85 protein-coding genes and 1 pseudogene are annotated in these 91,596 nt (G+C 61.8%); 41 read left to right on the top strand and 45 right to left on the bottom strand.

Annotated features, from left to right (window positions below; translation table 11 throughout):
- Nucleotides 1-46 precede the first annotated feature (46 nt).
- The 13 genes from HU767_RS15320 to HU767_RS15260 form a co-directional block, all read right to left on the bottom strand.
- A complete protein-coding gene (locus HU767_RS15320) occupies nucleotides 47-991 on the bottom strand; it encodes a peptidylprolyl isomerase (RefSeq protein ID WP_186729876.1) in 945 nt (314 codons plus the stop codon).
- Nucleotides 988-1,467, bottom strand: coding sequence for a YbjN domain-containing protein (locus HU767_RS15315; protein ID WP_186729875.1), 480 nt, complete (start codon nucleotides 1,465-1,467; stop codon nucleotides 988-990). The genes HU767_RS15320 and HU767_RS15315 overlap by 4 nt, the downstream gene beginning before the upstream one ends.
- A gap of 22 nt (nucleotides 1,468-1,489) precedes the next feature.
- A complete protein-coding gene (locus tag HU767_RS15310) occupies nucleotides 1,490-2,137 on the bottom strand; it encodes a DNA repair protein (protein WP_186705752.1) in 648 nt (215 codons plus the stop codon).
- A gap of 15 nt (nucleotides 2,138-2,152) precedes the next feature.
- Entirely contained in the window at nucleotides 2,153-3,844 is a 1,692-nt protein-coding gene (locus HU767_RS15305) for a putative porin (protein ID WP_186729874.1), read from the bottom strand.
- 41 nt (nucleotides 3,845-3,885) lie between these two features.
- Entirely contained in the window at nucleotides 3,886-4,590 is a 705-nt protein-coding gene (locus HU767_RS15300; RefSeq protein WP_186729873.1) for a TonB family protein, read from the bottom strand.
- A 2-nt stretch (nucleotides 4,591-4,592) separates the two neighbouring features.
- Nucleotides 4,593-5,018, bottom strand: a complete 426-nt coding sequence (locus tag HU767_RS15295) for a biopolymer transporter ExbD (protein WP_003201710.1) — start codon at nucleotides 5,016-5,018, stop codon at nucleotides 4,593-4,595.
- Between the two features lie 10 nt (nucleotides 5,019-5,028).
- Nucleotides 5,029-6,828, bottom strand: a complete 1,800-nt coding sequence (locus HU767_RS15290; protein ID WP_186729872.1) for a MotA/TolQ/ExbB proton channel family protein — start codon at nucleotides 6,826-6,828, stop codon at nucleotides 5,029-5,031.
- A 17-nt stretch (nucleotides 6,829-6,845) separates the two neighbouring features.
- Nucleotides 6,846-8,450 carry a ShlB/FhaC/HecB family hemolysin secretion/activation protein gene (locus tag HU767_RS15285; RefSeq protein ID WP_186729879.1) on the bottom strand — a complete coding sequence of 535 codons (1,605 nt, stop codon included), beginning with the start codon at nucleotides 8,448-8,450 and terminating at the stop codon, nucleotides 6,846-6,848.
- A gap of 26 nt (nucleotides 8,451-8,476) precedes the next feature.
- Nucleotides 8,477-9,079 (bottom strand): transposase, encoded by a 603-nt coding sequence (locus HU767_RS15280; RefSeq protein ID WP_186729871.1) that lies wholly within the window; start codon nucleotides 9,077-9,079, stop codon nucleotides 8,477-8,479.
- 559 nt (nucleotides 9,080-9,638) lie between these two features.
- Entirely contained in the window at nucleotides 9,639-10,436 is a 798-nt protein-coding gene (locus HU767_RS15275; RefSeq protein WP_186710444.1) for a transglutaminase family protein, read from the bottom strand.
- The gene (locus HU767_RS15270; protein WP_003201699.1) at nucleotides 10,433-11,383 is read right to left on the bottom strand and encodes an alpha-E domain-containing protein; all 951 of its coding nucleotides are present in this window, start codon (nucleotides 11,381-11,383) and stop codon (nucleotides 10,433-10,435) included. The genes HU767_RS15275 and HU767_RS15270 overlap by 4 nt, the downstream gene beginning before the upstream one ends.
- A 3-nt stretch (nucleotides 11,384-11,386) precedes the next feature.
- Entirely contained in the window at nucleotides 11,387-12,796 is a 1,410-nt protein-coding gene (locus HU767_RS15265) for a circularly permuted type 2 ATP-grasp protein (RefSeq protein ID WP_186710447.1), read from the bottom strand.
- A gap of 493 nt (nucleotides 12,797-13,289) precedes the next feature.
- Nucleotides 13,290-14,777: a hypothetical protein gene (locus HU767_RS15260; RefSeq protein ID WP_186729870.1), complete on the bottom strand. Its 1,488-nt coding sequence runs from the start codon at nucleotides 14,775-14,777 to the stop codon at nucleotides 13,290-13,292.
- A 202-nt stretch (nucleotides 14,778-14,979) separates the two neighbouring features.
- On the opposite strand from HU767_RS15260, the gene HU767_RS15255 reads away from it, so the two are divergent.
- The 7 genes from HU767_RS15255 to HU767_RS15225 all read left to right on the top strand — a co-directional run bounded on the left by HU767_RS15255 (nucleotide 14,980) and on the right by HU767_RS15225 (nucleotide 20,344).
- Nucleotides 14,980-15,570 carry an amino acid synthesis family protein gene (locus HU767_RS15255; RefSeq protein ID WP_003182108.1) on the top strand — a complete coding sequence of 197 codons (591 nt, stop codon included), beginning with the start codon at nucleotides 14,980-14,982 and terminating at the stop codon, nucleotides 15,568-15,570.
- 44 nt (nucleotides 15,571-15,614) lie between these two features.
- Nucleotides 15,615-16,448, top strand: a complete 834-nt coding sequence (locus tag HU767_RS15250; RefSeq protein ID WP_186710451.1) for an alpha/beta fold hydrolase — start codon at nucleotides 15,615-15,617, stop codon at nucleotides 16,446-16,448.
- The gene (locus HU767_RS15245; protein WP_186729869.1) at nucleotides 16,445-17,926 is read left to right on the top strand and encodes an aldehyde dehydrogenase; all 1,482 of its coding nucleotides are present in this window, start codon (nucleotides 16,445-16,447) and stop codon (nucleotides 17,924-17,926) included. The genes HU767_RS15250 and HU767_RS15245 overlap by 4 nt, the downstream gene beginning before the upstream one ends.
- 12 nt (nucleotides 17,927-17,938) lie before the next feature.
- Nucleotides 17,939-18,424, top strand: coding sequence for a flavin reductase family protein (locus HU767_RS15240; RefSeq protein WP_186710455.1), 486 nt, complete (start codon nucleotides 17,939-17,941; stop codon nucleotides 18,422-18,424).
- 136 nt (nucleotides 18,425-18,560) lie between these two features.
- The gene (locus tag HU767_RS15235; RefSeq protein WP_003201685.1) at nucleotides 18,561-18,965 is read left to right on the top strand and encodes a carboxymuconolactone decarboxylase family protein; all 405 of its coding nucleotides are present in this window, start codon (nucleotides 18,561-18,563) and stop codon (nucleotides 18,963-18,965) included.
- Nucleotides 18,966-19,025: 60 nt separating this feature from the next.
- Nucleotides 19,026-19,778 carry a GntR family transcriptional regulator gene (locus HU767_RS15230; RefSeq protein ID WP_186710459.1) on the top strand — a complete coding sequence of 251 codons (753 nt, stop codon included), beginning with the start codon at nucleotides 19,026-19,028 and terminating at the stop codon, nucleotides 19,776-19,778.
- Between the two features lie 2 nt (nucleotides 19,779-19,780).
- On the top strand, nucleotides 19,781-20,344 hold the full coding sequence (locus tag HU767_RS15225; protein ID WP_186729868.1) for an NUDIX hydrolase: 564 nt from the start codon (nucleotides 19,781-19,783) through the stop codon (nucleotides 20,342-20,344).
- A gap of 111 nt (nucleotides 20,345-20,455) precedes the next feature.
- On the opposite strand, the gene HU767_RS15220 is transcribed toward HU767_RS15225, so the two are convergent.
- The gene (locus HU767_RS15220; RefSeq protein ID WP_186710460.1) at nucleotides 20,456-20,752 is read right to left on the bottom strand and encodes a DUF1330 domain-containing protein; all 297 of its coding nucleotides are present in this window, start codon (nucleotides 20,750-20,752) and stop codon (nucleotides 20,456-20,458) included.
- An 80-nt stretch (nucleotides 20,753-20,832) separates the two neighbouring features.
- On the opposite strand from HU767_RS15220, the gene ribBA reads away from it, so the two are divergent.
- From ribBA to HU767_RS15185, 7 genes are all read left to right on the top strand, one after another.
- Complete coding sequence (gene ribBA, locus HU767_RS15215) at nucleotides 20,833-21,942, top strand: bifunctional 3,4-dihydroxy-2-butanone-4-phosphate synthase/GTP cyclohydrolase II (protein WP_186729867.1); 1,110 nt, start codon at nucleotides 20,833-20,835, stop codon at nucleotides 21,940-21,942.
- Between the two features lie 229 nt (nucleotides 21,943-22,171).
- A complete protein-coding gene (locus HU767_RS15210) occupies nucleotides 22,172-23,197 on the top strand; it encodes an ABC transporter substrate-binding protein (RefSeq protein ID WP_186729866.1) in 1,026 nt (341 codons plus the stop codon).
- Nucleotides 23,194-24,126, top strand: coding sequence for an ABC transporter permease (locus tag HU767_RS15205; protein WP_186710473.1), 933 nt, complete (start codon nucleotides 23,194-23,196; stop codon nucleotides 24,124-24,126). Before HU767_RS15210 ends, HU767_RS15205 begins: the two co-directional genes overlap by 4 nt.
- 6 nt (nucleotides 24,127-24,132) lie before the next feature.
- Nucleotides 24,133-24,942, top strand: a complete 810-nt coding sequence (locus HU767_RS15200) for an ABC transporter permease (RefSeq protein ID WP_053125546.1) — start codon at nucleotides 24,133-24,135, stop codon at nucleotides 24,940-24,942.
- Between the two features lie 17 nt (nucleotides 24,943-24,959).
- Nucleotides 24,960-26,111, top strand: coding sequence for an ABC transporter ATP-binding protein (locus HU767_RS15195; protein ID WP_186729865.1), 1,152 nt, complete (start codon nucleotides 24,960-24,962; stop codon nucleotides 26,109-26,111).
- 44 nt (nucleotides 26,112-26,155) lie between these two features.
- A complete protein-coding gene (locus tag HU767_RS15190; protein WP_186729878.1) occupies nucleotides 26,156-26,641 on the top strand; it encodes a flavin reductase family protein in 486 nt (161 codons plus the stop codon).
- A 30-nt stretch (nucleotides 26,642-26,671) separates the two neighbouring features.
- Nucleotides 26,672-27,715, top strand: a complete 1,044-nt coding sequence (locus HU767_RS15185; protein ID WP_186710464.1) for an LLM class flavin-dependent oxidoreductase — start codon at nucleotides 26,672-26,674, stop codon at nucleotides 27,713-27,715.
- Nucleotides 27,716-27,945: 230 nt separating this feature from the next.
- On the opposite strand, the gene HU767_RS15180 is transcribed toward HU767_RS15185, so the two are convergent.
- From HU767_RS15180 to HU767_RS15170, 3 genes are all read right to left on the bottom strand, one after another.
- The gene (locus HU767_RS15180) at nucleotides 27,946-30,060 is read right to left on the bottom strand and encodes a TonB-dependent siderophore receptor (RefSeq protein WP_186729864.1); all 2,115 of its coding nucleotides are present in this window, start codon (nucleotides 30,058-30,060) and stop codon (nucleotides 27,946-27,948) included.
- Between the two features lie 160 nt (nucleotides 30,061-30,220).
- Nucleotides 30,221-31,990 carry a sodium:solute symporter family protein gene (locus tag HU767_RS15175; protein WP_186710466.1) on the bottom strand — a complete coding sequence of 590 codons (1,770 nt, stop codon included), beginning with the start codon at nucleotides 31,988-31,990 and terminating at the stop codon, nucleotides 30,221-30,223.
- Between the two features lie 11 nt (nucleotides 31,991-32,001).
- Nucleotides 32,002-32,268, bottom strand: coding sequence for a DUF4212 domain-containing protein (locus HU767_RS15170; protein ID WP_186710468.1), 267 nt, complete (start codon nucleotides 32,266-32,268; stop codon nucleotides 32,002-32,004).
- Nucleotides 32,269-32,509: 241 nt separating this feature from the next.
- Here HU767_RS15170 and HU767_RS15165 point away from each other — a divergent pair, with 241 nt between their 5' ends.
- The 3 genes and pseudogenes from HU767_RS15165 to HU767_RS28840 form a co-directional block, all read left to right on the top strand.
- On the top strand, nucleotides 32,510-34,306 hold the full coding sequence (locus tag HU767_RS15165; RefSeq protein ID WP_186710470.1) for a methyl-accepting chemotaxis protein: 1,797 nt from the start codon (nucleotides 32,510-32,512) through the stop codon (nucleotides 34,304-34,306).
- A 348-nt stretch (nucleotides 34,307-34,654) separates the two neighbouring features.
- Nucleotides 34,655-35,845, top strand: a complete 1,191-nt coding sequence (locus tag HU767_RS15160; protein ID WP_186710472.1) for an MFS transporter — start codon at nucleotides 34,655-34,657, stop codon at nucleotides 35,843-35,845.
- A 249-nt stretch (nucleotides 35,846-36,094) separates the two neighbouring features.
- Nucleotides 36,095-36,169 (top strand): annotated as a pseudogene (locus HU767_RS28840) (nucleoid-structuring protein H-NS); the annotation flags it as partial.
- 164 nt (nucleotides 36,170-36,333) lie between these two features.
- On the opposite strand, the gene HU767_RS15155 reads toward HU767_RS28840, so the two are convergent.
- The 3 genes from HU767_RS15155 to HU767_RS15145 all read right to left on the bottom strand — a co-directional run bounded on the left by HU767_RS15155 (nucleotide 36,334) and on the right by HU767_RS15145 (nucleotide 38,530).
- Nucleotides 36,334-36,498, bottom strand: coding sequence for a nucleoid-structuring protein H-NS (locus tag HU767_RS15155; protein ID WP_186729880.1), 165 nt, complete (start codon nucleotides 36,496-36,498; stop codon nucleotides 36,334-36,336).
- A gap of 202 nt (nucleotides 36,499-36,700) precedes the next feature.
- Nucleotides 36,701-37,738, bottom strand: coding sequence for a dienelactone hydrolase (locus tag HU767_RS15150; protein ID WP_186729863.1), 1,038 nt, complete (start codon nucleotides 37,736-37,738; stop codon nucleotides 36,701-36,703).
- A gap of 183 nt (nucleotides 37,739-37,921) precedes the next feature.
- Nucleotides 37,922-38,530 carry an FMN-dependent NADH-azoreductase gene (locus HU767_RS15145; RefSeq protein ID WP_186707669.1) on the bottom strand — a complete coding sequence of 203 codons (609 nt, stop codon included), beginning with the start codon at nucleotides 38,528-38,530 and terminating at the stop codon, nucleotides 37,922-37,924.
- A gap of 129 nt (nucleotides 38,531-38,659) precedes the next feature.
- On the opposite strand from HU767_RS15145, the gene HU767_RS15140 reads away from it, so the two are divergent.
- Together HU767_RS15140 and HU767_RS15135 are read left to right on the top strand one after the other, a co-directional pair.
- Entirely contained in the window at nucleotides 38,660-39,568 is a 909-nt protein-coding gene (locus HU767_RS15140) for a LysR substrate-binding domain-containing protein (RefSeq protein ID WP_186729862.1), read from the top strand.
- Nucleotides 39,565-39,915 carry an MmcQ/YjbR family DNA-binding protein gene (locus HU767_RS15135; RefSeq protein ID WP_186707667.1) on the top strand — a complete coding sequence of 117 codons (351 nt, stop codon included), beginning with the start codon at nucleotides 39,565-39,567 and terminating at the stop codon, nucleotides 39,913-39,915. Before HU767_RS15140 ends, HU767_RS15135 begins: the two co-directional genes overlap by 4 nt.
- Nucleotides 39,916-39,919: 4 nt before the next feature.
- On the opposite strand, the gene HU767_RS15130 is transcribed toward HU767_RS15135, so the two are convergent.
- On the bottom strand, nucleotides 39,920-40,339 hold the full coding sequence (locus HU767_RS15130; RefSeq protein WP_186729861.1) for a DUF1294 domain-containing protein: 420 nt from the start codon (nucleotides 40,337-40,339) through the stop codon (nucleotides 39,920-39,922).
- Nucleotides 40,336-41,166, bottom strand: a complete 831-nt coding sequence (locus tag HU767_RS15125; protein WP_186729860.1) for an undecaprenyl-diphosphate phosphatase — start codon at nucleotides 41,164-41,166, stop codon at nucleotides 40,336-40,338. The genes HU767_RS15130 and HU767_RS15125 overlap by 4 nt, the downstream gene beginning before the upstream one ends.
- A gap of 273 nt (nucleotides 41,167-41,439) precedes the next feature.
- Here HU767_RS15125 and HU767_RS15120 point away from each other — a divergent pair, with 273 nt between their 5' ends.
- From HU767_RS15120 to HU767_RS15080, 9 genes are all read left to right on the top strand, one after another.
- Nucleotides 41,440-43,074, top strand: coding sequence for a methyl-accepting chemotaxis protein (locus HU767_RS15120; protein WP_186729859.1), 1,635 nt, complete (start codon nucleotides 41,440-41,442; stop codon nucleotides 43,072-43,074).
- A gap of 260 nt (nucleotides 43,075-43,334) precedes the next feature.
- Complete coding sequence (gene pnuC / locus HU767_RS15115; protein ID WP_186729858.1) at nucleotides 43,335-43,898, top strand: nicotinamide riboside transporter PnuC; 564 nt, start codon at nucleotides 43,335-43,337, stop codon at nucleotides 43,896-43,898.
- Nucleotides 43,895-44,419, top strand: a complete 525-nt coding sequence (locus tag HU767_RS15110) for an AAA family ATPase (RefSeq protein WP_186707674.1) — start codon at nucleotides 43,895-43,897, stop codon at nucleotides 44,417-44,419. The genes pnuC and HU767_RS15110 overlap by 4 nt, the downstream gene beginning before the upstream one ends.
- A 310-nt stretch (nucleotides 44,420-44,729) precedes the next feature.
- Entirely contained in the window at nucleotides 44,730-45,176 is a 447-nt protein-coding gene (locus tag HU767_RS15105; RefSeq protein WP_186707662.1) for a hypothetical protein, read from the top strand.
- Nucleotide 45,177: 1 nt separating this feature from the next.
- Nucleotides 45,178-45,771, top strand: a complete 594-nt coding sequence (locus HU767_RS15100; RefSeq protein WP_186729857.1) for an adhesin — start codon at nucleotides 45,178-45,180, stop codon at nucleotides 45,769-45,771.
- A 62-nt stretch (nucleotides 45,772-45,833) separates the two neighbouring features.
- Nucleotides 45,834-46,805: a heme utilization protein gene (locus HU767_RS15095; RefSeq protein WP_186729856.1), complete on the top strand. Its 972-nt coding sequence runs from the start codon at nucleotides 45,834-45,836 to the stop codon at nucleotides 46,803-46,805.
- Nucleotides 46,806-47,040: 235 nt separating this feature from the next.
- Complete coding sequence (locus HU767_RS15090) at nucleotides 47,041-47,721, top strand: C39 family peptidase (RefSeq protein ID WP_186707659.1); 681 nt, start codon at nucleotides 47,041-47,043, stop codon at nucleotides 47,719-47,721.
- Nucleotides 47,722-47,779: 58 nt separating this feature from the next.
- Entirely contained in the window at nucleotides 47,780-48,526 is a 747-nt protein-coding gene (locus HU767_RS15085; RefSeq protein WP_186729855.1) for a hypothetical protein, read from the top strand.
- A gap of 46 nt (nucleotides 48,527-48,572) precedes the next feature.
- On the top strand, nucleotides 48,573-49,853 hold the full coding sequence (locus HU767_RS15080) for a hypothetical protein (RefSeq protein WP_186707657.1): 1,281 nt from the start codon (nucleotides 48,573-48,575) through the stop codon (nucleotides 49,851-49,853).
- Between the two features lie 160 nt (nucleotides 49,854-50,013).
- Here HU767_RS15080 and HU767_RS15075 read toward each other — a convergent pair whose 3' ends face one another.
- Nucleotides 50,014-51,339, bottom strand: a complete 1,326-nt coding sequence (locus HU767_RS15075) for a sigma-54 dependent transcriptional regulator (RefSeq protein ID WP_186707656.1) — start codon at nucleotides 51,337-51,339, stop codon at nucleotides 50,014-50,016.
- A 341-nt stretch (nucleotides 51,340-51,680) separates the two neighbouring features.
- On the opposite strand from HU767_RS15075, the gene HU767_RS15070 reads away from it, so the two are divergent.
- The 3 genes from HU767_RS15070 to nhaB all read left to right on the top strand — a co-directional run bounded on the left by HU767_RS15070 (nucleotide 51,681) and on the right by nhaB (nucleotide 55,006).
- The gene (locus tag HU767_RS15070; RefSeq protein ID WP_013693488.1) at nucleotides 51,681-51,947 is read left to right on the top strand and encodes a hypothetical protein; all 267 of its coding nucleotides are present in this window, start codon (nucleotides 51,681-51,683) and stop codon (nucleotides 51,945-51,947) included.
- A gap of 172 nt (nucleotides 51,948-52,119) precedes the next feature.
- Entirely contained in the window at nucleotides 52,120-53,409 is a 1,290-nt protein-coding gene (locus HU767_RS15065) for a hypothetical protein (protein WP_186729854.1), read from the top strand.
- 94 nt (nucleotides 53,410-53,503) lie between these two features.
- The gene (nhaB, locus tag HU767_RS15060; protein WP_186707654.1) at nucleotides 53,504-55,006 is read left to right on the top strand and encodes a sodium/proton antiporter NhaB; all 1,503 of its coding nucleotides are present in this window, start codon (nucleotides 53,504-53,506) and stop codon (nucleotides 55,004-55,006) included.
- Nucleotides 55,007-55,173: 167 nt separating this feature from the next.
- Here the strand turns inward: nhaB and HU767_RS15055 are convergent, their stop codons facing one another.
- The 3 genes from HU767_RS15055 to gnd are packed head-to-tail and all read right to left on the bottom strand — an operon-like array spanning nucleotide 55,174 to nucleotide 58,510.
- Nucleotides 55,174-55,992: an HAD family hydrolase gene (locus HU767_RS15055; RefSeq protein ID WP_186729853.1), complete on the bottom strand. Its 819-nt coding sequence runs from the start codon at nucleotides 55,990-55,992 to the stop codon at nucleotides 55,174-55,176.
- A complete protein-coding gene (gene zwf, locus HU767_RS15050; protein ID WP_186707652.1) occupies nucleotides 55,989-57,509 on the bottom strand; it encodes a glucose-6-phosphate dehydrogenase in 1,521 nt (506 codons plus the stop codon). Before zwf ends, HU767_RS15055 begins: the two co-directional genes overlap by 4 nt.
- Nucleotides 57,506-58,510, bottom strand: a complete 1,005-nt coding sequence (gene gnd, locus HU767_RS15045) for a phosphogluconate dehydrogenase (NAD(+)-dependent, decarboxylating) (protein WP_346343469.1) — start codon at nucleotides 58,508-58,510, stop codon at nucleotides 57,506-57,508. The genes zwf and gnd overlap by 4 nt, the downstream gene beginning before the upstream one ends.
- Nucleotides 58,511-58,762: 252 nt before the next feature.
- Here gnd and HU767_RS15040 point away from each other — a divergent pair, with 252 nt between their 5' ends.
- The gene (locus HU767_RS15040; RefSeq protein WP_013693491.1) at nucleotides 58,763-58,936 is read left to right on the top strand and encodes a DUF6026 family protein; all 174 of its coding nucleotides are present in this window, start codon (nucleotides 58,763-58,765) and stop codon (nucleotides 58,934-58,936) included.
- 361 nt (nucleotides 58,937-59,297) lie between these two features.
- Nucleotides 59,298-61,037 (top strand): phosphoethanolamine transferase CptA, encoded by a 1,740-nt coding sequence (locus tag HU767_RS15035; RefSeq protein WP_186729851.1) that lies wholly within the window; start codon nucleotides 59,298-59,300, stop codon nucleotides 61,035-61,037.
- 24 nt (nucleotides 61,038-61,061) lie between these two features.
- Here the strand turns inward: HU767_RS15035 and HU767_RS15030 are convergent, their stop codons facing one another.
- The 4 genes from HU767_RS15030 to HU767_RS15015 all read right to left on the bottom strand — a co-directional run bounded on the left by HU767_RS15030 (nucleotide 61,062) and on the right by HU767_RS15015 (nucleotide 64,094).
- Nucleotides 61,062-61,556, bottom strand: a complete 495-nt coding sequence (locus HU767_RS15030) for a GNAT family N-acetyltransferase (RefSeq protein ID WP_186707649.1) — start codon at nucleotides 61,554-61,556, stop codon at nucleotides 61,062-61,064.
- 56 nt (nucleotides 61,557-61,612) lie between these two features.
- On the bottom strand, nucleotides 61,613-62,734 hold the full coding sequence (zapE, locus tag HU767_RS15025) for a cell division protein ZapE (protein ID WP_186729850.1): 1,122 nt from the start codon (nucleotides 62,732-62,734) through the stop codon (nucleotides 61,613-61,615).
- 250 nt (nucleotides 62,735-62,984) lie between these two features.
- Nucleotides 62,985-63,326, bottom strand: a complete 342-nt coding sequence (locus HU767_RS15020) for a nuclear transport factor 2 family protein (protein ID WP_186707647.1) — start codon at nucleotides 63,324-63,326, stop codon at nucleotides 62,985-62,987.
- A gap of 51 nt (nucleotides 63,327-63,377) precedes the next feature.
- Nucleotides 63,378-64,094, bottom strand: coding sequence for a YafY family protein (locus tag HU767_RS15015; protein ID WP_060742566.1), 717 nt, complete (start codon nucleotides 64,092-64,094; stop codon nucleotides 63,378-63,380).
- 332 nt (nucleotides 64,095-64,426) lie between these two features.
- Between HU767_RS15015 and HU767_RS15010 the strand changes: the two genes are divergently transcribed.
- Nucleotides 64,427-64,897 (top strand): LEA type 2 family protein, encoded by a 471-nt coding sequence (locus HU767_RS15010; protein ID WP_186729849.1) that lies wholly within the window; start codon nucleotides 64,427-64,429, stop codon nucleotides 64,895-64,897.
- A 1-nt stretch (nucleotide 64,898) separates the two neighbouring features.
- On the opposite strand, the gene HU767_RS15005 is transcribed toward HU767_RS15010, so the two are convergent.
- Nucleotides 64,899-65,822, bottom strand: a complete 924-nt coding sequence (locus tag HU767_RS15005; protein ID WP_186707645.1) for a carbon-nitrogen hydrolase family protein — start codon at nucleotides 65,820-65,822, stop codon at nucleotides 64,899-64,901.
- Between the two features lie 86 nt (nucleotides 65,823-65,908).
- Here HU767_RS15005 and HU767_RS15000 point away from each other — a divergent pair, with 86 nt between their 5' ends.
- The gene (locus HU767_RS15000; RefSeq protein ID WP_186729877.1) at nucleotides 65,909-66,817 is read left to right on the top strand and encodes a LysR substrate-binding domain-containing protein; all 909 of its coding nucleotides are present in this window, start codon (nucleotides 65,909-65,911) and stop codon (nucleotides 66,815-66,817) included.
- Nucleotides 66,818-66,820: 3 nt separating this feature from the next.
- Here the strand turns inward: HU767_RS15000 and HU767_RS14995 are convergent, their stop codons facing one another.
- On the bottom strand, nucleotides 66,821-67,075 hold the full coding sequence (locus tag HU767_RS14995) for a hypothetical protein (protein WP_003181187.1): 255 nt from the start codon (nucleotides 67,073-67,075) through the stop codon (nucleotides 66,821-66,823).
- Between the two features lie 160 nt (nucleotides 67,076-67,235).
- Here HU767_RS14995 and HU767_RS14990 point away from each other — a divergent pair, with 160 nt between their 5' ends.
- Nucleotides 67,236-67,553 carry a DUF883 family protein gene (locus HU767_RS14990; protein ID WP_186707644.1) on the top strand — a complete coding sequence of 106 codons (318 nt, stop codon included), beginning with the start codon at nucleotides 67,236-67,238 and terminating at the stop codon, nucleotides 67,551-67,553.
- Nucleotides 67,554-67,736: 183 nt separating this feature from the next.
- Here the strand turns inward: HU767_RS14990 and HU767_RS14985 are convergent, their stop codons facing one another.
- The 3 genes from HU767_RS14985 to HU767_RS14975 form a co-directional block, all read right to left on the bottom strand.
- Entirely contained in the window at nucleotides 67,737-69,614 is a 1,878-nt protein-coding gene (locus tag HU767_RS14985) for an AMP-binding protein (protein WP_186729848.1), read from the bottom strand.
- A 141-nt stretch (nucleotides 69,615-69,755) separates the two neighbouring features.
- Nucleotides 69,756-71,204, bottom strand: a complete 1,449-nt coding sequence (locus tag HU767_RS14980; RefSeq protein WP_186729847.1) for an aldehyde dehydrogenase — start codon at nucleotides 71,202-71,204, stop codon at nucleotides 69,756-69,758.
- A 109-nt stretch (nucleotides 71,205-71,313) separates the two neighbouring features.
- A complete protein-coding gene (locus tag HU767_RS14975) occupies nucleotides 71,314-72,144 on the bottom strand; it encodes a p-hydroxycinnamoyl CoA hydratase/lyase (RefSeq protein WP_186707641.1) in 831 nt (276 codons plus the stop codon).
- A gap of 213 nt (nucleotides 72,145-72,357) precedes the next feature.
- Here HU767_RS14975 and HU767_RS14970 point away from each other — a divergent pair, with 213 nt between their 5' ends.
- Entirely contained in the window at nucleotides 72,358-72,843 is a 486-nt protein-coding gene (locus tag HU767_RS14970) for a MarR family transcriptional regulator (protein WP_186707640.1), read from the top strand.
- A gap of 142 nt (nucleotides 72,844-72,985) precedes the next feature.
- Here HU767_RS14970 and HU767_RS14965 read toward each other — a convergent pair whose 3' ends face one another.
- Nucleotides 72,986-74,293, bottom strand: coding sequence for an OprD family porin (locus HU767_RS14965; RefSeq protein WP_186707639.1), 1,308 nt, complete (start codon nucleotides 74,291-74,293; stop codon nucleotides 72,986-72,988).
- A gap of 313 nt (nucleotides 74,294-74,606) precedes the next feature.
- On the opposite strand from HU767_RS14965, the gene mhpT reads away from it, so the two are divergent.
- Nucleotides 74,607-75,824 (top strand): 3-(3-hydroxy-phenyl)propionate transporter MhpT, encoded by a 1,218-nt coding sequence (gene mhpT / locus HU767_RS14960; protein ID WP_186707638.1) that lies wholly within the window; start codon nucleotides 74,607-74,609, stop codon nucleotides 75,822-75,824.
- Between the two features lie 325 nt (nucleotides 75,825-76,149).
- On the opposite strand, the gene HU767_RS14955 is transcribed toward mhpT, so the two are convergent.
- From HU767_RS14955 to HU767_RS14925, 7 genes are all read right to left on the bottom strand, one after another.
- A complete protein-coding gene (locus tag HU767_RS14955) occupies nucleotides 76,150-78,570 on the bottom strand; it encodes an MMPL family transporter (RefSeq protein ID WP_186729846.1) in 2,421 nt (806 codons plus the stop codon).
- A 52-nt stretch (nucleotides 78,571-78,622) separates the two neighbouring features.
- Nucleotides 78,623-79,726, bottom strand: coding sequence for a YCF48-related protein (locus HU767_RS14950; RefSeq protein ID WP_186729845.1), 1,104 nt, complete (start codon nucleotides 79,724-79,726; stop codon nucleotides 78,623-78,625).
- A gap of 69 nt (nucleotides 79,727-79,795) precedes the next feature.
- A complete protein-coding gene (locus tag HU767_RS14945; protein WP_186707635.1) occupies nucleotides 79,796-81,157 on the bottom strand; it encodes a DUF1329 domain-containing protein in 1,362 nt (453 codons plus the stop codon).
- 15 nt (nucleotides 81,158-81,172) lie between these two features.
- Nucleotides 81,173-82,822, bottom strand: coding sequence for a DUF1302 domain-containing protein (locus HU767_RS14940; protein WP_186729844.1), 1,650 nt, complete (start codon nucleotides 82,820-82,822; stop codon nucleotides 81,173-81,175).
- A 91-nt stretch (nucleotides 82,823-82,913) separates the two neighbouring features.
- Entirely contained in the window at nucleotides 82,914-83,681 is a 768-nt protein-coding gene (locus tag HU767_RS14935; protein WP_186729843.1) for a coniferyl-alcohol dehydrogenase, read from the bottom strand.
- 68 nt (nucleotides 83,682-83,749) lie between these two features.
- Entirely contained in the window at nucleotides 83,750-85,222 is a 1,473-nt protein-coding gene (locus tag HU767_RS14930) for a benzaldehyde dehydrogenase (RefSeq protein ID WP_186707632.1), read from the bottom strand.
- Nucleotides 85,223-85,435, bottom strand: a complete 213-nt coding sequence (locus HU767_RS14925; RefSeq protein ID WP_186729842.1) for a hypothetical protein — start codon at nucleotides 85,433-85,435, stop codon at nucleotides 85,223-85,225.
- Between the two features lie 72 nt (nucleotides 85,436-85,507).
- On the opposite strand from HU767_RS14925, the gene HU767_RS14920 reads away from it, so the two are divergent.
- On the top strand, nucleotides 85,508-87,280 hold the full coding sequence (locus HU767_RS14920; protein WP_186729841.1) for a sigma-54-dependent Fis family transcriptional regulator: 1,773 nt from the start codon (nucleotides 85,508-85,510) through the stop codon (nucleotides 87,278-87,280).
- 276 nt (nucleotides 87,281-87,556) lie between these two features.
- On the opposite strand, the gene HU767_RS14915 is transcribed toward HU767_RS14920, so the two are convergent.
- The gene (locus tag HU767_RS14915; RefSeq protein WP_186729840.1) at nucleotides 87,557-88,192 is read right to left on the bottom strand and encodes a hypothetical protein; all 636 of its coding nucleotides are present in this window, start codon (nucleotides 88,190-88,192) and stop codon (nucleotides 87,557-87,559) included.
- Nucleotides 88,176-89,105, bottom strand: coding sequence for an AraC family transcriptional regulator (locus tag HU767_RS14910; protein ID WP_186729839.1), 930 nt, complete (start codon nucleotides 89,103-89,105; stop codon nucleotides 88,176-88,178). Before HU767_RS14910 ends, HU767_RS14915 begins: the two co-directional genes overlap by 17 nt.
- Before the next feature lie 342 nt (nucleotides 89,106-89,447).
- Between HU767_RS14910 and HU767_RS14905 the strand changes: the two genes are divergently transcribed.
- Together HU767_RS14905 and HU767_RS14900 are read left to right on the top strand one after the other, a co-directional pair.
- Nucleotides 89,448-90,221, top strand: a complete 774-nt coding sequence (locus tag HU767_RS14905) for an L-iditol 2-dehydrogenase (protein ID WP_186729838.1) — start codon at nucleotides 89,448-89,450, stop codon at nucleotides 90,219-90,221.
- 193 nt (nucleotides 90,222-90,414) lie between these two features.
- Complete coding sequence (locus tag HU767_RS14900; RefSeq protein ID WP_186707627.1) at nucleotides 90,415-91,269, top strand: CAP domain-containing protein; 855 nt, start codon at nucleotides 90,415-90,417, stop codon at nucleotides 91,267-91,269.
- Nucleotides 91,270-91,596 lie beyond the last annotated feature (327 nt).

Raw genomic sequence — 91,596 nt, 5'->3', positions numbered from 1 at the left:
CCCAGCGGGAGCAAGCTCCCTCGCCACGAGTTAGGTATGGACCTCACTAGAGCCCCTCCTCCAACACCTTGCTCAACTGCGCGCCATCGATGCTCAACGTTGCCGTGTCGAGCATGCCATCCAGGTATGCCTTGGCGATTTGTTCCTGGCGTTCGGCGCGCAGGGCTTGGGTCAGGCGTTCGCGGACTTCGTCCAGGGTCGCTTCCCGGGCCGGTTGCTGTTCGGTGAGCTTGATGACATGGAAGCCCGCCGGGCTCTGCACCGGGTCCGACACCGCGCCGACTTTCAAGCGCGCCACGGCTTCACGCACAGGGGGAACCAGTTGCTGCAACGGCTGATAACCACTGTCCCCGCCCCGTTCGGCACTGGTGCGGTCCTGGGAAAAACGACTGGCCAGGGCGCCGAACTCGGCCGGCGACGCCTGGGCCTTCTTGCTCAGCTCCAGCGCTTGCCGACGCACCGCCTCCACGGTCTGCGGTTCGGTGGCTGCCAGGAAAATCTGGCTGACGCGGTACAGCGCCGGCGCCGTCCAGTTGGCTTTCCCTGCATCGTAGGCCTGCTTCAACTCGTCTTCACTGGGGTAACCGGCCGGCACCTGGCTAACCGACTGCAAGTAATCCCGAAACACGATCTGCTCAGCCGCCGCTCGGGTCTGGCGCTCCACCTCGGGGCGCTGGCGCCAGCCCTGGGCATCGGCCTGTTCCAACACGGCTTTTTCCGCCAGGCGCGCACGGATCCAGCCTTCCAGCGCAGCCCGATTGCCACGCATTTGCTGGCGAACCTCGGGGGCCAGCGCAGCCAGCAAAGCCTTGAGTTCGTCGGGGCTGACCTGCTGGTTGCCCAAGCGGGCCAGACTCGGCGTGTCGGCCGAAGCAACACTGGCGGTCTGCACCGCGGCGACCGGATCGCTTCCCGGCCGCAGGCCCAGCACCAGCGCCACGGCGATCAGGCCCAGCGCCGCGGCGCTGATGACGACGGTCGGCTTTTTCACGATGCGACGGCCTCCTCCAACGGCGCCTCGACGGGCTCGGCCGGGGTTTGCACCCCCGCCGCGTTCTGGCTGTATTCACGCAGGAAGACAATGAACTCCTGTAACAGGCGGTCCCACAGTTCCAAGTGGCTGCGCAGATGATCGGCACTCACGCCCGCCGCGACGACCACGTCCATTTCCATCACCAGGAATTCGCCCTGCAGCGACAACCGGGCAAAGCGCCGCGACGCGTTCCACCGTTCAGCCAGACCGGCCGGCAATTCGCCCTGCACCCGCAAGGCACAGCTGAAGGTGAAGTCCAGGTATTCGCTCGCCGTCGCTGCCGGATTGCCGAATCGCACGGCAAAGCCGATGCCCTGGCTGGCGCTGAGCAGCTGCACAATGCCGTTCTGCTCGGTTTCGTTGACCCGATAACCGGCGGCCTGCAACAACTCGGTGAGGGATTTTGCGCCGACGTATTCAATCATTGCGGTCATGTTCGGTTCTTCCTTGTACTGTTCAGTGAGTAATCGAGGCCTGGGGCGCATCGAAACGGTTCTTGTAGAGATCATCGCCAAACCCTTGGGCCAGCTCTTCGAAACGCACCCGGGCCTTGGCCGCGAACGGCTGGCGGATCTTCACGATGTCGGTCACATCGATGGTTTCGTAGGCATGCAGCAGCGTCTTGGCGACTTCGTACATCTGCTGATTCTTGACCGAACATTGCTGCACTTGTGTGTCACGCTCGATCAATTGCCCCTCCAGGCGGGCGCGCTCGGCCTCTTTGCCACGGGCCAGGGCCAGCAGTTCTTCATAGGCTTTCTTGAACTTGCCGACTTGCTCGTTGCTGGCCGCCACCTGGGCCTGGGCCTGGCTTTGCAGGCTTTGCTGGTGCCCGGCCAGTTGCTCGGTGAGGGCCTGGGCCTTGCTCAGTTGCGCGGTCAATTGCTTGATCTGCGCCTGGGCGTCCTTGGCCTGGTTCTCTGCAGCCTGGCGGGCAGCGCTGGCCTGGGCCTGCTCGCTCTGCAGGGCTTGCAACTGCGCGGTAGTGCTGCGCAATTGTGCCCGCAAGCGCTCTTCCAGGCCTTCGCCGTGAGCCATGCCGCTGAGCAATAGGCCCAGCATCAGCAACGCGGCCGGGCATTGATAATTGGCTCGCCTTTTCATGAGGCCTCCCAGCGCTTAGAAGCGCGTGTTGATTTCAAGCTGCAAGACATCGATGTCGTACGGCGCGCCGTACACCGCTTCGGAACTCAACCAGCGGCCGGTGGCAAAGACGTTGCTTGCCAGGCCATAGTTGCCGCCCAGGAAATACCCCTTGGCATTGGTGCCCCCCAGATGGAATGACGAATCGTTGAAGCCGTCCGGCAAGGCGTCCGGCTGGATGTACTTGTAGCCGGCGAACAGGTTCCAGTCGCCCTCGCGCTTGAGTTCCAGGGAGTTGCCAAGGGTGAACTGGAGCATCCAGGCGTTGGCGCCGCTTTCCACCTCGCCGTTTTCGTCCAGGTTGTTGGCGAACTGCCCTTCCGAGCGCTTGCGCATCTCGCCTTCGTCGTAGCCGAGGTTGTGGACGTAGTGGGCCTGGCTGCGCAGCTTGAGGTCTTCAGGCAAATCGGTGTCCCAGGCGACGTTCAGGTCCAGCAGGTTGAACTCCGAGGCAAGGCCGACGTATTGCGGCTGCGGCGTGGCAGACGGGTTGAGCGGATTGGGCGTGATGTCGCGTAGCAGGAACACGGTGTTGCCCTTCTGCATGAACGCCACCCGCGAACCGTCGCTGTCGCAGCCTGGATCACCGGCCCAGGGCTCGCACGGCGAGGAACGCTGGCCTTCGATGTCGTCGAAGCGGTAATAGGCCATGGCCCCCTTGATCCGGTTGCTGTCGTTGATGGCCCAGTTGGCCCCCAGTTGCGCACCGTACAGCCACTTGTTGTCGCTCTCTTCCTTGTCGCTGCCATTGCTGGTGCTGGTGTCGTTGGTGTACTCCACCGGGAACGCGCCGACAGTACCGAACACACCCCAATCCTGATTGAGCTTGTGGTTGAAATTCGCCGCCACGCCATCGAAGTTCAGGTCACCGGAATACAGCAGGTCGGTGGAGAAAAACGGGTTGGCGAAACGCCCGCCGGTCAGGGTCAATTCGTCCGACGGTTTCCAGTTCAGGTAGCCCTGGTCGAGCCAGATGTCTTTTTTGCCAAAGCCGCCGCCCAGGGTCTGGGTGGTGGACACCGGGTTGTTGTCCGAGCCGGTGCCGATGCGGATGCCCGCCGTCCATTGCGGGGCAATCACCGCCTTCATGCCCAGGCGGGCGCGCAGGCGGAACAGGTTTTCCCGGTCTTCGCGGGTGTTGAGCAACGGCGGCAGGCTGGAGCTGCTGTTGGGATTGACGTCGTAAGGCCCTCTGTCATTGAGTCGGGCGAAGTCGACGATCTCGTTGCTGTTGGTGCCCGAGTAATAGCGCGACTCATCCCGCAGGCGAATGTCGCCATCGAAACTGATGCGCGAGACCCAATCCGGGAAGGTGTTGGGCTGAGCCCAGTTTTCCTGCTTGGCGGTGGCCATGACTTCAGCCTTGACCTGGTCGCGGATCTGCTCACGGACGATGTTCGGCACGTATTGCACCCGCACATCCCCCGGCGCACCGGCCGGCGCAGCGGCTACTGCCGTGGCGGCCTGGCGGGCTTGCACGGCTTCGCGTTCGGCCTGGGCGATCAAGCCATCGGCCTGGTCCTGCTTCAGCACGCCCTGCTGCACCAGCAGGCGGATCAGATTGATCGTGGCGTTTTCCGACGGCGCCGGGGCGGCGGCCGCGTGTCCGGCCAGGCTCAAGACCACCAGGCCGATCGCCCACGACAATCGATTCACATTGGAAATCATCTGCACACAACTCCTGTTGGCGAACTTTTCTGGATATTCGATTAGCCCGGACGCTTTCCTTTAAATGTCATGCGTACAGGTATTTTCAGGGAGGCCGGTGGCCGTTCATTCAAGTGCCGCGAAGCACGCAGCGAAGCGATGACTTTCTCGTCGGTCTGTGGGTTTCCGCTGGACTTCGCCAGTTCCACTCGAGTGATTTCACCCGAGGCACTGACCCAGACATCGGCCTGCAATGTGAACTCCAGCTTGCGAAGCTCTGGGTCATCGCGCAGCAGGCGCTGAAAGGCAACCGCCATCATCTGGCCGTAAGTGGCATTCCCCAGCCCGCCGCCACCGCCGGTACCAGACATGCCCCCTCCCTTACCCGCGCCGATGTTGAAAGCGTCGTTGCCGGACTGGGCGTCCCCGTCCATTTGCATCGGGTTGGCCAAGTCATCCGCCGGTGAAGGCGGCGCCTCCTCCGGCTTGACCTCTTCGGGTTCCGGGGTCGGTTCGGGCTCGACCACCTTCTCCTCGACCTGGGGCTCCGGTTCCTTGGGTTTTTCCGGCGGCGGCGGGGGCGGCGGGGGCAACGGAATAATGGTCGGCACCTTCGGCGCTTCGCGGCGCACGCCACTCATGTCGTTGGCCCACTGCCACAGCAACCAGGCCGCCACAGCGCCCAACAGCAGGCCAGCGGTCCACTTGAGCAGGCGCAACGGCGCGGTCTTCACCGGGGACGGATCGATGGGAAGTCTGGCGGTCATGATCAGCCCTGGCTCGGTTTGCCGGTCACGAGACCGACCTGGGACAGTTCCAGGCGTCGCAACAGGTCCAGCACTTCAATGACTTTCTGGTACTGCACCGTCGCGTCGCCGCGCACGATTACCGGGAAGTCCGGGCTCTGGGCCTTTTCGATGCGCAGGCGCTCTTCCAGCTCGGCCAGGGTCACCGGATAGGCATCGAGGAACACCTGGCCGCCATCGTTCACCGAAATCGCCTTGGTCTTGGCTTCGGACAACGATACCGAGGCGCTGGCCTTGGGCAGGTTGATCTGGATACCCGACACCTGGGCCGTGGCCGTGAGGATGAACATCACGAGCACCACCATGAGCACATCCACCAGCGGTGTGATGTTGATGCTGTCGACTGCGGCATCATCGTCGTCATCGTGTGAAGCGTTTACGCTAGCCATGGCGATTCCCTCAGGCCGGTACGGACGATTGGACGTGATGGCCGCGGCGATGCGCCGCTTCACCGGACTGCCCTTCGCCGTGCATCTCCGCCAGGCGGGTGATGAACTCGTCGACGAAGACCCGCATGTCGGCGCTGACTTCCTTGTTGCGGGTGATCAGGCGGTTGTAGCCAAACAGCGCCGGGATCGCGACGAACAGGCCCATGGCGGTGGCGAGCAAGGCCGCAGCCATGCCCGGGGCGATGGCGTTGATGTTCACGTCACCGGCCATGGCCGTGCCGAGGAACACCACCATGATCCCCAGCACGGTGCCGAGCAGGCCGATGTACGGACCGCCGGCGATGGCGTTGGACAGGGTCGAGAGTTTCGAACTCAGCGCCTGGTTCTCCCGGGTGCGCACGCCGTCCATGGAGCAGCGGATCGCTTCGATGGTGGCCGCCGACACTAACGAGGTGTCAGCGCCCTGCTCGCGGCGGGTGCGGATTTCCTTGACCGCCACCAGGTACAAGCGCCACAGCGAAGAGTGTTGCAGGCGCTGGGCAAGGTCCTGGTCGTCGGCAAACATCTCCAGGCGTGTGCCGATCCGGGCGAACTGCTCGCGGAAGGCTTCGTTGGCGGCGCTGAGGCGGCTGACCATGCGATTCTTGCGGATCATGATGATCCACGACTGGAACATCATCAGCACCAGTACGCCGATGATCACCCACGCATCCAGCGGCACCGCGTTGAGCAGGAAACCCAGGCTGCCGAAACCGAAGCCGGACTGTTCCTCATCGACGCCGTAGGCCACCAGTTTCGACTCGGCGCCCTGGGCATTGGCGTCGGCCAACAGCAGCGGTGCCGGGCGGGCGACCTTGGACAGCCGCGCTTCGTCCATGGCACCGCTGAAAGGCGCGAAGGTGCCGGCGGAAACGTCAGCGCCCAAGGCCATCGGCGAATTCAATGCCGGCATCGCCACGGCGAGGCTCGCGGTTTCGCGCCCATTGACGTACAGCACGACGCGGTCGCCCGAGGCGGTCAACGCCAGGTGCTGCCACTGGCCGGGGTTCAGTGGTTGGGTCGAGACCGCACGCTGGTCGTTGATCGCTACGAACGGCACGCCCTGGTTGACACCCACCAATAGACTGGTGGCGGCTTCGCGACGGGCCAGGATGATCTGCTCACCACTGGCCTGGTCCTGGCGCAGCCAGGTGCTGAAGGTGAATGCCGCACCGGCGCTGTGTTGCAACGATGGGCTGGCGGGCAACAGCAACGGCTGGCCGTTGAACTGCAAGGCACGCCCGATCACCCCGTCGATGCTGACGCCAGCCGCACCCTGGGCGTTGTTGCCGTAGGCCGTGGTATCCCGGGGCGGTACGCCAGTGGCGCCGTCGAAGTGGTACAGCGCGGTGTAGTCCGGGTCGAAAGTCAACTGGCCGCTGCCCGTGGCCGGCGCCTTCTGGTTGCCGTAGTACATCCACAGGTCCTGGCGTTGGCCACCCTCCACATTCGGCACGTCGACCCAGATCAGTGCCATGCCCATCAGCGGGTCGAAGCTTTCGATCTGGTGATTGAGCACGGTCTTGTCATCGGCGCTGACGAAGCGCAGGTCCGAACCGTCGTCCTTGACGCCGTCGAAGGTGAAGTTGCCGGTGTGCAGGCGCACCAGCAACGCCGTGCGGCCCAAGGCCTGGGCGATGGCGGCGCCCTGGGGCGTGGTGTCCACGGAAATCTGTTTGCGATAGTGCCAATCGTCCTGCCACCAGGCATTGGCGGTCGCCGGAAGCACCAGCCCCAGGCAGATCAACAGGGATAACAATAAGCGTTGCATGGACATGACTCCTGGGTTCAAAACGTCGCTTGCAGGTTGAAGTGCAGGCGCGATTCCTGTTTCGAGGTGTTCGGCCCGTCGAGCAGCGGATAGCCCCAGTCGAGGCTGCCGGACAGCCATTTGCTCAGGCTCGCGCGTGTGCCGAGGCCGACGCTGGCGAGGCTGTAGTCGGCTTCCTGGTCGGGCAGCTCGTCGCGTAGATACAGCTGCGCGCCTTCGGCGAAGGCATAGAAGCGCCACTCCTGGACATAACTGCCGAGGAACTTGGCCAGGGACGGCGTGCGCAGCTCCTGGGACAGCAGGTAGCCGTCATCGCCGGTGCGCTCGGCCGCCAGGTAGCCGCGCACCGAGGTGGCGCCACCGGCGGAAAATTGTTCGTTGGAAACCAACGGCCCGGAGGCCAGTTGGAAGGCGGCCTTGGAGGCGGTCTGCCAGTCGTTGCCGAAGGTGAAGGTGTAATTGCCGTCGCCCTTGAGCACGGCGAAGCTGGGGCTGGCGCGATAGCGCTTATAGTCGAACTCTTCGTCGGAACTGCCATAGCCCAGCAGGCTGCGGGTACCCGCCACCAGGCTCAGGCCGAGGCCCAACTGGCTGTGTTCGGTGTAGCGAAAGCCGTTGTAGGCGAAGGTGAACGGCGCGTACTTGAGCGGCGCCTTGTCGCTGGCGCCGCCGAGGTTGAGTTCCTCCTCGAAGTCCTTGAAATCCACCCCGACTGAAAAGCTGTTGGCCCATGCCCCCGTGGATGGCACGCTGTAGATCGCCGACACCCCATAGGAATGGCCTTTGCCCAATACGTTGCTGCCGCCGACGGTGGCCACGTTGCTGTCGGATTGGTAACCGGAGAATTGCACACTCCAGCGTTCGCTCAGCGGCGCGGTGTAGGAACCCGACCAGACCTTGGCGTTTTCGGTGTCCTGGGGCGCGGTGAAGAACGTCAGGGAAACGCTGTGGCCCAGTTGCCAGAGGTTGTTGTAGCCCAGGCTCGCGACAGTGCGCAGCTTTTCGGTGTCGGCGCTGTAGTCGTTGTTCAGGCCCAGGCTGGCTTGCCAGGGGTTCTGGTCTTCGACCTGCAAATCCACGTCCATGGTGCCGGGGCGCTGGCCTTCGCGCACCAGCGGCATGACCTGGCGTCCCGGGGTTTTGTTCAACTGCGCCAGTTCGGTCTGAACCTGGGCAAAATCCGGCACCTCGCCTTCCTTGAGTGCCGGCACGTCCTCGCGGATTTCCACGGGAGAATAGTGCTTGGCACCGACGACTCGCACACGGCCGACCTTGGTCTCGCTGACTTGCAGGTAGACGATGCCGTCTTCGACTTGCTGCTCCGGCAACTCGACGAAGACCGATTGATAACCACGTGCCTGATAGGCTTTCTGCAGGGCTTCCCGGGCGCTCTCGATGTCGCTCAAGGCCTTTTGCGGACCGAGGAACGGGTACACCGCTTCCTCGATGGCCCGGGCATCGAGCACCGTGTTGCCGCGCACGAAATACTCGTTCACGTCCACCAGGCGCGCCGGCGCCGCTTCGGCCTCCTGCCCTCCTTCGGCGGCGATTGCCGACGGCCCCCCGACCGCCAACAGCAGCCAGCCCCACAGCGCTGGCCGCGATTTGAAGAAATGCTCCACACCACCCCCTGAATTCAAAGTACGGCTCAATTGCTTGCGGTCGATGTCGTGGCGTGCCGGGCCAGCCAGGTGTGCAGCAGCGCGAAGTTCAAGGAGAACTCCGGCATTTGCAGCAAGGCGCCACAGAACACTTCACCGATGACTTTCTGGATGAGCCGCACCGCCTGCGCATCGCCCAGCAGCGTGGCGAGGTCCTTGCTCAGGACGTTGAAGCTCCAGACCTTCTGGTTCAGGTCCAGGCCGACAAACCAGCGGAACAGCAGGTTGTAATTGAGTTGTTCGTAGAGTTGCTGCTCGCTGGGCACCGAATAGAGCAGTTGCAGCAGGAGGATGTGCATGGCGGTTTGCGGTGCGATCAGCATCTGGGCGCGGGCATTGAGGCCCTGCAGCACATCGCGATGGTCGTCCAGCAGGTCGTCGATCTGCGGACGCAGCAAGACCAGTGAATGGCCTTGCGGAATGTAACTGGACACTTCCTTGAGCGCGCCCTGCCAGTCATCCTGGGAAACGATCCAGACCCACGGCGCGCCGTAGCGATACACCGAGACCGGCTGCTTGCGCGCCGCCTCGACGATCTTCGACAGCCGCTGGTCAAGCTCCTGCATGCCCACTTTCGAATAACGTTCCATAGTCCCCATCGCCTCACTCCCGGCTTCGCGCCCCGGCTCCAAACGACCTGAAAGGTCCCCTCGAACACGTCACACAGGCATGACGGGAATGGCGATGTGCTACCGAACTTTTGTCATGAAAGCTTCATTTGAGAGGGTTTGGAGTGAGTGAGCTTTTTGTGGGAGCGAGCTTGCTCGCGATAGCGATGGGTCAGTTGGCGGTGATGTCGGCTGGGCAACCGTCATCGCGAGCAAGCTCGGCTCCCACAGGGGACTTGGGTGTTTCCAGACCTGATGCCGAGCACTCAACCCCGTGGCGAGGGAGCTTGCTCCCGCTGGGCTGCGAAGCGGCCCCAATAAGCTGCATGCGATCAGCCTGGCGCCACGCGGTGCTTGGTTTTGGGGCTGCTGCGCAGCCCAGCGGGAGCAAGCTCCCTCGCCACAAAGGCAGTTTGGTTGAGGCTACAAAACCCTATGGCCCTCCCACCGGGTTCTCGGATGGTCACAAGGTTTGTGTTCACCACCCACTCCAGTGTGGGAGCGAGCTTGCTCGCGATGAGGCTTGAGCTTCGGCGTGCCTTTATTGGTGTTGCACCTGCACCATCGAGCTCACCTGCACCCGCGCCTGCATCTGTTCGGCCCCGCCACCCCGGCGCATGCCTCGGACCGGGCAGGCGTCGAGGTAGTCCAGGCCGACCGCCAGTTTCAGGTGGCGGTCTGGAAGGGTCAGGCGGTTGGTCACGTCGAAGCTGTACCAGCCGTCGTCGAGCCAGGCTTCCGCCCAGGCGTGGCTCGCCAGGTGGCTTTCATCTTCGGTGCACAAGTAGCCGGATACATAACGCGCGGGAACGCCCAGGCTGCGGGCGCAGGCCAGGAAGGCGTGGGTGTGGTCCTGGCAAACCCCCGTTCCACCGGCAAACGCCTCGGCGGCGGTGCTGTTGACCGCCGTCGTGCCGGGGCTGTAGGGCATCCGCGCGGCCAGGCCGTTCATCAGATCGGTCAAGGCCGAACGATCCCGTCGCCCTGCGCATTGCTCGACGGCGAAGGCGCTGAGGGTCTCGTCCGCCTCGGTGAGACGGCTGGTGCGCAAGAACGGTAGCGGCGACTGGCTGTCCGGCTCCATCGCTATCGACTGATGGATTTCCACCTCGCCATAAGCCGTCAAGACCAAGGCACCGTGGGGTTCGTCCATGGTCATGACGTGAAGGATGTTGCCGTAAGGATCAAGCTGGCTGCGCACCAGTCGCGGCAGCTCCAAGTGCCACTCCAGGATGCGCTGGCGCTGGGTGTCCCGAGGCGTCAGGCGCAGGAACTGGATGCTGGTGCAGACTTCATCGGCGTAGCTGTAGGTGGTGTCGTGGCGTATGGACAGTTTCATACGACCTCCAGGTAAGACTCATGGACTGTCTGGCCCAAGTGGCGAATTTGTCCGATCAGGTCCGTCAGCCATTGATGCAGGCCCGAGGCCAGGATCTCGTCGATTCCGGAATAACGCAGTCGCGCATTCAGCTCGGCGGCCAGGCGTTGCGCTGGCCGGCCGTTGTTGCCCGGCAAACTGGCGAGGATATGGTCCAGTTCCTCGATACAGGCATGCAGCGAACGCGGGACGTCGGCCCGCAACAGCAGCATCTCGGACACCTGCTCGGCATTGGGCGCGTTGCGATAGATCTCGTTGAACGCCTCGAACGAAGACAACGCCCTCAGCAAGGCACTCCACTGGTAATAACCACGGGCCGAGTTGTCACTGACCTCCTCCGACTCCTCGCCGAACATCTCGTAGCGAGCATCCAGCAGGCGCAGGGTGTTGTCGGCCCGTTCGATAAAGGTCCCCAGGCGAATGAAGCAGTAGGCATCGTTGCGCATGATGGTGCCCGACGTCGCGCCCCGGAACAGGTGCGAACGCTCCTTGACCCACTCGCAGAAATGGCTGATGCCGTAGCGCCCCAGGCCATTGCTGGCGATGTTGCGCATTTCCAGCCATGTGGCGTTGATGTTCTCCCACATATCGGCAGTGATGCGCCCGCGTACCGCATGGGCATTGGTCCGCGCGGCGCGCAGGCAGCTGTAGATACTGCCGGGGTTGGTTTCATCCAGGGCAAAGAAATGCAGCATGCGCTCGGTGTTGAGCGCGTCATAACGGGCGTTGTAGTCGTCCAGCGTACCGGCCGCCAGCAGCGACATCGCCAGCTCGGCATGGCCATCGCTGCGCCCGGCCTGGGGCATCAGCGACAGCGAATAGCTGACTTCGAGCATGCGCGCCAGGTTCTCGGCGCGCTCCAGGTAGCGGGACATCCAATAGAGGTCCGAAGCAGTTCTTGAAAGCATGTCTTAGTCCTCCACTACCCAAGTGTCTTTGGTGCCGCCGCCCTGGGACGAGTTCACCACCAGCGAGCCCTCGCGCAGCGCCACACGGGTCAGCCCGCCGGGCACCAGGCGCGTTTCCTTGCCCGACAGCACGAACGGACGCAAGTCGATGTGGCGCGGCGCAATGCCGCTCTCGACAAAGGTCGGACACGTGGACAGGCTCAAGGTCGGCTGGGCGATGTAGGCTTCGGGACGGGCCTTGAGACGCGCGCGGAAATCCTCGATTTCCGCGGCAGTGGCGGCCGGCCCGACCAGCATGCCGTAGCCGCCGGAGCCCTGGGTTTCCTTGACCACCAGATCCGGCAGGTTGGCCAGCACATGGGACAGGTCCTGAGGCTTGCGGCATTGCCAGGTGGGCACGTTCTTCAGGATCGGCTCTTCGGTGAGGTAGAAACGGATCATTTCGTCGACGTAGGGGTAGATCGACTTGTCATCGGCCACGCCCGTGCCGACCGCATTCGCCAGTACCACGTTGCCGGCACGGTACACGGCGATCAGCCCGGGCACGCCCAGCATCGAATCGGGGTTAAACGACAGCGGGTCGAGGTAGGCATCGTCGAGGCGACGATAAATCACATCCACCTGCCGGGGGCCAGCGGTGGTGCGCATGTACACGTGGTCGTCGCGCACGAACAGGTCGGCCCCCTCCACCAGCTCCACGCCCATTTCACGGGCCAGGAACGCGTGCTCGAAATAGGCGCTGTTGAAGCGTCCCGGGGTCAACACCACGGCGGTAGGGTTTTCCAGTGGGCTCGAGGTCTTGAGGGTATCGAGCAGCAGGTTCGGGTAATGATCGATGGGGGCCACGCGCTGGGCGGCGAAAAGCTCGGGGAACAGGCGCATCATCATCTTGCGGTCCTCGAGCATGTAGCTCACGCCGCTGGGCGTGCGCAGGTTGTCTTCCAGCACGTAGTAGCTGCCGTCACCGTCGCGAACCAGGTCGACACCGGCGATATGGGCATAGATGCCCCGATGCAGGTCCAGGCCCTGCATCGCGATCTGGTAACCCTCGTTGGCGAGCACTTGCTCGGCCGGAATGATGCCTTCCTTGAGGATGTGTTGACCATGGTAGATGTCGGCCAGGAACATGTTCAGGGCCTGGACCCGCTGGATGCAGCCACGCTCGACCATTTGCCATTCACTGGCCTTGATGCTGCGCGGGATGATGTCGAACGGAATCAACCGTTCAGTGCCCTGCTCGTCGCCATAGAGGGTGAAAGTGATACCGGCGCGATGGAACAGCAGGTCGGCTTCGCGGCGGCGTTGCTCCAACAGCTCCAGCGGCGTGTCCGCCAGCCAGCGCGAGAAGGCTTGGTAGTGCGGGCGGCAGTCACCCTGGGCGTCATACATTTCATTAAAAAAAGCGTGGGGCATAGCCAACTCCCTGCCGCGTTCTACACGGCATTTCTTATCACTTCGTCATTCCGACGGTTCGGCCTTGCCTTGCTTTGAGCCCTGCTTTATCGAGTGCGGTCCTGGGATTCCCCTCTGTTTCTTCATGGATGGTGTGTCCTGGCCTGGGAGGCCGGCTTTTCAATGCTTAGCAAAGGGTGTGCCTAAGCGTCACGGCGTCAGGCTCTGGATAGAAAAAGTATTGCAAAACCACTAAAAGGCGAAATTATTTTTCGATCTGGCGACATCAATGACCATAAATGCTGGCGCCCTTTCTCTCGAACGCGGCTTGAACGGCTCTTGAGCGGGTGGAATGGGACAGCCGTGCCCCACAAGGGGGGAAGTTTTTACTCATTCATCCATGGCTAACCGCGCTCATCTCCAGACGACGAAAACCTGAGCGCACTGCAACGTTGCAGGAAAATGCACGGATTCATACCCCTCGCCCCACCTTGAAGCAGCACGGCCGTTCACCTCAAGTAAACGCAGCCTCGACGCTGGCGACGATCATCGCCAGATCAGTGGGCAGGTAACCTCGCTTGACCGCCAGGTTTTCCTCATGGCCTCGCGCGCTCCAGGTAGGCAATTCGGCCACCGGGATACGCTGGTAGAGACGGTTGGTATTGGTCGCCCCGGTCCATTTGGTCGTTCGCGCGATCTGCTGGTTGCCGGCGTCTTCGATGAATCGAGTGCGCATCCCCAGCAAGGCCGCGGCATCCATCGCACCGCTGCGCATGCCCAGGTGCACCAATTTGCAGTTCCATTCGGCACTTTTCATGCGCAGGAAAATGGCATATTCGGCAGCACGGTTGGGCCCGATGATCTTCTGGTTGGGGTTGCCGTTGTCCAGCTTCCAATACTCACCCCAGACCTGAAGATTGTCCCGGGACACCGCCCCCGCATCCTGGTCGAGTGTACTCAGGTGGGTCGTCAGCTTCGCGTTGAGGTCCCGGTTGGTCCTCGGGCGTCCGACCACGATGACGTTCCGCCCTTTTTTCAACAACTGGTGACACACCTGCCCCAACCCCGTCCAACTGTCGTCCAGCTCCGGATGGGCACCCCCGTCCTTGCCGCTGAAGCGGGTCCAGACAATGACGTAGCTCTGGCCCTTGACCACCCCTTTGAGCCCCAGGAACTTGTCGAGGCGATACGCCCAGTAGCGATTGGCATTGGGATCGACATTGTCCCACTGGGCGATGCTGCCCTTGCCGTCGCCATTGAGCACTGACGCAGCCACATCGGTGGTGGCGCCACCCACCGGGCACAGTTTTGCACCCTTGGCGACGCCGGCCAGGAATGCCAGTGCCGCATCGGTGAAGGGCGGCAGTGCACTTTTATTGATCCTGGCGTCGACCACCAGGCGACAGGTTTCGCAGGCAGCCTTGGCATCGGTGACCAACACCGGCAGCAACCGAGCGGCCTTTACCCCACAGGAAGTGCCATAGAACTTGACCAACCGCTTGGCCGCCGTCTCGTCAGCGGCCGCGTAGAACAGGATCAGCTGTGAGGTGAGGTCATGGCGCAACGCCGCGCCGACAGCGAACTGATCACCCGACATGTACGCGCCCTGGTAGTAATAGGTGCACTTCTGGGCGACGAATTGCGCCGGTGTGTTGTTCCGCGCATCGGTGAACAGCGAGTCACCCTTGGTATTCGCCTCGTCCAGCATGTCGTGGTATTTGCGTTTGTCCTGGCCCCGTAAATAAAGCGCCAGGGCCTCCAGACACTGGTTGATGCTTTGATTGGCCTGGGCCGGTGGAGTAGCCCCCACCCGCCACTCGAGGGGAAAGGCTTGATCGGGCTGGGCCAGCGCCTGGACGGCCGCCTGGGTTGTCAGAAAGCGAACCTTCAGGTCGTTACCCAGGAAACGCTTGATGAGGGCTTCGTGGGGTTTGAGCGTCACGTAGGTTGGGCTCAACAATGACCAGACGGTAATTGAAACATCGGCGATTTCGAAGGGCATCCTTCCTCCCCCGGACACGTTGCAGGGCTATCCAAAAACATTCGAGTGTCCGCGCACAAAGCGTAGACCAATTCTTTCGGGGTCGCGGGCGAGCTGCCTTCGGTCGCCTCCCGAACACAAACCTGTTGTAGGGATTTGCGCACTCAGTATTATGGTATACCATCATACGCACACACTTGTTCACCCAATGACGGAGCAGCCCATGAGTTTCGAAATTCGCAAGATCGTCAGCTATGTCGAAGAGACATTCATCGAAGGCGGCAAAGCCACCGACAAACCGGTGACCATGGTCGGGCTGGCGGTCGTCATGAAGAATCCTTGGCTGGGCCGCGGTTTCGTCGAAGACCTGAAACCGGAGATCCGCGCCAACTGCTCCGATCTCGGTGCACTGATGGTCGAGCGCCTGGTGGGTATCATCGGCGGCGCCGAGAAAATCGAAGCGTATGGCAAGGCCGCGGTGGTCGGTGCCGACGGCGAAATCGAGCACGCCTCCGCCGTGATTCACACCCTGCGCTTCGGCAACCACTACCGCGAAGCGGTCAAGGCCAAGAGCTACCTGAGCTTCACCAACAAGCGCGGCGGCCCTGGCACCTCGATCCAGATCCCGATGATGCACAAGGACGACGAAGGCCTGCGCTCGCACTACATCACCTTGGAAATGCAGATTGAAGACGCCCCGCGCGCCGACGAAATCGTCGTGGTGCTGGGCTGCGCCGATGGCGGCCGCCTGCACCCGCGCATCGGTAACCGCTACATCGACCTGGAAGAACTGGCCGCCGAGAATGCGCAGTGATCCAGCTTGGGCAACCACAATAAAAACCCATGCAGGAGCGCTCCATGATTCGGCTCACCGCTGAACTCACCCCGGCCGGCACCAGCTACCTGGCCACCGGCCAAGGCCAACCCGTGGTCTTGATCCATGGCGTGGGCCTGAACAAAGAAATGTGGGGCGGCCAAGTCGTTGGCCTGGCCACGCAATACCAAGTGATTGCCTACGACATGCTCGGCCATGGCGCCAGCCCGCGCCCCCCCAGCGGTACCGCGTTGCTGGGCTACGCCGACCAGTTGCTGGAGCTGCTCGATCACTTGCAACTGCCCCAGGCGACGGTGATCGGTTTTTCCATGGGTGGCTTGGTGGCCCGGGCGTTTGCCTTGCATTACCCGCAGCGCCTGCAAGGCCTGGTGGTACTCAACAGCGTGTTCAACCGCAGCGCCGAACAGCGCGCCGGCGTCATCGCCCGCACCGCCCAGGCCGCCGAGCATGGGCCGGACGCCAATGCCGAGGCGGCGCTGTCGCGCTGGTTCAGCCGTGAATACCAGGCCGCCAACCCGGCGCAGATCGCCGCGCTGCGCCAGACCCTGGCAGGGAATGACCCGCAGGGTTACCTGACCACCTATGAGCTGTTCGCCACCCAGGACATGTACCGCGCCGATGACCTGGGCAATATCCAGGTTCCAACGCTGATCGCCACCGGTGAACTGGACCCCGGCTCGACGCCGGAAATGGCCCGGCAGCTGGCCGAGCGCATTCCCGGCGCCAGTGTTGCGGTGCTCGCCGAACAGCGGCATATGATGCCGGTAGAGTCACCGCGCCTGGTCAACCAGTTGTTGCTGGAGTTCCTCGACACGGCAAGCGCCCGACAAAACCAAATAAAGGGGATCGTTGCATGACACTCGCACGTTTTTCGATGTGCATCGGCGGTGAATGGGTCGATGCCTTGTCCGGCAAAACCTTCGAAAGCCTGAACCCGGCCCTGGCCCAACCCTGGGCCGAGTTGCCTGACGCCGGCGAAGCCGATGTGGACCGAGCCGTCCAGGCAGCACAAAGCGCTTTCGACAGCCCGGCCTGGCGCGGGCTGACCGCCACCGCCCGTGGCAAATTGCTGCGTCGTCTCGGTGACCTGATCGCCGAAAACAAAGAACAATTGGCCCAGTTGGAAAGCCGCGACAACGGCAAACTGATTCGCGAAACCCGCGGCCAGGTCGGCTATCTGCCGGAGTTCTTCCACTACACCGCAGGCCTGGCCGACAAGCTCGAAGGCGGCACCCTGCCCCTCGATAAGCCGGACATGTTTGCCTATACGGTGCACGAAGCCATGGGCGTGGTGGCGGCGATCATTCCCTGGAACAGCCCGCTGTACCTCACCGCAATCAAACTGGCGCCGGCCCTCGCGGCAGGCAATACCATTGTGATCAAACCGTCCGAGCACGCCTCGGCAACCATTCTTGAGCTGGCTCGCCTGGCCCTGGAAGCCGGGATCCCGCCGGGCGTGGTCAACGTCATCACCGGCTACGGCCCGAGCACCGGCGCCGCCCTCACCCGCCATCCGCTGGTGCGCAAGATCGCCTTCACCGGCGGCGCGGCCACGGCCCGCCATGTGGTGCGCAGCAGCGCCGAGAACTTCGCCAAGCTTTCCCTGGAGCTGGGCGGCAAATCACCGAATATCATTTTCGCCGACGCCGACCTGGACAGTGCAATCAACGGGGCAATCGCCGGGGTTTATGCGGCATCCGGTCAAAGCTGCGTCTCTGGCTCACGGTTGCTGGTGCAGGACGAGATCTACGATGAGTTCGTCTCGCGGCTGGTCCAGCGCGCCCAGCGCATCCGCATCGGCAATCCTCAGGAAGACGCCAGTGAAATGGGCCCCATGGCCACCGCGCAGCAACTGGCCGTAGTCGAGGGCCTGGTGGCCGACGCGATTGCCGAAGGTGCGCGCCTGCGCTTGGGCGGCAAGCGTCCGCCGAACCTGGGCGACGGTTGGTTCTATGAGCCGACGCTGTTCGAATGCGACCGCAACTCGATGAAGATCATGCAGGAAGAAGTCTTCGGCCCGGTGGCCTCGGTGATTCGTTTCAAGGACGAAGCCGAGGCCCTGGCGATTGCCAATGACTCGCAGTTCGGCCTCGCGGCCGGCATCTGGACCCGCGACCTGGGCCGCGCCCATCGCCTGGCCCGGGATGTGCGTTCCGGGATCATCTGGGTCAACACTTACCGTGCGGTGTCGGCCATGGCGCCCATCGGTGGTTTCAAGAACAGCGGCTATGGACGCGAGAGCGGCATCGATTCGGTGCTGGCCTATACCGAACTGAAAACGGTGTGGATCAACCTGTCCCAGGCGCCCATGCCTGATCCGTTCGTGATGCGCTAGGAGTCCTGAGAAATGATCGAACCCGGCATTTACAAAGAAGTCATGAGCTCCTTCCCGTCCGGCGTCACGGTGGTCACCACCCTGGACCCTGAGGGCAATATCGTCGGCATCACCGCCAGCGCGTTCAGCGCGCTGTCGATCGACCCAGCGCTGGTGTTGTTCTGCCCCAACTATGCGTCTGACACCTACCCGGTGCTGCGCGACAGCAAGCAGTTCGCGATCCACCTGCTGTCCGCCGACCAGACCGCCGAAGCCTACGCCTTTGCCGGTAAAGGCAAGGACAAGGCCAAGGGCATCGATTGGCACCTGAGCGAGCTGGGCAATCCGTTGCTGGGCAAAGCCACGGCCATCATCGAATGCGAGCTGTGGCGCGAATACGATGGCGGCGACCACGCGATCATCGTCGGCGCGGTGAAGAACCTGATCCTGCCCGCGCAGCCGGTGACGCCGATGATCTACCACAAGGGCAAGCTGGGGCCACTGCCCGCGCTGGCCTGATGACCATACACATCCCCCTTGTGGGAGCGAGCCTGCTCGCGATAGCGGTGCGACAGTCGAAATTGATCTGCCTGACACACCGCTATCGCGAGCAGGCTCGCTCCCACAGGTTCAGCACTTTTTTCAGGGAGCCCGCATGAGCAATGACAAATACGAACAAGGCCTGAAGATCCGCACCCAGGTGCTGGGCCAGGACTACGTCAACCGTTCCATCGAGAACGCCGATGATTTCACCCGGCCGCTGCAGGAAATGGTCACCGAGTATTGCTGGGGTCATGTCTGGGGTCGCGAGGGTTTATCGCTCAAGGAGCGCAGCATGATCAACCTGGCGATGATCTCCGCCCTCAATCGCCCACACGAACTCAAGCTGCATGTGCGTGGCGCCTTGCGTAACGGCTTGAGTCGTGAGCAAATACGCGAAATTCTGCTTCAGGTCGGTATCTATTGCGGCGTTCCCGCTGCCGTGGACAGTTTCCGGCTTGCCCGTGAAGCCTTCGCCGAAGCCGATGCCGAGGCCTCCAGTCAACCCTCGGCTGTTTGATCTGAACGTGCACGGATGTTGCCCGTTTGGCATGGACAGCCATATTACAGAGCGGACCCCATGAAACGCCTGCCACTCGACGACAGCTTCAAGGTCAATCGCAACCCCGTTACCCTGCGCGAGATCGTGCTGGATAAATTGCGAAGCGCCATCATGAACTTCCAGCTCCTGCCGGGCGATCGCCTGGTCGAACGGGATCTGTGCGATCGCCTGGGCGTGAGCCGCACGTCGGTGCGTGAAGCCTTGCGCCACCTGGAATCCGAAGGTCTGGTGGAGTTTGCCGATGCCAAGGGCCCACGGGTCGCCATCATCACGTTGGCCGATGCCGTGGACATCTATGAACTGCGTTGCGTGCTCGAAGGCCTGATCGTCCAACTGTTCACCCTGCGCGCCAAGGCCAAGGACATCAAGGCCCTGGAGAAAGCCCTCGAGGAAAACCGCAAGGCCCTCAAGGAAGGTGAGCTGCAACAGGTCATCGATTCGGTGCAAGGCTTCTACGACGTGTTGCTCGAAGGCTCCGGCAACCACGTGGCCGCCACCCAGTTGCGCCAGTTGCAGGCGCGCATCAGCTATCTGCGGGCGACCTCGGTGTCCCAGGAAAACCGTCGCGGCAGCAGCAACCAGGAAATGGAACGCATGGTCGAGGCGATCAAGAGCGGCGACCCCCTGGCCGCCCACCAGGCCTGCGTCGACCACGTACGCGCCGCTGCCAAGGTCGCCCTGGATTACCTCAAGCGCCAACAGGAAGAGACCGGTGAAATCCCCGAAATCATCCCGCCCATCGCCCTCAAAGAACCGCGCATAGGTCGCTAGCCATGTTCAGCCCGAGCTTTTGTCCAAAGTGCGGCGGCAGTGACCTCGATCACCGCCTGCCAGCGGGCGATACCCATGAGCGACTGATGTGTGGTGGTTGCGGCTACATCCACTACGTCAACCCGAAGATCATTGCCGGCTGCATCATCGAGCAGGACGGCAAGTACCTGCTGTGCCAGCGCGCCATCCCGCCGCGCCCGGGCACCTGGACGCTGCCGGCCGGCTTCATGGAAGGCAACGAGACCACTGAACAGGCCGCGCTGCGGGAAGTCTGGGAAGAAACCGGCGTACACGCTGAAATCGTCTCGCCCTACTCGATCTTCAGCGTGCCGAAGATCAGCGAGGTGTACATCATCTTCCGCGCCATCGCGCTGGAGATCACCGGCCAGTTCGGCCCGGAAACCCTCGCCTGCCAGTTCTTCGCCCCTGAAGACATTCCCTGGGACAGCATCTATTACCCGGCCATCCGGCAGATCCTCGAACGTTATATCGAGGAACGCCAGGCCGGGGTCTATGGCATCTACATGGGCAACGACGACAGCGGCAAGATTCATTTCATCCGCTGACGCTCCTGTAGGAGCTGGCGAAGCCTGCGATCTTTTGATCTTGATCTTGGTCTTTCGCTTGAGACTCAACTGTCTGGGACAAGATCGCAGCCTCGTTGCACTCGACAGCTCCTACAGTGGAATCACACCCTCGACAATGATCACCTCGGCCCGGGCCACGCCTTCACGGTGCGTCTTGGCTTCCTGATACTGCGCCGAGTGATAGCAGGCCAGCGCCTGTTCGTAGGAATCGAACTCGATCACCACACTGCGCTGCGGCCTGGCCCTGCCCTCCATCGCTTCGCTGCGCCCGCCCCGGGCCAACATCCGACCGCCATACAAGGCGAACGCCGCCGGCGCCCGTTGGGTGTATTGGCTGTATTGATCGGGGTCGGTGACATCCACATGAGCAATCCAGTACGCCTTCATAGTGACCTCTCGGTTTGTTTTGTATTATGGTATACCACAACATCGTTCCAGCAAGCCCCTCAAAACAAAGAGAGCCCGACATGGCCTTTAACAACATTCAGGAAATCATCGAAGACTACCGCCTGGGCAAGATGGTGTTGCTGGTGGATGACGAAGATCGGGAAAACGAAGGTGACCTGCTCCTGGCCGCCGACTGTTGCAATGCCCAGGCCATCAGCTTCATGGCGCGCGAAGCCCGGGGGCTGATCTGCCTGACGTTGACCGATGAGCACTGCCAGCGCCTGGGACTTGAGCAAATGGTACCGAGCAACGGCAGTGTGTTCAGCACCGCGTTTACGGTGTCCATCGAGGCTGCCAGCGGCGTGACCACTGGCATTTCCGCTGCCGACCGGGCGCGCACCGTCGCCGCCGCCGTGGCCGTCGATGCGGGGCCCAACGACATTGTGCAGCCGGGGCATATCTTCCCGCTGCGGGCCAAGGAAGGCGGCGTGCTCACCCGGGCCGGGCACACCGAAGCCGGTTGCGACCTGGCGCGTCTTGCGGGTTTCACCCCGGCCTCGGTGATCGTCGAGGTGATGAATGATGACGGCACCATGGCCCGCCGCCCGGACCTGGAGATTTTCGCTCGCAAGCACGACATCAAGATCGGCACCATCGCCGACCTGATCCACTACCGCCTGAGCACCGAGCACACGGTGGTGCGCATCGGTGAACGGGAACTGCCGACGGTGCATGGCACCTTCCGCTTGTTCACCTTCGAAGACCGCATCGAAGGCGGCGTGCACATGGCGATGGTCATGGGCGATATCCGTCGGGAAGAACCGGCCCTGGTGCGGGTGCATGTGATCGATCCACTGCGGGACCTGGTGGGTGCCGAATACAACGGCCCGTCCAATTGGACGTTGTGGGCGGCCCTGCAGCGGGTGGCGGAGGAAGGTTGCGGCGTGGTGGTCGTGCTGGCCAATCACGAGTCGTCCCAGGCGCTGCTCGAGCGCGTACCGCAACTGACCCAGCCACCACGACAGTTCAGTCGGTCGCAATCGCGCATCTATTCTGAAGTGGGCACCGGCGCGCAAATTCTCCAGGATCTGGGCGTCGGTAAATTGCGGCACCTGGGACCACCGCTCAAGTATGCGGGGTTGACCGGCTATGACTTGGAAGTGGTGGAAAGTATCCCCTTCGAGGGATAACCCGAGGCTGAACAAAATCCCACAAAAGATCACGAAAAACCTAGGCAGACAGATAGCCGGTACAGCAAAACCCTTGCAGAAAGTTTGGAATACCATAATATGATATTCCATAGACCGAGTGCTTCAGCCAACCGTTGGCACGGTCCCCCGCAAGGCCAGTTGAACCAATGCTCCCGATAGGTGGGCGAACAAAAGCCCGCTCAATAAACACAACAATGAGGGCGTGAAAATGGTGTTGAAGAAACGTGCAGCCGCAATTTTTTTTGTTGGCCTACTGAGTATCACCAGCCAGGCGACGATGGCCGCTGAAAGCGTCAACTTCGTCAGTTGGGGCGGCAGCACCCAGGACGCGCAGAAGCAGGCCTGGGCCGACCCATTCAGCAAGGCCAGCGGCATCACCGTGGTCCAGGATGGCCCCACCGACTACGGCAAGCTCAAGGCCATGGTCGAAAGCGGCAACGTGCAGTGGGACGTGGTCGACGTCGAGGCGGACTTCGCCTTGCGCGCCGCAGCCGAAGGCCTGCTCGAACCCCTCGATTTCTCGGTCATCCAACGCGACAAGATCGACCCGCGTTTCGTCTCCGACCACGGTGTCGGCTCGTTCTACTTCTCGTTCGTGCTCGGCTACAACGAAGGCAAGCTCGGTTCCGGCAAGCCCCAGGACTGGTCCGCGCTGTTCGACACCAAAACCTACCCTGGCAAACGCGCCCTCTACAAATGGCCGAGCCCCGGCGTGCTTGAGTTGGCCCTGCTGGCCGATGGCGTGTCTCAGGACAAGCTCTATCCGTTGGACCTGGACCGTGCTTTCAAGAAACTCGACACCATCAAGAAAGACATCGTCTGGTGGGGCGGCGGCGCCCAGTCCCAGCAGTTGCTCGCGTCCGGCGAAGCCAGCATCGGCCAGTTCTGGAATGGCCGGATCTACGCCTTGCAACAAGACGGCGCTCCGGTCGGCGTAAGCTGGAAGCAGAACCTGGTCATGGCCGATATCCTGGTCATTCCAAAGGGCTCGAAAAACAAGGCCGCCGCCATGAAGTTCCTGGCCAACGCCAGCAGCGCCAAGGGCCAGGCCGATTTCTCCAACCTGACCGCCTACGCGCCGGTCAACGTCGACAGCGTCGCACGCCTGGATTCGGTGCTCGCCCCCAACTTGCCGACTGCCTACGCCAAGGATCAGATCACGCTTGATTTCGCGTACTGGGCCAAGAACGGTCAGGACATCGCGACACGGTGGAACGAATGGCTGGTCAAATAAAAATGTCGGCATCGGCAACCCAGCACACCGGGGGCGCCGCTGGCGCTGCCGGTGTGGCAACCGTCCCGGCCATTGCACCGCAAGCGCCGTCGCGGCTGCAGCGCTGGCGCGGGGCCGGTAACCTGCTCCCCGCCCTGCTGTTCCTCGGCCTGTTCTTCCTGGCGCCGCTGATCGGCCTGCTGCTGCGCGGTGTGCTGGAGCCGGTGCCCGGGTTGGGCAACTACGAGCAACTGTTCGCCAACTCGGCCTATGCCCGAGTGCTATTCAACACCTTTTCGGTGGCCGGGCTGGTGACGCTGTTCAGCCTGCTGCTGGGTTTCCCCCTGGCCTGGGCCATCACCCTGGTGCCCCGTGGCTGGGGGCGCTGGATGCTGAACATCGTGCTGCTGTCGATGTGGACCAGCCTGCTGGCCCGCACCTATTCCTGGCTGGTGCTGTTGCAGGCCTCCGGGGTAGTGAACAAGGCATTGATGGCCCTGGGCATCATCGACCAGCCGCTGGAGATGGTGCACAACCTCACCGGCGTGGTGATCGGCATGAGCTACATCATGATCCCGTTCATCGTCCTGCCGTTGCAGGCGACCATGCAGGCCATCGACCCGATGATCCTGCAGGCCGGTTCGATTTGCGGCGCTAGCCCGTGGACCAACTTCTTCCGGGTGTTCCTGCCGCTGTGCCGGCCGGGGCTGTTCTCGGGCGGGCTGATGGTGTTCGTGATGTCCCTCGGTTACTACGTGACCCCGGCACTGCTGGGCGGCGCGCAGAACATGATGCTGCCGGAATTCATCATCCAGCAGGTGCAGTCGTTCCTCAACTGGGGCCTGGCCAGTGCCGGCGCGGCCCTGTTGGTGGCGATCACCCTGGTGTTGTTCTACTTCTACCTGAAGCTCCAACCGGAATCCCCGGTGGGTGCCAGCAACGCGAGGTAAGCCGCCATGCTCCTGACTCCCAATGCCATGAGCCGGCGCATGCGGTTCGGCCTGTATTTCACCACCGGGCTGATCGCGCTGTTCCTGCTGTTGCCCATCGTATTCATCGTGCTGCTGTCGTTCGGTTCGTCCCAATGGCTGGTCTTCCCGCCACCGGGCTGGACGCTCAAATGGTACGGCCAGTTCTTTTCCAACCCCGACTGGATGAGCGCGGCGCTGACCAGCCTCAAGGTTGCGGTGCTGACCACCGTCTGCGCCGTAGCCCTGGGCTTGCCCACCGCGTTTGCCCTGGTGCGCGGGCGTTTTCCGGGCCGGGAAATGCTCTACGGCCTGTTCACCCTGCCGATGATCGTGCCGCTAGTGATTATCGCCGTGGCGGTGTACGCACTGTTCCTCAAGCTCGGTTACACCGGGACGATGTTCGCCTTTGTGGTCAGCCATGTGATCGTCGCGCTGCCGTTCACCATTATCTCGATCATCAACTCGCTCAAGCTGTTCGACCAATCCATCGAGGATGCGGCGGTGATTTGCGGTGCCTCACGCCTGCAAGCGGTGTTCAAAGTGACCTTCCCGGCCATTCGCCCGGGCATGGTCGCCGGCGCCTTGTTCGCGTTCCTGGTGTCGTGGGATGAGGTGGTGCTGAGCGTGATGATGGCCAGCCCGACCCTGCAAACCTTGCCCGTCAAGATGTGGACCACCCTGCGCCAGGACCTGACGCCTGTGATTGCCGTCGCTTCGACGCTGCTGATCGGCCTCTCGGTATTGGTGATGGTGATCGCCGCCGCCCTGCGCCGGCGCAACGAAATCAGCGCCTGAGCGCCTAGGAGAACACGATGAGTGCCGTCAAAGACCTCGCACAACAGCACAACAAGACCCTGGTCAGCCTGCGCAACCTGAACAAGCACTACGGCGACTTTGCCGCCGTGGACGATATTTCCCTGGAGATCCAGGACGGCGAATTCCTGACTTTCCTCGGCTCCAGCGGCTCGGGCAAGAGCACCACCCTGTCGATGCTGGCCGGGTTCGAAACCCCCAGCAGCGGCGAGATCCTGGTGGGCGGCAAATCCCTGGTCAACGTACCGCCGCACAAACGCGACATCGGCATGGTGTTCCAGCGCTACTCACTGTTCCCGCACCTGTCGGTGCGCGACAACATTGCCTTTCCCCTGGCGATTCGCAAACTGGCCAGCGCCGAGCGCGAACGCCGGGTCGACGCCATGCTCAAGCTGGTGCAGCTGGGAGAGTTCGCCCATCGTCGCCCTTCGCAACTGTCCGGCGGCCAGCAACAGCGCGTGGCGATTGCCCGGGCACTGGTCTATGAACCGCGCATCCTGCTGATGGATGAGCCTCTTGGGGCCTTGGATAAAAAGCTCCGTGAAGACTTGCAGGACGAACTGCGCCAGTTGCACCGCCGGCTGGGCATCACCATCGTCTACGTCACCCATGACCAGGAAGAAGCCATGCGCCTGTCCCAGCGCATCGCCATTTTCAGCCACGGCAAAATCGTCGGCCTGGGCAGCGGCTATGACCTCTATCAGAACCCGCCGAACGCCTTTGTCGCGTCATTCCTGGGCAATTCCAACTTCCTCAAGCTCAAGGCCCAGGGCAATGCCGTGGCGAGTTTCGAAGGCCAATCGCTGTCGATCCGCCTGACCGCCGGCCTGCAAGCGGACCAGGACGTGCTGCTGATGGTGCGCCCGGAAAAAGCCCTCGCCCTGAGCGTCGAGCAAGCGGCCCAGGAACCCTTGGCGGCCGGTTGGAATGAAGTCTCGGCCAAGGTCGTCGAAGTACTGTTCCTCGGTGAAAGCCAGACCTGCAGCGTGGTGACGTCCGGCGGCACGGCCATGACCGTCAAGGCGCTGTCCGCCGCCGGCATGCCACTCAAGGCTGGCGACCCGGTGTGCGTGCGCTGGGCAACCGCCGATGCGTGCGTCTACACCCAATGGGCTGAGAGCGACCTGAACAAAGCCGCGGGTGCCCATTGATGAACATCGCGCGCCCACAACCGCTACAGCCCGAGGATGGTCCGATGATCGATGCCAACATCTACAAACAAGTCATGGGCTCGTTCCCGTCCGGGGTGACGGTTATCACCACCCTCGATGACGACGGCCAGGTCGTCGGCCTCACCGCCAGTGCCTTCAGCTCATTGTCGATGGAACCGGCGCTGGTGTTGTTCTGCCCCAACTACAGCTCCGATTCCTACCCGGTGCTGATCAAGAACAAGCGCTTCGCCATCCATGTCCTTTCCGGCGGCCAACAGGACGAAGCCTATGCCTTCGCCCGCAAAGGCAAGGACAAGGCCCAGGGCATCGAATGGACCTTAAGCGAACTGGGTAACCCGCTGCTGAGCAACGCCACCGCCATCATCGAGTGTGAACTGTGGCGCGAATACGAAGGCGGCGACCACGCCATCATGGTCGGCGCCGTGAAGAACCTGATCGTGCCGCAGCACACACCGGGACCGCTGGTTTATTGCCACGGCAAGATGGGCGCCCTGCCCGTCCTCGCCTGAACCGATCGTCAACAAATAAGAGAAAGCGCCATGAAATTTTCCCTGTTCGTACACATGGAGCGCTGGGACGAAAGCGTCAGCCATCGCCAGCTGTTCGAAGACCTGAGCGAGTTGACCCTGTTGGCCGAGGCCGGCGGTTTCAGCACCGTCTGGATCGGCGAACATCACGCCATGGAATACACCATCTCGCCAAGCCCGATGCCGCTGCTGGCGTACCTGGCCGGCAAGACCACCACCATTCACCTGGGCGCTGGCACCATCATTGCGCCGTTTTGGCACCCGCTGCGAGTGGCCGGCGAATGCGCGCTGCTGGATGTCATCAGCAATGGCCGCATGGAAGTCGGCCTGGCCCGGGGCGCCTACCAGGTGGAGTTCGACCGCATGGCCGGCGGCATGCCGGCTTCCTCCGGCGGCCAGGCCCTGCGGGAAATGGTCCCGGTGGTGCGCGCCCTGTGGCAAGGCGACTACGCCCATGATGGCGAGATCTGGAAATTCCCCACCTCCACCTGCGTGCCCAAGCCAATCCGCAAGCCTCACCCGCCGATGTGGATCGCCGCCCGCGACCCAGACTCCCACAATTTCGCCGTCGCCAACGGCTGCAATGTGATGGTCACGCCATTGATGAAGGGCGACGAGGAAGTCCTGGACCTGAAGAACAAGTTCCAGGCCGCCCTGGACAACAACCCCGACGTGCCACGCCCACAATTGATGGTGCTGCGCCATACCCACGTACACGCAGTGGACGATCCCGAAGGCTGGAAAATCGGTGCCCAGGCGATTTCGAAGTTCTACCGCACCTTTGATGCCTGGTTCGGCAACAAGCAGGTGCCGGTCAACGGCTTCCTCGCGCCGAGCCCGGAAGAAAAATTCGCCGAACGTCCGGAATTCCAGCTGGAGAACATCCGCAAGAACACCATGATCGGCACACCGCAGCAAATCATCGAGCGGATCAAGTATTACCAGGAACTGGGAGTGGATGAGTTCAGCTTCTGGTGCGACAACAGCCTGCCCCATGCCGAGAAGAAAAAATCCCTGGAACTGTTCATCCAACAGGTGGTGCCGGCGTTTCGGTGATCCTGTGAGAGCGGGCTTGCTCGCGATGGCGTCGGGTCAGTCAAATCATCGTTAACTGACACTCCGCTTTCGCGAGCAGGCTCGCTCCCACAAAAGGGATCGGTGGTTACGCAAGTCTTGAGGCCACCCAAAAACAAGTGTGGGAGCGAGCCTGCTCGCGAAGGCGGCCTGAAGCTGAAATAAAAATGCCCGGACTTCACCGTCCGGGCATTTTTGTTGGTGCGCTTGGATCAGAACGTCACGCTGGCGCTCAGCCTGGCGGTACGCGGCTCGCCGACATTGACCTGCACCTGGCTGCCGGTGGAGGACGGGTAGTATTGCTTGTCGAACAGGTTGTCGACGTTCAGTTGCAACGACGTCTTGTGCCCGAACACTGGCGACTCCCAGCGCAGGAAGGCGTCGGCGACGGTGTAGCTGCTGAGCCAGAACTCGTTGGCTTTATTGGCCGCGCGTTCGCCGACGTAGCGGGCACCGGCGCCGGCGTGCCAGGCACCGAATTCGGCAGGCACGTTCAGGTGGTGGCTCAGGTACAGGCTGGCGGTGTGTTTTGGCGCATCGGGAAGGCGATGGCCCTCGTCCTTGGGATCATCCAGTATTTCGGTGTGGGTGTAGGCATAGGTGCCGATCAAATCCCAACGGTCGGCCAGGCGACCGGTGATGTCCAGCTCCAGACCTTGGGAACCGACCTTGCCGGCGGCTTCCGAGACTTCGTCAACGGTGGTGACTACGTTCTTTTTGACGATGTCGAACAAAGCGAGGTTGATGTTCAGCCCCGGCAGCGGATCGTACTTGGCGCCGATTTCGTAGCTGCGACCCTCCTCTGGTTGGAAGGTACGACGATCCTTGTCGACTACATCATTGGGCTTGAACGACCGGCTGTAGTTACCGTACAGCGAAAGGGTATCGGTGGCTTTATAGACCAGCCCCAGGAACGGCACGAAGGCGTCGCCATTGTCATCACGATTGACATCGTAATCACCGCCTAAGCCTTGATCGCTGTATTGATCGTAGTGTTGGTAGCGACCACCCAATACCAGAATCCAGCGGTCATCCAAATGCCAGTTGTCTTTCAGATACACCGAACTGGAATTCAACTGGTTTCGCAGGTCACTGTCAGTAGAGCTGACAAGGCTTGGCTCTGGCAGGTTGCCATAGACCGGCGACGTGACATCGAAACCAGGCTGGACTTTTCCACGGTAGGTCTTACCCCGGAACTGATCGGATACCTGGTTATCAATGCCAACCAAAAGGTCGTGGCGCTGGCCGAACAGTTCCTGCTTGCCCATGAAATCCCAGCTGGCATAGCGGGTTTCATCATCGTAATGAGCGCCATTGGCCCTTCGGCTCAACATGTTTCCAGTCAAAGTGACGGGCTGCGCAATCGAAAGACTGTACCGGTCATTGTTCCAGCCATAAGTCACCCGCGTTTTCCACGCCTCACTCAACTCATACTCGAACCGCGCCGTCGCTGTTTCGCGAATACCGACACTCTTGGCCCAAGGCTCATCCAGGCGTTTGTCATAGTCGATATCGGCCGGATGCCCATTGGTAAACACCGTACCCCGATCAAACGGATTGGAATATTCGTTGTACTCATAACTCAGGTTCAACGAAGCCAGCTCACCCGTCCACGCCAGGGACGGCGCCACCAGGGTGCTCTCGTTGACGCCGTAGTTGCGCCAGTAATCCTCATGCCCGCGCTCGGCGATCAGGCGATAAGCCAACCCGGTGTCACCCAACGGCCCGGTGGTGTCCAGGGCCATGGTGCCGCCGCCTTCGCTGTAGGCCGAACCGCTCAGCGTGGTGCTTTGGGTGTATTCCGGTTTCTTGCTGATGACGTTGATCAGCCCCCCGGGCTCCAGTGCGCCGTACAGCATCGAGGCCGGGCCCTTGAGCACTTCGACGCGGTCGGTGGTGGCGCTGAAGTTATGGCCCAGGTTCGAACGCACGCCGTCGCGCAGGATCGAGCCGTCGTCGTTGGTGCCGAAACCACGCTTGACCAGCGAGTCCCGCGAGCCGCCCAAGGTGTTGCCCTGGCTGACGCCGCTGATGAATTTCATCGCGTCGTTCAGCGAGCGCACTTGATAGTCCGCCAAGGTCTGCTGGGTCACCACGTTGATCGATTGCGCCTCTTCCTTGATCGGTACATCGCTCTTGCTCGCCGTACTGGCTTGCGACGTCGTGTAGCCTTCGTCCTGAATGATCCGACTGCCTTGCACGTTGGTGGTGGGCAGCTCCAGAGTGTCTTGTGCCCTCAGGGGGCTTGCCATGAAACAGCAGGACAGTGCGGGTAAAACACATTTGACGAGAGCATTGCGGTAAGCGAGAGGGGTGGAACGATTCAAGACGCGCACTCACAGAGGGATAGGAATGAGAGCGAATATACTTTGAGAATGATTCCCAGTAAATCTTTCTAACATCTCCCTGCTTGACTCTGCGCACAAAAAAGGGCGCCGGATGATGAATCCGGCGCCCTCCCTGGTTTCCCTCCTCCGGGACTACCCGTTAATGATCGATGGCAGCACCGGCTCCTCTCGGTACTCGAATGTCTTCGACCAGGTGCTGGATGTGCTCCGGCGGCGGCGCGGTAAAGCGTGACACCACCACGGCCGCCAGGAAGTTGAAGGCCATCCCCAACGTACCGATGCCTTCAGGGGACACACCCAGCCACCAATGTTCAGCCGTGTTCATCGTCGGGTTGATGAACTTGAAGTAGACGATATAGGTGAATGTGAAGGTCAGCCCGACGATCATCCCGGCGATCGCGCCTTCGCGGTTCATGCGCTTGGAGAAGATCCCCATGACAATCACCGGGAAGAACGAAGACGCCGCCAACCCGAAGGCGAACGCCACCACCTGGGCGACGAATGCGGGTGGGTAGATGCCAAACAATCCGGCAATCAGCACCGCCACACCGGCGGCAATGCGTGCCGCGAGCAGCTCCTGCTTTTCGTTGATCGTGGGCATGATGTTGCTTTTGAGCAGGTCATGGGAAATCGAGGTGGAGATCACCAGCAGCAGCCCCGCTGCGGTCGAAAGCGCCGCCGCCAGGCCACCGGCGGCGATTAATGCGATCACCCATCCCGGCAGGCCGGCGATCTCGGGATTGGCCAAGACCATGATGTCGTTGTCGACATAGAGTTCATTGGGCACTGGCGAGAGCTGGTTCTTGAGCAACCGCTGCTCATGCGCCCCGCGCTCGCCGGTAAAACTCGGCGTTCCGACCAGCGCCGCGCCCGGGCTGTACTGGATGATGCCGTCGTTGTTCTTGTCCGCCCAGGCAATCAGTCCAGAGTTCTCCCAGGCCTTGAACCAGGTCGGCGCGGTGCTGTAACTGATATTGGGAATGGAGGTCAGCAGGTTGGTGCGTGCGAAGGCCGCCACGGCCGGCGCGGTGGTGTAGAGAATGGCGATGAACAGCAATGCGTAGCCTGCCGACTTGCGTGCATCCCGGACGGTGGGCGTGGTAAAGAACCGCACGATCACGTGGGGCAGGCCCGCGGTGCCGACCATCAGCGCCATGGTGATGAAAAACACGTCCATGGTCGACTTGGTGCCATTGGTATAGGCAGAAAAGCCTAATTCGGCGCCCAAGCCGTTGAGCCGCTCGATCACGCTCTGCCCCGAACCGGCGGCCTCACTGATAAAGCCCAACTGCGGGATCGGATTGCCAGTGATCATCATCGAGATGAAGATCGCAGGCACCATGTAGGCGAAGATCATCACGCAGTACTGCGCTACCTGGGTGTAGGTAATGCCCTTCATGCCGCCCAGCACAGAATAGAAGAACACGATGGCCATGCCGATCATGACGCCGGTGTTGATGTCCACTTCCAGGTAACGGGAAAAGACGATCCCGACGCCGCGCATCTGCCCCGCGACGTAAGTGAAGGAAATGAAGATCACGCAGATCACCGCCACCACCCGCGCTGTCTGCGAGTAATAACGCGCCCCGACGAACTCGGGCACGGTGAACTTGCCGAATTTTCGCAGGTATGGCGCCAGGCACATCGCCAACAGCACGTAGCCACCGGTCCAGCCCATCAGGTAGACCGAGCCGTCGTACCCGGCGAAGGCGATGATCCCGGCCATGGAAATGAACGACGCCGCCGACATCCAGTCCGCACCGGTGGCCATGCCGTTGAGTACCGGGTGCACGCCCTTGCTGGCGACGTAGTATTCGCTGGTGGAGCCGGCACGCGTCCAGATCGCAATCGCGATGTACAACGCGAAGGTGGCGCCTACGACCAGGTAAATCAGGGTTTTTGTGTCCATGCGGGCCGCCCTCAGTCTTCGTGGACGTCATATTTGCGATCGAGCTGATTCATCTTCCAGACATAGAAGAAGATCTCGAGCACAAAGACGTAGATGGAACCCTGCTGGGCGAACCAGAACCCCAGGGGTGTGCCGAAGAAGCTGATGGTATTGAGTGAGTCGACCAGCAAGATGCCAAAACCGAACGACACCACGAACCAGATGGCCAGTAAAACCAGCATCCAGCGTAGGTTTTCCTTCCAGTAGTCACGCGCAGCCTGTTGCTTTTCAGTGGACATGGAGACGCCCTCTATTTGTTTTTATTGTTTTGCACTTCAAACCGTAGCAGTCGTCGGGCAACGCGCTAGTACGACTTTCGTCTAATTCGTAACAGCAGGTATTGACAGTCTGTTTCACCGCAGAAACAGGGTTAACGCGCGCCAGCATCGCAAGGTGATATCAAATCGCCCAAATCCGCTAAAGCTTTGCCGCTATCGGTCGAATGTATGCCATCGAATCTTTTTTTTCCCTGGAGCCGTGATGCAGACGTTAAAGGCCTTGTATGAGTCTATCGAGATGCAGTTTTTCGATACCCTCACCAAAAAGCTGTCGAGCCTTTTCCTGTTGGTGCTGGTCAGTGGCTTGCTTTATTGGGTAGCCCTCAGTGCCCGCGCCGAGATCATGCTGTTGTTGCGTAACGCGCAGTTGGACGGCACGTTGCTGGGACAGATCGAGGGCCGGCTCGACAGCCTCACCCATGCCCTGCTCTTCGGCGCTGTCCTGACCCTGGGCATGATCAGCTTCATGGTCTGGTATTTCCGCCACCTCATCGTGCGCCCCGTCACCACCATGACCAAGGCCCTGGAAGAGATCGCCAACGGCGAAGGCGACCTGTCCAAGGATTTGCCGCTGGTGACCCACGACGAGATCCGCACACTCGCCGCCACCTGCAACCGCTTCTTGGCCAAGCAGCGGGAGATCATCAGCAATGTCCAGGCGCTGACCGTGCACATTGCGGTCGAGTCGGCCCGTTCGCTGAAGAACATCAGCGACTCCAGCGACAGCGCCACCCACCAGGCGCGCTTCGCCAAGGAAGTGATGGACCAGAGCAATACCGCCGTGGGCCGCATCGAAGAGGTTTCGCGCCAGACCCAGGGCATCTCCAGCACCACCGCGCAGAACCTGAGCATGGCCCGCGATTCCTATGCCGAGCTGTTGGAAGTGACTGGCAACATCAGCGAAATCTCCAGCAGCCTTGGTGAGTTCGCCACCCTGGTGAGCGCCTTGAACCAGCGTTCGTCGAGCATCAAGTCGATTGTCGGGTTGATCCAGCAGATCTCGGCCCAGACCAACCTGCTGGCCCTCAATGCCGCCATCGAAGCCGCCCGGGCCGGCGAAAGCGGCCGTGGCTTCGCGGTGGTGGCCGATGAAGTGCGGACCCTGGCACAAAACGTCAGCCGGGCCACCGACGATATCTCGCGCAACATCGACGCCATGCTCGACGAGGTCAGTTCGACCCATGAACAGACGACCCAGATCAGCCACAGCGCCCGGGAAACCCAGAAAGTGGTGGAGCGCGCCTCAGGCCATTTCGAAAGCATGATCGTCGACTTCGAATCCACCAACGGCAAGCTGGCGGACATCGCGACCCATATCCAACAGTTCGCCGACAGCAACACCGGGATCAACGACCGGGTCACCCAGATTCACGCCGATAGCCAACTGATCGACCAGCGCATGCAGCATTCGGCCACGGCTACCCGCGACCTGTCTGGCGTGGCCGAGAAGGTCCAGGCGTTGCTGGGTCGTTTCGTGCTTGGACACGGCAAGCTGGATGCCGCCATCACCCGCGCCAGCGAGTGCCGCGATACGCTGCAAGTACGCCTGGAAGCGCTGCAACGGGAAGGTCTGAACCTGTTCGATCAGAATTACCAGCTGGTGCCCGGCACCGATCCCAAGCAGTACATGACCAGCTACACCGAACGCTTTGCCCAGGTCTGCCAGGAGGAATGCGACAAGCTCACCCGCAGCACACCGGGTGGCAAGGTGTCGTTCATGGTCGACAGCAAGGGCTATTGCCCGGTGAACAACAGTTGGGTCTCCAAGCCGCCGACCGGCGACCGGGCAGTGGATTTGCCGGTGTGCCGCAACAAGCGCATCTTCAACGACCCGATCGGCCTGCGCGCGGCGGGCAACGTCCAGCGCTTCCTGCTGCAGACCTACCTGCGCGATACCGGGGAAATCATGACCGAGATCGACGTACCGCTTTTCTTCGGCGGCCGTCATTGGGGCAACTTGCGGGTGGGCTTCGATGCGGCGGTGTTGTTGGCGGACTGATGATGCCTGAGATCCCCCAAAACAATGTGGGAGCGAGCCTGCTCGCGAAGGCGTCGGGTCAGTCGGCATCATCGCTGACTGACTCCGCTATCGCGAGCAGGCTCGCTCCCACAGGGGATCTGTGGAATGTGCAATCCTGAGCCCCCCACAGAAGGGTCTGTGGAGTATGCAAATCCTGTGACCATCCCAAAACAACTGTGGCGAGCTTGCTCGCGATGGAGGCGGCACACACAGCATCCATCCAGCCTGAACACCCAGTCCTCCCAATACATTTAGTTAGCCTGCTTTCTTTTATCCCCACCTCGCGCCATGATGAGGCTCTCTTACCGCTGCCCGCGAACGAGCCCCATGCCCACGCCCTCCTCTACCCCCAATTCCTTGTCGATCACCCTGCAGATCGTCTCCATCGTTTTCTACACCTTCATCGCCTTCCTCTGCATAGGCCTGCCCATTGCCGTGTTGCCCGGGTATGTCCACGAACAGTTGGGCTTCAGCGCGGTGGTGGCCGGGGTGACCATCGGTTCACAGTACCTGGCGACGCTGCTCAGCCGGCCCATGGCCGGGCGGTTGTCGGACAGCGTCGGTACCAAGCGGGCGATTGTCTACGGGTTGTCGGGGATTGTGCTCAGTGGCGTGCTGACGCTGATTTCGACCTTGCTGCAAAGCTTTCCCCTGACCAGCTTGCTGATTCTGATTGCTGGCCGCTTGTTGCTCGGCGTGGCCCAGGGGCTGATTGGCGTGGGCACCATCAGTTGGTGCATGGGCCAGGTGGGGGTGGAGCACACGGCCCGCTCGATTTCCTGGAACGGCATCGCCTCGTATGGGGCCATCGCTATTGGAGCACCGCTGGGGGTGGTGATGGTGGGTGAGCTGGGGTTTGCCAGCCTGGGCATTGCGCTGTCGCTGCTGGCGGGTGCTGCGCTGTTGATGATTCGCAACAAGCCGTCGGTGCCGGTCATTCGCGGCGAGCGCCTGCCTTTCTGGGCAGTATTTGCACGGATTGCACCTTACGGCGCGGGCCTGAGCCTGGCGTCGATCGGCTACGGCACGCTCACCACGTTCATTACGCTGTTTTATGTCAGTCGCGGCTGGACTGGCGCGGCCTGGTGCCTGACAGTCTTTGGCATCTGCTTCATCCTCGCGCGGCTGTTGTTCATTTCCAGCATCGCCCGCTTCGGTGGCTTCAACTCGGCCATCGCTTGCATGAGCATCGAAACCCTTGGGCTGGTATTGCTGTGGCTGGCGCCGTCCACCCCGTTCGCCTTGGTCGGTGCGGGGCTGGCTGGCTTCGGGTTGTCGCTGGTGTACCCGGCGCTGGGGGTGGAGGCCATCAAGCAAGTGCCGAACACCAGCCGTGGCGCGGGTTTGAGTGCTTATGCGGTGTTTTTTGACCTGGCGCTGGCGATTGCCGGGCCGCTGATGGGGGCGGTGGCGTTGAACCTGGGTTATTCGTCGATTTTCTTCTGTGCTGCGTTGTTGTCGGTTAGCGGGCTGGGGCTGACGTTGCTGCTGCGGCGTCGGGCCATAAACGCTCCTTAATACTGTTCACTAGCAAAAGCGGCGTTTGTTTCAGAAATGGAAAGCGCCGTTTTTTTGGGGGGACGGGTTTTGGTGTGTATATCCGTTTCTTTGGTAACGGCTACTGGCGGTTCCGCTCTTACAGCGGGTCACTTTTGGAAAAGCGCCAAAAGTAACCAAAAACGCTTTGCCCCACCACTCGGCACCTCGCCTAGGCTCGGTGTGCCCTCACTCCGGCATTGCTCCGTGGGCCGCCGCGAAGGGCCATCCATGGCCCAGCGCGGCTACCTCGGCATCCATGCCGAGGTGCCCACTCCACAATACCTGCGTTCGGCCAGCGTGGTTTAATGGGGCGTCCAGATCAAGATCAAGATCAAGATCAAGATCCAAAAGCAAAGCAAAGCAAGAGCCGTGTATCCAGTATCTATGTGACTGAACCACCGCTATCGCGAGCAAGCTTTGCTCCCACAGATCTGATGGGTGTACGACCGGAAGAGCCAGGTCGGCTCTCAGGCCGCCTCGGGGAGGACGTTGATCTCGGGCGCCCCGTTAACCACGATGGCCGAACGCAGGTATTGTGGAGTGGGCATCCCGGCATGGATGCCGGGATAGCCGCGCTGGGCCATGGATGGCCCTTCGCGGCGGCCCACGGAGCAATGCCGGAGTGAGGGCATGCCGAGCCCTAGCGAGGCACCGAGTGGTGGGGCAGGAGCGTTTTGGTTACTTTTGCGCTTTTCAAAAGTGACCCGCCGTAAGGGCGGAACCATAAGTAGCCGTTACCGCAGAAACGGATATACACACCAACCTTACGTACAAACCATGCCCCTCGGAACGGAAGCTCAGATTCCGGGGAACGCTTAAATGGATAGCAATACCTTATTGATCAGCCGTCTTCATCCCCGCCCGGGTCGCCTTACCCAAGGCCTCACCGAAAAAGCGGCTGGCCTCGGTAATCATGGTGCGGTGAATGTCCTTGCGATCGACGCCATCGGCATCCGTGCAGAGCGCCGGCATCGCAGCGATCTGCTCGTCGGTGCACGGCGCCAGGAAGACAAAATGCCCCGCGCCGGCCAGGGTCTTGAAATCTGGAGCGGTGGGCAGCTTGCGGGCCAAGGCAGCGGCGTTCTTGTCGAAAGCCACGAGATTGTCACCATCGCCACTGTACAGCAGCACCGGCACATGGACATCGGCCAAAGTATGACGGCCGAACTTCAGGCTCAACGGCGCCATCAGCAACAATGCCCGGACCCTGGGGTCGGCCACGGGTTGCAGGTCATCGCGGTCGGCGATCAACTCGCCCTGGGTGTTGCAGGCGTCACGATCCTCTGGCCGCTCCTTGCAATAGCGGCGCAAGCGATTGAGGTCCGGCGTCGCACCGGACAGGATCAGCGCAGTTTCGCCACCCGCCGAATAACCGATCACCCCAACCTGCCCGGCGTTGACGAACGGCGAGAGCATCGGGTCATTGAGCGTCGCGGTGATGGCTTCGGAAATCTGGATCGGCCGCCCGTACAGGTTGCTCAGGGTGCCAAGCCGGCTGTGGTCCTGGACATTGTCGCCGGGATGAATCACGGCCACCACGACGAACCCCTTGCGCGCCAACGAAGTGGCGAGGTCATGCAGGGCCAATGGGGTGCCAGTATTGCCATGGGATAGCATTAACAGTGGAAAACGGCCGATGGCGATCTGGGCCTCCGGCGCGGCATCGATCTGGTAGCCGCCGAGCAGGCTGGATTGTTCGCGGTCGGTGGACGGATAAAAGGCGATGGCGTGCATCGGCTGCTGATCCAGCGGATCAAGAAAATTCAGCTCATGGAAACCGGCGCTCCAATGCGGATGCGGCCCCGGTGCGGCCTGCACTGAAGCGAAACTGGCAAACAAGCAAAGCAGCAACGCTGCACCAAAACGTGCCATCGAATTTTCCACCCTCACCAGCGCACGGGAAGGCCCCGTCGCTCGCAGTCTTGGCCGTGCATAACCTGCGCCAGATCCCCGGCGCCGAATGCAGCAAAACCCTGCATCCCGGCCATCCAATGACGACGAGAATACAGGGTTTTGCGAAGGTTGCCCGAAGCGCTTGCTGCCTTTACGCAGGATTTACGCAGCGGCGAACTGCTGGCCGATCTGCAACGTGGCTTCGCTCAGGGCTTTGGTACGCATGTCGTCACCGTAGGACAGGCCTTCGGCACGGACAACTTCGATATCAGTGATGCCGAGAAAACCGAACACCAACTTGAGATAGTCTTCGTGACCCACGCCGCTCGGTTGGCCGGCATGCAAACCACCCGAGGTGGAAACGATCACCAGTTTCTTGCCACCGCACAGCCCTTCAGGGCCGGCTTCGGTGTAGCGGAACGTCTGGCCGGCCACGGCAATGCGGTCGATCCAGGCCTTGAGTTGGGTCGGAATGCTGAAGTTGTACATCGGCGCGGCGATGACCACCGCGTCAGCCGCCAGGAACTCGGCCATTGCCGACGCGCTGAGATCGGCTTCATGCTTCAGCGCAGCGTCGCGCAATTCAGCGCTGGTACCGGCGGCAACCAGCGTCTGCGCGGAAAAATGGCTGATCGCGTCGGCGGCCAGGTCACGGTAGGTGACGGCGATGCCTGGCTCGGCAGCTTTCCAGGCTTCAACCACTTCGCGGCTCAATTGGCGGGAAGCGGAGTGGTCGCCGAGGATGCTCGAATCGATGTGCAGCAGTTTCATATCAGTGCTCTCCAAATGAGGACCGCAACCAGGCGATCAATTGGCGACAATCCTATCGATGAAGCGAATGATCGATAAGTCAGCAAAAATGCGATAGTTTGTCCTACTGACAGGACAATAGAGCTCGACATGCAAGACCTCAATGACTTGTACTACTTCGCCAAAGTCGTCGAAGCCGATGGTTTCGCGGCCGCCGGACGCTTGCTGGGTATTCCCAAGTCCCGGCTGTCGCGGCGCATCGCCGAACTGGAAGAACGCCTCGGTGCTCGCCTGCTCCAGCGCACCACCCGCCAGTTGAAACTGACGGCGGTCGGCGAACGCTATCTGCGCCATTGCCAGGCCATGTTGCTGGAGGCCGAGATGGCCGACGAAGCGGTGGCGAGCATGTCCAGCGAGCCGCGTGGCCGATTGCGGGTGTCGAGCCCGGTGGGCCTGGCCCATCAGTTCCTGCCGGTGGTGATCGAAACCTTCCTGGTGAAATACCCCTTGGTGCAACTGGAAATGACCCTGCTCAACCGGCGGGTGGACCTGATCGGCGAAGGCATCGACGTGGCGTTGCGCGTGCGCGACCTGGGGGACGAAGACCCGCTGTTGATGACCCGGCGTTTGCGTCGGGCACGGCTGATGCTGGTCGCCAGCCCGGCCTTCGTCGAAGGGCGGCGGATCGAAACCCCGGACGATCTCAAGCCGCTGCCGGTACTGGGGGCACTGGAAGCCGATCGCCTGGTGCATCTGCGCCTGGTCAAGGCCGATGGGCAGCAGGCCGAACTGAGCCTGGAAGCCCGCCTGGGCATTGACGACTTCATCGTGCGCCGGGCCTGCACCCTCGCCGGCCTGGGTTTCACGTTATTGCCAAGCATGTATTGCGAGCAGGAATTGCGTGACGGCACACTGGTGGAACTGCTACCTGGGTGGTCGTTGCCCGATGGCTGGCTACAAGCCGTCTACCCGCATCGACGTGGCATGTTGCCGGCGGTGCGCGCCTGGATCGATCATTTGGTGGAAGTCTTCGAGGGCTGTGGAGAAAAAACACTATGAATTTGAGCGAAGAGGATGTCGCGCGGTTTTGCCTGGGCTTGCCCGGTGCCAGGGAGGATTACAAATGGGGCGGCGTGCGGGTGTTTTCCATTGCCGGGAACAAGATGTTCGCCCTCCAAGGCCTGCGGGGCGACTCGTTGGCGTTCAAGGTCGACAAGGATCTGTTCCTGGGTCACTGCGACCGGCCGGGCATTCACCCCGCGCCTTATTTGGCGCGGGCCCAGTGGGTCATCATGCAGGTGCCCTACCCGCTCGGGGCCGAAGAATTGCGTGGCCTGCTGCAACGCTCACATCAATTGGTCGTGAGCAAATTGCCCAAGCGCACGCAGGTGGGCTTGTTGCTCTAGCCATTCAAAATAGAGAGCTGCCCAGGAACAACTGGTCGATCCAGAACACCTGGTGCAACAGCACGATGAACCAGAACACCACTTGAAACGATACTTTGCGGGTCTTGTGGCGAAACAACTGCTGGGCCAGCAAGGCCCCGGGCCAACCGCCAGCCAGCTCCAGCGCATGCAGCACGTTCTCCGGGGTACGCCAGGCGTCGGCGCGGGCCTTGCGCTTGTCGCTCCAGTACAGCAGGAACGCCACCAGGCTGACGACACCATAGGCCGCCATCGGCACCCACGATACTGCCCGTAGTCCGAACAGCAGTGAACCGAACAGCGGCAAGGCGCAGACCAGCGCAAACACCATCAGTTTGAGCCGCAGGTTTTGCACGCCGCCGCCGGCATTGCCCCCAGCGCGTTTGCGGGTGCCTGACTCGTTCATGGCTTGGCGGCGGTCCAGTCAACCCAACCGAACTGCCAGGTGGCCAGGATCAGCAGGCCGAACGCAATCCGATACCAGGCGAACACGGCGTAGCTGTGACTGGCGATGAACCGTAGCAGGCCCTTGACCGCGATCATGGCGAAGATGAACGCCGTGACGAAACCGATGGCGAACACCGGGAAATCCGCCGGCACGAACAGCTCACGGTACTTGTAGCCCGAGTACACGGCCGCACCGACCATGGTCGGCATCGCCAGGAAGAACGAAAACTCGGTGGCGGTCTTGCGTGACAGCCCGAAGAGCAAGCCCCCGATGATGGTCGCACCGGAACGGGATGTACCCGGGATCATTGCAATGCACTGGGCCAGACCGACCTTCAACGCATCCTTCCAGGAAATATCGTCCACCGTTTCAGCATGCACCTGGTGCTGGCGCTTTTCGGCCCAGAGCATCACCAGGCCGCCCACCACCAGAGCGGCGGCCACGGTGACCGGGTTGAACAGGTAATGGTGGATCCAGTCGGCAAACAACACGCCCAATATCACGGCGGGAAAGAAGGCAATCAGCAGGTTGGCGGTGAACCGGCGGGCGCTGGGTTGCGTCGGCAGGCCCAGCACCACGTCGAAGATCTTGCGCCGGAACTCCCAGACCACCGCGAGGATCGCGCCGAGCTGGATGATGATGTTGAATGCCATTGCACGTTCGCCACCGAACTCGAGCAAGTCGGCGACGATGATCTGGTGCCCCGTGCTGGAAATCGGCAGAAACTCCGTCAAACCCTCTACTACGCCAAGAATCAATGCCGAAAAGGCCGTCCACAAATCCATTCATCCCCCAAAAAAGACCCTGCTCATGCGGGTCTTATCGCTATTCAAGTGTCATACAGGTCCACGCAGCGGCTGCACGATAGCTGCGATCATCCAAAAAAAACCAATGAAAAAATCAGAACAGGCTCAGGTTTTGCGCCGCGGGGCCGAAATCCTATCAGACAAGCCCTGATAACGCTGCCGCGTTGTGACTCAGGTCAATGACCGATAGCGGCCGGGCGTTACAGTGCCGGCCGTCGATATGACAAGAATAAAAAACCGGAGTGACAGCGTATGAATAGCTTGCGCAGTGTGTCGATCAGCCGACGCTTGTGGCTCATCCTGGTCGTGGCCGTCGTGATGTTGTTCACGCTCGGCGCCTTTATGCTCAAGCAGATCCACACGGATCTGTATCAGGCCAAGGTGCAGAAAACCCAGCATGTGGTGCAGACCGCCAGCGGCGTATTGAGCTACTACCATGGGCTGGAAACCGCCGGCACCCTGACCCGCGAGGCGGCGCAGAAGCAAGCCCTCAGCGCGGTGCGAGGCCTGCGCTATGACCAGAGTGACTACTTCTGGATCAACGACTTGACGCCGGTCATGGTCATGCACCCGACCAACCCGAAGCTTGAAGGCCAGAACCTCTCGGCGATCCGCGACCCGAACGGCTACGCGTTGTTCAACGAGATGGTCGCCATCGCCAAGGCCAAGGGCGCCGGCATGATCAACTACCTCTGGCCCAAGCCAGGGGCCGAAGCACCGGTCGGCAAGACTTCCTACGTCAAATTGTTCGAACCGTGGGGCTGGATCATCGGCTCAGGGGTTTACATCGATGACGTGCAGGCTGAGTTTCAATCCCAGATGATCAAGGCCTCCTTGATCGGCTTGGCAATTACCGTGCTCATGAGCCTGTTCTTGACCTTGATCGTACGCAGCATCGTCCGCCCACTCCAAGAGACCGTCAACGCCATGGCCAACATCGCCAGCGGCGAGAGCGACCTGACCCGCACCCTCGACACCCACGGCCAGGACGAAGTCACCCAACTGGCCCGGCATTTCAACGCCTTTACCGCCAAACTGCGCCAAGTGGTGAGCCAATTGCAGGCTTCTGCCAGTGAGCTGGGGCAATCTTCCAACGAATTGGGCAACGACGCGGCTCAAGCCCAAGAACGCAGCCAGCAGCAATCGCAACAAATGGAACTGGTAGCCACCGCGATCAATGAAGTGACGTATGGCGTGCAGGACGTGGCCAAGAACGCCGAGCACGCCGCCAGCGAGATGCGCGACGCCGAATCCCAGGCCCAGCAAGGCCAGGTCAACATCGACGGCAGCTTGCAGCAGATCGATCGCCTGTCCCAGACCATCGACCAGGCGGTGGAAGTGATTCGCACCCTGGCCAGTGAAAGTACCCAGATTGGCAGTGTGTTGGAGGTGATCCGCTCCATTGCCGAGCAGACCAACCTGCTGGCCCTCAACGCGGCGATCGAAGCCGCCCGCGCTGGCGAGCAAGGCCGGGGCTTTGCGGTGGTCGCCGACGAAGTGCGGCTGCTGGCCCAGCGTACGCAGAAGTCCACCGCTGAGATCCAGTCGATGATCGAGCGCCTGCAAACCCATTCCGAAGCCGCCGTGAAAGTCATCGGCGACAGCAGCCGTGCCTCGCAACTGACCATCGAACAGGCGGGCCTGGCCGGTGCCAGCCTCAACGCCATCGGCCAGGCCCTGCGCAACCTCAACAGCCTGAACGCCTCCATTGCCAGCGCCACCCTGCAACAGGCCCATGTGGTAGAAGACATCAACCAGAACGTCACCCAGGCCGCCGGACTGTCCCACAGCACCGCCATGGCCGCCGAACAGTCCAGCCAGGCAAGCAGCCGCCTGAAGGCGCTGAGTGAACAGCTTAACGGGTTGCTCAAGCAGTTCCGGGTCTAAGGATTGATGAACCCCTTGTGGGAGCGGGCTTGCTCGCGAATGCGGTGTAACAGTCAGCAAATGCATGACTGAAGGACAGCATTCGCGAGCAAGCCCGCTCCCACATTGGTTCTGTGTGGGTCTTTTCAGGTTGGGTGGTCACCACAGAGCCCAGCGGGAGCAAGCTCCCTCGCCACGGGCTCAACCAACAATGGTATTGGAGCTCTCCACGCCATAGCGTTTACAATCGCCGCCCTCTCCTCTTTCCCCAAGGAACCGCCATGTCCGGGCTTGAACTGTTTGCCGCAGCCCTCGGCGTGATCGCTGTCTGGTTGACCGTCAAGCAGAACCCCTGGTGCTGGCCGATCGGCCTGGTCATGGTGTTGCTGTACAGCTGGATTTTTTTCGAAGTGAAGTTGTACTCGGACATGCTGCTGCAGGTGGTCTACGCAGTGTTGCAACTCTACGGCTGGTGGCAATGGACCCGTGCCGGGCACAATCATGATGGGCGTCAGGTCAGCCATCTCGGTGGGCCGTCGGTGCTGCTCGGCCTGGCCATCGGCGCGGCGGGCAGCCTGCTGTTGGGAGCCGCCATGGCCCACTGGACCGACGCCGCCCAGCCCTGGCTCGATGCCGCGCTCACCGGTTTCAGCCTCGTCGCTCAATGGTGGATGGCGCAAAAACGCGTGCAATGCTGGCCGTTGTGGATCGTCCTGGACGTGATCTTCGTCGGCCTGTTCATCTACAAGGGCTTGCACTTGACCGCCGCGCTCTACGCCCTGTTCACGTTGCTGGCCGTGCAAGGCTGGCGGGAATGGCGCGCCGACCCGGCCCTGCGCGCATGAAGGTGGTGGTCCTGACCGGCCCGGAATCCAGCGGCAAGAGTTGGCTGGCGGCGCAACTCCAGGCACATTTTGGTGGCGTGCGGGTGGACGAGTACGTGCGCCATTTCATGGAGCAGACCCAGCGCGATACGTGCCTGGCGGACATCACTGACATCGCCTCCGGCCAGTTGGCCTGGGAAGACGAGGCACGTGCCCGCCGACCCTCGCTATTGATCCTCGACACCCACCTGTTGAGCAACATCCTCTGGAGCCAGACCCTTTTTGGTGACTGCCCGGACTGGCTCGAACCGGCGTTGCTGGCCCGTCATTACGACTTGCAGCTGCTGTTGAGCCCCGAGCAGGTCGAATGGACTGGCGACGGTTTGCGTTGCCAACCCGAGCTGGCAGAACGACTGGCTTTTTTCGACGCCATCGAGGCGTGGCTGAGTCGACATCGGCAACCGTTCCAGATCATTCGGGGCAACTGGGCGCAACGCCAGCGGCAAGTGTTCGCGGCCGTCGCCCAACTGACCGCAGGATGATTTGTCTCACGCTTGAAACATCACGCTCGCGGCAAACCCGGATCCAACATCGTTTCAGATGATTGTCATCAAGACTGTCAAGTCACTGAAACACCCACCCAAAAACCTGGATCCAGAGCCCTGGAACAGCGTGCAGCCGGTTGGCCATCCCGTGCGTTGTCTCAGCGCTGAAACAGGTTTCTTCCCCCGCTGCGCGCGCCTGAACTCAACTCATTGAATTCACAGGTAATTCAAAACCCGGCACAACACCTGCTCTTCCCCACTTCGCAACGCTGACTAGGGCCAGCGTACCGAAGAAGGAATCGATGCCATGGGGATGTTCGACAGGGGTATGACCTGCCTGCTATTCATCGGCTGCGCCGCCGGCGCAACGTTCAGCCTGCCCGCGCAGGCCGAGGGCAACGGCGTCATCGTACTCAACCGTGACGTGCAACCCATCGCAATCGGTCGCAACGGTGGCAAAGACCCCTACCCGACCACCGTCAATGCCAATCCCTCCGAACGCATCAACCAGGCGACCAATAGCACCGAACTGAGCGATGGCGAATTCGCCAGCGTGGCCAGCGGTTCGTCGATCCGCAACATCGTCACCCCCAATACCGGCGTGCAGGGCCTGAACGTGGTCACCAACCCCAACGGCATGCCGGGCATGAATGCCGGCCACGGTGGCGGCAGCGGCGGAGCGATCTCTGGCACCATCAACCGCTCGCTGAGTTCCGGCCTGGCCCCGCTGGGTCGATTGGCGGGAGGTCAGTGACATGAAACCCGTCCTGTTTCTACTCGCCCTGATCATGCTGTCCCTGCTCAGTTCTTTCACGGTATTTGCCGATTCGGGCGTGGCGGTGGTCAGCAACGCCAACCTGCAGGATTCCGGCAGCCAGTACACCGGCAACTTCAACGTCAACCAGGCGGCCGGCGACCAAATCCAGCAAACCAACACCCGGGCCATTGCCATTGGCAGCCACGCCCAGGCCAGCACCCGCGTACAGCAAAGCGTCGACACCCAGGCCAACCCCTCCATGAACGCCACCGCCCGTATCGGTGGCCACTCCTTTACCAACGGCAACGGCGTGCTGGGCGTGAACCAGTCCGCCGGGGCCAACAACCAGATGGCCAATGTCATGCGGGTGGGCATCAGTGCCCATCCGCAGAGCATTGACGACAGCGCCCTGTCCCAACAGAACGTGGCGTTGCTACCGAACTCAGGCGCAACTGGCGCCCCAACCGGCAGTCGCCAGGTCGTTACCAGCGACCAGGCCTTCACCGGCAGCCGAGGGGTGATTCAGGTGAACCAGAGTGCCGGGGTGGGGAACCGCATGGCTAACACCCTGAGCATCCGGGTCGCTGACTGATCCGGCGCAGTGGGCATAAGAAAGTACCAACACTTAACCAACGACACGCAAGGAGAAACACCATGAAACCTACAATGGCACTCAAACCATTGGTTTTCGCTCTCGCCGCTGTCATGGCAATGGCTGCACAGGCTGACGGAAACGGCAACGGTCATGGCAACGGCCATGGCAACCATGGTCCCAAAGGGCCGACGCTGGAACAATTGCTCTCCATCAGCGCCGGCGCTGGGGCCACGGTGCTGGATGTGCAAAATAGCGACAGCAACGTTGTGACCAACCAGGCGACCCGAAACACCGCCGAGGCCACTGACTCGCTCAATGGCAGCAACGGCAACATGGGCGCCAACATCGCCGCCGGCGATGGCAACCAGCAAGACAACGCCGCCGCATTGGCCACCGCCGACGAAAGCTTCATCTTCGGTAGCGCGGTGGCCGCATCCAGCGCCACTCAGGTCAATAACAACAACTATGTGAAAAACAACTCCACGCAAAACAACGCCTCGCTCACCAACGCGGGCAACAGCGGCTCCGGCAACATCGGCATCAACGTGACCGCCGGCAACTTCAACCAGCAGAAAAACAACCTGGCTATCGCGGTGTCGGGCGGTCGGGTCGCCCAGGCCGCAGCAGCGGCTGACCAGTCGTCCACCGGCCTGGTGGTCGACAACAAAGGCGTGAAGAAGAACGAGGTCGTTACCCTCACCAGTTCCTATGAGGCGTCCGGCTCCTTCAAGGCCAAAGGCACCGGTACCGTCGAAGACGACGGCGGCTGGGGCAACAAAGGTGGCTACGGCGGCGGCCACGATGACGACAAGTTCAAGTTCTCCGCCGTGGGGACTTTCGAACTGGCCGGCAGCAACACCCAGCAGGTGCTGACCCGCGACGGTTGGAAAAACCCTGTGATCAACAACGCCACCATGACCAACTCCATGAACGGCTTCTCCGGTAACGGCGGCGCCAACGTGTCGGCGGGCGTGGGCAACCAGCAAAGCAACTCGCTGTCCATCGCGGCTGGCTGCAAGGCTTGCATGTAAGCGCGGGTGAAACGGAGCCCCGGCAACAGCAATGCTGTTTCCCTAGGGTTTGGATGAATCTTGTGGCGAGGGAGCTTGCTCCCGCTCGGTTGCGCAGCAACCGCAAAAACTTGGGGCCGCTCCGCAGCCCAGCGGGAGCAAGCTCCCTCGCCACGGACTCATTTCAATGCTCTAGACGAACGGTACCGCTGGGAAACGGGGCTTTTTTCCCGGATGTCCATCAGGCGTATTGATCATGCGTGTCACTGCCGTTTCCCTGTTGCTCTGCCTGGCCTGTATGGCCGAAGCGGCGCAGATGCCGGTCGCCGCCCTGCCTGGCGGCATGCTGGTCTACAAACCGGTGCAAAGCGTACGCGAGCGCAAGTTCAGCGACATCGTCGAACAGAAAACCGACTTCAGTTGCGGCGCCGCCGCCCTGGCGACGGTGCTACGCCAAGCCTATTGGCTCGACGTCGATGAAGAGCACGTCATCAAAGGCATGCTGGTCAATGCCGACCATGACCTGGTTCGCACCCAGGGCTTTTCCATGCTGGACATGAAGCGCTACGTGGAAACCATCGGCATGCGTGCCCGAGGCTACCGGATACCGCCGGAGAAACTCGAAGCGGTGACGATCCCGGTGGTGGTCCTGATGGAAATACGCGGCTACAAGCACTTCGTGGTATTGCAGCGAGCCGACAAGCAATGGGTCTACATCGGCGACCCGGTGCTGGGGCACAAACGCTATTCCCACGATGAGTTCGTCAAAGGCTGGAACGGCATCGTCTTCGCGATCGTCGGCCCGGGCTATGACAAGACCAATGCCCTACGCAGCCCTCCTCAACCGCTGACGGCCCGTAACAAGCTGGACGGTTTCAACCCGGTCAGGGATGCGGAATTGATGGATTTCGGCTTCATACAGAGCGACTTTTTCTAATCGCCGACCACTGCCAACAATAAGTACAAAAAGGAGCAGGACGCTCCGGGAGCAGCACATGAAAACTTCACACTGGCTGTCGCTGGCCTGCCTGCTCGCGACCGCCTCGGGCTATGCCCATGCCGGTTTCAAACCCATCGAGGTCAAGGACCAGGAGCTCGCCGAGCTGCGCGGTCGTTATGTCATGCCCGGCCGCGTCATCAGCTTCGGCATCGTCATGAGCAGTACCTGGCGCAACGCCAGCGGCGACCTGATCGGCGCCAGCAGCACCATGCAAATCCAAGCCGCGACCGTGAAACCCGAGTTCTATGTCTCCACCATCAAGCAAACCGGTAACGGCAGCGTCCCGGAACAGGGCAGCGGCAACATTACCGGTGGCGCCGGCCTTGGCACGAGCCAGGGCGTGACCCAGAGCGTGCGTGCCGCCGGCGACGGCAACACGGCCTACAACAGCGTCAACATCAATGTGAAGGAGAGCAGCCAGGCGCCCGCGCTTGTCCCCTCCCAAGGCCAACTGTTGACCAAGGGCCAGACCATCAGCGGCAGCAATGCCGCCGGCAGCGTCGCGGTCACTGCCACCGGCAACGGCGTGCAGATGGCGATCCAGGCCAGCCACAACCAGGGCGGCACCTTGCAACAAGTGGCCCAGGGCGGCTTGCTGCAAAACACTCGCCTGTTGGGCAACAGCAACCTGGTCAACAACATGACGCAGCTCAACGTGGTGCTGAACAACAACGGCCCCAGTGCCGGCGCATTGGACTGCAACCTGACCCAACTGCGCGGCCTCCGTAACCTCGGTTATTGAACTACGCTGGTTTCCGATCATTGGGCAAATAGGGACGGCATATTTCATGTATCGATCCGTATCGTTGCGCGCTGTGATGTGTTTAAGCACGTTATTCCCGGCGGCCGTGTTACAGGCGGCCCCGGATGCCGAAATAGAAGCCCTGAAACAGCAGCTTCTAGAGCTCAAGCAACGATACGAGGTCCAGCAAAAGGCCCTGGCGGTGCTCGAGCAGCGGGTTCGCCAAGTAGAGGACCAACCCGCCGCGCCACAACCCAAGCGCCTGGCCAAATCCCCGGCCGACATGAAAGGCAACCAGACCGCCGGCGGTGCTGCGACAACAGCGGGCGGCAGCGGCTATGGGCAATCCCTGGCCGACGATTCCCAGCCGGCCCAAAGTGTCTCCAACCTCTATGACGAGGCCAGCGGCTTCTTCGGCGGCGGCAAGTTCAGTTTCGAGACCGGCGTGACCTATTCGCGCTATGACACGCGGCAACTGATCCTCAACGGCTTCCTGGCCCTGGATTCGATTTTCCTGGGCAACATCAACCTCGACCGAATCAAGGCCGACACCTGGACGCTGGACCTTACCGGTCGCTACAACTTCGACAATCGCTGGCAGTTCGACCTCAACGTGCCGGTGGTCTACCGCGAATCCACCTACCAGTCAGGCGGCGCGAACAACGGTGCGGCCGGGGTCACCAGCGAAGAAACCGTGACCCGCGACCCGACCATCGGCGACGTCAATTTCGGCATCGCCTACAAGTTCATGGATGAGTCGATCAACTCTCCGGACGCGGTGGTCACCCTGCGGGTCAAGGCCCCCACCGGCAAGGATCCGTTTGGTATCAAGCTGCGCCAATCCCAGGCCAACACCAACCTGTTCGTGCCCGACGACTTGCCCACCGGCAACGGCGTCTGGTCGATCACGCCCGGGCTCTCGCTGGTCAAGACCTTCGACCCAGCCGTCCTGTTCGGCAGCCTTTCCTACACCCATAACCTCGAAGAGTCATTCGACGACATCAGCTCCACGGTCAACCAGAAGACCCCGGGCAAGGTGCGGATCGGCGATAGCTTCCAGATCGGCGCGGGCGTTGCCTTTGCGTTGAACGAGAAGATGAGCATGTCGTTCTCGGTCTCCGACCTGATCCAGAAGAAAAGCAAGCTCAAGCAGGACGGCGGCGACTGGGAATCGGTGACCTCCAGCGACGCCAACGCCGGTTACTTCAATATCGGCATGACCGTCGCTGCGTCCGACAACCTGACCATCGTGCCGAACCTGTCCATCGGGCTGACGGACGATGCGCCGGATTTCACCTTTAGCCTGAAATTCCCGTATTACTTCTGATGTCCTTAAGGGTATGTGATGAGCACATACCCAAGGGCACTGCAAAACTACTGTGGGAGCGGGCTCGCTCGCGAAGGCGGAGTGTCAGGTTAATCAATATCACTGACACACCGCCTTCGCGAGCAAGCCCGCTCCCACAATGACTTGTGTGTAGGCAGTTCTAGCGAATCTGGTGTTTATGCAGCAGACGATAGAACGTCGGCCGGGACACGCCCAATACCCGTGCCGCCACGCTCAAGTTGTCGCTGTGACGGTTGAGCACATCGCTCAGGGCCTGGCGCTCGGCGCGGGTCTTGTAATCTTCCAGCGTACCCATCGGCGCCGCGATACCCTGCTGGCTGGCCAGGCCGAGGTCCCGGGCTTCGATCTGGCGCCCTTCGGCCAGCACCAACCCGCGACGGACGCGATTGGCCAACTCCCGCACGTTGCCGGGCCAGTCGTGCATGCCCATCGCCACCAGGGCATCGTCACTGAAGCTACGGGGACGACGGCCGGTCTCCCGGCTGTAGAAATGGGAAAAGTGACTGGCCAACATCGCCAGGTCGCCATGGCGTTCGCGCAAGGGTGCCATGACCACTTGCAACACATTCAAGCGGTAATACAAGTCCTCGCGAAATCGCTTGTGCTCGATGGCCGCCTCAAGGTCCACGTGGGTGGCCGCCAAGACCCGCACATCGACGGCGATCGGCTGGCTGCCGCCAACCCGCTCAATGTGTTTTTCCTGGAGGAAACGCAGCAAGTTGGCCTGCAACTCCAACGGCAGGTCGCCAATCTCATCGAGAAACAACGTGCCCCCGTGGGCCGCCTCGATCCGTCCGATCTTGCGTTGGTGAGCGCCGGTAAATGCGCCCTTCTCATGACCGAACAATTCGGACTGGATCAAGTGCTCCGGAATGGCGCCGCAGTTGATGGCGATGAACGGCTTGTTGCGCCGATGCGACTGGCAATGCAGGGTGCGCGCCACCAGTTCCTTGCCGGTGCCGCTCTCACCGCGAATCAACACGGGCGACTCGGCCGGCGCCAACTTGCTCAACAACTTGCGCAGTTCGCGAATCGGCTTGCTGTCGCCCAGCAGTTCATGTTCGGGCTGGTCGATGTGAATCGAGCCTTGGCCCCGCAGGCGCGCCATGCCAAACGCCCGGCCCAGGGTCACCTGGACCCTGGACACGTCAAAGGGCAAGGTATGGAAGTCAAAAAACCATTCGCAGACAAAATCACCGACGTTTTGCAGGCGCAAGACTTCCTGGCTGAGCACGGCGATCCACTCCGTGCCGCTACGGCTGATCAATTCCTTGACCGCTTCCGGGCGTTCCAGGTGGAACGGTTGCAAGCGCAGCAGACCGACGTCACAGGTCCGATCGCCGGCGTGTTCAAGGGCGCAACTGTCCACATCCCACCCAATGCTGCGCAGCCCCGGCAACAGGCGATGACAATCGTCGCAGGGATCAACCACGAGCAGACGACGTGACGTACTGGCTTCGATCATGACTGATCCTTGGCGCCAAAATAAGGAAATATGATTAGAAACAGTCGTTTGGCAAACCTGCATGTAACAGTAGCAAGAAGTTGACGCACCCTTGTATCAATTGATTATCGAGATCACGTTAAAGTGGTTATAAGCGAGCGTTTCGTTAGTTGTCACAGGCGTTTTTCTTTCAGGGTGCTTTCAAACAAAAGAGCAAAAGCCTGGTCTGAAAGAAAATCGAAATTTATTTAAATAATGTGTGACCCGCCTACGGGTTCGGGACATCAGTACAAGTAACCAGCCGCACGGTACGCCCAACCGACGGCACATCATTTGTTTGGGCACACTGAAGAGAAAACGCCATGAACGCCCCGCTCCGTATCAACGAAGCTCTTTTGATTGCCGACCGCGCATTCCGTCCTTTCCAATGCGTGGCCTGGGCTCCACAAGACGGTAACGGTGAACTTAGCCTGACCGTCATCGACCGCACCAATACCCATATTGGCCGCACTCAGATTCCAAGCAGCGCCTATACCGACCCGGTCCAACTGGCCGATCTGTTGAAACAGGCCCGTGCCGAATTGAGCCAGGAAGGCTACACCTTGCAATCCTGGTCGATGCCGGAATAAAGCCTGTTATCGATTGCAGGCTTGGCATTGGGTTGTAAAGCCATTGTTATGGCACGCAGCGCCGCAGCATCTGTAGAAACTGACAGTTGTGCATTGTCCCATTCAGGGATTGAATGTTGCCCTCATGCAGTCATCGCCCTTTCGGGCGGTCGACACGCAAGGAGAGGCAGGCATGCTCAACCAGTTCGCGTTCGTGCTCCCCAAGACCATGGCCCACCCCGGGCAACTTGATCCAGGCTTTGCCGCCAACGGCAAAGCCTGGGTTCATTTCCAAGACAGCACCTCGAGCCTGATCACCGGACTGACCCTCGACCGAGCCGGACGAATCCTGGTGGCAGCCAGGATCGAGACGGCCCACGGCAGCCGATTCGGACTGGCGCGACTCAACCCTGACGGTTCGACCGACCCGGTTTTCGGCACCCGCGGCTGCGTGATCGACGCGTTTGACCACGGCTTCGAAGCGACGGCAGGCAAAGTGATCGAGCTGCCCGACGGGCATATCCTGCTGTCGGGCCTGCACTACGAAAACAACGAGCACACCCTGCCCGCCCTGGCGCTGTTCGATCCGCAAGGCCGTGCTGTCCAGAGCTTCGGCAACGCCGGCCGGCATATCATCCGGCTCTGCGGCAATCTCTCCCAAGGCCTGCGCGACCCCTGGCTGCCGCCCGGCGTGCCAGGTCTCGAGGCCTGCGACATGCAAGTGCAGGCCGATGGCCGGATCCTTTTGCTCGCCAACCATCATTACCAATTGTCCGACCATGTCGGCGTACTGATCCGACTCCTGCCGGACGGGGCCCTGGACACCTCATTCAACGGTCGCGGTTTCGTGATGGTCCGACGCTTGTTGAAAAATACCTGGCTCGGCTGCCTGACGCTCCAGGCTGACGGCCATATTGTCGTCGGTGGCGCCATCGACCTGCCCCAGCATGGCTTGATAGCCCGCTATGACAGCAGCGGCAGGCTCGATGACAGCTTCGGCGAAGAGGGCTTCCTGTCCATCCTGGCCCAGGGTCACAGCGCGATGATCAGCCAGATCGTCGAGGATGCGAACGGTGATCTGCAGGCGTTCGGCAGCAGTCGCGATCCGATGCATAGCCTGTCCCTGAAAGTGCGTCCAGACGGCAAGCCGGACCGTCATTGCAATCAGGGCCAGTGCCGGCTCATGGCGATCGGGCGCAACGCCAGCCAGTGGACCGCCGCCCAGCTTCAAGCGGACGGAAAGCTGGTCACCGCCGGCGCCACCATCGGCGGTATCGAGGCCGACTTCGTGCTTGCCCGGCATTTGCCGGATGCGAGCCTCGACCCGGATTTCGGCCACGGCAAAGGCTGGGTACGCACGCGACTCGGCTACAGTCTGGACACCGCCACCGCCGTGGCGGTGCAGGCTGACGGCAAAATCCTGGTGGGCGGCTACTCACTCCAGGGTCATTATCGAGCGGTGGTTGCGCGTTATTGGGCCTGAGTCAGATTGTCGCGGGCGAACGGTATTCATCCTACGCTTGATATTCCTCATTTCTTACGGCAAGTTGCGCGCTTCTAATTAAAAGGAGCAGCCAATGTCCGGTCCAATGGCTAAGGCTTTCGCGCATAACTTTCTGGGGAATTCCCCGCGTTGGTACAAGGCGTGCATCATCACCTTCCTGGTCCTCAATGCCGTCGTGCTGTGGACACTGGGCCCAGTCGTTGCAGGCTGGATGATCGTGCTGGAGTTCATCTTCACCCTGGCCATGGCCCTTAAATGCTACCCGCTGATGCCCGGCGGCCTGCTGATGGTCGAAGCCCTGGCGCTGGGCATGACCACTCCCAAGGCACTTTACGACGAATTGCTGCATAACTTCCCGGTCATCCTGCTGCTGATGTTCATGGTGGCGGGGATCTATTTCATGAAGGACTTGCTGCTGTTCCTGTTCTCGCGCCTGCTCCTGGGTGTGCGCTCCAAGGCCATCCTGGCCTTGATGTTCTGCTTTCTCTCGGCGTTCCTGTCGGCCTTCCTCGATGCCTTGACCGTCACGGCAGTGATCATCAGCGCCGCCGTGGGCTTTTATTCGGTGTACCACCGCGTGGCGTCGGGTAACGACCCGCGCCAGGACAGCAGCGTCGACGAAGACCACGATTTGCCTTCGCTGCACCAAGGCGACCTGGAGCAGTTCCGAGCCTTCCTGCGCAGTCTGCTGATGCATGGCGCCGTCGGTACGGCGCTGGGTGGCGTCTGCACCTTGGTGGGCGAACCGCAGAACCTGCTGATCGGCCATGAGATGGGCTGGCATTTCGCCGACTTCTTCCTGAAAGTCGCGCCGGTGTCGCTGCCGGTGCTCGCAGCCGGGCTGGCAACCTGTGTGGCGCTGGAAAAGCTGCGCTGGTTCGGTTATGGCACGCTGTTGCCGGACAACGTACGCGCCGTGCTCGCCGATTACGCCGAGCAGGACAATCGCGAACGCACCGCACGTCAACGCGCGGCCCTGATCGTCCAAGGCCTTGCCGCACTGCTCCTGATCGTCTGCCTGGCCCTGCACATTGCCGAAGTCGGCCTGATCGGCCTGATGATCATCGTGTTGATTACTGCCTTCACCGGCATCACTGACGAACATCGGCTGGGCAATGCATTCAAGGACGCGATGCCGTTCACGTCGCTGCTGGTGGTGTTCTTTGCGGTGGTGGCGGTCATTCACGACCAGCAACTGTTCACGCCGCTGATCCAATGGGTCCTGGCCCTGCCCGCCGACCAGCAGCCTGGCATGCTGTTCATTGCCAACGGCCTGCTCTCGGCCATCAGCGACAACGTGTTCGTGGCGACCATCTACATCACCGAGGTCAAGCAGGCCTTCGTCTCCGGTCACATGAGCCGCGAACAGTTCGAGACCCTGGCGGTGGCTATCAACACCGGCACCAACCTGCCGAGCGTCGCCACACCCAACGGCCAGGCGGCGTTCCTGTTCCTGCTGACCTCGGCGATTGCGCCGCTGATTCGCCTGTCCTATGGCCGGATGGTCTGGATGGCATTGCCCTACACCGTGGTGATGGGTGGCTTGGGGTGGTATGGGGTGACGTACTGGTTGTAGAAATACTGCTGAGAAAAAGGAAACCTGTGGCGAGGGAGCTTGCTCCCGCTGGGCTGCGCAGCAGCCCCAAGAAAGCATTGACACCCGCGGCGTGTCAGGCGAAGACAGGGGGCGCTATGCGCCCCAGCGGGAGCAAGCTCCCTCGCCACAAAGACCCGGACAGCTTATTACAGGAGGATGTACCGTTCGATCGCCAAGGCCGCGCCGTCTTCGGTCACGGCAGCGGTCACGACATCCGCCTGGCGCCTGATCGCCTCTTCCGCCTGCCCCATGGCAATCGACAATCCCGCCCGGTGAAACATCGCCGGGTCATTGCCGCCGTCGCCCATCGCTGCGGTCTGCTCCAGCGACACCCCCAGGAACTCGGCCAGCGTCGACAACGCCTCACCTTTATTTGCCTTCATCGCCGTCACGTCCAGGTAGATCGGTTGCGAACGCGACACCTGGGCCTGGCCCTTGAGCAGCGGGTGCAGCCGAGCCTCCAGTTCCACCAGCAGGTCGGTGTTGGCGCTGGTGGCGACGATCTTGTCGATCCGCTCCAGGTATGGCTCGAAACTTTCGACTTCTACCGGCGGATAGCCCAGCCCCCGGGTCTCCACCGGCACCATCGGGCCGTTGGCGTCGCGCACCAGCCAATCACCATCGGCGAAGACCCAGACTTCGATGCCCGGCTGATCGGCGTACAGCGCCAGCGTGGCCAGCGCGGCCTCGGGCGGCAGGTAATGGACCGCAAGGAAGCTGCCGTCGGGATGAACCAGCGTGCCGCCATTGAACGCCGCCGTAGGCAGGTCGACGCCCAGGGCCTCGATCTGCTGCAACATGGCCCGCGGCGGTCGCCCGGTGGCGAGGCTGAACAGCACGCCGGCCTCACGCAACGAGCGAACCGCTTCAATGGTGCGCTGGTTGAGACTGTGATCAGGCAGCAGCAGCGTGCCGTCCATGTCGCTGAGTAAAAACCGGATGGGATGCTTCACCAGATCACTCATCCGAGGCCATGCCAGACGCGACTGTCGCGGGTCAGCAGGTCATCGGCGGCCGCCGGGCCATCTTCCCCGGCCTTGTAGGGCTGGACCGTCGCGTCCTGCTGCCAGGCATCGAGGAACGGCTGCACGGCGCGCCAGCCGTTCTCGATGTTGTCGGCGCGCTGGAACAGGGTCTGGTCGCCAGTCAGGCAATCGTAGATCAGGGTCTCGTAACCCGTGGATGGCTGCATTTCGAAGAAATCCTTGTAGGCAAAGCCCAATTCGATATTGGCCATGTCGAGGGCCGGCCCCGGCCGCTTGGCCAGCAGGTCGAACCACATGCCTTCATTGGGCTGAATCTGGATTCTCAAGTACGTCGGTTGCAGTTCGTCGACTTCGGTGTCGCGAAACTGCGCGTAAGGCGCTGGCTTGAAGCAGATGACGATCTCCGTGTCCCGCACGCTCATGCGCTTGCCGGTGCGCAGGTAAAACGGCACGCCCACCCAGCGCCAGTTATCGATCATGACCTTGAGGGCGACGTAGGTCTCGGTGTTGCTGTCGGCAGCGACGTTGGCTTCCTGGCGATAACCGGTCACGGCCTTGCCGCCGATTTCACCGGCGGTGTACTGGCCGCGGATCGAGTTGGCGCGGGCCTGTTCCACCGACCAGGGCCGGATCGCCCCGACGACCTTGGCCTTTTCCCCACGTACCGCGTCAGCACCAAACGCCGCTGGCGGCTCCATGGCCACCATCGCCAGCAATTGGAAAAGATGGTTCGGCACCATGTCCCGCAGGGCGCCGGTGTGTTCATAAAAACTGCCACGGGTTTCCACGCCGACGGTTTCGGCGGCGGTGATTTGTACGTGGTCAATGTAGTGATTGTTCCAGAACGCCTCGAACAGGCTGTTGGAAAAGCGGCTGACCAGAATGTTCTGCACCGTCTCCTTGCCCAGGTAATGGTCGATGCGATAGATCTGTTTCTCGCTCATGACCTTGAGCAGGCAGGCGTTCAGCGCTTCGGCCGTTTGCAGGTCGGAACCGAAGGGTTTTTCGATCACCACCCGCCGGAAAGCCCCCTCTTGCTCCTGAAGCAGCCCGGCCGCACCGAGGCGGCTGACCACTTCACTGAAAAAGCGCGGCGCGGTCGCCAGGTAGAAGACCGCGTTGCCGGTACCGCTGGCGGCGATTTTTGCCGCCAGCGCCTGGTAGGTGCCGTCATCGAGGAAATCACCCTGGACGTAGCTGATGCCCTGGGCCAACTTGGCCCACAGCACCGGGTCGAGCGCGCGGGCGGCATCACCGCCCTTGCTCGCCGCTTCGTTGCGGATGAAATCCTCGAGTTTCTTGGCAAAATCCACATCGCTGATGGCGTTGTGGTCAACCCCGATGATGCGCAGCCCATCGCCCAGCAGACCGTCGCGACTGAGGTGGTAGAGCGCCGGCATCAGCAGGCGCTTGACCAGATCACCATGGGCGCCGAACAAAAACAACGTGGTCGGCGGCGCGGGTTCTGCCTTGGATTTGCTGGCGATCGAGGTCATTTTTTCGGCGTCTCCACATGGCCGCCAAAGCCGAAGCGCATGGCCGAGAGCATTTTGTCGCCGTAGGTGCTTTGCTGGCGCGAGCGGAAACGGGCGAACAGCGAACTGGACAGGACCGGCACCGGCACCGCTTGCTCAATGGCCGCCTCGATGGTCCACCGCCCTTCACCGCTGTCGGCGACTTCGCCGGAAAAACCCTCCAGTTTCGGATCGCTGGCCAAGGCGTCGGCGGTCAAGTCCAGCAGCCAGGACGAGACCACGCTGCCACGGCGCCAGACTTCGGCGATATCGGCCACGTTCAGGTCAAGACGCTGCTCTGGTGGCAGGCTTTCGCTGGATTTGGTCTTGAGGATGTCGAAGCCTTCGGCGAAGGCCTGCATCATGCCGTACTCGATGCCATTGTGGATCATCTTCACGAAATGCCCTGCACCGGCCGGGCCTGCGTGGATGTAGCCGCGTTCGGCGCGGTCATCGTCGGATGTGCGGTCACGGGTGCGCGGAATGTTGCCCATGCCCGGTGCCAGGCTGTCGAACAGCGGGTCCAGGCGCTTCACCACCTCGGCCTCACCGCCAATCATCATGCAGTAGCCGCGCTCCAGGCCCCAGACACCGCCGGAAGTACCGACATCGATGTAGCTCAGGCCTTTTTCCGACAGGGCCTGGGCGCGACGGATGTCGTCCTTGTAGTACGTGTTGCCACCATCAATGATCACGTCGCCCGGCTCGAGCAACTCGCTGAGGACGTTGATGGTGTCTTCGGTGGGTGCGCCGGCCGGCAGCATGACCCAGACCGCTCGTGGCTTGTCCAGGCCGGCGACCAGTGCCGGCAGGTCCGCGACGCCCGTTGCGCCTTCCTGGCTCAGGTTTTCGACAAAAGCGGTATTGCGGTCATAGACGACGGTGGTGTGCCCATTGAGCATCAGGCGCCGCGCAATATTGCCGCCCATGCGGCCCAGTCCAATGATCCCGAGTTGCATGTGCTGATGCTCCCTACTACAAATAAAGGTGTGTCAAAGGTTTAGCTCAAGGGGACTTGTGGAGGTTAGTCCAGAGCATTGCTGCATAGTTTCCGGGTAAATCGCCCGATCACAAAGGATAACGTTCAAAAACCGGCCGAAGACACGGCGACCATGAAAAATAAAAAAGTTCCATTCACGAGCAAAAGTATTCAGAATCGGCGCCGATAAAGAGGTGTCGACCAAAAAAACTGGCGACATCTCTCTAGTTGATGTACGCCATTTGCGAGGTGAGCAATGGGCCCAGTCGTTACCGCACGTCCTCCCCAAACCCTTTATGTGACCATTCGTCGCGATGAATTGCGCCTACTCAAGGAAGAACGCGATCTACTGCTTGATGAAGTGACGCAACTGCGCATGCAGCTGCAACACGCACAGCTGTCCCACCAGAGCCAGTCCCTGGCTCGGTAACCGCCCCAGAGGCATACCGTCGGGAAAGTGGCACCAGCCCCAAGCCGGTGTCACCCATACACCCTCTATATAACGGCGCTAGCTGTGGCGGGGGAGCATGCTCCCGCTCGGTTGTGCAGCAACCGCCGAACCTTTGGGGTCGCTACGCGACCCAGCGGGAGCAAGCTCCCTCGCCACAGGATGGGGCGCCTCTCGCCTGTCTTGATTGCCTGATTCACTCCCGCCTGCGTTTTGTAACCGAAAAACTAACAAAGTTTTCACAACCCGCTCGTAATACTCCCCGCCTTTAAGATTGCTCGGCGTATGCCTGCGGCCACCAGTCCGGTGCCAGCAGCTTCGTCGACAGAGGCTGGAGCGCTTGATGAGCTTGTTCAAACGCAGCAAAACGACTGCGAAAGGTTTCGACTGGGCCGGATTCGGCTGGCTGTTTCTGTTCTTCTGGTACTTCTCGGGTATCACCCAACTACTCATTCTGCTCAGTGACACCTCGGGTTTCGCCGGCTTTCGCCAAGCGTTCGTGATGAGTGCGGTGTGGCTGGCGCCCCTGCTGCTCTTCCCTGCCCGTACGCGCTTGCTGGCGGCATTGATCGGCGTGGTGTTGTGGGCTTGCTCCATGGCGAGCCTGGGCTACTTCTTCATTTACCAGCAAGAATTTTCCCAAAGCGTCATCTTCATCATGTTCGAATCGAACGTGTCTGAGGCCGGTGAGTACCTGACCCAGTATTTTGCCTGGTGGATGGTCGCGGCGTTCCTGGCCCATACCGCCGTGGGTTATTGGCTCTGGACCCGCCTGCGCCCGGTGTACCTGCCCCGGGGCCAGGCCGTCGTTGTCGCAACCGTCATCGTGCTCGCCGTGGTCGGTTATCCGCTGGTCAAGCAGACCCTGCGCACCGGCAGCTTCGCCCGTGGCCTGGAGAAGTTCGAAAACCGGATCGAGCCGGCGGTGCCCTGGCAGATGCTGGTGGCCTACCGTCGCTATGGTGAGCAGTTGGAGAACATGCAAGGCATGCTCCACAGCGCCAGCAAAATCCCTCCCCTGAGCAACCTCAAGGACGGCATGGCAGAACAGCCGGCCACCCTGGTGCTGGTGATCGGCGAATCCACCAACCGCCAGCGCATGAGCCTCTACGGTTACCCGCGGGAAACCACACCGGAGCTGGATAAGCTCAAGGACCAGCTGTCGGTGTTCGATAATGTCATCACCCCGCGCCCCTATACCATCGAAGCGCTGCAACAGGTGCTGACCTTCGCCGACGAACAGAACCCGGACCTGTACCTCAGCACGCCTTCGCTGGTGAGCATGATGAAGCAGGCCGGCTACAAGACTTTCTGGATCACCAATCAGCAGACAATGACCAAGCGCAACACCATGCTCACGACCTTTTCCCAACAGGCCGATGAACAGGTGTACCTGAACAACAACCGCAACCAGAACTCCGCGCAGTACGATGGCGACGTGATCGAGCCGTTCAACAAGGCCCTGGCCGACAGCGCCCCGCGCAAGCTGATCGTGGTGCACTTGCTCGGCACCCACATGAGTTATCAATACCGGTATCCGCCGACGTTCAACAAGTTCACTGATCGCCAGGGCGTACCGGCGAGCCTGCGTGATGATCAGGTCCCGACCTACAACAGCTACGATAACGCGGTGTTGTACAACGACTTCGTCGTCTCCAGCCTGATCAAGGATTACGCCAAGACCGACCCCAACGGTTTCCTGCTGTACCTCTCGGACCATGGTGAAGACGTGTTCGATTCGCAGGGTCACGGCACGCTGGGCCGTAACGAAGCCAAGCCGACAGCGCCGATGTATACCATTCCCTTCATGGCCTGGGCTTCGCCCAAGTGGCGCGAAAACCATGACTGGAACTTTGCCGGCGATCTGTCACGACCCTACAGCAGCTCGCACCTGATTCACACCTGGGCAGACCTGGCCGGCCTGAGCTTCGATGAACTGGACCGCAGCAAGAGTCTGGTCAGCGATGACTTCAAGGCCCGTCCGCTGCTGATCGGCAATCCATATGAAGCCCCGCGCAGGGCTCTGATCGACTTCAGCCTGATGCAGCCCAAGGCGCCCTTGGCTGAAGTGGTGCAAAAATAATCGCACCCCACCAGAAGCCCGCTTTTACAGGGGCTTGATCCAGAACTGCATAATGCCGTGGGCCGGGTCGAACATGCCGGCGGCAAAGCCGAACTTGGCGTAGCTGCCCTGGGCGACGGCATTGCCTTCAAGCACTTCCAGGGTGATCTTGCAGCAACCGCGCTGACGGGCAATGTCCTCGACCTTCTGCAGCATCTTCTGGCTCAACCCGAGGCCGCGAAATTCCGGCATGACCGCCACGTCGTGGATATTCACCAGGGGCCGGCAGGCAAAGGTTGAAAAACCTTCGAAGCAATTGACCAGCCCCGCCGGTTCTCCATTGACGAATGCCAGCACGCTGAAGGCATGGGGCCGCTTGGCCAGCTCCTCCGGCAGGTGCAGCAGTACCTCGGCCGGCAACGGATGCCCCCCACCCATCGGATCCTGCGCATAACCGTTGAGCACATGACAGATCGCTTCGGCGTGGACCGGGTTGGTGTAGCTGGCTTGCAGAACAAGGATGTCCTTGGCTTCTTCCATGACCTTCCATCTCACTTCAGTAGTACCGCGGCACAATGCCGTCGGCGGGATACAGGTCAGGCGTACTGACCAAAACGTTGCATTTGCATTTCCTGGAGGCGACTGAGCGTACGGCGAAACGGGAATTGCAGATAGCCCTCGGTGTACAACTCATCCATCGGCACCGCGGCCGAAAGACACAGCGGCACCTTGCGGTCATAACATTCATCGACCAGGGCGATGAATCGTCGCACGCCGTCGTCGTGGACCGACAACTGCGGTAACTCACGATCACCGGCCACGACCCGTTCGACGCCGTCCTCGGTGCCACGAGCAATGCGCCCTTCACGCTGTTCAGCGCTCAGACAAGGCACGTCACTGAGCAGGATGACATTGAAGCGGTCGCACAGCGCCATGAAATCCAACGCTGAAAACGGTTGCTCGCATAAGTCGGCGTAACGGCTCCACAGCACGGCATCGCTGGCCTGGACCGGTTCCAGCAGACGATGGCCCACTTCAATCGGCGCTCGGCTCGACACCTGCCCGGCGGTCAACAGCTCGAAGACATCGCCCAACGGGTCGGGTTGCCCTGGATCGCGCAACCAGTAACGCTGCTGCAATTGGCCTGGGTGTTGGCGATGGTCTTGCGAGCCGTTCACCGGCACGATCTGCATGTGCTGCTTGATCGCGGTGATGGTCGGCAGGAAGCGCTCGCGGTTGTGGCCGTTGGCATAAAGCTCTTGCGGCGGCAGGTTGGAGGTACTCACCATCACCATGCCCAGCTCGAACATCACCTGGAACAAACGCCCGAGGATGATCGCGTCACCAATGTCGTTGACGAACAGCTCGTCAAAACACAGCACCCGTACTTCCGCGCTCAACTCCCTGGCCAGGGCCTGCAAAGGGTCCGGCGTGCCGGTGAGTTGGAACGAACGCTGGTGCACCCACGCCATGAAATGATGGAAGTGCTGACGGCGTGCCGGCACCTTGAGGCTTTCATAAAAGCGGTCCATCAGCCAGGTCTTGCCACGCCCCACCGGCCCCCAGAGATAAACGCCCTGGATCGACTTGCGCCCTTCGTGCAACGCCTGGTGGCATTGCTCCAGTGCCATGATGGCCAATTCCTGGGCCTCATCCTGGACGAAACCGCGGTGTTCGATGGCGTGCTGCCAAGCACTCAGGGGGGAGTCGAAAGTCATACGGCCCGGGTCCGGAAAACGAAGGTGGGGAGTATGCCATGACAGCATGGGGTGATGAGTCATTCACCTGCTTGTGGACTCAACGCGAACCCCTGTGGCGAGGGAGCTTGCTCCCGCTCGGTTGCGCAGCAACCGCAAAAACTTGGGGCCGCTGCGCAGCCCAGCGGGAGCAAGCTCCCTCGCCACAAAGGCGTTCAACTCCTGGCACAACAGCGTTCAACTCCTGGTGTAACAGCGTTGGGGCAGGACGCTAGATTGAAATATCCAACCGACTGATCTTGCCCTGCTCATCGAGCCGGAAGGTATAGCGCAGCTCCAACGGGCTGCCGGGGAATGTGCCGGAGATCAGGTTGTGCACCAGCACCTTGCCTGTGCGTTGCTGCACATCGAGAACCTCGACTCGCGGCTGGAAGCGCTGGGCGGTGTCTTCCATCCATTGGGCGATGGCCTGGGTGCCGACACGGTGCTGGCCTTCATCGAACACATTGGCGTCCTCGGCGAAGAAACGCGTCACCGCCGAACTGTCACGGGCATTGGCAGCCGCGATGTAGCCGGCGATGGCCGGGGCCAGGGAAGAGACGGGGTTGGACATGGCATGGCTCCTTGTTTTATCGATCTGGCACCATGCTAGAACAACGCTGTGTCAGTTTTTGTCAGGAGTGAAACGCCCGGTTTCGTCCAGCTTCATCAACGCAAACCAGTCCCGCAGCAAATCGCTGCGCCGGCCTGGATAGCGCTCGCCCTGCTCGGTGGCCGAGGCAATCCGGTCGGTGCGAAAGGTCCGATAGGCGCCGCGCAATTCGCACCAGGCCACCACTACCCGCGCCTCATTGAAAAAGCCCAGGGCCAGCGGCCAGATCAGCCGTTGGCTCGGGGTCTTGTTCACGTCGGCATAGTCGATGTGCAGCTTGGCCTGGGCGCGAATGGCCTGGCGGTAGACATTCAGTTCCACGGTGTTCTGCGGATAGCCATAACCCGGCGGGCCAGGCAGCACCGTGGGGTTGCGCAACGCGTCCCGCACATCCGGGGCCAGCACCGCGGCGACCTTCGCCAACGCGTCGGCGGCCGCCTTGCCCAATACTTCGTCGGCACGCTGATCCACGTAGCGCAAGCCCAGCACAATGGCCTCGATTTCATCGGCGGTGAACATCAGTGGCGGCAGGAACAGGCCGCTGCGCAATACATAACCTATGCCCGCCTCGCCCTGGATCGGCGCGCCAAGGGCCGTGAGTTCGGCAATGTCGCGGTACAAGGTGCGCTCGGAGACGTTCAGTTCCCCCGCCAATGTCGCGGCGGTGACGGGGCAACGCTTGCCCCGCAGGACTTGCAACAAAGTGAGCAGCCGAGTGGTACGCGACACGATGGACTGTCCGCAAAGAAAAGATGACGCAGATTAGCAGAGGCTGGTGTCAGAAACTGTCAGGAGCCCTTTGACTGTGTCGATGAGCCTGCGTGGTATGAACCCTGTGGTATGAGCTTTTGTGGTGTGAGCTTTTGTGGCGAGGGAGCTTGCTCCCGCTGGGCCGGTCGGACGCTTCGGGCGCAGCGGCCCCAAGCTTTTGCGGTCGCTGCGCAACCGAGCGGGAGCAAGCTCCCTCGCCACAAAAGCGCTCTCGCCAAGGGTTCTTTGGTTGCCGCGTGATCCCTGTGCGGTATCGTGCTCAATGACCGCCTTTTTTGAGAATTTATCCAATGCGCAGAATCCTCGGCCTTTCCGTTTTCCTGATCACGCTCAGCCTGAGCGCCTGCGCCCTCTTCCCGCACCGTGACCCGCTGAACATCAACGTGGTGGGCATCGAGCCATTGCCCAACCAGGGCTTGGAAGTGCGTTTCGCGGTGAAACTGCGTGTGCAAAACCCCAACGAAACCGCCATCGACTACAACGGCATGGCCTTGGACCTGGAGGTCAATGGTCGTACGCTGGCGACCGGGGTCAGTGACCAGGCCGGTTCGATCCCGCGCTTTTCCGAAGCGATCCTGAGTGTGCCGGTGAGCATTTCGGCGTTTTCCGTGCTGCGCCAGACCCTGGGCCTGAGCCAGACCCAAAGCCTGGACAACCTGCCCTATGTACTCAAGGGCAAGCTCGCCGGCGGCGTGTTCGGCACGATGCGCTTCGTCGACCGCGGGACCCTCGAGCTGCCAGGTTCCGCGGCGACGTGGTGAATCACGCCGTGAAGCGCACGCCGGGCTTGGCGCGTTCGTCCACCACCAGTTCGAACACGTCCGGCCTGGCGTAGTGCCCGACCACATCGTAGTCATAGCGCGCCCGCACCAGATCATCGGTGTCGATTTCGGCGGTCAATAACCCTGCGGTGTCTTTCAGCGGCCCGGCGAGCACATCACCCATGGGCCCGACAATCACACTGCCACCGGCGATCAGCGGCCGTTCGGCCGGCCAGTGCGCGACGTCAATGCCCAGGGACTGCGGCGACGCCTGGACCTGACAGGCACTGACCACAAAACAGCGCCCTTCATGAGCGATATGGCGCATGGTCACCTGCCACATCTCCCGCTCGTCAACCGTTGGCGCACACCAGACTTCCACGCCCTTGGCGTACATCGCGGTGCGCAGCAGCGGCATCATGTTCTCCCAGCACACCGCGGCGCCGACCCGGCCGACCTGGCTGTCGATCACCGGCAAGGTCGAACCATCGCCCTTGCCCCAGATCAGCCGCTCGGTGCCGGTGGGCATCAACTTGCGGTGCCGGGCCACGAGGCCTGCATCGGGTTCGAAATACAGCGCGGTGCAGTACAGGGTGCTACCGACACGCTCGATGACGCCCAGCACCAGGCTCGCCCCGGTGCGCGCCGACAGCCCGGCCAGCGCTTCGGTTTCCACGCCGGGCACGTCAATGGCGTTGGCAAAGTAGCGGGCAAACGCCTCGCGCCCCTCCGGCAATCGGTAACCCAGTTGCGTCCCGAACCCCTCGCCTTTGGGATAGCCACCCAACAGCGCTTCAGGCATGACTACCAGGCGTGCACCGGCTTGGCGAATGGCGTCTTCGTAGGAAAGGATCTGCGCCAGGGTCTCGCCCTTGCCACCCGGCAAAGAACCGATCTGCAGGGCAGCCACAATGGATTTGGGCATGGTTTTTCAACTCCTTGATCATCAGGTGTTGCTGATTCTCAAGCAGCGGCCGATCATGAATAAAGCCCCGAATGCTGCTAAATGATATGAGTCTCATGAATATCGCCGACATCGACCTCAACCTGCTCAAGACCTTCGAAGCCCTGCATGACGAATCCAGCGCCAGCCGCGCCGCCGTGCGCCTGGGCGTGACGCAATCGGCCATCAGCGCCGCATTGCGCAGGCTTCGCGATGTCTATGGCGATCAATTGTTCGTGCGTACGGGACGGGGGTTGGCGCCGACGTTGCGGGCCAATCAATTGAAACCGGTGATCAGCGAAGCCTTGGACAAATGTCGCCAGAGCCTGGCGATGATCGACCCGGACGCCAGTCATTATGACGGTCGTTCGGTCATCGTCGGCCTGTCGGACGATTTCGAGATTGCCCATGGACGCCGCCTGATCGAGGAAGTGGCCCGCCGCGCGCCGGGCCTGCGCTTGATTTTCCGCCAGACCCACAGCCAGATCGTCGGCCGGGCCTTGATGGAGCGCGACTTTGACCTGGCGATCACGGCGGGCGGTTTCGCCCAACGGTTGCTCAGCCGCCAGGTGTTGGGCGAAGGCGACTACGCCTGCCTCCTGGACGCGGCGAGCCTGGCCCAAGGCCAACGAACCCTCAGCCTGGAGGCCTTCGTGGCCCGTGAACATCTGCTGGTGTCTTCGGGGGGCTTCATCGGTATCACCGACGAGGGGCTGGCCGGGCTTGGCCTGAGTCGACGTGTCTGTGCCTCGACCACGCATTTTGCCGGGTTGCCGTTCCTGCTCAAGGGCAGCCAGGCCGTGGCGACGATTCCGACCCACGCCGCCCGGGCCATCGCCGACCTCAGCGGCCTGGCCTTGCTGCCCTGCCCCCTGGCCTTGCCCCGCTACCCCATCGAACTGGGCTGGCGAACCCACACGCAAATGGACCCAGCGGTGATCAAGGTGCGCGAGGCCATTACCGCGACGTTCGCCTGAGGCTTACTTGTTGGCGGCCATCAGGCGATTGACTTCACTGCGCACCATGTTGGCGTATTCCGGGGGCGACATGCCGTCCAGCTCAGCACGCACCCACTCGGCCCACTTGCCCTTGCGCTTGGAGCGCTCGCCGAACAGGCGGGCGGCATCGCCCTTGGCCTTGCCCAAATTGTTTTGCCACAGTTCAAAGAGTCGGGATTTTTCGTCTTCCAGCGCGGCGCGCTCGGCCAGGGGCTTGTCAGCCAGATTGAAGCTCATGGGAATTACCTGTTGCGTAAATAGGCGCCATCTTACACCTTGCAGGGAAACGTCTTAACCACGATTTGCGATGGAATGCCCTGCCAGGGCCGCGCGCTGCAACTTTTGTACAAGCGCAACACTCCATTGTTCAATGCCATCATCCACAAGGAGCATTTCCATGGCCCGTAAAGGCACCGTGCAAACGAACGGAGAGCAAATCAAGGATCAGGCCTTCAGCGAACTGAAGGCATTGATTGAAGAATCGGAGAAGCTGCTCAAAAGCAGTGCCTCGCTGGTGGGCGAAGAAGCCGAAAACCTGCGCGGCCAGGTCTCCCAGAAACTGCAACAGGCCCTCGATTCGGTCGCCAGCGCCCGGGAGCGCACCCGTCCGATGGTCGATGCCACCGAGGTCTATATCGGCGGCCACCCGTGGCAGACCGTGGCGATTTCCGCTGGGTTCGGGCTGGTGGTGGGCTTGCTGTTGGGGCGGCGTTAAACATCACCACCTGTGTGCGGGCAAGCCCGGCTCCCTCAGGGACCGGTGGCGCACACAAATATTGCCTACACCACAGAGCCACTGTGGGAGCGGGCTTGCTCGCGAAGGCGGTGTGTCAGTTAAAGATAATGTTTACTGACACACCGCCTTCGCGAGCAAGCCCGCTCCCACATAGTTTTGTGTTTAGCCCACCGCACCGGCCCGCAGGATCGACGCATCCTCCCCGCGATACAACGCCTCCACCTTCCCGGCCCGCCACTGCAACACCGCCCGCTGGTTGATCGAGCCCTTGTCGGTGATTTCACCGCGGTCGATGGAGGCCGGCTCATCGAGCAAGGCAATCCACTCCACTCGACTGGCGTTGCCACTGGCTTCGCGGTTCAGGCGTTGCAGCCAGTCGGCGAACCATCGGCGTACCGGCGGGCTGCCAAGGACCTGGGCATCGCTGGCCGCAGCCCCCAGGCCTGACAGGCGTCGGCATTCCGCAAGGCGTGGAAACACCAGTGCGCCCAGGCATTCGCGATCCGGTGCGGTGATCACCAGGTCCTGGACATAGGGCGTGCCTTCCAGCACCGCTCGGTTGCGCAACGGGCCGACGCTGACGAATACCCCGGAGGACAATTTGAAATCCTCGGCGATCCGTCCATCGAACATCAGCCCCAGTTGCGGATTGCTGGCATCGGCCAGCTTGATCGCATCCCCGGAACAATAAAAACCGTCCTCGTCGAACACGTCAGCGGTCTGCTGCGGCGAGCGCCAGTAGCCAGGCATGATGTGCGGCCCGCGAAAGCGCCCTTCGAACTTGCCGTCCACCGGCACCAGCCGGACTTCGCAACCAGGCGCCGGTAGGCCAATGTAGCCGGCCATGGACAAGGGCCCGGTGGTGAAGGTGCAGGACGGCGACGCCTCGGTCATGCCCAGGCCGGCCATCATGCGGATACGTTCGCCGCAATGCTGCTCGGCGACCTTGTCGAGCCGGTCCCAGGTCGTTTGCGACAGGCCCGCCGCGGCAAAGAAGAACAGGCTGATACGCTTGAAGAAACGCTCGCGCAATTCACCGTCCTGCTCCAGGGCGCTGACCAATTCCTCCCAGCCCTTGGGCACGGTCAGGTAGGCCGTCGGCGAAATTTCCTTGAGGTTGCGCAGGGTCTCGGCGAAGCCTTGGGCGGTGGGTTTACCGTCGTCCAGGTAGAACGTGCCGCCGTTGTACAGCACTATGCCGAGGTTGTGGCTGCCACCGAATGTGTGGTTCCACGGCAGCCAGTCCACCAGCACCGGCGGCGTCTCGCCGAATACTGGAAAGGTCTGCAGCAGCATCTGCTGATTGGCGCACAGCATGCGTTGGGTGGTGATCACCGCCTTGGGCAGCTTGGTGGAGCCCGAGGTAAACAGGAACTTGGCAATGCTGTCCGGCCCGGTGGCGGCGAACGCCTGCTCGGCTTCGATACCACCAGGTTGGGCCAGCAGGCTGGCGAAACGGGTCCCAGGCCGGCCCGCCATCTCGCCACGCACGGTGATCAAGGGGACGTCCGCCGGCAATACGGCATTGATCGCCCGTTCGAAAGGTGCGGCTTCGCTGACAAACACCAGACCCGGCTGCAACAGATCGCAGACGTGGCGCAGCTTGGCGAAATCCTGGGACAGCAATGAATAGGCCGGTGAAACCGGGCAATAGGGAATGCCGGCGTACATCGCGCCGAGGGCCATTTGCAGGTGCTCGATGTCGTTGCCGGAGAGCAACGCCAGGGGTTTTTCCGCCGACAATCCGTAACTCAGCAGGCTTTGGGCGATGGCCCGGACGCTGTCGAGCATCTGCGCATAGCTGACTCGACGCCAGTCGCCACCCGCTTCACGGGCCGCGATAAATGTCTGCTGTGGGCGCACCTCGGCCCAGTGCACCAGGCGCTCGAGCAAACGCGCCGGCAAGGGGGCCAGGGGTTCCAGGGAACGCATGTGCAAGATGCCACGCTCTTCCCGGACTTCGACGGCAGGGTGACCAATCGACACCTGGCGATAACGCCCGGCCTCGGGTCGGGAGGACGATCTGGACTCGGAACTCACGTACATTTCCTCCACCAAGGCACACTCGGGTCGCGATGCGAGCGGAGCGTGGCAACACAGGGCTGCGGCCTTGTCATTATTATTCTGGCCTGCATCCGGGCGGCGGCCTTCATGGCCGGGCCGCCCGCGATGCGACGGGTTTCAGATCGGGTAATGCCGCGGACCGTTCTGCAAGGTCACCCAACGCAACTGGGTGAAATGCTCGATGGACGCCTTGCCGCCAAAGCTGCCGTAACCGCTGGACTTGACCCCACCAAAAGGCATTTGCGCCTCGTCGTGCACGGTCGGGCCGTTGATGTGGCAAATGCCCGACTCGACCCGCTGGGCCAAGGCCAGCGCGCGGCTGGTGTCGCGACTGAAGATGGCGGCCGACAGGCCGAACTCGGAATCGTTGGCCAGGCGCAGCAGTTCTTCATCGCCGTCACCGCGCAGCAGCACCGCCACCGGCCCGAAGGACTCTTCGCGGTACAGGCGCATGTGTGCGGTGACGCCGTCGAGCAAGGTCGGCTGCAGGATGCTGCCTTCCAACTGCCCACCGCTGACCAGCGTCGCGCCTTTGGCCAAGGCATCGTCGATCAGCCCCTTGATGCGCTGGCCGGCACTGGCATCGACCAACGAGCCCAGCACCGAATCGCCAGCCGCCGGATCGCCGGCACGCAAGGTGGCGATCTTGGCGGTCAACTTGGCGACGAACGCATCCGCCACGCGGGCATCGACGATCAATCGCTCGGTGGACATGCAGATCTGGCCCTGGTTGAAGTATGCCCCGAAGGCGGCCGCTTGCACCGCTGCATCCAGGTCAGCGTCGTCCAACACCAGCAGCGGCGCCTTGCCGCCGAGCTCCAGCAACGCAGGCTTGAGATGGCGCGCCGACAGTTCGCCGACGATGCGCCCGACATGGGTCGAGCCGGTGAAGTTCACTCGGCGCACCGCCGGGTTGGCGATCAACCGTTCGACAATGGCTGGCGCATCCGCCGGGGCATTGCAGATCACGTTGACCACGCCGTCGCCCAGCCCGGCGTCTTGGAGCACCTGGCCAATCAAGCGGTGCACCGCCGGGCTGATCTCGGAAGCCTTGAGTACCACGGTGTTACCGCAGGCCAGGGGCATGGCGATGGCGCGGGTCGCAAGAATCACCGGGGCGTTCCAGGGGGCGATGCCCAGCACCACGCCACAAGGCTGACGCAGGGCCATGGCGAAACTGCCGGGCACGTCCGAAGGAATGATTTCGCCGTTGATCTGGGTGGTCATGGACGCGGCTTCGCGCAGCATGTTCGCCGCCAGGTGCACATTGAAGCCGTACCAGTTGGCCATGGCGCCGGTCTCGCCGGCGGCGGCGATAAACTCGCCACTGCGGGCCTGCAATTGCTCGGCCGCACGCAACAGACGTGTACGGCGCTCGTTGGGCGCCAGCGCGGCCCAGGCGGGAAACGCCGCTTGGGCGGCGGCCACGGCGGCATCGGCGTCTTCCAGGGTGGCGGCAGCCACGCGAGACACCACCTCACCCGTCACCGGGTTGCAGCGTTCGAAGGTCCGGCCATCGCGGGCCGGGCACGACTGGCCGCCAATCAACAGGGGCACGTCCAGCATGGTGATTCCTCTTTAATTGTCTTTATCGGGAACACATTGCAGCGATGTAACAGTAGCGTCAGGGCGACGCAGCGAACAGCGGGATGCGGCCCGCCATTTGCCGGTCGACTCAGCGCTTATAGGTTTGCAGGCCCGGCTTGATGCTCTTGTCGTCCAGGAACTGTTTCATGCCCTGCTCGCGGCCACCCTCGGTGTCGAGCAGGCGCGACTGGTCGAGCTTGGCGTACAGGTAATCCTCGTTCTGCTCCCAGGTCAGTTCGCGGCAGCGCTTGAAGCCATGCTTGGCGGCGCGCAGCACCACCGGGTTTTTCTCCAGCAGGTTGCGCGCCAGTTCCACGGTGACGTCGCGCAGTTGCGCCAGGGGCACGCTTTCATTGACCAAGCCCATCTCGGCGGCTTTCTGCCCGCCGAAGGTCTTGCCGGTCATGATGTAGTACAGCGATTGGCGATGGCCCACCGTATCGGCCATGGCCTTGCTGACCAGGTTGCCCGGCGGGATGCCCCAGTTGATTTCCGAGAGACCGAAGGTCGCTTCGTCGGCGCAGATCGCCAGGTCGCACGCCACCAGCGGGCTGAAACCGCCACCGAAGCACCAGCCATTGACCATGGCGATGGTCGGCTTGGCGTACATGCGCAGCAGTTTCCACTGCCACTGCGACGCTTCGCGACGGATCTTCTCCTGGAGGATTTCCGGCCCGGCATCCACTTCGCGGAAGTATTCCTTGAGGTCCATGCCGGCAGTCCAGGCATCACCGGCCCCAGTCAGCACCAATACGCCGGCGGCGGGGTCCTGCTCCAGGGTCTCGAGCACGTCGATCATCTCGCGATTGAGGGTCGGGCTCATGGCGTTGCGTTTTTCCGGGCGGTTGAGGGTGACCCAAGCGATGCCCTCTTCGATATCGACCTTGACCGTTGTCCAGCGACCTTCGTAATTGCTCATGATGCGGGCTCTCTTGTTCTTGGCTGAAGATGATCAAAAACTAAACCGGAAAAATAGTTATGTCAATTAACTATTAATCGATTTACCTGTATTTTTCAGAGGCTGGGTTGCAGATTTAAAAAACTGAATGTACCCAAGCCCATAGCCAGCGCGCCGCAACCTCGGCAAACTGGATAGCCTTATTAATCACTTACTTTGAGGAAGCTCACTTCGATGGCCAAGTCTTCCAAGCTTGCCGAACCCGCCGAGCCCCTGGTCGCCGGTACCGACGCGCAGGCACCGCTGGACTCCGCGCTGGACGACCTGATCGGCTATGCCCTGCGTCGCGCCCAGTTGAAACTGTTCCAGAACCTGATCGGCCGGCTCGCCGTCCACGACCTGCGCCCCGCCCAGTTCTCCGCCCTGGCGATCATCGACCAGAATCCCGGCCTGATGCAGGCCGACCTGGCCAAGGCCCTGGCGATCGAACCGCCGCAGGTGGTGCCACTGCTGAACAAGCTGGAAAGCCGCGCCCTGGCCGTGCGTGTACGCTGCAAACCGGACAAGCGCTCCTATGGCATTTTCCTTAGCAAGACCGGCGAAACCCTGCTCAAGGAACTCAAGCACATCGCCGTCCAGAGCGACCTTGATTCCACCACGACCCTCTCAGCGGCTGAGCGTGAGGAGTTGCTGCGGTTGTTGAAGAAGGTTTATCAATAACCCCCTGTGGCGAGGGCGCTTGCTCCCGCTATGTGGGAGCAAAGCTTGCTCGCGACGAAGGCACCTCGATTTCTGAAGAACCGCGGTGCGTACATCGCGGGCAAGCCTTGCTCCCACAACAGCTCGCCAGGCACCTCGAAACTCACCAGATCGGCACGCTGTACGTCACCAGGAATCGGGTCTGGTTTTCATCGCGAAACGCCGCCGTACCCGGGAAGTCGTTGCGGTAGATCGATTTGCGCGCCAGCAGCCCGACGTTTTTCAGTGGGCCGCTCTGGACCACATATCCCAGCTCCATCTGGAACTCGCGCTCCTTGCGATCCTCGGCATTGAGGGCCGCCAGCTCGATGTGGTCACCACGCACATAACGCAATCGGCTCCTCAGGCCCGGCACGCCCACGGCAGCGAAATCGTAGTCATGAATGGCCTGCCAGGTGCGTTCCTTGGCATTGAGGAAATCCGAGCTCATGGTCATTTCACTCAAGCCCATCAGCTCGGTGCCGGACACATACGGCGTGGCCGTATCGCCACTGGCGTGCATGTAGCCCAGGCTGACGCGATGCCCCCCCAGGCGATAACCGACCAGCGCCGAAACGTTGCGGTTATCCACCTTGCCTGCCTTGGCCGCGCCGTCTTCATCACTGAAAAAGCTGCGAAGGTCGGTGGTTAGCACACCGTCGCCCAATGGCAGGTTGTGCAGCAATGCCAGGGTATTCTGTTGGTACAGATCCGCGACTTCGGCGTGGTAGGCCCGCAAGCTGAGGTCTTTGTTGACCTGGTAGTCGCCGCCCACATAGGCCATATGGGATGAAGTCGCCGCACCGTTGAAACGACGATTGGGCGAGGCGATGCTCATGGGCTGGTAATCGGTGGAATCGCGCCGGGCGATGCGGTCGATGTAACCCGTGTTCAACACCAAACCGTCGAAATCCTTGGAGCTGAGGGTCGTACCGCGAAAGGTCTGAGGCAACAGCCGCGACGGGCTGGCGAAGGCAAACGGCAGGAAAATCGACACATCGCCGGTCTTCACTGTGGTTTGCGCAAAACGCAGCTTGCCGGTCACGCCCAGGCGCGAATACTCATCCGCCGCGCGCTTGTCGCTGCTCGACACAGGCAGCAGTTCAGTACCGCTTCGGTCCGGCGACGAGTCGAGCTTGATGCCCAGCAATCCCCTCACGTCGAGGCCGAACCCGACCGTGCCTGGGGTAAACCCCGACTCAACGTTCATGAACACGCCTTGGGCCCATTCCCTGGCCGCGGTCTTGGCGCCGTCGTCCTTGTAGTCGCGGTCCATGTAGTAGTTGCGCAAGGTCAGGGTGCCGTGGCTATCGTCGATGAAGCCTTCCGCCCACGAGACCGGAGAACCCAGGCTCAATCCGAGACAGGCCAGCAGAGGGACAAGCGATGAAACAGGGCGCGCCTTCAGCGCATCCCGGGCAAGGTTTGGCATGTTTGGTGTCCATTTATTGTTGTTGTTTTGATCGGCCCAACCTTGGCGATGGGGGCCGCGCGAACAAAGAATGGAAACGGTACGGGCGCTTCGTCAATCCAGAATGTCCGATAATCGAACATTAATGTAATTAACTAATTTACTATCTCGCTCGAGGATTCTGCCCAAGCCTCTGTTTTACATCATGAACTGGTCGATTGTTGACGTCCTGTCCGCACCCTTCATTTTTTAGTTAGCTTTGTTAATCTTAAATGCACCCACCGGTTTTCCTTCGAGCCGGTGTTCCCTCACAAAAACAATAAGAGGATTTGCCATGGACCGTCCGGCGCGTCGTGCGACGCTGACCATCGCCTTGTGTTTCATCGTTGCGTTGATCGAGGGTTTCGACCTGCAGTCAGCCGGCACCGCCGCCGCAGGGTTGCGACAGACGTTTGCCCTCGACCCGAAAATGATGGGCTGGGTGTTCAGCGCCGGCATCATCGGGTTGTTGCCGGGAGCCTTCTTCGGTGGCTGGATCGCTGACCGCATCGGTCGCAAGAAAATCCTCATCGCGGCAGTCTTGCTGTTCGGCGTGTTTTCCCTCAGCACCGCTTATGTCGAACATTTCTCCAGCCTGTTGCTGGTGCGCTTCATGACCGGCCTGGGTCTTGGGGCCGCCCTGCCCAACCTCATTGCCCTGTGCGCCGAAGCCGTGGGCGAGCAGCGCCGGGGCACGGCCATCAGCGTGATGTACGCGGGGGTGCCGTTGGGTGGTGCGTTGGCCGCCGTGGTCGCCATGCTGTTTGGCGAGCACTGGCAGATGACGTTTTTTATCGGTGGGTTGGCACCCTTGCTGGTGGTCCCGTTGATGCTCCTGTGGCTTCCCGAATCCAGCGCCTTTCGCCAGGCACAGGGTGACAGCGGCTCCTCGCGCGGTTCCACCGCCCAGGCGCTGTTCGGTGAAGGTCGCGGTCGTACTACCTTGGCGCTGTGGCTGAGCTACTTCTTCACCCTGACGGTGATGTACATGTTGCTCAACTGGTTGCCTTCGTTGTTGCTGGAACAAGGCTTCAGCAGACCCCAGGCCGGCCTGGTGCAGATGCTCTTCAACATTGGCGGAGCCCTTGGCTCGTTGCTGGGCGGCCTGTTGCTGGACCGATGCAATGGGGTCAAGGTGGTGCTGTTTGTCTACGCTGGTCTGCTGAGCGCCCTGGCCGGGGTCGGGTTGTCCGTTGGTATCGTGCCTATGGCCATCGCCGGGTTTGCCGCCGGGTTGTTTGTCATGGCTGCGCAGTTGGTTCTCTATGCGTTGGCACCGCCCTCCTATCCTACGGCGGTGCGTGCGACGGGGGTGGGTGCCGCGGTGGCCATCGGGCGCCTGGGGTCGGTAGCCGGACCGCTGGCCGCTGGGCAGATCCTGGCGGCCGGGGGTGGGACCACGGCTGTATTGCTGGCGACTTCGCCTGGGTTGGTGGTTGCGACGTTGGCTGTTCTTGGTGTGATTCGTTATTCGGCTGGGCCGGGGTTGGGTGCGGCGAAATCGGTTGTTTGACTGGGTGTGAATATCCGTTGCTGCGGTAGCGGCCGCTTATGGTTCCGCCCTGACGGCGGGTCGTCCCCCATCAGATACCAGATCTGTGGGAGCAAAGCTTGCTCGCGATGGCGGTGGCTCAGTCAATGAAGATGTTGGCTGTGCCGGCCTCTTCGCGAGCAAGCTCGCTCCCACAGGGGGCTCGGTGCACCTGGGTTTTGTGCCTACCGGAAATTCAGTGTGGGAGCGAGCTTGCTCGCGATAGCGGTGGCTCGGTCAATGAAGATATTGGATGTGCCAGCCCCTTCGCGAGCAAGCCCGCTCCCACAACCCTTCCAGAAAACCGTCACCCCCTAACCCACCGCTCCCGCCGACTAAGCACAGGCTTTTTTACAAACACCCTCTGCGGCAACAGCAACCAAGCCAAGGCCGGCAGCAGAATCAAGGCCCCTAGCATGTTCACCAAGAACATAAAGGCCAGCAACACGCCCATGTCAGCCTGAAACTTGATCGGTGAAAACGCCCAGGTCGACACCGCCACCGCCAATGTCATGCCCGTCAGCAACACCACCTTGCCGGTAAACAGCAGCGCCTGGTAATACGCCTGGGCCAAGGTGTCGCCAGCACGCATCCGCGCCAGGATGACGCTCAACACATAGAGCGCATAATCAACGCCAATGCCCACGCCCAAGGCAATGACCGGCAATGTCGCGACTTTCACCCCCATGCCCAGCCCCACCATCAGCGCCTCGCACAGGATCGAGGTGAGCATCAGCGGCAGCATCGCGCACAGGGTCGCCCGCCAGCTGCGGAAGGTCAGCAAACACAGCAGGCTGACCGCACCGTAGACCCAGAACAGCATCTCGCGCATGGACTTCTTCACCACGATATTGGTCGCCGCTTCGATGCCCGCGCTGCCGGCCGCCAGCATGAACTTGACCTCCGGCATCTGATGTCCGGCAATGAATTGCTCACTGGCCTCCACCACCCGGTTCAAGGTGTCTGCCTTGTGGTCGGCCAGGTAGACATACAACGACAGCATCGAACACCCCTGGTTGAACAACTCCCGCGGTGCACGGGTTTGCACGGCCCCCAGCGCGCCGTCGTTGGGGATCAGTTCATACCATTTGAAGTTGCCTTCGTTATAACCGGCCGTGGCGATCTTGCTCAGTGCCGCCATCGAGGTGGTCGACTCCACACCGGGCAATTGCTCCAGTTGCCAGGCCAGCGCGTCTACCGCGGACAGGCTGGCGTAACGGGTGCACTGATCCTCCGGGGTCTTGATCATGACCACGAAGATGTCCGAGCTGGCCGCGTAGTTTTGCGTCATGAACAGCGCATCGCGGTTGTAGCGCGAGTCGGCCCGCAGCTCCGGAGCTCCGGGGTCCAGGTCGCCGATTTTCAGGTGCAGGCTCACGGCAAAACCAAACGCGGCCAACAGCAAGCCAACCAGCATGGCGCCAATGGCCCAGCGCCGTTGGGTGAACAGATCGAGCACGCGCCACAGCGGATGCTTGATCTGCGCCTGTTGCTCATGGGTTTGCGCACTCAGGCTGCGTTGCGCCGCCGCCGGGCTGACGCCGATGTAGCTGAGCAGGATCGGCAGCACAATCAGGTTGGTGAAAATCAGCACCGCCACGCCGAGGCTGGCGGTGATCGCCAGGTCCTGGATCACTCGGATGTTGATCAGCAGCAACACCGCAAAACCGACCGCATCACAGAGCAACGCGGTGATGCCGGCAGCGAACAACCGGCGGAAGGTATAACGCGCGGCGACCACCCGGTGAGTGCCACGGCCGATGTCCTGCATGATGCCGTTCATCTTCTGCGCGCCATGGCTCATGCCAATGGCGAAGACCAGGAACGGCACCAGTGCCGAGTACGGGTCCAGCTCATAACCGAGCAAGGCAAGCAGCCCCAGTTGCCAAAGCACCGCGGCCAGTGAGCACGTCACCACCACCAGGGTGCTGCGCGCGCAACGGGTGTAGCCGAACAGCACCAGCACCGTCACCAGGACCGCTACCACGAAGAACAGCAGGACTTGGGTCATCCCTTCGATCAAGTCGCCGACGATTTTGGTAAAGCCAGTGATGTGAATCCGCAGGTCGTCAGTCTGGTACTTGTCCCGTAGCGCCTCCAGTTGCCGGGAGAATTCTCCGTAATCCAGCGCCTTGCCCGTCTGCGGATTGATTTCCAGCAACGGCACGAAGATCACGCTGGACTTGAAGTTGCCCGCGACCAATTGACCGACTTCCCCGGAACGGCCCACGTTGGTCCGCACCTGCTCGATGCTGACGGCCGACCCGTCGTAGTCGTCGGGGATCACCGTGCCGCCGTCCAGACCTTCTTCAGTCACGGCGGTCCAGCGCGTGGTCGGGGTCCATAGCGACTTCATGTAGGGACGGTCGACGCCCGGCAACAGGTAAAGCTCGTCGTTGAGCTTGGCCAGGGTGTCGAGGTAATCCTTGGTGAAAATACTCCCCTGCTTGACCTCCACGGCAATGCGCAGCGAGTTGCCCAGGCCGCTCAATTCACTGCGGTTCTCGAGGAAATTGGCGACATAGGGATGCCCGGTGGGAATGGTCTTCTCGTAGCTGGCATTGATGCCAATGCGCGTGGCTTGCCAACCAAGTACCAAGGTCACCAGCAGGCACAGCAGGATCACCAGCGGTCGATGGTTGAAGATCGCCCGCTCGGCGAAGTTGCCCGACGCCCGGTCGAAGTCTTCCTGGCGGCCGATCACGGTTTGGGTTCTGTCGTCTTTCAAGTTTGACTCCTGTTGCACGAGCCGTGGCCCGATAGCGCTACACCGTGAAGTTTCAAGGTTTACCCGAGGCGCGCGGATCCTGGTCAGCGGCCACGCCGCTCAAGCCGACGCTGGCCAGGCTGCCATCGACCGCCTGTTGCACGGCAGCGACGGTCCCGCCACTGCGACTCTGACGTTTGTCGAAGCTGCGTCCCTGGTCATGACTGAAGAGAAGCTCGCCACTCTGGCTGGCCAACAGCAGGCCGCCGTCGCGCAGTTCGAGGGCGCTTGCCAAGGTTGATTCGATGCCGGTTTCCAGACGTCGCCAACTGCCGCCACGGTCATCGGACCACCAGGCGTTGCCGCGCAAGCCATAGACAATCAGGGCCCCATCGCGGGTGCCGAGCAGGCCGAAAAAGCTGCCTTCATAAGGCGACTTCAAGGCCTGGAATGACTGCCCGGTATCGGTCGAACGCAACAACAGGCCGCGCTCCCCCACCAGCAGCAAATCCTTGCCCAAGGCGCGGATGCCATACAGGTTCAAGCCCTGGGGATTGTCCACATGCTGCATCCACGGTTGCCAACTTCGCCCGCCATCGTCGGTGCGGTAGATCTGGTTGTAGGCGCCCACGACGTAGCCGTGCAGACGGTCGCTGAAATACAGGTCAAGAAACGGCTTGTCCGGCCCGTCATCGAGCATGTGCCGTGCCTGCGCCAAGTGGCTGGCACCGTCAGGTTGGTTGGCATCGCGCTCAGCGACTTGCACCGCCAGGGCGATGGCACGCTCGCCGTCGAGTTGTTTTTGCCAGGTTTCGCCGCCGTCCTGGGTGTGCAGCACCACGCCCAGATGACCGACCGCCCAGCCCTGCTCGGCATCGACGAACTGCACTGCCGTCAGGCTGACGCTGACCGGCACCTTGGCCTGGCGCCAACTCACGCCTGCGTCATCGGAGAGCAGCACGATCCCGCGCTCGCCGACCGCCACCAGGCGTTCGCCGGCCCGGCCCAGCCCGAGCAAGACCGCACGCGGCGCCTTGGCCGTCGGCAGTGCCGGTTGCTGCAGCACCGCCAGGGTCGTGGCCTGTACGACCCAGGGCACGCTCGCCAACAGGCATCCGAACAAGGCGCAAGCCCCCCATAACGGACCGCGGCGCGCAAAGATTTTTTCAACGTTCATATCGTTATTCCGCCTGGAAAATCGTAAGCGACCGCGACGAACCGCCTCCTCGCCACGGCCGCCACCGGTTCAACGCATGTTTTCGTTGGCCATGGCATCCGGGGTGAAATAGGACGCCGAAGGCTTCGCGACTTTCTGGTACTGAACCGTCAGGTCGTTGCTCGATGAGTTGAGGAAGTAGGCCCCCGTGTCGAGGTTGTAGCTGCCCCACATGACCTGGGCGGTCAGGGCCGGCAGGTCCGGTGCCAGCAGCGTCAGCGAATACATCTGCCGGCCGAGCTTGCCCTGGGCGTCATATCCGTCGGCCATCAGGATCTGCCAGGAATCCTCATCGACGTAGTAAGTGCGACGTGGCACGACATGGCGCTTGCCGGATTTGAGCGTGGCCTCGACCACCCAGACCCGATGTTTCTCCCAACGCACCAGATCGGGGTTGAGGAAGTTCGCCTTGACCAGGTCGTCGCTCTTGGCCAGCGCAGCGCGGTTATTGTTGTAGGCGACGATCAGCTCTTTCTTGCCCACCAGCTTGAGGTCATAACGATCGGTCGGCCCGAACAGCATGAATGCTTCGTCGAACAAGCCGACGCCGGAGGTCACGAAGTCCGGCGTGTCATAGGCAATGTTCGGCGCCCGACGAACCCGGCGCTGACCGACCAGGTACTGCCAGGCCGCCCGATTGGCCGGGTCCAGGTCCCAATGGGTCATCAGGCCTTCGCCGGCCTTGGATGACGGCAACTCGGTGAACAGCTTGCCCAGCAGGTACTTGCCCGAATAGTTTTCCAGGCTGCCGCCTTCGACGTAGTAGGGAAACTGGTAGGTGTATTGGGCCCGGGTCGCCTGGACTTTCTTGCCACCGGCAGTCATCAGCCAGGTATCGAATGGCGAGCTGATGGTGTCACCGCCCTGCCAGGACAACCGATAATTCCACAGCACCTGCGCACCGTTTTCCGGGATCGGGAACGGGATGCCGCCGTACGCACTGGAGACCTTCTCGCTGTCCACGTCCAGCGTGGCGCGGGTGGCGTTCTTGCTGGTGTTGTCATAGACCCATTGCGGCGCGGCGGCCGAGCGATGGGTCGGGTACACGTCCAGGCGGTAGTCCGGGTACTTTTTCAGCAGCAACTTGGTGCCTTCGGCCAATTCGCCGGCGTACTGCTCCATGTTCGCGGCCTTGATCGAATACAGCGGTTTCTCGCTGGCGAACGGATCGGCGCGCTTGTCGCCCGGTTTATAGCCGGGCGTGACCTGGGTGTACCCGCCCTGCCATGCCGGGATGCTGCCATCGGCGTTGCCGGCACGCTCGCCGCCCAGGGGGGTCAGATCGGTTTTCAAACGGGCGGCCTGTTCAGGCGATACCGCCGCCTGCGCCAGCCCCATGCCGGCGAGGGCCAGGGTCAGGACGCAGGTGTTCAGGAAAGCTGTGTTCTGCATGGCGAATCCACCTTATTAGAATGAGGTTTTCACGTAGAGCGAGACGAAGTCGCGGTCGGCCAACGACTGTCCGTAACTGAAATTGCCGTCCTCGCGCAGCCCGGCTTTCGGGGCGCCGAAGAAGTTCACGTAATTGAGGCCGACGTCCCAGCGTTGGAGGTAGGTGGCTTTGAGCCCGACACTCCAGTCACCGGAATGGGTGTTGCCGAAGCCGGATTTGTTGACGGCCGATGAGCGCCCATCGAGCACGATCCCCATGCCGATCGGCACCGTCAGGTCGATCCCATCGATAATCTGGAAGTACGCGGGCTCCAGCAGCACGCGCAGCGCCGTGGCATCGCGGGTGGTGTTGGAATCCAGGGCGGCCGCGTTCTTGGTCACGCTCAGGGTGCGGTTCCAAGCCAGTTCGGCCAGGGCCGAACCGCCGTCCCAGAACGCATTGGGCGATAACAGGTAAATCGCCGACAGGTTGGCGTGGGCGGTCTTGCCCCTGGCGAACAACTCATTGTCGCCACCATCGGCTTCCACGCCGGGGGCCACCACTTGCAGGTTGCTCACCAACGGCGCGTTCCAGCGCAACGACGTTTCACCGGCAAAGTTGAACGGGCCATAGGCGGTGGAGAAACTGACGCCGGCCGTCTTGATGTCTTCGGCGTAGACCTGACGATAGGAACCCAGGATCGGCAACCCGCTGGCCGCTGCCGCCGGACCGTCCAGGTAGGCATACAACCCGATCGGCGCTTTATCGTGATACTGGGCCGCGTAGAAACCCAGCTCCAGCTCAGTGCCGCTCGGCTTGAAGCGAATCTGCATGCCGCCCTGCCCTGAATTGCGCGGTTTCAGGTCGCCGCCATTCACCGTGTCATTGCCAAAGACTTCGCGCAGCGGACCGCTGCCGTAGCCGATGGCATCGACGTCGCTCAGGTAGCTGCCGGCGCCGGGCAGGTTGGAACGCTCCCACTCAAACTGATAGTAAGCGCCCACGGACAATTGCGGGTTGATCTGCAACTGCCCGGAGATCTGATTGACCGGGCGCAGGATCTCCTTGAACTGCGTACCCGGCACGCTGAGCAACTTGACGACGTCGGTCGGCCCCTGGGCATTGGCGATGCCGTTGCCACCGTAGAACAGGCTTTCGCCGTAGATCAGGCTATGGCGGCCCAGGCGCGCCACGCCCTGGGAGTCTTCACCCAGATCACCGCGCACGAACACAAAGGCATCGAGAATTTCCGCGTCGCGACCGTGGAGCTCGCGGGTTTCGCTGAGGAAATGCGGTTGCTCGCTGTTGTCGGTGTCCTGGTTGTAGATATCGTCGTACCAGGCCGCGCCGCTCACTCGCAGGCCATAGTTTTGCCGGCTGAGGTCCATTTCGGAGAACAGGTCCAGGCGGTTGGAGACCAGGCCGCGACTGAAGTTCTTGTCACCCTGGCTCTGGATCGAGGGGTACAGGCCGTTGGCGGTCGGCGCGTTGACCAAGCGGCTGTCCTGCCCTTGCAGGCGCCAGGCCTGGCTGTACTTGATGGTGTTGTCCCAGCGCAGTTTCCAGTCGGAGTCACCCAGGTCCATTTGCATGGCTTCGACCCGATCGACCATCACACCGGTGCTGCATAACGCCAGGAACAGCGCGCAATGCTTGAAACGAAAGCTCTCTTTGACGTTATCCATGGACGCTTCTCATTATTGTTATTTTTGGGCATGGCTTTGGCAGCCAACACGCTCAGGTCGCGGCTTGCGCCGCTTTCCACAGGTGCGCATTTCAGATGTAGGTAGAGGCCAATCCCCCATCGACCGGCAGGTTCACGCCGTTGATCCAGCGCGACTCGTCGGCACACAGGAACGCGATCACCGCCGCCACCTCATCGGCGTAGGCGGGACGTTTCATGCGGTGGGCATCGGCCTGGGTCCGCGCCTCGCCGAGCATGCTCACGAAGTCGTCGAGGATGGGCGTGAACACCGGGCCTGGGGCGACACTGTTCATGCGCACCGAATGCTCGAGGAACCAAGGCTGGGCCTGCAGGTAGTTCCAGACGATCAAGGCTTCCTTGAAGTACTGGTAGCAGGTCTGGTCCGGCACCGGGTGGTCGGCTAGCCAGGCTTGCGCGGCGGCGAAATCCTCGATGCGCGCCAGCGCCTTGTGCTGTTCCAGGCGCAGCGGCCATTCGGCGCCAAGGATCGAGGCGATATTGACGATGCTGCCGCCCGCACTGATGCGCGGCAGCAGCGCACGGCTCAGGTGGCGCAGCCCGAGGTAGTTGACCCGCGCCAGCAGCCGCGGATTGGCGGTGCCCGGCACACCGGCAATGTTGCACAGGCTGTCGAGCCGTGCGGGCAACTGTGGCAGCAAACGGTCGATGTTCTCGGCGCTGCTCAAGTCGCCCTGTACAAAACCGTCCAGGGTCATGTGCGGCGCCTTGAGGTCCACGCCGATCACCTGGGCGCCGTGGGCACGCAGCAAGCTCGCCGTGGCAGCACCGATACCCGACGAGACACCCGTCACCAGCACAATCTTGTTGTCGAGTTTCATGTTGAGTCCTCTTCTTATTGTTGTGTACTCGCCGGGCCCAGCTCATCGGGCCCGGTAAAAACGGCCGGTCAGAACGGGTAGACCGGCGCCGTGTCCTTGATCGTGACCCACTGCCATTGGGTGTATTCGTCCCAGTCCGCCGGGCCGCCGACACTGCCGCCATTGCCCGAGGCGCCGCGTCCGCCGAACGGGTTGACGCACTCATCGGCGACGGTCTGGTCATTGATGTGCAACATGCCGCACTGCAACCGCTCACCGATGGCCATGGCCCGGCCCACCGACGGTGAAATGATCGCTGCGGCCAAGCCGTACTCGGTGCGATTGGCCAACTCGATGGCTTCGTCGTCGGTGGCGAAGCTGACCACCGTGGCCACGGGCCCGAAGATCTCTTCGTCGAAAGCACGCATGCCCGGCTTCACGCCGCTGAGCACAGTGGCCTCGTAGAACAGCCGATCGTGGTCGCCGCCCGCTTCCAGCCGAGCCCCGGCAAGCACGGTGTCGCTGACGATGTCGTGGACCCGTTGCAACTGCCGCTGATTGATCAGCGGCCCCATCGCGGCTTCTTCCCGGGCAGCGTTGCCAGTCGTCATGGCCTGGGCCTTTTCCACCAGTTTGCGGGTCAACTCGGCGGCGATGGATTCATGGGCGAGGATCAAGCCGGTGGCCATGCAAATCTGCCCTTGGTGCAGCCAGGCGCCCCAGGCCGCGTTCCGGGCCGCGAGGTCGAGGTCGGCGTCTTCGAGAATGATCAGCGGGTTCTTGCCACCCAACTCCAGGGCGACCTTCTTCAGGTTGCGCCCGGCCACTTCAGCGACCTTGCGCCCGGCGCCGGTGGAACCGGTGAAGGCGATCATGCGCACGTTAGGGTCGCGGCACAGCGCCTCACCGGCATCCGCCGCGCCGGGCAACACTTGCAACAAGCCCTTGGGCAGGCCTGCCGCCTCGAACAAGCAGGCGATGAGGAAACCGCCGCTCACCGGGGTCTGCGGATCCGGCTTGAGCACCACCGCGTTGCCCGCCGCCAGGGCCGGCGCGACAGAGCGCATGGACAGCACCAAGGGAAAGTTGAAGGGTGAAATTACCCCGACCACGCCGTGGGGCTGGCGCCGCGCATAGGACAGGCGCCCCGCCTCGCTGGGCAAGACCACCCCATGGGCCTGGGACAGCAAGCCGGCGGCCTGGTGCAACAGCACGATGGCTTCGCGTACCTCGTGCTGTCCCTTGAACAGTGCAGCGCCGGTCTCCCGGGCCACGTACAACGCCAGTTCGTCGAAGGACTGCTCGGCTACATCGGCGGCCTTGCGGAAGATCGCCGCCCGTTGCCGCGGGCCCAGGGCCGCCCATGCCGGCTGAGCGAGGGCTGCGTCGCGACTGGCCTTGGCGATGTCGGCGGTGTCGGCCGTGGCACAGCGCATCAGCCGCTCACCGGTGGCCGGTTCGATGATCGTTTGCAGCGGGCCCGAGGCAGGCACCCAGTCACCGTTGAAGACACATTCCGACTCGATCACCTGAGACAACAGGTGGCTCTTGGATGCAGACATTTAACACTCCCGGCTCTTTGTTGTTGTCATCGTTTGCCGCACCTGGACGGTGTCGACGCAAACGCCGTGCAAGTGCTTGAGCAAGCGCTGTGCCGGTTTTGCCCGCAGGCCTTGATAAACTTGGCGCAGGGCTCTGGCCCAGGGTTCTTCGCCGGACACGACGGGGCGGGAACCGTCGCTGTCCTGGCCGTTGGCCACCTGCCGCTTGTTCATTTGATAAAGTTATGCTTAATAACTATCTCGCCAGGTGATCATTTCGATCACTGCGCCATCAGGGGCATAACAATGAATAATCCCCACTGCCAGTTGCCGGACCGGATCGCCACCGAGCATTTCCATCCACGGGGCGACAGCAAAGAGCTGAGCGACAGCAGTTCGCCCACCACGGCAGAGCTCACCGCGTGCCTGTTTTTCTCCCCCGACGATGGCCGTATCTGGCTCAACGACCAGCGCATGTTGCTGCTGCACAGTTCCTCCTTCGGTGCGTTGCGCCGGGAAATCATCGAGCGCCAGGGGCTGGAGCAGGCCCGCGGCATGCTCACCCGCACCGGCTATTCCTCCGGCGCCCGCGACGCTCGGCTGATTCGTGAACGCTGGCCCCACGCCGATGCCGCGGCGGTGTTCCGCGCTGGCACGCACCTGCATACCCTCGAAGGCATGACCAAGGTCGAGCCGCTGCATTTCAAGTTCGACGCCGACTCGGGGTTCTATGAAGGGGAATTTCTCTGGCATCACTCCTGCGAGGCCGACGAACATGTCGCCGCCTATGGCACCGGGCAGGATCCGGTGTGCTGGACCGAACTGGGCTACGCCATCGGCTTCGTCAGCGGGCTGTTCGGCCAACTGGTGGTCTTTCGCGAAGTGGAATGCCGGGGCATGGGTCATGAACGCTGCCGAGTCATCGGCAAGACTGCCGAGCAATGGGGTGACATCGAGCAGGACCTGAACTACCTCAATGCATCACCGACGACGGTCGTTCCGCGCGCCGATACTCAGTCCGACAACGTCGCCGGAACCGCCCCGCTGCCGGACAGCGAACAGCCGCTGATCGGCGCCAGCGCCGCCTTCAACGCCGCGACCCAGGCCTTGCAACGGGTGGCCTTGACCCCCGCCACCGTGCTGGTCAGCGGCGAGTCCGGCGTCGGCAAGGAGATGTTCGCCCGCCAGTTGCACCAACTGAGTCGCCGCCGTGACGGTCCGTTCATCGCCCTCAACTGCGCGGCCATCCCCGACAACCTGATCGAGGCCGAATTGTTCGGCGTCGAGCGCGGTGCCTACACCGGCGCCACCCATTCACGCCCCGGACGTTTCGAACGCGCCCATGGCGGTACGTTGTTCCTGGACGAGATCACCTGCCTGAGCCTGGCCGGGCAAAGCAAGCTGCTGCGCGCCTTGCAGGAGCGGGAGATCGAACGGGTTGGCGGCGGCCATGGCATCAAAGTCGATGTGCGAGTCGTGGCGGCCACCAACATCGACCTGCGCAAGGCCGTGGCCGACGGCGCGTTCCGTGAAGACCTGTTCTACCGGCTCAACGTCTACCCCATCGCCCTGCCGCCCCTGCGCGAGCGTCGCGACGACATACCGTTGTTGATCAACGCCTTTCTCAAGCGCTTCTGCCAGGAATACGGCCGCACGCCGATGGGGCTGACCATGCGCGCCTTGAAGGTGCTGTTGCGCTATGACTTTCCGGGCAACGTGCGGGAATTGCAGAACCTCATCGAACGCGGCCTGATCGCCAGCGAAGAGGGTCAGGCGATCGATCTGGTCCACCTGTTTCGCAATGAGCAATTGCCGGTGGATGCGTACTCCGTGGACCACCTCGGCGGCCTCTCGACCATGGGCCTGGTCGGCAACGACGTGGCAGAAAAACCGGCGCTGCTCCGGTCACTCAGCCAACTGGACGCGGACTTCTCCATTGACGGGCTGGAATCGCGACTGATCAACGAAGCCCTGCAACTGAGCAGCGGAAACCTGGCGGCGGCCGCACGCTCGCTGGGGCTGAGCCGGGCGCAGTTCGCCTATCGGTTGAAAAAGCACCAAAGGACGCTCCCAAACTAAACACCGAACCGACTGTGGGAGCGGGCTTGCTCGCGAAAGCGGTGGGCCAGCTTGCATGTATGTCGAATGTGCTGACGCCTTCGCGAGCAGGCTCGCTCCCACATTGGTTTCTGGGTGGCCGCACGATCTGTACCCGCCCCAAATCTCCTATGGGAGCAGACTTGCTCGCGAAAGCGGTGGGCCAGCTTGCATGTATGTCGAATGTGCTGACGCCTTCGCGAGCAAGCTCGCTCCCACATGGCTTCCGGGTGGTTTTAAGGTCTGTGTTCAGGCCGATCAATCCGTCGTACTTGCAGCCAGCACAGCGAGCGTGCGGCGCTTGGGGTTCCAGATGCTCAGGCACCAGACACCCCACCACTCCAGGCCATCGTCGAAATAATCGCTCCAGGGCTCACGGGCCGGATCGGGTTCGTCGCTGGCGGTCCAGTTGACGTTGAAGTTGTCGACCCAGCTCAACACCACGACATCCTCCCCTTCTTCGAGCCCGAGCAGGTCGAGCCATTCCTTGAACAGCGCTTGCGGCGTGTCGTCGCTGAAACGGGTGCCATAGGGCGGTTCGCAGAAGTCCGCGTACAAGGCGTAGGGCTCCTGATTGTGTTCGCCCACGTCGGTGCGCATGAGTCGGGTCACCTCCTCGTGGTTCAGCGGCTTGGCGACAGCCTTGTCCAGATCCCAATTCATGATGGGCGACGCAACCTCGGCATAGCGCGGATCGAGGGTCAGTTCGCGGTGACGTTCCAGCCATTGGGCCTTGATCTGCTGGAACAACAGATCCACGGCCTGGCGATGGAGCGCCTCGTCAGCCGCCTCATGCGCCTCAGGCGCGAGCACCAGGAATTCGAAGGCGCAACCGGCCCTCTCCATCCGTTGGCGCAACAATGCACTGGTTGGCTGTTCAACGACGTTCAACATGACAGGCTCCGTCAGACAGAGGAAAAGCGCCCCGCCGATACTCGCTGGGGGTCTGGTTCATTTCGATGCGGAAATGCCGGTTGAAGTTGGAGAGATTGTTATAGCCCACTTCAAAACAGATGTCGGTCACCGGCATTTCGCTTTGCAACAGCAAGCGGCAGGCGCGCTGGACCCGCAACTTGCGCATCAGGTCGATGAAACCGTGCCCGGTGATGCGCTTGAAGAATCGCGAGAAGCCTGGCTCGCTCATGTCCAATTGACGGGCGATCACCGACAGTCTCAGGTCGCCGGTGAGTTCGGCTTGCAGGTACTCGAAGGCTTTGTGGATACGCTCGGAACTGCGAGCGTCGAGGGTCGGCGCGTAGCATGGGCTCGCCAGGCTCAGGGCCTCATCATCGGGCGCCTGGTTGAGGGTGTGGAGCAACTCCAGGAACAGCGTCAATCGCGCCAGCCCCTGGGCCGGGCCGATGGTTTCCAGCAGGTGCGCAGCCCTCAGTGCGGTGTCTCCTGCGAAGGCCAGGCCACGGCGGGCTCGTTCGAACAGCCCCTGCAGATCCCCCAGTTCAGGCAGGGTGCGACGCAAGGTCAGCAGCGTGGCGCCGTCGAATTGCAACACCACGTCACGTCCGGTCAAGTATTCCCCCGACGCCAGATCGCCCATCCAGTCGTGGGGTAAATCCGGGCCGATCATCGCCACATGACCGGGGCCAAACGGGCCGATGTAGTCGCCCGCCAACAGTTTGCCGCTGCCCTGGCGGATCAGGTGGATCTCGAATTCAGGATGATGGTTCCAGCGCGCCAGCGGGTACGGGTAATCGTGCTCGTACCAGCGAAAACTGTGTTCGGGTTCGGGCAGGATGACTTCCAGTTCGGCCGGTCGCTGCTCGAACAGGGGCGTTCGGTGATCAGGCATGTCGCGCCTCTTTTAGCGTTATAGCGGGCACCTTACGCCGAGTGCGCAGCGCTTAGCCAGCCTCGGCCTGACCGACCGCTGGTACTTTTTTAACCCGCGCTCGTCGCGTTCAGCGACGTTAAAAAAATATCAGCCCACGATTCTCCCCGCGTTTGTCCTCCTCCACGGGCGCTGCTGTAATCGGCTTACCCATGACCGGCCTTTTGTGGCGAGGGAGCTTGCTCCCGCTGGGTCGCGCAGCGCCCCCATCGGCGAGCGCTACGCACTCGAGCGGGAGCAAGCTCCCTCGCCACAGCGTGTGTGTGTGTGACGCCCTACTACCTCGACTGACAGGAAAATCCCATGAAACGACTCGAAGGAAAAAGTGCCCTGGTGACCGGCGCCGCCCGTGGCATCGGCAAGGCATTCGCCCAGGCCTATATCAACGAAGGCGCCACCGTGGCGATCGCTGATATCGACCTTGACCGAGCCCAGGCCACCGCCATCGAACTGGGCGGCTGCGCCTACGCCGTCAAAATGGACGTGACCGACCAGGTGTCGATCGACCAGGCCATCGAGGCCGTGGTGGCCCGGGCGGGCAAGCTGGATATCCTGATCAACAACGCCGCGCTGTTCGACCTGGCGCCCATCGTCGACATCACCCGACAAAGCTACGAACGGCTGTTTTCCATCAACGTCGCCGGCACGCTGTTCACGCTGCAGGCGGCGGCGCGGCAGATGATTCGCCAGGGCCATGGCGGCCGGATCATCAACATGGCCAGCCAGGCCGGCCGGCGTGGCGAGCCCCTGGTGGCGATCTATTGCGCCACCAAGGCCGCGGTGATCAGCCTGACCCAGTCCGCCGGGCTGGACCTGATCAAGCATCGGATCAACGTCAACGCCATCGCCCCCGGCGTGGTGGATGGCGAGCATTGGGATGGCGTGGACGCGCTGTTCGCCCGTCACGAAAACCTGCCGCAGGGGGAAAAGAAGCGCCAGGTTGCGGAGCAAGTACCCTATGGCCGGATGGGCACCGCAGAGGACCTCACCGGAATGGCGATTTTCCTGGCCTCGGCGGAGAGCGAATACGTGGTGGCACAGACGTATAACGTCGATGGGGGTAACTGGATGAGCTGATAATCGAGGTTTTTATGGCCTTGAAACGACGGAAATGGACTTATTCGCTTGAAAACTGATCCCACTACTTGAGGATTGTCCCGAACGGTGCCCAACGGTACCGTTCCAAGGATTTCAAGAGAGCGTGAATACCGTTGCCCCGGCGGGGCAAAAATTGCGCATCATAGGCGCCGTCCGCTCAAGGGAGATTTACATGCGTGCCATTTCATCCGTCATGGGTCTTGTCGTGCTGTCGCTGGGCCTGGCGTTCACCACCAGCGCCCCGGCCACCGAAGAGACGCAACTGGTCGAGTCCATCAACCTTTACCGCAGCCAATCCCAAAGCTGTGCCGGCCAGGCCTCGTTGGAGCTGCCGCCGCTGGCGATGGACTCCCGGCTGATCCTGTCGGCCAATGGCATCGGCGACCTGCAACAGGCGCTGGCGCGGGCGGCCTATCCCATGGTCAACGTGCAAGCCATCAGCCTGTCCGGGCCGCGCGATGCGCAATCGGCCATGAAAGCCGTGCAGGAAAGCTTCTGCCAGGTGGTGCTCGACCCACAGTTCGTCGACATCGGCGTCAGCCGCCTGGATCGCGAATGGCGCATCGTGCTGGCGCGCCCGTTGCTGTCGGCGCGCCTGGGTGATTGGCAAGCGGAGGGCCAGAAACTGCTGAAGCTGATCAACAGCGCCCGCGCCCAGCCGCGTCGCTGCGGCACCGAAGCCTTCGCCGCCACGACGCCGCTGGCCTGGAACGCCACCCTGGCCCTGGCCGCCGTCACGCACACCCGGGCCATGGCCAACAACAATTTCTTCGACCACAAGGACCGCGACAACCGCACGCCCGGCGACCGCGCCGAACTGGCCGGCTACCTGGGCCAATTGATCGGCGAGAACATTGCCGCCGGACAAGACACCGCGCTCAAGGTGGTGGATGGCTGGCTGGCCAGCCCAGGGCACTGCGCCAACCTGATGAACCCGCAGTTCCGCGAATTGGGCGCCGGGTATGCGACCGATCCGAAAAGCGATGCGGGGATCTATTGGACGGCGATGTTTGGCACGCCGCAGTAGCGGTGCCATCGCGAGCAAGCTCGCTCCCACAGTGGGATTTTTTGGCGGCCATGCAATCAAGTCCCACCGCCAGCCAGTGTGGTGCGAGCCTGCTCGCGAAGGCGGTGGCATATTCAACATCGATGCAAGCTGAACAACCGTTTTCGCGAGCGAGCCCGCTCCCACAGGGGATTTATGGCGGTCATGCGCTCAAGTTCCACCACCCGCCAGCGTGGGAGCGAGCCTGCTCGCGAAGGCGGCGTTTTTCAAGGTAGTTGTCGCGTTCACCGTTTTGTTATGCCACTTTTGCGATCACAGTAAGCTCTCTTTCAGGGTTCAGATACACCG

The organism is Pseudomonas sp. SWRI179 (assembly GCF_014268705.1).
Classification (GTDB): Bacteria; Pseudomonadota; Gammaproteobacteria; order Pseudomonadales; family Pseudomonadaceae; genus Aquipseudomonas; species Aquipseudomonas zanjanensis.
The sequence above is the reverse complement of the archived record's forward strand: the minus strand, read 5'-3'. Positions and strand labels throughout refer to the sequence as shown.

What these genes read in the sequence shown, in the direction of transcription:
- HU767_RS15315 (WP_186729875.1), bottom strand. Translation starts at nt 1,467, where the DNA reads ATGACCGCAATGATTGAATACGTCGGCGCAAAATCCCTCACCGAGTTG.
- HU767_RS15310 (WP_186705752.1), bottom strand. Translation starts at nt 2,137, where the DNA reads ATGAAAAGGCGAGCCAATTATCAATGCCCGGCCGCGTTGCTGATGCTG.
- HU767_RS15305 (WP_186729874.1), bottom strand. Translation starts at nt 3,844, where the DNA reads ATGATTTCCAATGTGAATCGATTGTCGTGGGCGATCGGCCTGGTGGTC.
- HU767_RS15300 (WP_186729873.1), bottom strand. Translation starts at nt 4,590, where the DNA reads ATGACCGCCAGACTTCCCATCGATCCGTCCCCGGTGAAGACCGCGCCG.
- HU767_RS15295 (WP_003201710.1), bottom strand. Translation starts at nt 5,018, where the DNA reads ATGGCTAGCGTAAACGCTTCACACGATGACGACGATGATGCCGCAGTC.
- HU767_RS15290 (WP_186729872.1), bottom strand. Translation starts at nt 6,828, where the DNA reads ATGCAACGCTTATTGTTATCCCTGTTGATCTGCCTGGGGCTGGTGCTT.
- HU767_RS15280 (WP_186729871.1), bottom strand. Translation starts at nt 9,079, where the DNA reads ATGGAACGTTATTCGAAAGTGGGCATGCAGGAGCTTGACCAGCGGCTG.
- HU767_RS15275 (WP_186710444.1), bottom strand. Translation starts at nt 10,436, where the DNA reads ATGAAACTGTCCATACGCCACGACACCACCTACAGCTACGCCGATGAA.
- HU767_RS15270 (WP_003201699.1), bottom strand. Translation starts at nt 11,383, where the DNA reads ATGCTTTCAAGAACTGCTTCGGACCTCTATTGGATGTCCCGCTACCTG.
- HU767_RS15265 (WP_186710447.1), bottom strand. Translation starts at nt 12,796, where the DNA reads ATGCCCCACGCTTTTTTTAATGAAATGTATGACGCCCAGGGTGACTGC.
- HU767_RS15260 (WP_186729870.1), bottom strand. Translation starts at nt 14,777, where the DNA reads ATGCCCTTCGAAATCGCCGATGTTTCAATTACCGTCTGGTCATTGTTG.
- HU767_RS15255 (WP_003182108.1), top strand. Translation starts at nt 14,980, where the DNA reads ATGAGTTTCGAAATTCGCAAGATCGTCAGCTATGTCGAAGAGACATTC.
- HU767_RS15250 (WP_186710451.1), top strand. Translation starts at nt 15,615, where the DNA reads ATGATTCGGCTCACCGCTGAACTCACCCCGGCCGGCACCAGCTACCTG.
- HU767_RS15245 (WP_186729869.1), top strand. Translation starts at nt 16,445, where the DNA reads ATGACACTCGCACGTTTTTCGATGTGCATCGGCGGTGAATGGGTCGAT.
- HU767_RS15240 (WP_186710455.1), top strand. Translation starts at nt 17,939, where the DNA reads ATGATCGAACCCGGCATTTACAAAGAAGTCATGAGCTCCTTCCCGTCC.
- HU767_RS15235 (WP_003201685.1), top strand. Translation starts at nt 18,561, where the DNA reads ATGAGCAATGACAAATACGAACAAGGCCTGAAGATCCGCACCCAGGTG.
- HU767_RS15230 (WP_186710459.1), top strand. Translation starts at nt 19,026, where the DNA reads ATGAAACGCCTGCCACTCGACGACAGCTTCAAGGTCAATCGCAACCCC.
- HU767_RS15225 (WP_186729868.1), top strand. Translation starts at nt 19,781, where the DNA reads ATGTTCAGCCCGAGCTTTTGTCCAAAGTGCGGCGGCAGTGACCTCGAT.
- HU767_RS15220 (WP_186710460.1), bottom strand. Translation starts at nt 20,752, where the DNA reads ATGAAGGCGTACTGGATTGCTCATGTGGATGTCACCGACCCCGATCAA.
- ribBA (WP_186729867.1), top strand. Translation starts at nt 20,833, where the DNA reads ATGGCCTTTAACAACATTCAGGAAATCATCGAAGACTACCGCCTGGGC.
- HU767_RS15210 (WP_186729866.1), top strand. Translation starts at nt 22,172, where the DNA reads ATGGTGTTGAAGAAACGTGCAGCCGCAATTTTTTTTGTTGGCCTACTG.
- HU767_RS15200 (WP_053125546.1), top strand. Translation starts at nt 24,133, where the DNA reads ATGCTCCTGACTCCCAATGCCATGAGCCGGCGCATGCGGTTCGGCCTG.
- HU767_RS15195 (WP_186729865.1), top strand. Translation starts at nt 24,960, where the DNA reads ATGAGTGCCGTCAAAGACCTCGCACAACAGCACAACAAGACCCTGGTC.
- HU767_RS15190 (WP_186729878.1), top strand. Translation starts at nt 26,156, where the DNA reads ATGATCGATGCCAACATCTACAAACAAGTCATGGGCTCGTTCCCGTCC.
- HU767_RS15185 (WP_186710464.1), top strand. Translation starts at nt 26,672, where the DNA reads ATGAAATTTTCCCTGTTCGTACACATGGAGCGCTGGGACGAAAGCGTC.
- HU767_RS15175 (WP_186710466.1), bottom strand. Translation starts at nt 31,990, where the DNA reads ATGGACACAAAAACCCTGATTTACCTGGTCGTAGGCGCCACCTTCGCG.
- HU767_RS15170 (WP_186710468.1), bottom strand. Translation starts at nt 32,268, where the DNA reads ATGTCCACTGAAAAGCAACAGGCTGCGCGTGACTACTGGAAGGAAAAC.
- HU767_RS15165 (WP_186710470.1), top strand. Translation starts at nt 32,510, where the DNA reads ATGCAGACGTTAAAGGCCTTGTATGAGTCTATCGAGATGCAGTTTTTC.
- HU767_RS15160 (WP_186710472.1), top strand. Translation starts at nt 34,655, where the DNA reads ATGCCCACGCCCTCCTCTACCCCCAATTCCTTGTCGATCACCCTGCAG.
- HU767_RS15155 (WP_186729880.1), bottom strand. Translation starts at nt 36,498, where the DNA reads ATGCCCTCACTCCGGCATTGCTCCGTGGGCCGCCGCGAAGGGCCATCC.
- HU767_RS15150 (WP_186729863.1), bottom strand. Translation starts at nt 37,738, where the DNA reads ATGGCACGTTTTGGTGCAGCGTTGCTGCTTTGCTTGTTTGCCAGTTTC.
- HU767_RS15145 (WP_186707669.1), bottom strand. Translation starts at nt 38,530, where the DNA reads ATGAAACTGCTGCACATCGATTCGAGCATCCTCGGCGACCACTCCGCT.
- HU767_RS15140 (WP_186729862.1), top strand. Translation starts at nt 38,660, where the DNA reads ATGCAAGACCTCAATGACTTGTACTACTTCGCCAAAGTCGTCGAAGCC.
- HU767_RS15135 (WP_186707667.1), top strand. Translation starts at nt 39,565, where the DNA reads ATGAATTTGAGCGAAGAGGATGTCGCGCGGTTTTGCCTGGGCTTGCCC.
- HU767_RS15130 (WP_186729861.1), bottom strand. Translation starts at nt 40,339, where the DNA reads ATGAACGAGTCAGGCACCCGCAAACGCGCTGGGGGCAATGCCGGCGGC.
- HU767_RS15125 (WP_186729860.1), bottom strand. Translation starts at nt 41,166, where the DNA reads ATGGATTTGTGGACGGCCTTTTCGGCATTGATTCTTGGCGTAGTAGAG.
- HU767_RS15120 (WP_186729859.1), top strand. Translation starts at nt 41,440, where the DNA reads ATGAATAGCTTGCGCAGTGTGTCGATCAGCCGACGCTTGTGGCTCATC.
- pnuC (WP_186729858.1), top strand. Translation starts at nt 43,335, where the DNA reads ATGTCCGGGCTTGAACTGTTTGCCGCAGCCCTCGGCGTGATCGCTGTC.
- HU767_RS15110 (WP_186707674.1), top strand. Translation starts at nt 43,895, where the DNA reads ATGAAGGTGGTGGTCCTGACCGGCCCGGAATCCAGCGGCAAGAGTTGG.
- HU767_RS15105 (WP_186707662.1), top strand. Translation starts at nt 44,730, where the DNA reads ATGGGGATGTTCGACAGGGGTATGACCTGCCTGCTATTCATCGGCTGC.
- HU767_RS15100 (WP_186729857.1), top strand. Translation starts at nt 45,178, where the DNA reads ATGAAACCCGTCCTGTTTCTACTCGCCCTGATCATGCTGTCCCTGCTC.
- HU767_RS15095 (WP_186729856.1), top strand. Translation starts at nt 45,834, where the DNA reads ATGAAACCTACAATGGCACTCAAACCATTGGTTTTCGCTCTCGCCGCT.
- HU767_RS15090 (WP_186707659.1), top strand. Translation starts at nt 47,041, where the DNA reads ATGCGTGTCACTGCCGTTTCCCTGTTGCTCTGCCTGGCCTGTATGGCC.
- HU767_RS15085 (WP_186729855.1), top strand. Translation starts at nt 47,780, where the DNA reads ATGAAAACTTCACACTGGCTGTCGCTGGCCTGCCTGCTCGCGACCGCC.
- HU767_RS15080 (WP_186707657.1), top strand. Translation starts at nt 48,573, where the DNA reads ATGTATCGATCCGTATCGTTGCGCGCTGTGATGTGTTTAAGCACGTTA.
- HU767_RS15075 (WP_186707656.1), bottom strand. Translation starts at nt 51,339, where the DNA reads ATGATCGAAGCCAGTACGTCACGTCGTCTGCTCGTGGTTGATCCCTGC.
- HU767_RS15070 (WP_013693488.1), top strand. Translation starts at nt 51,681, where the DNA reads ATGAACGCCCCGCTCCGTATCAACGAAGCTCTTTTGATTGCCGACCGC.
- HU767_RS15065 (WP_186729854.1), top strand. Translation starts at nt 52,120, where the DNA reads ATGCTCAACCAGTTCGCGTTCGTGCTCCCCAAGACCATGGCCCACCCC.
- nhaB (WP_186707654.1), top strand. Translation starts at nt 53,504, where the DNA reads ATGTCCGGTCCAATGGCTAAGGCTTTCGCGCATAACTTTCTGGGGAAT.
- HU767_RS15055 (WP_186729853.1), bottom strand. Translation starts at nt 55,992, where the DNA reads ATGAGTGATCTGGTGAAGCATCCCATCCGGTTTTTACTCAGCGACATG.
- zwf (WP_186707652.1), bottom strand. Translation starts at nt 57,509, where the DNA reads ATGACCTCGATCGCCAGCAAATCCAAGGCAGAACCCGCGCCGCCGACC.
- HU767_RS15040 (WP_013693491.1), top strand. Translation starts at nt 58,763, where the DNA reads ATGGGCCCAGTCGTTACCGCACGTCCTCCCCAAACCCTTTATGTGACC.
- HU767_RS15035 (WP_186729851.1), top strand. Translation starts at nt 59,298, where the DNA reads ATGAGCTTGTTCAAACGCAGCAAAACGACTGCGAAAGGTTTCGACTGG.
- HU767_RS15030 (WP_186707649.1), bottom strand. Translation starts at nt 61,556, where the DNA reads ATGGAAGAAGCCAAGGACATCCTTGTTCTGCAAGCCAGCTACACCAAC.
- zapE (WP_186729850.1), bottom strand. Translation starts at nt 62,734, where the DNA reads ATGACTTTCGACTCCCCCCTGAGTGCTTGGCAGCACGCCATCGAACAC.
- HU767_RS15020 (WP_186707647.1), bottom strand. Translation starts at nt 63,326, where the DNA reads ATGTCCAACCCCGTCTCTTCCCTGGCCCCGGCCATCGCCGGCTACATC.
- HU767_RS15010 (WP_186729849.1), top strand. Translation starts at nt 64,427, where the DNA reads ATGCGCAGAATCCTCGGCCTTTCCGTTTTCCTGATCACGCTCAGCCTG.
- HU767_RS15005 (WP_186707645.1), bottom strand. Translation starts at nt 65,822, where the DNA reads ATGCCCAAATCCATTGTGGCTGCCCTGCAGATCGGTTCTTTGCCGGGT.
- HU767_RS15000 (WP_186729877.1), top strand. Translation starts at nt 65,909, where the DNA reads ATGAGTCTCATGAATATCGCCGACATCGACCTCAACCTGCTCAAGACC.
- HU767_RS14995 (WP_003181187.1), bottom strand. Translation starts at nt 67,075, where the DNA reads ATGAGCTTCAATCTGGCTGACAAGCCCCTGGCCGAGCGCGCCGCGCTG.
- HU767_RS14990 (WP_186707644.1), top strand. Translation starts at nt 67,236, where the DNA reads ATGGCCCGTAAAGGCACCGTGCAAACGAACGGAGAGCAAATCAAGGAT.
- HU767_RS14980 (WP_186729847.1), bottom strand. Translation starts at nt 71,204, where the DNA reads ATGCTGGACGTGCCCCTGTTGATTGGCGGCCAGTCGTGCCCGGCCCGC.
- HU767_RS14975 (WP_186707641.1), bottom strand. Translation starts at nt 72,144, where the DNA reads ATGAGCAATTACGAAGGTCGCTGGACAACGGTCAAGGTCGATATCGAA.
- HU767_RS14970 (WP_186707640.1), top strand. Translation starts at nt 72,358, where the DNA reads ATGGCCAAGTCTTCCAAGCTTGCCGAACCCGCCGAGCCCCTGGTCGCC.
- HU767_RS14965 (WP_186707639.1), bottom strand. Translation starts at nt 74,293, where the DNA reads ATGCCAAACCTTGCCCGGGATGCGCTGAAGGCGCGCCCTGTTTCATCG.
- mhpT (WP_186707638.1), top strand. Translation starts at nt 74,607, where the DNA reads ATGGACCGTCCGGCGCGTCGTGCGACGCTGACCATCGCCTTGTGTTTC.
- HU767_RS14950 (WP_186729845.1), bottom strand. Translation starts at nt 79,726, where the DNA reads ATGAACGTTGAAAAAATCTTTGCGCGCCGCGGTCCGTTATGGGGGGCT.
- HU767_RS14945 (WP_186707635.1), bottom strand. Translation starts at nt 81,157, where the DNA reads ATGCAGAACACAGCTTTCCTGAACACCTGCGTCCTGACCCTGGCCCTC.
- HU767_RS14940 (WP_186729844.1), bottom strand. Translation starts at nt 82,822, where the DNA reads ATGGATAACGTCAAAGAGAGCTTTCGTTTCAAGCATTGCGCGCTGTTC.
- HU767_RS14935 (WP_186729843.1), bottom strand. Translation starts at nt 83,681, where the DNA reads ATGAAACTCGACAACAAGATTGTGCTGGTGACGGGTGTCTCGTCGGGT.
- HU767_RS14930 (WP_186707632.1), bottom strand. Translation starts at nt 85,222, where the DNA reads ATGTCTGCATCCAAGAGCCACCTGTTGTCTCAGGTGATCGAGTCGGAA.
- HU767_RS14925 (WP_186729842.1), bottom strand. Translation starts at nt 85,435, where the DNA reads ATGAACAAGCGGCAGGTGGCCAACGGCCAGGACAGCGACGGTTCCCGC.
- HU767_RS14920 (WP_186729841.1), top strand. Translation starts at nt 85,508, where the DNA reads ATGAATAATCCCCACTGCCAGTTGCCGGACCGGATCGCCACCGAGCAT.
- HU767_RS14915 (WP_186729840.1), bottom strand. Translation starts at nt 88,192, where the DNA reads ATGTTGAACGTCGTTGAACAGCCAACCAGTGCATTGTTGCGCCAACGG.
- HU767_RS14910 (WP_186729839.1), bottom strand. Translation starts at nt 89,105, where the DNA reads ATGCCTGATCACCGAACGCCCCTGTTCGAGCAGCGACCGGCCGAACTG.
- HU767_RS14905 (WP_186729838.1), top strand. Translation starts at nt 89,448, where the DNA reads ATGAAACGACTCGAAGGAAAAAGTGCCCTGGTGACCGGCGCCGCCCGT.
- HU767_RS14900 (WP_186707627.1), top strand. Translation starts at nt 90,415, where the DNA reads ATGCGTGCCATTTCATCCGTCATGGGTCTTGTCGTGCTGTCGCTGGGC.